Here is a 114,707-nt window from a genome sequence, read left to right on the forward strand (position 1 = left end):
GGACGCCCTGGCGCTGTTCCAGAATTTCGCCGACGCCGCCTGCAGCCGCCACGGTGCCGCCCCGCGCAGCCTCGATAGCAGCCAGCGCGCCTTGTTGCTGACCCACGGCTGGCCGGGCAATGTCCGGGAGTTGCAGAACGCCGCGGAACGCTTCGCCCTGGGCCTGGACCTGAACCTGGACAACGCGCCGGCCAACCTGCCGACGGTGGAAGGCGGCCTGAGTGATCAAGTCGAGGCCTTCGAGCGCGCGCTGATCGCGGCCGAACTGACCCGTCCCCATGGCTCGCTGCGCAGTGTGGCCGAAGCGCTCGGCCTGCCGCGCAAGACGCTCTCGGACAAGTTGCGCAAGCACAACCTCAGCTTCAGCGGCGGGAATCCCGCAGAAGAACAGGACTGATCGGCAATATTCCGCTCATTTGCGACGTCACCTCACCACGAAGGAGCCCGGAATAGAGCGGCTGCAACCTGGTGGCACAAGGCTTGCCATCTAAACGGCAATCCCTGCAATGCGCAGGGTCAGGAGGTAGGCCCAGCCAGGGTCTGACCTCTCCCCCAGCCGGCCACAAGCCAGCAATGGGGTTCTCCTCTCGACGCCGATGGGCCAGGCCCAGAAGCACCCACCCAGCTACCCGCCGGGTGATCGAAGCCCGGCCAAGTGCCGGGCTTCTTCATTAATAAGGCTCATGGTCGCTCGAGCAGGAAGCGATCCAGGTCCACCGGCTGGCCGGGCGCAACGCCCAGCCTTTCCCGCAGGTCGGCATAGGCCTTTTCGAAGTCGGCGCGCAATTCGGGCATCGCGGCAAGCCCGGGACGGAAGCCGTATTTGCGCAATCGCAACCCCGCGCTGTGAAGGAAGTTGTAGGCGACGTCGCCGTGCAAGGAAAAGCGCTCGTGCACCGGTTTTCCAGCGATCTGCCCATGCAGCTCGAAGTTGACGAACGGGTCTCTTCCACGTTTTTCGATGTCGTATTCCAACGCCAAATCAAAGGCCGGAATTCGTCCGACGGAAGCTCGACTGATGGCAATTTGTCCTACTTTGAACATGTTTCCTCCTCTCGAAATTCCCACCCTTTCCTAGTCCAAAAATCCCCCCTTATAGCGAAATATCCCTACAAAAATATGTAATTTCCTACAAGGAATATGGGGCATTTCTGATGCAATCCAATTCGTGCAAGTTGCAACTTGAAGGCTCGGGAAAACCGGCTAGTTTGTATTAGGCGTTGCCCGGGATGGCATGCCGAACCCTCTAAATTGCTCGTTCTGGGCAGCGATCTGCAGTAACTCCCTCCCATCTACGACAGTAAGGAAATTGTCCGCATGACTCATTAGCCAGCTATTGATCTGGATCAGAACGCGGTGAACAGGCCAAGCGCTCAATAAGCACAGTTCCTACTCCGGATGGAGGTGCAAGATGTCTGAATCGTCCGACAAACTTAAACTAGGCGCCCTAGTCGCGCTGGTTGTCGGTTCAATGGTGGGCGGGGGGATTTTCTCGTTACCGCAGAACATGGCGGCCAGTGCCGATGTCGGCGCCATACTTATCGGCTGGGGCATTACCGCGGTGGGCATGCTCACCTTGGCATTCGTCTTCCAGACCCTGGCCAATCGCAAGCCGAACCTCGACGGCGGGGTGTATGCCTACGCCAAAGCCGGGTTCGGCGACTACATGGGCTTTTCCTCGGCCTGGGGCTACTGGATCAGTGCCTGGCTGGGTAACGTCGGCTACTTCGTGCTGCTGTTCAGCACCCTCGGCTACTTCTTCCCGATCTTCGGCGAAGGCAACACGCTCGCGGCCATCATCGGTGCCTCCATCGTCCTCTGGGCCGTGCACTTCCTGGTGCTACGCGGAATCAAGGAAGCAGCCTTCATCAACATGGTGACCACCGTAGCCAAGGTGGTGCCGCTGTTCCTGTTCATCCTCATCTGCCTGTTCGCCTTCAAGCTGGACATCTTCACCGCTGACATCTGGGGTTCGAAGAACATCGAACTGGGCAGCGTGATGAACCAGGTGCGCAACATGATGCTGGTCACCGTCTGGGTGTTCATCGGCATCGAAGGTGCGAGCATCTTCTCCGCACGGGCCGAGAAGCGCAGCGACGTCGGCAAGGCCACGGTGCTGGGCTTCATCATCGTGCTGCTGCTCCTGGTACTGGTTAACGTGCTGTCCCTTGGCATCATGACTCAGCCGGAACTGGCCAAACTGCAGAACCCGTCCATGGCGGCGGTGCTCGAGCACGTGGTCGGTCACTGGGGCGCCGTGCTGATCAGCGTCGGCCTGGTCATTTCCCTGGTCGGTGCCCTGCTTTCCTGGGTGCTGCTCTGCGCCGAGATCCTCTTCGCCGCAGCCAAGGACCACACCATGCCGGCCTTCATCCGCAAGGAGAACGCCAACCAGGTCCCGGCCAACGCCCTGTGGCTGACCAACGCCATGGTGCAGGTGTTCCTGATCATCACGCTGTTCAGTGCCAGCACCTACCTGTCGCTGATCTACCTGGCGACTTCCATGATCCTGGTGCCCTACCTGTGGTCGGCTGCCTACGCGGTGCTGCTGCCCCTGCGTGGCGAGACCTACGAGCAGGACGCCAAGGACCGCGGCAAGGACCTGGTCATCGGCGTCATCGCCCTGATCTACGCCGTCTGGCTGCTGTATGCCGGTGGCGTGAAGTACCTGCTGCTCTCCGCCCTGCTCTATGCACCGGGCGTGATCCTCTTTGCAAAGGCCAAACGGGAAGTTGGCCAACCGGTATTCACCAATGTCGAGAAGCTGATCTTCGCCGCCGTGGTTATCGGCGCGGTCGTGGCCGCCTACGGGCTCTACGACGGCTTCCTGACCCTGTAACTCGTAAGGAGACCTGCCATGTCCAAAGTAAAACTCGGCGTTCATTCGGAAGCCGGCAAGCTTCATAAGGTAATGGTCTGCTCGCCGGGGCTCGCGCATATGCGTCTGACCCCCAACAACTGCGACGAGCTGCTTTTCGATGACGTGATCTGGGTAAACCAGGCCAAGCGCGACCACTTCGACTTCGTCACCAAGATGCGTGAGCGCGGTATCGATGTACTGGAAATGCACAACCTGCTCACCGACATCGTGCAGAACAAGGAAGCCCTGAAATGGATCCTTGATCGCAAACTCACCAACGACCAGGTCGGCGTCGGCCTGGTCAATGAAGTGCGCTCCTGGATCGAAGGCCTGGAACCACGCAAGATCGCCGAATTCCTCATCGGCGGCGTCGCCGGCTCCGACCTGCCGGAAAGCGAAGGCGTCAGCGCGATCAAGATGTATCGCGACTACCTGGGCCACTCCAGCTTCATCCTCCCGCCGCTGCCCAACACCCAGTTCACCCGTGACACCACCTGCTGGATCTACGGCGGCGTGACCCTCAACCCGATGTACTGGCCGGCCCGTCGCCAGGAAACCCTGCTGACCTCCGCCATCTACAAGTTCCACCCGACCTTCACCGAGGCCGAGTTCGAGGTCTGGTACGGCGACCCTGACAAGGATCATGCGGCGTCCACCCTCGAGGGCGGCGACGTCATGCCGATCGGCAACGGCGTGGTACTGATCGGCATGGGCGAGCGGACTTCCCGCCAGGCCATCGGCCAGTTGGCCCAGGCGCTGTTCAGCAAGGGCGCGGCGCAGAAAATCGTCGTCGCTGGGCTACCCAAGTCCCGTGCTGCCATGCACTTGGACACCGTGTTCACCTTCTGCGACCGCGACCTGGTCACCGTCTTCCCGGAAGTGGTCAAGGAAATCGTGCCCTTCGTCCTGCGTCCGGATGAGAGCCGCCCATACGGCATCGATATCCGCCGCGAAGACAAGGACTTCATCTCGGTGGTGGCCGAGTCCCTCAACCTGAAGAAACTGCGCGTGGTGCAAACCGGCGGCGACGCCTTCGAGGCCGAACGCGAGCAGTGGGACGACGGCAACAACGTGGTCTGCCTGGAGCCCGGCGTGGTCGTCGGCTACGACCGCAACACCTACACCAACACCCTGCTGCGCAAGGCCGGTGTTGAAGTCGTCACCATCAGCGCCAGCGAACTGGGCCGCGGCCGTGGCGGCGGCCACTGCATGACCTGCCCGATCCTGCGCGACCCGATCGATTACTGAGTTGATATCCCCTGGCGGCTCCCAACCCCCGGAGCCGCCCGCCCCGCCAGCCAAAAGCTGTTCTGACGGAGCCTGGTTTCAAGTTACTCACAAGGAGAAAGAATCATGGCTTTCAACATGCACAACCGTAACCTGCTCAGCCTCATGCACCACAGCACCCGCGAGCTGCGTTACCTGCTCGACCTCTCCCGCGACCTGAAACGCGCCAAGTACACCGGTACCGAGCAACAGCACCTCAAGGGCAACAACATCGCGCTGATTTTCGAGAAGACCTCGACCCGCACCCGTTGCGCCTTCGAAGTGGCCGCCTATGACCAGGGCGCCAACGTCACCTACATCGATCCGAATTCCTCGCAGATCGGCCACAAGGAGAGCATGAAGGACACCGCTCGCGTGCTTGGCCGCATGTACGACGCCATCGAGTACCGTGGCTTCAAGCAGGAAATCGTCGAAGAACTCGCCAAGTACGCCGGCGTGCCGGTGTTCAACGGCCTGACCGACGAATACCACCCGACCCAGATGCTGGCGGACGTGCTGACCATGCGTGAGCACAGCGACAAGCCTCTGCATGAAATCAGCTATGCCTACCTGGGCGACGCCCGCAACAACATGGGCAACTCCCTGCTGCTGATTGGCGCCAAGCTCGGCATGGATGTGCGCATTGCCGCACCCAAGGAACTGTGGCCGACCGACGAGCACGTCGCCGCCTGCAAGAAGTTCGCGGAAGAAAGCGGCGCACGCATCCTCATCACTGACGATCCGAAGGAAGCGGTCAAGGGCGTTGACTTCATCCATACCGACGTCTGGGTTTCCATGGGCGAGCCGGTGGAAGCCTGGGGCGAACGCATCCAGGAACTGCTGCCCTACCAGGTCAACATGGACATGATGAAAGCGGCCGGCAATCCGCGCGTGAAGTTCATGCACTGCCTGCCTGCGTTCCACAACAGCGAAACCAAGGTCGGCAAGGAAATCGCCGCGAAGTACCCGAACCTGAAAAACGGTATTGAAGTCACCGAAGACGTCTTCGAGTCGCCGTACAACATCGCCTTCGAGCAAGCGGAGAACCGCATGCACACCATCAAGGCGATCCTCGTTTCGACCCTCGCCGACATGTAAGTCCCGATACGCCCCGGACCGCGACGCGCTCGCCGGTCCGGGACGCATTCCATCCCCAGGAGGAAATCAATATGCGTATCGTCGTCGCATTGGGCGGTAACGCCCTGCTACGTCGTGGCGAACCCATGACTGCCGACAACCAGCGCGCCAACGTGAAGATCGCCGCCGAGCAGATTGCCAAGGTCGCACCGGGCAACGAACTGGTGATCGCCCACGGCAACGGCCCGCAAGTGGGCCTGCTGGCCCTGCAGGGCGCTTCGTACGACAAGGTCGCGCCCTACCCGCTGGACGTTCTCGGCGCCGAGACCGAGGGCATGATCGGCTACATGATCGAACAGGAAATGGGCAACCTGCTGCCGTTCGAAGTGCCGTTCGCCACCATCCTCACCCAGGTCGAAGTCGACGCCAAGGACCCGGCCTTCCAGAATCCGACCAAGCCCATCGGCCCGGTCTACGCCAAGGAAGAGGCCGAAGCCCTGGCCAAGGAGAAGGGCTGGAGCATCGCCCCCGATGGCGACAAATTCCGCCGTGTGGTCGCCAGCCCGCGTCCGAAGCGCATCTTCGAGATTCGCCCGGTCAAATGGCTGCTGGAGAAAGGCACCATCGTCATCTGCGCAGGCGGTGGCGGCATCCCGACCATGTATGACGAGTCGGGCAAGAAGCTCTCCGGCGTCGAAGCGGTAATCGACAAGGACCTCTGCTCCTCGCTGCTGGCCCAGGAGCTCAATGCCGACGTGCTGATCATCGCCACCGACGTGGACGCGGCCTATATCGACTGGGGCAAGCCCACTCAGAAAGCCATCGCCCAGGCCCACCCGGACGAACTGGAACGCCTCGGCTTCGCCGCTGGTTCCATGGGTCCGAAAGTCCAGGCCGCCATGGAGTTCGCCCGTCTCACTGGCAAGGACGCGGTGATCGGCTCCCTGGAAAACATCGTGGCGATCACCGAAGGCAAGTCCGGTACCCGCGTCAGCACCAAGAAAGCCGGCATCGAGTACCGCTGATCGCGAGGCACCCTCCCCTGTGGGGGCGAATTCATTCGCAAAGGGCAGCGCAGCTGCCCTCGGATATCCCGGAAAGCAGGCCTGCGGTCTGCTCAGCGATTGAAATCGCCCCCACAAGGTTGCTTCCCTCCCCCTCCGCATTGCGCCCCTCAATCATTCCGCCGAATGACCAAAGGAGTGACTTGATAGTCACACCCCGCGTCAGGTAGACATCCCGTTCATTCGAGCTGCCACCTGGCTCATGCCACCTGGCCCGTGACGCTTGACCCCGCAAATTGCCGCCCCGACACGCGGCGCCCCGTGGGCAAGCCCTCCCGCAGGCATGAGATGGTCTTTTTGAGGAGTTTCCGAGAGATGTCCCGACTTCCAGTGATTGTGGGTTTTGGCGGCTACAACGCGGCTGGGCGAAGCTCGTTCCACCACGGCTTCCGCCGCATCGTGATCGAGACCCTGGACGCCCAGGCCCGCCAGGAAACCCTGGCCGGCCTCGCCGTGATGACGAAGCTGGTATCGGTGACCGATGGCCAGTACCACGATGCCGACGGCAAGGTCCTGACCCTGGCGGAGATCGAAGCCCGCTACGCCGCCGAGATCCTCGACGCGACCCTGGTTCGCCGCATCGGCAAGCAACACCTGGATGTAGACGCCGCTCACTGGCACAAGAACCTCAGCGTTTCGGCCACCGATGGCGAGGCCCTCAGCTTCATCACCTCGCGCAAACAACTCCCCGAGCCGCTGCCGGCCAATTGGGACGTGGAAACCCTGGACAACGGTGAAGTGCGCGTGACCCTGAAGGGCACCTCCGACTTCAAGGTGGACAGCTACCGTGAGCTGCCGGTGAAGTCCGCCGGCCAACTGCCCACCGGTTTCGAGCCGGGGGAACTGTACAACTCCCGCTTCCACCCGCGCGGCCTGCAGATGTCGGTGGTCGCGGCGACCGACGCCATCCGTTCCATCGGCCTGCCGTGGAAGGACATCGTCGACCGCGTGCAGCCCGACGAAATCGCCGTGTTCTCCGGCAGCATCATGAGCCAGCTGGACGAGTTCGGATTCGGCGGCATGATGCAGTCGCGCCTCAAGGGCAGCCGCGTCACCGCCAAGCAGTGCCCGCTTGGCCTGAACACCATGCCCGCCGACTTCATCAACGCCTACGTGCTGGGCAGCGTCGGCACCACCGGCAGCGTCACTGGTGCGTGCGCCACCTTCCTCTACAACTTGCAGAAGGGCATCGAGCTCATCACCTCCGGCCACGCCCGTGTGGTCCTGGTGGGCAATGCCGAGGCGCCAATCAATCAGGAATGCATCGACGGCTACGGCGCCATGGGCGCCCTGGCGACCGAGGAAGGCCTGCGCCAGGTCGGCGGCCGCGAGGACGTCGACTTCCAACGTGCCAGCCGCCCCTTCGGCGAAAACTGCGGCTTTACGCTGGCCGAGTCCAGCCAGTACGTGGTGCTGATGGACGACGCGTTGGCCCTGGAACTGGGCGCGGATATCCATGGTGCAGTGACCGATGTGTTCATCAACGCCGACGGCTTCAAGAAATCCATCTCCGCTCCCGGCCCGGGCAACTACCTGACCCTGGCCAAGGCCGTGGCTGCCGCCACCCAGCTGATCGGCCCGGATGGCGTGCGCGAGCGCAGCTTCGTCCATGCCCACGGCTCCAGCACCCCGGCCAACCGCGTCACCGAGTCCGAGCTGCTGGACCGCGTTGCCGGTGCGTTCGGCATCGAAGGATGGCCTGTTGCGGCGGTCAAGGCCTACGTCGGTCACTCCCTGGCCACCGCCAGCGGCGACCAAGTGATCGCTGCCCTGGGCACCTTCAAGTACGGCATCCTGCCGGGCATCAAGACCATTGACCGCGTGGCCGACGACGTCCATCGCCAGCACCTGTCCATCGAAACCCGTGATCGGGTCCTGGGCGATCGCCAAATGGACGTCTGCTTCATCAACTCCAAGGGCTTTGGCGGCAACAACGCCACTGGCGTCGTCATTTCCCCGCGCCTGGCCGAGAAGATGCTGAAGAAGCGCCATGGCGAAGCGGCCTTCTCCGCCTACAACGCCAAGCGCGAGCAGACCCGCGCCAACGCCGAGGAATACGATCGCCGCGCGCGCCTGGGCGAGTTGGACATCATCTACAACTTCGGCAACGACCTGATCGACGAGCAACAGATCGAACTGAGCCCCGAAGGTATCCAGGTTCCCGGCTTCGCCCAGACCCTGCGCTACAAGAAGGACGAGCGCTTCGCCGATATGCTCGACTGAGGCGATTTCTGTGGATAACCGTAGGATGGGTAGAGCCTGCGAAACCCATCGATCGTGGTGATGGGTTTCGCTTCGCTCTACGCCATCCTACGAGTGAAGCGACCGCCACGAAAAAGGGCCCCTCGGGGCCCTTTTTCGTTTCTGGCGTGCTCAGTCCAGCGCGCGCGCCAGCTGAATCAGCTCAGCCCGCCATTCGGCGGCAACCGGCAGCGCCAGGAAGGACGGGTTGAGGAAGTTCTCGCGAGCCTCATAAGTAAGGGGTTCCCCGGAGAGATTCAGCACCTCGCCACCCGCACCTTCGAGCACGCCCTGGGCGGCGGCGGTGTCCCACTGCGAAGTGGGCGCGAGACGCGGATAGCAGTCCGCTGACCCTTCGGCGAGCAGGCAGAACTTCAGCGAACTGCCGATACTGGCCAGCTGCAGATCACCGAAGCGTTCGCACAGCCCCGCCAGCAGGCGCTCCTGCGCCGGGCTCGAATGGCGCTTGCTGGCCACCACGGTGAACGCTTCGTCTGGCGCGATGCGTACCGCGATTTCGTCGGCCTCGTACTCTTCATCCTCACTCCAGGCGCCAAGGCCAGCGCCGCCGTAGTAGCAGCGTCCGGTCACCGGCATGCCGACCACACCGAAGACCACCCGGCCACCTTCTATCAGCGCCACGTTGACGGTGAACTCATCACTGCCGGAGATGAACTCCTTGGTGCCATCCAGCGGGTCCACCAGCCACCAGCGCTGCCAGCTGGCACGCTCGGCCAGGGGGATGTTGGCCGCCTCTTCGGAAAGGACCGGAATGCTCGCATCCAGTGCCGTCAGCCCGGCATCGAGGACTTTGTGAGCGGCGAGATCGGCGGCCGTCACGGGCGAAGCGTCGTCCTTCTCGGTAACGTCCAGGTCACCCCCCCAGAAAGGCAGGATGGCATCGCCAGCCTGGCGCACCAGTTCGATCACGGCGGGAAGCAAGGGATGGTTCAAGGTTGATACTCCCCACGTTGGGTCAGGATGTCTCGTGTCAGGTATAGCGCAGCCAGGGCGCGACCCTCGCTGAATTGCTGGTGCTGGGCGAGGCTGGAAAGCTCGCGCAGGCTGATGCGGTCGACCCGCAGCGGTTCCGGCTCATCACCGGGCAGGCTTTCCTCGTAGAGATCGCGGGCCAGGACCACCTGGATCTTCTGGCTCATGTAACCGGGGGAGAGGGACAACTCGGTGAGGTGCTCCAGCTTGCGCGCACCGAACCCGGCTTCTTCCTTGAGCTCGCGGTTGGCGGCGGCGAGTACTTCCTCGCCCGGTTCAATCAACCCCTTGGGCAGGGACAGTTGGTAGTCGTCGGTGCCGGCGCAGTATTCCTCCACCAGCAGCACGTGTTCGGCATCGGCCATGGCCACCACCATCACGGCACCGTAACCGGAGCCCTTGCCCACCAGGCGTTCGTAGGTGCGCTCGACGCCATTGGCGAAACGCAACTGCAATTCCTCGACACGGAACAGGCGGCTGCTGGCGACTATCTCGCGAGCGAGCACCGTGGGCTTCTGACGCATAACGGACTCCTTGGCATGACCGGCGGGTTATCATACTCCGCCTTTGTCGAATGTCCCCGCCGGAGATTGCGTGCCCGCGACGGCCAGCGACGCAAGGACGACAGCCACCCGCAACCACCGATACCGCCCATGCCGCAATTGCCCTGGAATGCAATCGACACCGTCCTCCTCGACATGGACGGCACCCTGCTCGACCTGCACTTCGACAACCACTTCTGGATGGAGTACCTGCCGCAACGCTATGCCGAGCATCACGGCATCAGCCGCGCGCTGGCCGACGCCGAGTTGCTGCCGCTGTTCCGCGACAACGCCGGACAGCTGAACTGGTACTGCACGGACTTCTGGAGTCGCGAGCTGCGCCTGTCGATCCGCGATCTCAAGCGCGAGGTCGCGCACCTGATCGCCCTGCGGCCGGATGCCGACTTCTTCCTCGCCGCGTTGCGCCGCGCAGGCAAGCGTGTGGCGCTGATCACCAACGCCCACCGCGATTCGCTGTCACTGAAAATGGAACGCGTCGAGCTGGCGCCCTGGTTCGACCGCCTGATCAGCTCCCACGATTACGGCTTCCCCAAGGAAGACCAGCAGTTCTGGCACGCCCTGCAACAGGATTTCGGCTTCGACGCGGCCCGCAGCCTGTTCGTCGACGACAGCCTGCCGATCCTGCGCAGCGCGCGGCAGTATGGCATCGCCCAGTTGCTGGCGGTGCGCGAGCCGGACAGCCGCAAGGGCCCGAAGGACACCGAGGAGTTCGCCGCAGTGGAGAACTACCGGACGCTCGTGGAAGGCCTCTGACAAGCCTTCAGCAGCCCGAAGTCATTCCCGACGCGCAGCAGATCGTCATTCAGGGATGCGCAGCACCTGCCCCGGATAAATCTTGTCCGGGTGCGAGAGCATCGGCTTGTTGGCCTCGAAAATCTTGTTGTAGGCATTGGCGTTGCCGTACTCGGCCTTGGCAATGGCGCTCAGGGTGTCGCCCTTCTTCACCGTGACGAAACGTGCCGGAGTCACGGCAGGCGCGCTGACGCTGATCTGGTCTTCGACCTTGGCCACGCCCGCGACATTGCCCAGGGCCAGAAGGATCTTCTCTTTCTCTTCCTGGGTCGCGACTTCGCCACGGGCGATCACCTTGTCACCTTCCACCGTCAGCTCGATCGCAGGATTGCCCAAGCCCACCTTGGCCACATGTTCCTTCAGCGCATCGGCAGCCTGGGCCTCCTGGCCCACCAGGGTTTCCCACAGCTTCACACCCGCTCCTTTGACAAAGTCGAAGATGCCCATGACAGATCCTCTCGTTCCACAGGGATGGCGCACCTGGCGCCTGGGAGGTGCAAGTCTAGACGGCCGTTCCAGCTCGACCGCCCGATGGCGACGACAGGCTAGAATTCCGCTGCACATCAAGGAGCCGGCATGGACATCAAGCAACTGAAGTTCCTCATCGCGCTGGAGGAAACCCGCCATTTCGGCCAGGCCGCCGCGCGCTGCCACGTCACTCAGCCGACGCTGTCCATGCGCCTGCGCAGCCTGGAAGAGGAGCTCGGCCTGGAACTGGTGATCCGTGGCCAGCGCTTCGAAGGTTTCACCGATGCCGGCCAGCGTGTTCTGGCCTGGGCACGCACCCTGCTCGCCGCCCATGACGGTCTCTACGCCGAAGCGGCGGCCTGTCGCGGCCAACTGGTCGGGACCTTGCGCCTCGGGGTAGTGCCGCTGGCCGGATTCGACCCGATGCGCCTGGTGGAAGCTTTCTCGGCACCGCACCCGAACTTGCGCTTCCAGCTGTTTTCCATGAGCTCCGAGCAGATTCTCGAAGGCCTGGCGCGCAATCAGCTGGACCTTGGCCTGTCCTATCTCGACCGCCTGGATCGCGAGCACTTCGAGAGCCTGGAACTGGCACAGGCCCGCATGGGCCTTCTGCACGATCGCCGGCACTTCAGCTTCGAAACCTCGGCCCTGCCATGGGAAAGCCTGGTGGACCTGCCCCTGGGCCTGCTCTCGGGCGGCATGCACTTCCGCCAATCCATCGACCATGGTTTCCGCAGCCGGGGCCTATCGCCCCAGCCGAGGCTGGAAACCGATGCCGTCCATCAGTTGCTGCAGGCCGTCAGCGCCGGACTGTGCTGCGCCATCATGCCGCTGGACAGCGGTCTCGACGATTTCACCGAGCACCTGACACTGATCCCCATAGAGGACGCCCGCACCCTGGCCCCACTGGGCCTGATCCTGCGACGTGGCGCCCCGCGCTCGGCTCTGGCGGATGCCTGTTTCTCCGAAGCGCGGGCCTTGCTGGCGCTCGATACGTCTAGCCGATAGACGCGCTCGATCAATGAATCGGGAATAGCGATTAGACGCCCGTACCAGGCGGGCCTAGGATGGCTGAGTCAATCCGTCGCAGGGGGCAGAACCATGCCAAACCCAGACGCCAAGTGCCATCTCACCGCTGTGGATAACCCGCCCGAACCAACCGGCTACCAATATGCCGAGCTGGATGGCGAAGCGCGCGTGGAAGATGCCGCCCTGGCCGAAGAGTGCGCCCTGGCGATTTCCTACAACGGCATCAGTTATGCCGTGATGATGGTTTCCCCTAGTGCCCTGGAAGATTTCGTCGCGGGTTTCAGCCTGAGCAGCGCCGTGGTCCAGTCAATCGACGATATCTATGACATTCAGCTCGAAGGCGAAGGCATCGCCTTGCACGCGGAGGTGGATATCGGTAATCGCGCCTTCTGGTCGCTCAAGGAGCAACGCCGCAATCTGGCCGGCACCACCGGCTGCGGACTCTGCGGCGTCGAAGCGCTGGAACAGGCGCTGCCGGAACTGCGCTCGCTGAACCCAGCGCCCTTGCCGCCGGCCGAGCACTTCATCGACCTGCGCCAACGCATCAACGCCGCGCAGGAACTGGCCCGGCGCAGCGGCGCACTGCACGCCGCCCTGTTCGTCGATGGCAACGGCGAGTTGCGCCTCTGCCGCGAAGACATCGGCCGCCACAACGCCCTCGACAAGCTCATCGGCGCCCTGCTGCGACAAGGTCTGGACCCACGCGCCGGTTTCGCCGTGGTCACCAGCCGCTGCAGCCTGGAACTTATCCACAAGGCGGTGCGCGCGGGCTTGTCCACCCTGGTCAGCCTGTCCGCCCCCACCACCCTGACCGTGGAATGGGCACGCCGCCACAACCTCAATCTCATCCATTTGCCCCATCACAGCGCCCCGCGGGTCTACAGCCCGGCGCCGCAATCGAAAGCCGACATCGAATGAGCCTGCAACCCGTAAACCCCCGCTACAAACCCTACAAAGGTGCTGCGGCCGGCTGGGGTGCGCTGAAAAGCGTCACCCGCTTCTGGCTGGACAGCAAACAGCCGTTCAAGAACCTCCGCGCCCTGCTCAAGACCAACCAGAACGGCGGCTTCGACTGCCCCGGATGCGCCTGGGGAGACTCCCCCGAGGACGGCCGCGTCAAGTTCTGCGAGAACGGCGCCAAGGCGGTCAACTGGGAAGCCACCAAGCGCCGGGTGGATGCCGCCTTCTTCGCCCGCTACAGCGTCAGCCAACTGCGCGACCAGAGCGACTATTGGCTCGAATACCAGGGTCGCCTGACCCAGCCGATGCGCTACGACCGCCAGACCGACCACTACGTGCCGGTCAGCTGGGAGCATGCCTTCGCCCTGGTGGCACGCCATCTGCGCAACCTGGAAAGCCCGCACCTGGCGGAGTTCTACACCTCCGGCCGCGCCAGCAACGAAGCGGCCTATCTGTATCAGCTCTTCGTCCGTGCCTTCGGCACCAACAACTTCCCCGACTGCTCGAACATGTGTCACGAGGCCAGCGGCGTTGCGCTAATCCAGAGCGTCGGGGTCGGCAAGGGCAGCGTGACCTTCCACGACTTCGAACATGCCGACGCCATCTTCGTGTTCGGCCAGAACCCGGGCACCAATCATCCACGCATGCTTGAGCCGCTTCGCGAAGCCGTACAAAGAGGCGCGCAGGTGGTCTGCTTCAATCCGCTCAAGGAGCGCGGCCTGGAACGATTCCAGCACCCGCAACATGCCCTGGAGATGCTCAGCAACGGCTCGCGACCGCTCAATACCGCATTCTTCCGCCCTGCGCTGGGCGGCGATATGGCGGCCATTCGCGGCATCGCCAAGTTCCTGCTGCAGTGGGAGCGCGAGGCCCAGGCGAGCGGCGAGACGCCGGTGTTCGACCACGACTTCATCGCCGAACACACCCTCGGCGTCGACGCTTACCTGGCTGAAGTGGATGCCACGCCCTGGGCGCAGATCGAGGCGCAATCAGGCCTGACGCTGGAAGAAATCGAGATATCCGCGCGCATCTACCGCGATGCCCGCAACGTGATCGTCTGCTGGGCGATGGGTATCACCCAGCACCGCCATTCGGTGCCGACCATCCAGGAACTCGTCAACCTGCAACTTCTGCGCGGTAACGTCGGCCGCCCCGGCGCCGGCCTGTGCCCGGTGCGCGGTCACAGCAACGTGCAGGGCGATCGCACCATGGGCATCAATGACCGGCCGCCCGCGGCGCTGCTCGATGCCCTGGAGAAACGCTTCGGCTTCCAGGTCCCCCGGGACAACGGCCACAACACCGTGGAAGCGATCAACGCCATGCTCGAGGGTCATGCGAAGGTCTTCATCGGCCTCGGCGGCAACTTCGCCCAGGCGACGCCGGACAGCTCCCGCACCCATGCCGCGTTGCAGAACTGCGAACTGACCGTACAGATCAGCACCAAGCTCAACCGCAGCCACCTGACCGTTGGCCAGGAAGCGCTGATCCTGCCCTGCCTCGGCCGTACCGATATCGACCGCCAGCTGGATGGCCCGCAGGCCGTGACGGTGGAAGATTCCTTCAGCATGATTCATGCGTCTTACGGCCAGTTGGAGCCGTCTTCCCGCGAGATGCGTTCCGAGCCGGCCATCATTGCCGGCATCGCCAAGGCCACCCTGGGCGACCATCCGGTGGATTGGGACGCCCTGATCGCCAACTACGACCGCATCAGGGATCTGATCGCCGAGACCATTCCCGGCTTCGTAGACTTCAACCGCCGCGTGCAGAATCCCGGTGGTTTCTACCTGGGCAACAGCGCCAACGCCCGGCGCTGGACGACCCAGACCGGCCGCGCCAACTTCAAATCGAACCCGCTACCGGCCGACCTGCTCCACGAGAAGGTACGCAGCACCGGCGAAACGCCGCACCTGATCCTGCAGACCCTGCGCTCCCACGACCAGTACAACACCACCATCTACGGCCTCGACGACCGCTATCGCGGCGTGCGCGGCCAGCGCGATGTGGTCTTCGCCAACGAGGCCGACATTCGCCGACTGGGCTTTGAACCCGGGCAGAAGGTGGACATGGTCACGCTTTGGGACGACGGTGTGGAACGCCGCGTATCCGACTTCAGCCTGCTGGCCTTCGACATCCCGGCCGGACAGGCTGCCGCCTACTACCCGGAAACCAACCCGTTGGTACCGCTGGAAAGTTACGGCGACGGCAGTTACACCCCGACCTCCAAGTTCGTGGCCATCCGCCTCGAAGCCTCTCGCGACAGCAGCCGCATCCTCTGAGGATGCGGCTTCGCCTGCCCAATAGCGCCCGTGCGCGCACACGAATTCGCCGCAGTCCGAGTGTCGGACTGCGGCGAATATCAATTTGAAACTTAAGTAGTGGAAGTTTGATTCTCGAACTTAACTATTAAGAAACAATTTGAAATACGGAATCAATGCCTATATAAAGTCTCGACGGAACTTTATGTTCATGGGCACTTCGCCAGTACCTGAAAAGACCCGAAAGACGCGAAAAATGCGGGCGGGAATAGGTCTCAGACAGCCCGAATCGAAAAAAGTTCTGCCGAGAAATCAGATAATTAAAAAAATTAGAAAAGTTGATACTTTTCGTCGCTCGCTACTTGCGTAAGTAAATTCCCACAGTAAATATCGCCTCACCAAAACCACTGAGGCGATCCTCACCATGAAGTACACCTCGATCCTTCTTCTGTCTCTTGGCCTCGCCAGCGGCAGCGTCTTCGCAGGCGGCAATACCGACGCCGGTATTGGCGGCGCGCTGGGCGGGGTTGTGGGGTCCGTTGTCGGCAACGCAGTCGGCGGCAGCACTGGCGCAGCGATTGGCGCCGGCGTGGGTGGTGCAGCAGGCGGCGCAGTAGCGGCCCCGAAACGTAACCGTACCGAAGCTGCCATTGGCGGTGGTCTGGGCGCTGCAGGCGGCCAGGTTGTTGGCCGGCAAATGGGCGGCACCACTGGCGGCCTGATCGGCGCGGCCCTTGGTGGCGGCGCCGGCGGTGCCCTCGGCAACGAGTTCGGTGACCGTAACCGCTACGACGATGACGACTACGATGATGACCATCGCCACTATCGTCGTGCCTACCGCGACCACCCCGGTCGTGGACACGCCTGGGGCCATCGCAAGCACAAGCACAAGCACCACGGTGATTGGGACGACTGATCAACCCCGCAAACAAAAAAGCCCGCTTGATGCGGGCTTTTTCAAGGCCTGAGGTCTGGTCGAGCGACAGCCACCCCTCCCGATTCCAAAATTCGACTTCTGTCATGAGTGCCGGCCAAGCGGCGGGACCATGGCTCACCTTTTTGAAATGGAGACTCAGCAACATGCGTAAAGCAGTAACCGCCCTTGCCCTCAGCCTTTTGGCCACTCAGGCCGTAGTGGCCGGCGAAACCACCAACAATGCCATCGGTGGCGGCCTCGGCGGCGTCCTTGGCAACGTTGTTGGCAACGCTGTTGGCGGCAGCACTGGTGCGGCCATCGGCGCCGGCCTGGGTGGCGCAGCGGGTGGCGCCATGACCGCCAAGAGCGGCCGCAAGACCGAAGCCGCCATCGGCGGTGGCCTGGGCGCAGCGGGTGGCTCGGTAGCCGGTCGCGCACTGGGCGGTTCCACCGGTTCCGCCATCGGCGCGGGCCTGGGTGGCGCAGCAGGCGGCGCCATCGCCACCGAGCTGACCAAAGACGATCACGACGGTCACAATCACAAGCACCGCAAGCATCGCCACTGATTGATGCACCCATGAAAAAGCCCGGCATTTGCCGGGCTTTTTTGTTGCTGGGCGAAGTCAGCTGATCTGCTGTTCGGCGCGCGCCTCATCCACGTCGCCGCTGGCCATGCAGGCAGCCGCAGTGAAGAGAACGTCAGTCGATGAATTCAGCGCCGTCTCGGCAGCGTCCTGGAGGATGCCGATGATGAAGCCCACGGCCACGACCTGCATCGCCACTTCGCTGGGGATGCCGAACAGGCTGCAGGCCAGCGGAATCAGCAGCAGCGAACCACCCGCCACGCCGGAAGCGCCACAGGCGCAGATGGAGGCCACGATGCTGAGCAGGATCGCGGTGGGAATGTCGACGACAATGCCCAGGGTCTTCACCGCCGCCAGGGTCAGCACAGTGATGGTGATGGCGGCACCGGCCATGTTGATGGTGGCGCCCAGCGGGATGGAGACCGAGTAGGTGTCTTCGTGCAGGCCCAGCTTCTCCGCCAGTTGCAGGTTGACCGGGATGTTGGCCGCCGAGCTGCGGGTGAAGAAGGCCGTGATGCCGCTTTCACGCAGGCAGGTCAGCACCAGCGGATAGGGGTTGCGGCGAATCTTCGAGAACACGATCAGCGGATTCACGACGAAGGCCACGAACAGCATGCAGCCCAGCAACACCGCCAGCAGGTGGGCGTAGTCGGCCAGCACGCCAATGCCGTTCTCGGCGAGGGTCGAAGCCACCAGGCCGAAGATGCCCAGCGGGGCGAAGCTGATCACCACGCGGACGATCAGCGACACACCATGGGACAGGTCGCTGAACACGTTGCGGGTGGTTTCACTGCCCTGGCGGATGGCAATGCCCAGGCCCACGGCCCAGACCAGGATGCCAATGAAGTTGGCCTCCATCAGCGCCGTCACCGGGTTGGCCACGGCACTGCCCAGCAGGCTCAGCAACACTTCGGAGATATTGCCGGGCGGCGCCAGGTCAGCGGCACCGGTGCTCAGGGTGATGGTCGAAGGGAAGACGCTGGATGCCATCACCGCCACCACGGCGGCGGAGAACGTGCCGATCAGGTAGAGCGCGAGGATCGGACGGATGTGCGTCCGCTCGCCCGGCTTGTGGTTGGCAATGGCGGCGATCACCAGGATGAACACCAGCACAGGTGCCACGGCCTTCAGGGCCATGACGAAGAGCTTGCCGAGCAGGCCAACGGCGCTGGCGTACTGGGGAGCGGTCAGGGCGAGGGCGATGCCGGCGATCAGGCCGATGATGATCCGGGTCACCAGGCTGGTGCGTTTCAAGCGTTGCAGGATGGAGCCGTTTACATGAGTCATGGCAGGTACCGCAGAACGTTCGGGCCGCACGACGAGCCGGCCCGGGGTGGACATTGAACCCCGATGACACCCCGTCCTGGCTGTTCCAGATCAAGCGGAAAAGAAAAAGCCGGACCGCGCGGTTCAGTACCTCGCAGCCGGGTGGGTCAATCGGGTTTGGCGCGCATTGTGCGGATTCACGCCAGCGATGGATAGAGCGGGTGGACGCTCGGGGCTCTGCATGTCGCGATTTCGGCCATTTCAGGTCGAATGGCTGAAAGTTGTCCATGGACTGAAAGACAGCGGGGATCTGAGTTTGTGGGGGCGAATTCATTCGCTAAGAGCGGCGTAGCTCCCCCCTGGATGTCTGCATAGCGAATGAATTCGCCCCCCCACAGGAAAAGCAGTCGGTCAGGTTGCAATCACCAGTTCCGCCAACGCCGCCCGCAGCGTCTCGGGAATCGGCACCGGCCGGTTGCTTTCGCGGTCGACGAACACATGCACGAAGCGTCCGGCCGCGCAGGCCTCGCTCTCGCCCTGCTTGAAAATCGCCAGTTCGTATTGCACCGAACTGTTGCCCAGCTTGCCCACTCGCAGCCCGACCTCGATGCGGTCGGGGAAGGCGATGGAGGCGAAGTAATCGCAGGACGAGCTCACCACGAAGCCCACCACGCCGCCTTCATGGATATCCAGCCCACCCTGTTCGATCAGGTAGGTGTTCACGGCACTGTCGAAGAAGCCGTAATAGACCACGTTGTTCACATGGCCGTAGATGTCGTTGTCGTGCCAGCGCGTGGTGATGGGCTGGAAGTGGCGGTAGTCGCCGCGCAGGTGCTCGGGTTGGCTCATGGGGTTCCTGGGTTCGGTTGGATCGGTTCATGTAGGAGCGAGCTTGCTCGCGAACGGCTGCATTCGCCAGCAAGCTGGCTCCTACCGGAGGTTCAGTAGGCGGCTTGGTAGATAGCCAGGGCCTGCGCTTCGCTGACCTCGCGCGGATTATTTACCAGCAGGCGCTGTTGCAACATGGCATCACTGGCCAGACGCGGCAGCATCGCCTCAGGCACACCTGCATCACGCAAGCGCGTGGGCAATCCACTGCGCTCGCTGAAGGCGGCGAGCTCGTGGATCAACTGCTCGGTGAGTTCCGCCTCGCTGCCCGGCTTGAGTTTGCTACCGAGCACCAGCGGCGCCAGCTCCGCGTAGAGCGGTGCAGCCACTTCGGCGTTGAAGCGGAGCACGTGGGGCAGCACCAGGGCGTTGGACAGGCCATGGGGAATGTGGAAATGCCCGCCCAGCGGATAGGCCAGCGCATGCACGGCCGCCACCGGAGCATTGGCAAACGCCTGGCCGGCGAGGCAGGCACCCAGCAGCATCGCCTGGCGCGCTTCGCGGTTACGGCCGTCCTGGACCACGGCATCGAGGTTGCCGGCCAGGAGGCGCAAGGCCTCGCGCCCCAGCAGGTCAGACAACGGATTCTTCTTCAGCTTGCTGGTGTAGGACTCGATGGCATGGACCATCGCGTCGATGCCAGTGGCTGCCGTGACCGCCGCCGGCAGGCCGAGGGTCAGGTCGGCGTCCAGCAGGGCGAGGTCGGGCAGCAGCAGCGGCGACACGACGCCCATCTTGGTGGTCTCGCCAGTGGTGACGATGGCAATGGGCGTCACCTCGGAACCGGTGCCGGCGGTTGTCGGCACCTGCAGCAGCGGCAGGCGCCGGCCTCGCGCGTTGCCCACGCCGTAGATGTCCGCCAGCCCCTGCTGGCAGTCGGGATGAGCCAGCAGCGCCACCAGCTTGGCCACGTCCATCGAACTGCCACCGCCGAAACCCACCACCAGTTGGGCGCCGAGGACTTTCGCCAGCTCCACGGCCTCCAGCACCACCGCCTCGGGCGGATCGGCCTGGACCTGGTCGTAGACCGCAACGCTGAGGCCCGCGAGGGCGAAGCCGAGAAGGATATCGTCCAGCATGCCGAGCCGGGTGATACCGGGATCGGTCACCAGCAGGACGCGTTGGGCGTCGCGCTCGCGGCAAAGGTCGGCAAGGCGTGTGGCCGAGCCGGATTCGCAAAGAATCTGCGCGGTGGTAGCGAAGCTGAAGGGCTGCATCCGGGCGTCCTCCCTTGTTGTTGTCGAGGCGCACCGCGAGCACGCGGCACGCCGGTTCACGCCGTCAGAACGCGAAATGTGCCTCGGGCAGTGCCATCAGACAGTCCGCGCCGCCCAACAGGGCTTCACGATGGCTGCTGGCACGCGGCAGCACGCGACGCATGTAGAAGCGCGCGCTGTGCAACTTGGCCTGGTAGAAATCCGCCTCCGAGGTGCCAGACTCCAGGGCGTCCTGGGCGCGCGCCGCGGCTTGCAACCAGAAGCCCGCCAATAGCACATAGGCCGAGTACTGGAGGAAGTCCACCGAGGCGGCACCGATTTCTTCCGGGTTCTCCCGCACCCGATCCAGCAGGGTCGCGCTCAAGCCGCGCCATTCCTGCAGGCGTGCCAATACGGCGCCCGCCAGTTCGGCCACTTCGGTACGTTCCAGTTGGGCATCGGCCAGGGCGGCGAATTCGTCCTGCAAGGCGGCCAGCTCGGCACCACCGTCGCCCATCAGCTTGCGGCGGATCAGGTCCAGCGCCTGGATGCCGTTGGTGCCTTCGTAGAGTTGGGTGATGCGGCTGTCGCGCATCAGTTGCTCCATGCCCCACTCGCGGATGAAGCCGTGACCGCCGTAAACCTGCACGCCGAGGCTGGCCACTTCCTGGCCCATATCGGTGAAGAAGGCCTTGACGATGGGAATCAGCAGCGCCGCACGCCGGCCAGCCGCCTTGCGTTGCATTGCGTCCGGGTGGCCGTGTTCCAGGTCCAGCTGGCGGGCGCAGTAGACGGCCAGCATGCGGCTGCCTTCCACCAGGGTCTTCTGGGTCAGCAGCATGCGCCGCACATCGGGGTGGTGGATGATCGGGTCAGCCGGTTTGTCCGGCGCCGCCGGCCCGCTGAGGGCACGGGATTGCAGGCGCTCGCGGGCATAGGCCAAGGCACCCTGGAAAGCCTGCTCACCGATGCCGAGCCCTTGCAGGCCGACCTGGAAGCGCGCGTCATTCATCATGGTGAACATGCAGGCCAGGCCCTGGTTGGCTTCGCCGATCAGCCAGCCGGTGGCACCGTCGAAGTTCATCACGCAGGTGGCGGCGCCCTTGATGCCCATCTTGTGCTCGATGGCGCCGCAGCCCAGGGCGTTCTTCGCCCCCGGCGTACCATCCGCATTGGCGATGAACTTGGGCACCAGCAGCAGGCTGATGCCCTTCACTCCAGCCGGGGCATCCGGCAGGCGCGCCAGCACCAGGTGGACGATGTTTTCGGAGAGGTCCTGCTCGCCGCCGCTGATGAAGATCTTGCTGCCACTGACCTTGTAGCTGCCGTCGGCCTGGGGCTCGGCGCGCGTGCGCAGCAGCGCCAGATCGGTGCCGGCCTGGGGTTCGGTGAGGCACATGGTGCCGGCCCATTGGCCGCTCACCAGTTTTTCCAGGTAAGCCTGCTTGAGCGCATCGCTGCCGTGCTTGTACAGCGCCAGCACGGCACCTTCGGTGAGTCCGGAGTAGACGCGGAACGACAGGCTGGCGCCCATCAGCATCTCGTGGAAGTTGCAGGCGACCATCTGCGGGAAGCCTTGGCCGCCGTACTCCTGCGGCCCAGTCATGCTGGCCCAGCCGTTGTCGCAGTACTGCCGATAAGCCTCGCGGAAGCCCTTGGGCGTCGTCACTGCACCCTGTTCCAGGGTCACGCCTTCTTCGTCGCTGTTGCGGTTCAGTGGCGACACCACTTCGCCCGCATAGCGCGCGCCCTCTTCCAGCACACCGTCGATCAGTTCGCGGTCCAGGCCGTTGGCCAGCAGTTCGCAGTGGGCGGCGACATCGAAGAGCTCATGGAGTACGAAGCGCATATCGCGCAGGGGTGCCTTGTAAGCCATGTCAGGCCTCCTGTTGGAAATCGGCGAAGTGGTGGTCGGACTCGGCCAGGCGACGGATCAGCGCGGCCGGCTGCCAGTGGCTGCCGAAGCGCTCGGCCAGCGCGCCCAGGCGCTCGCGGATGGCCGGCAGCCCTTGGCTGTCGGCCCAGGCCATCGGCCCGCCCTTGTCTGCCGGGAAGCCGTAGCCGTTGAGGTAAACGGTGTCGATATCGGCGCTGGAGGCCGCGATGCCTTCTTCGAGGATCTTCGCCCCTTCGTTGACCAGGGCCAGCAGGCAACGCTCGAGGATTTCTTCCTGGCCGATGTCGCGGCGCTCGAAGCCAAGCTGCTCGGACACCTGCAGCACCAGGGCATCCACTTCCGGGTCGGGCTCGGCCTGGCGGCTGCCTTCGGCGTAGCGGTAGTAGCCCATGCGCGCCTTCTGGCCGAAACGGCCCAACGCGCAGAGACGGTTGTCCACCTGCACCGCGGGATCGTCCTGGCCTTTCCCGGCCAGATCGCGGGCGCGCCATTCCAGGTCGATGCCGACCACGTCGTACATGCGGAAGGGACCCATGGCGAAGCCGAAGCCTTGCAGCGCGCTGTCCACCTGATGCGGATAGGCGCCTTCCAGCAGCATCATCCGCGCCTCGCGCACGTAGGTATGGAGCATGCGGTTGCCAATGAAGCCCTTGCAGTTGCCGGCCACCACGCTGACCTTGCCCATGCGTTGGCCCAATGCAACAGCGGCGTCCAGCACGGCGGGGGCGGTGCGGGCGCCGCGAACGATTTCCAGCAGTTTCATGATGTGCGCCGGGCTGAAGAAGTGCAGGCCCAGGACCTGCTGCGGGCGCCCGGTGACCGCGGCAATGGCATCGATATCCAGGGCCGAGGTGTTGCTGGCCAGGATCGCCGCAGGCTTCAGGCGGGCGTCCAGCTCACGGAAAATGGATTGCTTGAGCTCGAGGTTCTCGAAGACCGCTTCGATCACCAGATCGACCTCGGCCAGGTCGGCGTAGCTTCCCACCGGCTGGATGCGCGCGACGCGCTCGGCGGCCTGGGCCTCGCTGATGCGGCCCTGGCGCACGTTGTGCGCGTAGGTATCGGCTACCACGCCCTGAGCCTGCTCGAGCATCTGCGGATTGTTGTCCAGCCAGAGGACGTCGAGGCCAGCACTGGCCAGGCTCATGACGATGCCACGGCCCATGGTGCCGGCGCCGATCACGGCGGCCCGCTGGATGTTGGATGCGCTAGGGGTCACTGAGATGTCCTCTTGTTCTAGTAAGCGATAACGGACGCGGCCCCTCGTAGGAGCCAGCTTGCTGGCGAATGTGCTGCATGGTTCGCGAGCAAGCTCGCTCCTACAAACCTCGGTCGCCGCGTGATCACGAAAACGCCAAACACCTTAAGGAAGCCGGTACTATTTTTGAAATTTAGTCTTGTGATAGATGGCATTCCCCTGGTGAATATCTCCAACTTCGACCTCAACCTTCTGCGTGTGCTGGACGCCCTGCTGCGCGAACGCAACGTCTCGCGCGCGGCGGAACGTCTTTCCCTCAGCCAGCCGGCAGTAAGCAATGCACTCAACCGGCTGCGCGAGTTGCTTGGCGACCCCTTGCTTGTGCGCGTGGGCCGGGCGATGCAGCCGACGCCAAGGGCGCTGGCGCTGGAAACGCCGATCCGTGCGGCGCTCAAGCAGATCGAGCAGAGCCTGGTCGTCGGAGAAGGCTTCGATCCGGCGCGTAGCCGCCAGCGCTTTACCATCGCCGTGACCGACTACGTGGAACTGATCTGCATGCCGCGCCTGTTGCAGCAGCTGGCAGAGGAGGCACCGGGGTTGAAGATCGCCATCCGCCACCTCTCGCCGAGCCTGCCCGCCGCCGCTCTGGACCAGGGTGAGTTGGACTTGGTGCTAGGCCGCTTCGAGAGCATTCCCGCGCGCTTCGTCAGCCGCCGCTGGATGAGTGAAACGCTGCGCCTGGTGGCCCGACGCGACCATCCGCAAATGCAGGAAGCACCTGACCTGTCCGGTTTTCTCAGGCTACGCCACCTCTGGGTACACGGTGGCCAGACCAAAGGCATGGTAGATCAATGGCTGGGGGAGCAAGGGCTGGCACGGGACATCGTCTACACCACCCCCAACTATCTGCAGGCGGCGCATATCGTCGCCAGTACCGACCTCACCGTGGTGCTGCCGGCGCGGCTGGCCCAGCACTTCGCCAGCCTGCTGCCCTTGCAGGTACATCCCCTGCCCTTCGCCGTCGGGCCTTTCCATCTCGACCTGGTGAGCGTGGCCCAACGCGAGGAGGACGAAGCGTTGCAATGGCTGATCGAGCGCCTGATGGGTATCGGCCGGATATGAGGGGGATGAATAGGGTGGGCTTCAGCCCACCGGGATGATGGGTATCGCTCCGCTCCACCCATCCTACGGAGGCGCCTGTGGGGGCGAATTCATTCGCGATTGAAATCGCTCCCACAGGCAGCGGGGATCGTCAGAACTGGTTGCGGATGACCGCTTCGTCGAAGGCCAGTTTGCCAATACGCGGTCTCGCGGCGACGGCTTGCTTGCCGACGGCGACCATCAGGCCAATGGCATGGTTCTCCGGCAGGCGGATCAGGTCGGCCACGGCGTCGAAATCGAAGCCGTCCATGGGGCAGGTATCCAGACCCTTGCCGCGGGCAGCGAGCATCAGGGTCTGGGCGACCAGGCCGCAGCTGCGCATCACTTCATCGCGCTGCACCCGGGGCTTGTCACGGTAGTAGGTGTCGATGGCGCCGGCCATGAAGTCCTGCACCGGCTGCGGAGCTTCCTCCCAGACGCGGGCGGCGTCCTTCTCCCAGGCATCGAGGCGGGCGCAGACGATCACCAGCATCGAGGCTTCGGTGACCTGGGACTGGTCCCAGGCCACATCGCGAATACGCTGGCGCAGGGCCGGATCGCTGACTTCCACCAGGCGCACGTGCTGCAGGTTGAAGGCGGTGGGGGCGAGCAAGGCCAGTTGCAGCAGCTCGTCTTTTTCTTCGCGGCTGATGCTGTGGCCGGTGTCGTAGGCCTTGATGGCGCGGCGGCTGCGGATGGCGTCGTCAATGTGCATGTAGGAATCCTTGGGAGAGGCGTGATTGAAAGTGGCGCCATCCTAAGCAGCCGGAAGGCTTGCTTCCAACACTGATTAACGATGGTGTCGATCAAAAAATCCGTATGGCCCCACCTGTGGGGGGCTGGCCTTTCCTGTAGGGGCGAATGAATTCGCTGTGTCTGCATGTGGGAGCTGGCTTGCCAGCGAATGTCCCCCTTTTCGCTAGCAAGCTAGCTCCTACAAGGCTCCTGCCTGGCAACAGCTAACGCAGACATAGCCAATGAACTCGCCCCTACAAGTCCCGCTGTTGGCTTACCCATGCGCGCACCTCGGCGTAGGGATAGGCTTCCAGCGCGGCGAAGCCCGGCAGGTTGCGCGCCTTGAGCCGCGTGAAGAGCGGCGCGGTGATGCCGCAGAGCATGCGCGTGAGGCATTCGACGCCGGGTCGCTCGCCCTTCAGTTCTTCGAAGCGCTGGATGAAGCCGCCACACAGGGCGCTGAAGTTGCGCTCCGCCAATGACGGCAGCGCAGCCGGCGCCGGCAGCTGCGCCACACGTCCCTGGCAGACCGAACAATGGCCGCAACGCTCCGGGACGTCGTGGTCACCGAAGTAGTGGGCCAGCCTCGCGCTGAGACAGGTCTCGCTGGCGAACAGGGCCAGCATCGCCTGGATGCGGCCGATTTCGCTACGCTCCTGCTGGCGAAAGTAGTCATGCAGCTCGACAGCCAACGCTTCCGGCTCGAAGTCGCGATTGTCCACGGCGTAGACCTCAGTCATTTGCTTGCTTTCCAGCTCGATCCAGCCGCGCTCCTGGAAGTAGTCCAGGGCCTTCACCGCGCGGCTGCGTTCAGCGCTGTATTCGCGGTACAGGCGGTCGAAATCAACGGTGCACCAGGTACGCGCGCGGGTGGATGTGCGCAGCAAGGCGTCGACGAACTGACGGCGCTCGCCTTCGAACTGCGCCACCAGCGCTTCGGGCTCCAGCAGGTGCTTGAAACGGTACTCGGCGAAGTAGGCGTAAAGCGGCGCGATGATGCCGCGCAGCTCCAGCTGCACCAGCAGGGTCTTGAGCGGAAGCTGGCGAATGTTGCTCTGGTCGGAGAGCGCGCCGAGCATCAGCTCCCAGCGTTCACCGCCCTGCCCCGCCGCCTTGAGCTCCGCCAGTACCTGGCGGATGCCGGCGAGTTCCGGCGTATCGCCATAGACGAAGTTCTCCAGCACGTTGAGGCTGTCGCGGTTGGCCAGTACCAGGCAGTCCGATGGCTTGCCGTCGCGCCCTGCTCGGCCGATTTCCTGGCTGTAGTTCTCCACTGACTTGGGCAGGTCGTAGTGCACCACCTGGCGAATGTCGCTCTTGTCGATGCCCATGCCGAAGGCGATGGTCGCGACCATCACGTTGACCTGCCCGGCCATGAACCGGCGCTGCAGCGCCTCGCGCTCGTCATGGGGCATGCCGGCGTGGTAGGCGTTGGCCGCAACGCCCCGTTGACTCAGGCGCGCTGCGACTTCTTCAGCGGTCTTTTGTAAGGTCACGTAGACGATGGCGGGCTGCCCGCTGCGCTGTCCCAACCAATCCACCAGTCGTTCCAGCTTGCGTTCGCCGGCCACCGGCTCCACCAACAGGTTGAGGTTGGAGCGGTAGAAGCCGGTGGTGATGACATCGGCATCGGCGATGGCGAACTTGCGCTGCATATCGGCGATCACCGTGGGCGTCGCCGTGGCGGTCAACAGCAACACCTGGGGGATGCCGAACTGGCGCTGGTACTCGGGAAGCTTGAGGTAGTCGGGGCGGAAGTTGTGCCCCCACTCGGAAATACAGTGGGCCTCATCCACCACCAGCAGGGAAATTGGCACCTGCTGGATAAAGCCACGGAATCGCTCGTTCTTCAGCCGCTCCACGGAAATCATCAGGATCTTCAGTTCGCCGGAGCGGGCCCGCGCCATGACCTCGGCGGCCTCCTCGCGGCTCTGTGCCGAGTCGATGCTGGCAGCGGCGATACCGTGGCGGTGCAGGAAGGCCAGTTGGTCCTGCATCAGCGCCAGCAGCGGCGATACCACCAGGGTCAGGTGTGGCAGATGCAACGCCGGCAGCTGGTAGCACAGCGACTTGCCGGAACCAGTGGGGAAGATGGCGGCGGCCGAACGGCCCGCCAGCACGGCGGAGATGGCGGCTTCCTGGCCGGGACGGAAATGGTCGTAACCGAAGACCTTGGCGAGGCTGGTTGCGGGCATGGGGATCACTCCTTTGATGGGGCATTGATCATGACCCCAAGCACACCGCCTCGGCGCGCCAACTGGGTGGGACGATTCCGGAACTTCGGTGCGAATGTTACGGCTCGGTGCGGTCGTAGGGTGGGTCACGCTTCATCGACCCACCGTCGCGCTCGGAAGGGGTACAGATGGCGCAGGCGCCTGATGGGTTTCGCTTCGCTCAACGCCATCCTACTCGACCGACAACAATGAAAAAGCCGCCCGGAGGCGGCTTCTTCGACAAGGACGCGGTGCGGCTTAGAGCTGCGGGCCGGCGTTCTTGATGGCGTCGGAGACTTCGAACTTCTTGAAGTTCTCGACGAACTGCTTGGCCAGGGCCTTGGCGGCTTCGTCGTAGGCAGCCTTGTCAGCCCAGGTGTTGCGCGGGTTGAGCAGGTTGGTTTCGACGCCCGGTACGGCTTTCGGCACGTCCAGGTTGATGGTGTCCAGGTGCTCGGTCTCGGCACCGATCAGGGCACCGCTCTGGATGGCAGCGATCACGCCACGGGTGGTCGGGATGTTGAAGCGCTTGCCAACGCCGTAGCCACCACCGGTCCAACCGGTGTTGACCAGGTACACCTTGGAGCCGAAGCCCTGGATGCGCTTGATCAGCAGTTCAGCGTACTCGCCAGCCGGACGCGGGAAGAACGGTGCGCCGAAGCAGGTGGAGAAGGTGGACTTGATGCCGCCGCCGGAACCCATTTCAGTGGAACCGACCAGCGCGGTGTAGCCGGACAGGAAGTGGTAGGCAGCCTGCTCGTTGTTCAGGATGGAAACGGGCGGCAGCACGCCGGTCAGGTCGCAGGTCAGGAAGATCACTGCGTTCGGCTCGCCGGCACGGTTGGCCTCGACGCGCTTCTCGACCAGGTGCAGCGGGTAGGCCGCCCGGGTGTTCTGGGTCAGGCTGTCATCGCTGTAGTCAGGCAGGCGGGTTTCCGGGTTCAGGACCACGTTTTCCAGCACGGCGCCGAACTGGATGGCTTTCCAGATTACCGGCTCGTTCTTCTCGGACAGGTCGATGCACTTGGCGTAGCAGCCGCCTTCGATGTTGAACACGGTGCCCACGCCCCAGCCGTGCTCGTCGTCACCGATCAGGTAACGGCTTTCATCAGCGGACAGGGTGGTCTTGCCGGTGCCGGACAGGCCGAAGAACAGGGTGGTGTCGCCTTCTTCGCCAACGTTGGCGGCGCAGTGCATCGGCAGCACGTCTTTTTCCGGCAGCAGGAAGTTCTGCACGGAGAACATGGCCTTCTTCATTTCACCGGCGTAGCGCATGCCGGCGATCAGCACTTTCTTGGCGGCGAAGTTGAGGATCACGCAACCATCGGAGTTGGTGCCGTCACGCTCCGGCTCGCAGACGAAGTTCGGGGCGTTGAGGATCTGCCACTCCTGGCGGGACTGCGGGTTGTACTGTTCCGGGTTGATGAACAGGCAACGGCCGAACAGGTTGTGCCAGGCGGTCTCGGTGGTCATCTTGACGGCCAGGTAGTGCTCGGGATCCGCGCCAACGTGCACGTGGGAGACGAAACGCTCACGTTCGGTCACATAAGCGTCAACGCGGCTCCACAGCGCATCGAATTTGTCCGCCGAGAAGGCACGGTTGATGTTGCCCCAGGCGATTTTGGCTTCGGTGCTCGGCTCTTGAACGATGAAACGATCTGCCGGAGAACGACCGGTGCGATGACCGGTTTTCACTACCAACGAACCGTTGGCGGCCAGTTCACCCTCGCCACGGCGGATGGCCTCTTCGACCAGTTGCGCGGCGCTGATATCGGTGTACACGGCGTTATTGGCTTGCGTCATGTGGTTCCCCGTCGGCTAAAAGCCGAGTCCTCCAAACGTTTTGTAGTGGGTACTGCGACCCCCTACAGCGAAAAAAGTGCGCGCGATTATGCCAGAAAAGCCCGCTTTGGGTAGAAACCTCCTGTCAGGGAGGCATATTCATGACCGATAATCGCACCCCGGTCACTCAGCGACCTTGCGGGCACACTACATCTTTTCAGTGGCGCGTTTCCGACGGCGCGGCGCTGCCGCCACCGGCGAACAGCTGGGCGATATCCGCCGCATCGAAGCTGTAGCGCTGGTTGCAGAACTGGCAGTCGATCACCACGGTGCCGCCGCTTTCCTGCAGCAGGGCTTCGGCGTCGTCCTTGCCCAGGCTCACCAGCGCGTTGGCCGAACGCTGACGCGAGCAGCTGCAGCGGAAGTGGATGGCCTGGGGATCGAACAGGCGCACCGTTTCTTCATGATAGAGGCGGTGCAGCACGGTCTCGTTGTCCAGACCGAGCAGTTCTTCGGCGGTCAGGGTGTCGGCCAGGGTGGTCAGGTGCTGCCAGTTGGCCTCGCGGGCCTCGGGGTCCTTCAGGCGATCGGCCGGCAGGGCCTGGAGCAACATGCCACGGGCATTGCGACCGTCGGCGTTGAGCCAGAAGCGGGTGGGCAACTGCTGGGAGTTGTCGAAATAGCTGGAAAGGCATTCGGCCAGGGTGGCGCCTTCCAGGGCGACGATGCCTTGGTAGCGCTGGCCCTGCTTCGGGTCCACGGTCAGGGTCAACGACCCTTCGGGCATCAGCTCGGCCAGGCCGGCGGACGGGCTGACCTGGCTGGCGTGGTAACGGGCGATGCCACGCAGTTCACGGTCGCTGGAGCATTCCACCATCAGCAGCGGAACCGCGCCGGAGGAACGTGCCTGCAGTACCAGCAGGCCATCGAACTTCAGGGTGCCGACCAACAGGGAAGCGGCGGCGAGCATCTCACCGAGCAGCTGGGCAACCGGCTCCGGGTAAGGATGCTTGGCCAGGACGTGGGCGTAGCTCTCGCCGAGAGAGACCAGTTCGCCGCGCACATCGGTGTCGTCGAATAGAAAACGTTGGGTGAAATCGGACATGCCGGACTCGCTGCATTTGGGCCAATTTGGCCGAAAGGCTGGCGATTTTATGCGCAAATCCGTCAACGGACCAAGGGCCGGTTATCTATCGCCGGCTCGGGTGTTTTCTATCGATGCTCAGCGCGCGCTTGGAAGCCCGTATTCGCCGGCCTTTATTCGCTGCCACCCCGCAGGAAATGAATCTGCCTGCGCTGCTTCTTGGTCGGCCGGCCATCGGTCTGGATACCCAGGGCACCGGCCTTGCGCATGGCGGCAGCCTCTTCCCGTTTGGCCAGGCTCTCGGCCGTTTCCTCATAGAGGGTCTGAGCTTCCGGTGCGCCGCGACGCACCGCGGAAAGCGCACGGACAATGACGGTGCGTTCATCGAAACCGGTGCGGATCACATACTCGTCGCCGACACGCGGCTCCTTCGAAGGCTTGCAGCGCTCGCCGTGATGGTGGACCTTGCCACCCTCGATGGCTTCCTTGGCCAGGGCGCGGGTCTTGTAGAAGCGCGCCGCCCAGAGCCATTTGTCGAGGCGCACCTTGTCGTCTTTTTCGTCTTTATCACGCATGACTGGATTCCATCCTGCGCGGGCTGTCCCATTTGTCAGCCCGGTCTAAGCTCAGCCAGGGCCAGATGCAGTTGTCACATCGGCCCACTAGAATGCGCCAACTTTACCGGAAAGCCTGTATTGAAGACTTTCGACCATCTCTCCGTGATCGGACTCCGCGAGTGGATCGCCCTGCCGGAACTTGGCATGGTTGGCCTGCGCGCGAAGATCGATACCGGAGCCAGCACCTCTACCCTGCACGCCAGTGACATCGTCCCCTTCCAAAAGAAAGGCGAGAAGTGGGTCAGGTTCACCGCGCACCTTGGCACCCTGGTGCAGCGGCGACATCGTTGCGAGGCGCAGGTGGTTTCGGTAAAGACCATAAAAAGCTCCAACGGCCAGGCGCAGACCCGTTATGTCATTCGCACCCTGCTCGCGCTGGGTGACCGGATCTGGCCCATCGAGTTCACCCTGGCCTGCCGCAAGACCATGCGCTACCGCGTACTGCTGGGCTCCAAGGCCCTGGTGCAGGCGCAACTGGTGGTCAACCCGGCGCTCACCTACGTTCAGGAAAAACCGACTCTTTCCCTTCCGGGTGCCCAATGAAAATCGCCGTGTTATCGCGCAATCCGCGCCTGTATTCGACTCGCCGCCTCGTCGAGGCCGGCCAGCAGCGCGGCCATGAAATGGTGGTGATAGACACCCTGCGCGCCTATATGAACATCGCCAGCCACAAGCCGCAGATCCACTATCGCGGCCAGCCGCTGGAAGGCTTCGATGCGGTGATCCCGCGCATCGGCGCCTCGGTCACCTTCTATGGCTGCGCCGTGCTGCGCCAGTTCGAGATGATGGGGGTGTTCCCCCTCAATGAGTCGGTGGCCATCACCCGCTCGCGGGACAAGCTGCGTTCGCTGCAACTGCTGTCACGCAAGGGCATCGGCCTGCCGGTGACCGGTTTCGCCCACTCCCCCGACGACATCCCCGACCTGATCCGCATGGTCAACGGCGCCCCGCTGGTGATCAAGGTGCTGGAAGGCACCCAGGGCATAGGCGTGGTGCTGTGCGAAACGGAGAAGGCCGCCGAATCGGTGATCGAAGCCTTCATGGGCCTGAAGCAGAACATCATGGTGCAGGAGTACATCCGCGAAGCCGGCGGCGCTGACATCCGCTGCTTCGTGGTAGGCGATAAGGTGATCGCCTCGATGAAGCGCCAGGCCAAGCCCGGTGAATTCCGCTCCAACCTGCATCGCGGCGGCAGCGCCAGCCTGATCAAGATCACTCCGGAAGAGCGCATGACTGCGATCCGCGCCGCCAAGGTCATGGGCCTGTCGGTCGCGGGGGTCGATATCCTGCGTTCCAATCACGGGCCACTGGTGATGGAAGTGAATTCCTCGCCCGGCCTGGAAGGTATCGAGACCACCACCGAGCAGGACGTGGCCGGGATCATCATCCAGTACCTCGAGAAGAACGCCTGCCCCAACTCGACACGGACCAAGGGCAAGGGGTGAGTCTGCAGGGGCGAATTCATTGGCTATGTCTGCGTTAGCTGTTGTAGGAGCTAGCTTGCTAGCGAATAGAGGCCATTCGCTGGCAAGCCAGCTCCTACGAGCCCAAAGGGCCAGCTTCGCCGGCTATAGCGATTGAAATCGCCCCCACGGAAAAGCAACGGCGCCCTATAAACTGCGCACCACCACCTGCCGCTCTTCGCGGGCGCGCATCCAGCTGCGGAATCCTTCCTCGTCCAGCGGCCGACTGAAGTGATAGCCCTGGCCGAGCTCGCAGCCGCGCTGGCGCAGCATGGCCAGCTGCTCTTCTCCTTCGATGCCTTCGGCGATGCATTCCAGCCCGAGGTTGCGACCGATGGCCAGGATGGTTTCCACCAGGGCCAGGTCGCTCGCATCAGTTGCCAGTCCATCGACGAAGCTGCGATCGATCTTCAGCCGGTCGAGGGGCAGCCGCTTGAGGTACGCCAGGGATGAATAGCCCGTACCGAAATCGTCGATGGCGAAGCGCACGCCCAGGGCCTTGAGTGCCTGCATCGCGGAAATGCATTGCTCGACTTCTTCCAGCAGGCTGCCTTCGGTGATTTCCAGCTCCAGCCGCGTGCCCGACACACCATGGCGCTTGAGCGCACTATGGATGCGTTCGACGAAGCCGGGTTTGCGCAACTCGCGGGGACTGACGTTGATCGCCAGCACCAGCCATGGCATCTCCGTCTGCCAGTTGGCCAGGCACGAACAGGCGCGTTCCAACATCCAGTCCGACAGCTCGATGATCAGGCCGGTCTCTTCCGCCAACGGGATGAACTGCGCCGGCGGCACCTCGCCACGCGTGGGATGGTGCCAGCGCATCAAGGCCTCGGCGCCCAGCACGCGGCCATCGGACAGGGCCAGTTGCGGCTGGAATTCCAGGCTCAGTTGACCGCGGTCGATGGCCTGGCGCAGTTCGCTTTGCAGTTGCAGGCGCTGGTCGATGGCCGCCTGCATTTCCGGAGCGAAGAAATGCAGCGCGTTGCGCCCGGACTGCTTGGCCCGGTACATGGCGGTGTCCGCCTGCTTGAGGACATCCGCGGCGATCTGTTCGAGGAAGGGGTGAAGGGCGATGCCGATGCTGGCGCTGACCACCAGTTCGTGCTCGCCGATGATGTAGCTGCCGTGCAGGCTCTGCAGCAACTTGTCGCCCACTTCCGCAGCCAGTTTACCGGCCTGCTCCGGGCTATCGGCCAGGGCTTCCAGCAGCACCACGAACTCGTCGCCCCCGAGGCGCGCGAGGGTGTCTTCATTGCGCAGGCAACCCGCCAGGCGTGCGGTGACTTCTCTTAGCAAGGCGTCGCCCACCGGGTGACCGAGGCTGTCGTTGACCGTCTTGAAGTGATCCAGGTCGATGAACAACAGCGCGCCGTAGCGGGCTTCGCGTTGTTCGCGGGCCATGGCGTGTTGCAGGCGGTCGAGCAGCAATCGGCGGTTGGGCAGACCGGTGAGTTCGTCGCTGTAGGCCAGGCGTTCGATTTCGCGCTGATAGCGCTGACGTTCGGAAATGTCGGTGATGCTCAGGCGAATCAGCGGCCGGCCTTCACCAGGCAGGCGCACCAGGCGCACCTCACAGGGACGCACGCGACCGTTCACATCGCGCATCAACCAGTCGAAGGTCGGCGTGTCGCCCTTGAGCGCGGCGCGGGTGTAGGCATTTCCAAGCTCCCGCGAGGAGCGTCCATCAGCCTGCAACGGTGGACTGAAGCTGGTGGGCATGTGGCCCTTCAACTGCTCGCGGGACAGCCCGAACAGGCGCGCGGCATTCTCGTTGGCTTCCACGATGCCGAGCTGCGGATCGAACACCAGGATGGCTTCCGGGGCGTGCTCCACCAGGGTCCGGTAGCGCGCCTCGGCCTCGTGGCGGGCGCTGATGTCTTCCACCAGCGCCAGCAGGGCATAGAGCTGGCCATCCAGATCGCGCACCCCGCGGACGTTGACCCGCGTGTGCACAGTACCGCCAGAGCCTCTCATGAAGCGCTTGTCCAGCTCGTAGCCGTCGCGCTCCCCCTTGCGTACTTCGTCCAGCAGGGCCTCTTCCGCGGCCCGGTCCTCGGCCACCGTCATGCTCATCCAGTCGACGCCACGCAGCTGTTCGCGGGAGCGGCCGAGGATGCTGCAGAGCTTGTAGTTGACCTCTTCCCAGCGCTGGTCCGGGGTGCACAGGGCCATGCCGATCAGCGGCGCCTCGAAGAACAGGTGCAGGTGCTTGTCGCGCTCGTGTTGCAGGCGTTCCGAACGTTTCTGGGTGGTCAGGTCGAGCATGGCGCCATAGATACGGATCACCTGCTCGCCATCGTGTTCGGCCAGCCCCTTGATCCGCAGCCAGCGCGGTGTGCCGCGCGCGCCCTGGATGCGCAACTCCACATCGAAGGGCTCGGCGCTGCGCAGGCACTGCTCCAGGGTGTCTTCCAGCAGGGCGCGACTGGCCGGATCGAAGAAACTGAGCATCTGGCCGAGGCTGGGGGCACCTGCAGCCGGGTCCATCTCGTAGATGCGGAAGCTGCCCTCGCTCCAGGCCATCTTCAGGGCGGTGATTTCCAGCACCCAGCTGCCGATATCGGCGATGGCCTCGGTCTGGTTCAGCAGGTGGGTCTGGCGCAATAGCTCGTCGCGGCGGGTGTCGAGTTCCTCGGAAAGCATCTCGCGGCTGCTGACGTCGTGCTGCAGGGCGACGAAATGACTGATGCCCTGGGTATCCCGCATGGGCGCCACGGTGATCTCGTTCCAGAACAGGCTGCCGTCCTTGCGATAGTTGCGCAGCACCAGCTGACACTGCTCGCCGCGTTGCAGCGCGTCCTGCAGGCGCGGTAATTCGGACTGGTTGCGATCATGGTGGAGCAGGAAGCGCCAATGGTTGCCCAGCGCCTCTTCCCGCGAATAGCCGCTCATCTGCTCGAAGGCGGGGTTGCAGTAGATCAGCGGCTGGTCGGACTGACGCGCATCGACGATGGTGACGCCCAGCGGGCTGGCCTGCAGCGCCAGGTTGGTCAGGGCCAATTCCTTCTGCATCTCGTCGCGGCGACCGAGGGCCAGGCGCAGGTCGCTGAGGCTGCGACCCACCAGCAGCGCCGACATCATCAGCAGCAGCACGCTGAAGTACAGTTCGACGCCCCACTGCGGGTCGGCCAGGGCCGATCCACCATCCAGCTTGCGCAGCGCCGGCAGGGCAAGCACGGTCAGGGCGGTGAGTCCGGCCCCACAGAGCGCGCCAGGGAAGCCCCAGACCAGCGCCAGGCCGAGCATCATCATGCCGATGGGCGGCAAGGTGAGGATCAGCGGCACCACGGTGACCAGCCAGGGGATGAGCAGCGCCAGCGCCAGCAACAGCGGCCAGGGCGGCAGACGGTGCAGGGTTTCGGGCAGCGCTTCCACCGGCTCGGGCACCCAGCCATGGCGGCTGAACAGCGGCGTCAGGTAGGTCAGCAGCGGCAGGCTCACGGCAAGGGTCGTCAGGCAGGCGCCGGGCCAGACCAGCAAGGCGGAGTTGCCCCAACTGTCGCGGACAGGATTGCCGCTCAGCATCAGGGCCACCTGCTCGCCGTAGACCAGCAGGCTGACCGGCAGCAGCACACCGTAGAGCATGAAGCGCAGCAGTTCGGGGAAATCACGCAGGTCGGCGTGACAGCCGGAACGTCTGAGCGCCCACCAGCCGGCAGCCACGCTGAGGGTTTCCGGGATGGCGTAGAGCGGCGCCCAGTAAAGATTCAGGTCCCACAGCGGCACGCTGAGCAGCGCATTGAAGTAAATGGCGGGCAATACTCGCGCGCCCCACCAGAGGCAGAACACCAGGCCGAGCGCGAAAGGCAGGTACCACACGGCGAGCCCGCTGGACGCCTGGGTCAGCAAGGACACCCAGGTAGCCAGATGCAGCAGCGGCAGCGGCAACCACCAGGTCCATTGGGGAAGTCGGAAAGGAGCGGCTTGCATACTGACCTCATGTCGGTGCGCAAGCTGAAGATAGCCCAGCGCCGCAGAAGCGTACGCCTAAAATATGGCCGCGTGGCATCACCGCCGATGGCAGGCCGGAATCCGGGACCGAAGGGATTTCAAGAAAAGTAGCGCCCAGCCGGGCGCTTGCGGAATGCCGTTCCGCACGAAAACGCGCCGAGCGATGGTCAGGCTAGGCGGAAATCGGCGAGGCCGCGGAGTTGACGACTGTCAATGAGCAGGCCGAGCCGATTTCCAACGACGCATGGCCGAAGCGCAGGCCGTTTTCGTAGGAACCTAAACCGCGTCGCGGGGGAGCATTAGCCCGAGGGGCAGGCAGACGCGTGCTTCCAGACCACCACCGGAGCGATTACGCAGCTCGACGCTGCCGCCATGCTGCGCGGCGATGCGCTTGACGATGGCCAGCCCCAGGCCGGTGCCCTTGCCGCCACGGGCGCGGTCGCCGCGAATGAACGGGTTGAAGATGTCCTGCAGTTCCGCCGGATCGATCCCCTGGCCGCGATCCAGCACGCTGAGCACGACGTAGGGTGCGGCGTTGTCGCCCGCCACGAAAGCTGCAACTTCGACACCGTTGCCACCATATCGCAGCGCGTTCTCGATCAGATTCACCAACAGCCGTTTCATCGACACCCGCCGCAGCGGGAATGGCGGCAACGGTTCCAGGCACAGGCGCACCTGTTCTTCCTGCTGGTTATAGGGTGCCACCACCTCGCAGACCAGTTCGCCCAGGTCCAGCTCTTCCACGCGCTCGTCACGGCCGTCGCGGATGAAGGCGAGGAACTGGTCGAGGATGGCGTCCATGTCCTCGATATCGCGGACCATGTCGTCGGTCAGCTCGGAGTCGTTGCTCATCAGCTCCAGCGACAAGCGCAGCCGCGTCAGCGGTGTGCGCAGGTCGTGCGAGACACCGGCCAGCATCAGTTCGCGCTCGCGGGCGCCGCGTTCGACGTCCTCGGCCATCTGGTTGAAGGCGCGGTACACCTCGGCCATCTCGCTCGGCGTGTCGCTCACCGGCAGGCGCACGCTGCGGCCCTGGCCGACCTGACGGGCGGCAAAGACGAGACGCTTGAGCGGGGCGTTGAGCTGGCGCACGAAGATCCATGCAGCGGCGGTGGACAGCAGGCCAATACCGAGGAACCAGCCGAGCACGCTCCAGATTCGCTGGCCGCGCAGGGGGTGTGGATAAAGCGGGATACGCACCCAGTCCGGTCCCAGCTCCGGTGCGTGGACCCAGAGAGCCGGCGGGCTTTGCGCGCGCAGGCGCACTTCAGTACCGGGACCGAGCTCGGCCTGCATCTGGCGCTGGAAGATTTCGCTGTAGGGCCAGTGCTGCTCGCTGGCCGGCACGGCGTCGCGGGTCACCCGCTTGAGGCCGGCGGCCTTGGCCAGGTCGTGACGCTCTTCTTCACTCGCTGCCCAATAGGCACGCAGGGTCAGCGCCGCACCGTGGCTGTACTGGCGGTCCACCAGCACGTCCTCGTTCATCATCAGGTAGACCAGGGTCAGCGCCTTGGAAAACAGGACGACGATGAGCACCAGCCACAGGGTGCGGGAGAAGAAGCTCTGCGGGAACCAGTAGGGGGTACGCATCACCACCCTGGGTTGCCCGGCGGCGGGGACCCCCGCCGCGCGTTCACTTGTTGCCATCGGGCACGAACACGTAGCCGACGCCCCAGACGGTCTGGATATAGCGAGGCTTGGAAGGGTCCGGTTCGATCAGCCGGCGCAGACGGGAGATCTGCACGTCGATGGAGCGCTCCAGGGCGTCCCACTCGCGGCCACGGGCCAGGTTCATCAGTTTGTCGCGGGTCAGCGGCTCGCGGGCGTGCTGAACCAGCGCCTTGAGTACGGCGAACTCACCGGTGGTGAGCATCTGCACGTCGTCACCTTTCTTCAGCTCGCGGGTAGCCAGGGACAGCTCGTAGTCGCCGAAGCTGACGCTCTCGTCCTCGCTCGCCGGCGCGCCTGGCACCTGCGGCGCCTGGCGGCGCAGCACGGCCTTGATCCGCGCCAGCAGCTCGCGGGGGTTGAACGGCTTGGCCAGGTAGTCGTCGGCGCCCAGTTCCAGGCCCTGGATGCGGCTGGTCTCGTCGCCCTTGGCGGTGAGCATGATGATCGGCACCTGGTTGTTCGATGCGCGCAGTCGCCGGCAGGCCGACAGGCCATCCTCGCCGGGCAGCATCAGGTCCAGGACTACCAGGCTGAAGAGTTCGCGAGCCAGCAGGCGATCCATCTGCTCGACGTTCTCCACGGCGCGTACGCGAAAGCCCTGTTCGTCGAGGAAGCGCTCAAGAAGGCGCCGCAGACGGGCGTCGTCATCGACAATAAGGATCTTTTCGCCTTCAGCGGTCGGGTTGCTGCTCATGTTTTCTCCTGTTCGGCAAGCCGCACATTATCGCTTGCCAGCGGCTCGCGGCGGCTTGCCCATTGTTAGCAGATTTTTCCCCGAACGGTTTCCTACCCTTCGAAACTCGGTGTTTATAATGCGGCGCCTTTCATCACCGGCGAGCCCTGGCTCGCCGGTCTGTCATTCTGCGGCAGCCTCAGCGGCCCGGCCCGGGTTGCCGCCCATGCAGGTGTTTTCAATGGACAGCATCAACAACCGCATCGCCGAAGAACTGGGCGTGCGCCCGCAACAGGTCGCCGCCGCAGTGGAACTGCTGGACGAAGGTTCGACCGTGCCTTTCATCGCCCGTTACCGGAAAGAAGTCACCGGCAGCCTCGACGACACCCAGCTGCGTAACCTCGAAGAACGCCTGCGCTACCTGCGCGAGATGGAAGAGCGCCGCACCTCGATCCTCGCCAGCATCACCGAACAGGGCAAGCTGACCCCCGAACTGGAGCGCGAGATCAAGCTCGCCGACACCAAGACCCGCCTCGAAGACCTGTACCTGCCCTACAAGCAGAAGCGCCGCACCAAGGGCCAGATCGCCCTGGAAGCCGGCCTCGGCGAGCTGGCCGATGCACTGTTCAATGACCCATCCCTGGCTCCGGAAGCCGAAGCCGAACGTTTCATCGACGCTGAAAAGGGCTTTGCCGACATCAAGGCCGTGCTCGAAGGCGCCAAGTACATCCTCATGGAGCGCTTCGCCGAAGACGCCACGCTGCTGGCCAACCTGCGCGGTTTTCTCAAGGACGGCGCCACCCTCAGCGCCCGCCTGGTCGCCGGCAAGGAGCAGGAAGGCGCCAAGTTCAGCGACTACTTCGAGCACGACGAAAACCTCAAGGGCGTGCCCTCGCACCGTGCACTGGCGATCTTCCGTGGCCGCAATGAAGGCGTCCTGAGCATCGCCCTGAAGGTCGGCGAAGAGCTGCCCGGCACCCTGCATCCCTGCGAGCTGATGATTGGTGAGCGCTTCGGCATCTCCAACCAGGGCCGCGCCGGCGACAAGTGGCTGTCCGAAGTGGTGCGCTGGACCTGGAAGGTCAAGCTCTATACCCACCTGGAAACCGACCTGCTCGGCGAGCTGCGCGAAGCCGCCGAAAGCGAAGCCATCAACGTTTTCGCCCGCAACCTGCATGACCTGTTGCTGGCCGCCCCGGCCGGCCCGCGCGCCACCCTGGGCCTCGACCCGGGCCTGCGCACCGGCTGCAAAGTGGCCGTGGTCGATGCCACCGGCAAGCTGCTGGACACCGCCACCGTCTACCCCCACGTGCCGCACAACAAGTGGGACGAGACCCTGGCCATCCTCGGCAAGCTCTGCGCCAAGCACAGCGTCGACCTGATCGCCATCGGCAACGGCACCGCCAGCCGCGAGACCGACAAGCTGGCCATCGAGCTGATCAAGAAATACCCGGCCCTGAAGATGACCAAGATCATGGTCAGCGAGGCCGGCGCTTCGGTGTACTCCGCCTCCGAGTTGGCAGCGAAGGAGTTCCCGGACCTGGACGTCTCCCTGCGTGGCGCCGTTTCCATCGCCCGCCGCCTGCAGGACCCGCTGGCCGAGCTGGTGAAGATCGACCCGAAATCCATCGGCGTCGGCCAGTACCAGCACGACGTGTCCCAGCTTCAGCTGGCGCGTAGCCTGGACGCCGTGGTGGAAGACTGCGTGAACGCCGTGGGCGTGGACGTGAACACCGCCTCCGCCGCCCTGCTGGCGCGCATCTCCGGCCTCAATTCCACCCTGGCGCAGAACATCGTCACCTACCGCGATGCCAACGGCGCGTTCAAGACCCGCGACGAGCTGAAGAAGGTCAGCCGCCTGGGCGAGAAGACCTTCGAGCAGGCCGCCGGCTTCCTCCGCGTAATGAATGGCGACAACCCGCTGGACGCCTCCGCCGTGCACCCGGAGACCTACCCGCTGGTGCAGCGCATCGCCGAAGGCACCGGCCGCGACATCCGCTCGCTGCTTGGCGACTCGGGCTTCCTCAAGCGTCTGGACCCGGCGAAGTTCACCGACAAGACCTTCGGCCTGCCCACCGTCACCGACATCATCAAGGAACTGGACAAGCCGGGCCGCGACCCGCGCCCCGAGTTCAAGACCGCCGAGTTCCAGGAAGGCGTGGAAAGCCTCAAGGACCTCAAGCCCGGCATGACGCTGGAAGGCGTGGTGACCAACGTCACCAACTTCGGCGCCTTCGTCGACATCGGCGTCCACCAGGACGGCCTGGTGCACATCTCCGCGCTGTCGGAGAAGTTCGTCAAAGACCCGTACGAAGTGGTCAAGGCCGGTGACATCGTCCGCGTGAAAGTCATGGAAGTGGACATCCCGCGTAACCGCGTGGGCCTGTCCATGCGCATGAGCGACACGCCCGGCGAGAAGGTCGAAGGCCCACGCGGCGGCGGTCGCCAGGGCGGCCAGCCGCGCCAGCAGCAGAGCGCGCCGCGCAACAGCGCTCCGCCGGCGACCGGCGCCATGGCATCGCTATTCGCCAACGCCAAGCAGATGAAGAAGAAGTGACGATGGACTTCACCGACCAGCAAACCACCAGCGCCTACAGCAAGCTGCTGGGTATCGAGCCGCTGAGCCTCGGCGATGGCATCGCCGAGGCGCGGCTGCCCATGGACGAGCACCTGCGCAATCGTGGCCAGGTCATGCATGGCGGGGCGATTTTCTCGCTGCTGGACATCACCATGGGGCTGGCCTGCACCAGCACCCATGGTTTCGACCGGCGCAGCGCCACGCTGGAGTGCAAGATCAACTACCTGCGGCCGGTGGCGGAAGGTGAGGTGATCTGTAAGGCACGGGTTCTGCACGCCGGCAAACGCACGCTGGTGGTGGAGGCCGATGTACTGCAAGGCGACAAACTGGTCGCCAAGGGACAAGGCACCTTCGCTCAGCTGTAACAGCGGGGCAGTTGCAAAGCTCTATTCTGGACGAAGCGACAACGCGACCCGCCGGCTGGAAAAGTATTTCGGCCGGCGGCCAAGTCCGCCTCTTGTAGACAGCTTGGTCCACCCCCATATTGGGGCGACCGACGCGTGAAGGATTCCAAATTGAGCGATCTTCTTTCCCGCCGCCTGGCCTTGCTCGGCGAGCGCGCCAACCTGCCCCTGCTCACCCGTTGCCTGCACGGCATCGAGCGCGAGTGCCTGCGGGTCGATGGCAATGGCCAACTGGCGCTGACGCCGCACTCCCCCGCGCTGGGCTCGGCCCTGACCCATGCGCAGATCACCACGGACTATTCCGAGTCGCTGCTGGAGTTCATCACTCCGGCCGAGGCCGATCCGGCGCAGACCCTGGCGGACCTGGAGAAGGTCCATCGCTTCACCGTGGACAAGCTTGGCGATGAGCTGCTCTGGAGCCCGTCCATGCCTTGCCGGCTGCCGTCGGAAGAAGACATCCCGATCGCCCGCTACGGCACCTCGCCCATTGGCCGCCTGAAGTACGTCTATCGCAAGGGCCTGGCCGTGCGTTACGGCAAGACCATGCAGTGCATTGCCGGCATCCACTACAACTATTCCCTGCCCGAGGCGATCTGGCCGCTGCTCAAGCAGGCCGAAGGCGATCCGCAGAGCGACCGCGAATACCAGTCGGCGCGCTACATCGCCATGATCCGCAACTTCCGCCGCTACAGCTGGCTGCTGATGTACCTGTTCGGCGCCGCCCCTGCGCTGGACAAGAGCTTCCTGCGCGGCCGCCCGCACGATCTCGACAGCCTCGACGCGGACACGCTCTTCCTGCCGTATGCCACCAGCCTGCGGATGAGTGACCTGGGCTACCAGAACAATGCCCAGGCCGGTCTCACGCCCTGCTACAACAGCCTCGACAGCTACCTGTCGAGCCTGCGCCAGGCGGTCTCCACGCCCTACCCGCCCTATGCCGAGATCGGCACCAAGCAGGACGGCGAATGGGTGCAGCTGAACACCAACGTGATCCAGATCGAAAACGAGTACTACTCGTCGATTCGTCCCAAGCGCGTCACCTACACCGGCGAGCGCCCGATCCAGGCGCTGATGGCCCGTGGCGTGCAGTACGTGGAAGTGCGCTGCCTCGACATCAACCCGTTCCTGCCGCTGGGCATCGACCTCAGCGAGGCCCGCTTCCTCGATGCCTTCCTGCTGTTCTGCGCCCTGCAGGACAGCCCGCCGATGGCCGGCGAGGAATGCCGCAGCGCCACCGACAACTTCCAGCGTGTGGTCAAGGAAGGACGCCGTCCGGGTCTGACCCTGCAACGCCACGGCCATGCCGTCGGCCTCACCGAGTGGGCCGGCGATCTGCTCGACCGCATCGCGCGGACCGCCGAAGTGCTGGACCGCGCGCTAGGCATCGAGGAACACGCCGAGGCCCTGGCCGCACAGCGCGCCAAGGTCGCCAATTCCGAGCTGACCCCTTCGGCCCAGGTCCTGGCGGAACTTCGCGGCAATGGCGAAAGCTTCAGCCAGTTCGCCCTGCGCCACAGCCGCCAGCACGCCGATTACTTCCGCAGCCAACCCCTGAGCGTCGAGGACCAGGCACGCTTCGAGGCCCTGGCTCGCGAATCGCTGGACGAGCAGGCGCGCCTGGAAGCCGAACCGGAAGTGGATTTCGACACCTTCGTCGCCGCCTACCAGGCGAGCATCCTGGGCCTGATCAGCAACTGATCGGACGGGGGAAACCCTTGTGGGGGCGAATTCATTCGCCAAGGGCAGCTCTGCTGCCCCCTGCAACTTCGAGGGCAGGTCTACGACCTGCTCAGCGAATGAATTCGCCCCCACAGAAAAGCAGCCCCACCCCGTAAGGGCGAGGCGCTCGGACGAGCCTCAGAGGGTCTTCTCGAATATCTGCGAATTGCGCTGGTAGTTGTACAGCGAGGCACGCGCTGCCGGCAGGTGCTCGACGCCGCTGGGCTGGAAGCCGCGCTCGCGGAACCAGTGGGCGGTTCGGGTGGTGAGGACGAAGAGGGTCTTCAGGCCGAGGGCGCGGGCACGTTCCTCGATGCGCTCCAGCAACTCGTCACCACGTCCGCCGTGACGATACTCCGGATTCACCGCCAGGCAGGCCAGCTCACCGGTATCGGAATCGGCGATGGGATAGAGCGCTGCGCAGGCGATGATCAGGCCGTCGCGCTCGACGATGGTGAATTGCTCGATTTCCCGCTCCAGCACCTCACGCGAACGGCGCACCAGGATGCCCTGGTCTTCCAGCGGGGTGATCAGGTCGATCAGGCCCCCGACGTCGTCGATGGTGGCTTCACGCAGGGATTCGAACTGCTCCTGGTCCACCAGGGTGCCGCCGCCGTCACGGGTGAACAGTTCGGTCAGCAGAGAACCGTCCTCGGCATAGCTGACCATGTGGCTGCGCTTGACCCCGGCGCGGCAGGCCTGGGCGGCAGCGTCCAGCAGTTCGGCCTGGTAGTTGTTGCCCAGCCGGATCAGGTGCGGCGGCACCTGTTGCGGGCGCAGCTCGCGCACCAGCTTGCCGGACTCGTCGATCAGACCGCGCTCGGCGCCGAACAGGATCAGCTTGTCCGCGCCCAGGTCGATGGCCACGCGAGTGGCCACGTCCTCGCAGGCGAGGTTGAAGATCTCCCCGGTGGGCGAATAGCCGAGCGGCGACAGCAGCACGATGGTGCGCTCGTCCAGCAGGCGGCCGATGCCCTTGCGGTCGACCCGACGCACTTCACCGGTATGGTGGTAGTCAACGCCGTCGACGACGCCGATGGGACGCGCCGTGACGAAATTGCCGGTGCTTACCCGCAGCCGCGAACCCTGCATGGGGGACGCGGCGATATCCATGGACAGGCGCGCCTCGATGGCGATCCGCAGTTGGCCCACGGCATCGATCACGCACTCCAGCGTCGGGCCGTCCGTGATCCGCAGGTCGCGGTGGAAGTGCGGGGTCAGGCCACGCGTGGCCAGTCGCGTTTCGATTTGCGGCCGCGAGCCGTGCACCAGCACCAGGCGCACGCCCATGCTGTGCAGCAGCACCAGGTCGTGGACGATATTGCCGAAATTCGGATGGGCGACGCCCTCGCCGGGCAGCATCACCACGAAGGTGCAGTCCCGGTGGGCGTTGATGTAGGGAGTAGCGTGACGCAGCCAGTTGACGTAATCGGGCATGGTTCCGTGAGCCTGAACAGGTGGCGAATAGACGAAGGCGTGCTCGGCCGGCGAGCAGTGAGTCGGCGCGTTATCGTCGTCGCATGAGCATCAACGGAAACCCTCTCGGTCAGGATGTGGCGGCGGATTGAAGGCAGTAATGCTGGATGAGCTGACGCAATAGCGCAACGGTAGGCTCGATCCGCGACAGTTCGAGATGCTCGTCCGGCTGGTGGGCGCAGGCGATGTCGCCGGGGCCGAGCACCAGGGTCTCGCAACCGAGCTGCTGAAGATACGGCGCTTCGGTGCCGAAGGCCACCGCTTGCGCCGTATGGCCGGTGAGACGTTCGGCCAGGCGCACCAGATCACTTTCCGGCGATTGCTCGAACGGCGGCACCGCCGGGAACAGCGGCTTGAAGTCGATTTTCACCTGGTAATGCTCGGCCACCGGGCGCAGCCGCTGGCGGATCACGGCGCGCAGGGTGTCCGGGTTCATTCCCGGAAGCGGACGCAGGTCGAACTCCAGGCTGCACTGGCCGCAGATACGGTTGGGGTTGTCGCCACCATGGATGCAGCCGAGGTTGAGGGTGGGCTGGGGCACAGTGAATTGCGGGTTACGGAACTCCTGCTGCCATTCGCCACGCAGCTCGATCAGGTCGCTCATCACCGCATGCATGGCTTCCAGGGCGCTATGGCCGAGGCTCGGGTCGGAGGAATGGCCGCTCTGTCCAAGGATGTCGATGCGCTCCATCATCACGCCCTTGTGCAGGCGAATGGGTTTGAGCCCCGTCGGCTCGCCGATCACGGCTGCGCGGCCCAGGGGCCTGCCGGCCTGGGCCAGGGCGCGGGCACCGGCCATTGAGCTTTCCTCGTCGCAGGTGGCGAGGATGATCAGCGGCTGCTGGAACCGCTGGTCCAGCAGGCCGCGCACGGCCTCGATAGCCAGGGGAAAGAAGCCCTTCATGTCGCAGCTGCCCAGGCCATACCAGCGATTGCTGACTTCACTGAGCTTCAGCGGGTCGGTTTTCCACAGGGCGGCGTCGAACGGCACGGTGTCGCTGTGGCCCGCCAGCACCAGGCCGCCGGGGCCCGTACCGTAGGTCGCCAGCAGGTTGGCCTTGCCCGGCGCCACCTGCTGGATCTCACAACGGAAGCCAAGGTCGCCGAGCCAGCTGGCGAGCAAGTCGATCACCGCCTGGTTCGACTGGTCCCAACTGGGCTGGGTGCAGCTCACCGAGGGCGTGGCGATCAGCGCGGCGAACTGCGATTTCAGGTCTGGAACGGACATCGGGGAGCCTCCACGGACGAGCGATCATCATAGGCCCAAGGCCGCGCGCGGCGAAACCGCTGCGGCGCAGTGCCGACCGGTCCTGTAAACTTCACCGCCTTGGTAGCCACCCCCTGGCTGCGTCTGAAAGATCCCGGCGATGAACAAAGAGACCGAAATCAAGCTTCGCGCCAGCCGCGAGACCCTGGAAGCCCTGCGCGACCATCCGCTGCTGAAGAAGCGCAACAAGTCCGGCTGGGAACGCCGCGAGCTATTCAACCAGTACTTCGACACCCCCGAACGGGACCTGGCCCAGGCCCGCGTGGCCCTGCGCCTGCGCCGTGACGGCGAGCAGTTCATCCAGACCCTCAAGACCCGCGGCCAGAGCGTAGCCGGGCTGTCCGAGCGCAATGAGTGGGACTGGTACCTGGACAAGGCCAAGCTGGACCCGAAGAAACTCACCGACGAGTGCTGGCCCGCCAGCCTGGCCGAGCTGGACAAGAAGCAGCTCAAGCCGATCTTCACCACCGACTTCCAGCGCGACCGGGCCGAGATCGCCTGGGGCCGTGGCAAGGCCAAGGTCGTGATCGAAGCCGCCCTGGACCTGGGCAAGGTGATCGCCGGCAAGCAGGAAGAAGAAATCTGCGAACTGGAGCTGGAACTGCGCCAGGGCGAGCCCGAGGCCCTGCTGGAGCTGGCCGCTGAATTGGCCACCGACCTGCCGCTGATGCCCTGCGACATCAGCAAGGCCGAGCGCGGTTATCGCCTGCACGACGCCAACAGCTACCACCTCAGCCTGCCGGCTCCGGAACTCAGCGCCGAGCTGCCGCTGGACGACGCCTTCGCCGCGCTGGCCTGGCACCTGCTGGGGAGCAGCCAGCGTCTGGCCGAGCAATACCGTTTCAATGGCCACTGGAAGCTGCTGGTGGACTGGCTGCAGCAACTGGTCGACCTGCGCGCCCTGATCGGCAGCCTTGGCCAGGCCGCCCCGCGCGCCAGCAGCCACGACCTGCGCGAAGCCCTGGATGGCCTGCTCCAGGACTGGCGCCCGCGCATCCAGGCCGGTGAGTTGGACGAAGCCGTACGCCACGCCGCGCCGCAGCAGTTCGCCGACGAGCTCGCCGGCATCCGTTGGGGCCTGTTCTCCCTCAATGCCTCGCGCTGGCTGCTGGCCCGCGCCTGGACTGTCGAACGCAACGAACGTGGCAATCGCCAGGGCAAGGCCGTGCTGGGCAACTGGCTGCCGCGTCTGATCGCCGAGGAAGGCGAAGCCCTCAAGCTGGATCGCTACAAGCGCCAGCCCGAGGACCTGTCCGAGCAGCTTCCGCGCATCGAGCGCCTGCTGGTCTGGCTGCGCCTGGCGCGCCAGGTGCTGGAAGTGCCGGAAGTCGACCGCGCCTATGGCGAGCTGTCCAAGTTCGCCGAACTGGCCGCCCAGCCGCTGGACGCAGAAGTACTGGCAGCCCGCAGCGAGCAGGCTCAGGCCCTGATCAGCCTGCGCAGCTGGAAGGCGCTGACCCGCTAAGGCGGTCGAGGCCCCCACCATGCTCAAGCAAAGCTTCCGCTCCGTGGTCACCACCTGGCTCACCGGCCTGCTGGCCCTGCTGCCGCTGGTGCTGACCCTGGCGTTGCTGGCCTGGCTGCTCAGCCTGCTGAACCGGCTGGTGGGGCCCTCCACGGTGATCGGCCACCTCCTAGGCGCCCTCGGTCAACCCTTCGCCAGCAACCCGGTGCTGGCGTACCTGGTCGGCACGCTGGTGCTGCTGGGCAGCCTCTACCCGCTGGGCCTGGCGGTGCAGCTCGGCCTGCGCCGCCCGCTGGCCTGGCTGCTGGACATGACCCTGCGCCGCGCACCGCTGATCGGCAGCCTGTACGGCCTGGCAGACCGTTTCGTCGGCCTGCTCGACCGCAGCAAGAACGCCGACATCGCCGCCATGAGTCCGGTCTGGTGCATTTTTGGCGGCGAAGGCGCCGCCGTCCTGGCCCTGCGCCCGAGCCCGGAAACCTTCGAACTGGACGGCCGAAGCTACTGCGCCATCCTGGTGCCGACTGCGCCCATTCCTGTGGGTGGCGGGCTGATCTACGTCCCGGTGGAATGGCTGCGTCCGGCGGAGATGGGCGTGGAAGGCCTGACCAGCATCTACCTGTCCATGGGACTTACGCCGCCGCATCAGGCCGGGAAGCTGGCGAAGGAGCCAAGGCCTCCTGAAGCTCTCGTGTAGGGGCGAATTTGCAGGAAGCTGCATTGCCCGTAGGAGCTGGCTTGCCAGCGAATCGCTCCTTTTCGCTAGCAAGCAAGCTCCTACAAGTTCGGCGATTGAAATCGCCCCTACAGACGCGCTACTCGATATGTAGGCTGGTAGTGGACTTGATCTCCGACAGCGCGACGATGGAGTTCACCTCCTGTATTCCCGGCACCAGCGACAGCTTCTCGAAGAAGAAGCGCTCGTAGGCCTCGATGTCACGGGTGACGATGCGCAGCATGAAATCCACCGCGCCCATCAGCACATGGCACTCCAGCACCTCGGGAAACTCCCGCATGGCTTCGGCGAACTCGGTGAGGTTGGAGCGGCCGTGGGCGTTGAGTTTCACCTGGGCGAAGATCTGCGCGTTCAGGCCGACCTTGCGCCGATCCAGCAGGGTGACCTGGCGGCGGATCACCCCCTCGTCCTTCAGGCGCTGGATACGCCGCCAGCAGGGCGACTGGGACAGCCCCACCCGTTCGGCGATCTCGGCGGTGGACAGGCTCGCATCCTCCTGCAGCAGGTCGAGAATGCGTTTGTCGTAGGCATCCAGGGTGATGGACATAAAAAATCCCGGTTGTGGCGATAACCAGGAAAGTCTATCCAAAAATATTCCAAATCCACGTGATTCAGGCAGAAAAATCCCACCCCAGGCTGGAAAACTATCGTCCTCCCCATCGAGGAATCCAGCATGCTCAGCCTCCAGTCCGCCCCCGTCGCCCGCGAAGACCACTGGCACCCGCACACTGCCCAGTTCGAGGCACGTGAAATGCAGTTCGCCATCCTCGCCGAGGCCGAAGCGGACATCCTCGGCCGCCTGCTCGCCTTCTTCGCCCAGCTGCAACTGGTGCCGCGCTGGCTGGAGGTCAACCGGCTCGGCGACAACCTGCTGGTCCAGCTGCGCCAGCCCGGGCTGACCCCACACCGGGCCGAAGTCATCGCGCAGAAGATGCGCTCGCTGGTCAGCGTGTTCACGGTGGAGCTGGAGTTCTCTCCCGTTCCTTGATGCAGCGCTTAGCCCAATGATGGCAATTCGGGCATGCTTGCCGTCCCACGAGAAGAGCGTTTGACTACTCTTCCAGACTGAGCAGCGTGACCGAGGAGCCTGCATGTCCGCCTTTGCCTCACCCGCCCAGGATCGTTGGCTGGATCTCAACGACCTGATGCGCGAACTGGTGTCCCAGGGTCGCCTGAGCCAGGACCAGGCAGAACATTGCCTGGCCATTCGCCGTAGCGCGGTGAACAACCAGCAGCACCCGCTGGAGTTCCTGGCCAGCCAGCAGGTGGACGACCTCAAGCGTCCGGGCAAGAAGCTCGACCTGGAAACCCTCAGCCACTGGCTGGCCGAGCACGCCGGCCAGCCCTACCTGCGCATCGACCCGCTGAAGATAGACGTCGCCGCCATCACGCCGCTGATGTCCTACGCCTTTGCCCAGCGCCACAAGATCCTCGCCGTGGCCGCCAACAGCGAAGCGGTGACCATCGCCAGTGCCCAGCCCTTCGTGCAGAGCTGGGAAAGCAATCTGATCCATGTGCTCAAGCGCCCGATCAAGCGGGTGGTCGCCAACCCGGTGGATATCCAGAAGTTCACCCTGGAGTTCTACCGACTGGCCAAATCGGTCAGCGGCGCCAGCGCGGTGGACCAGAAGATCAGCGGCGTCGGCAACTTCGAGCAGTTGCTCAAGCTGGGCTCCAACGAGCAGGAACCGGACGCCAACGACGCGCACATCGTCAACATCGTCGACTGGCTGTTCCAGTACGCCTACCAGCAGCGCGCCAGCGATATCCACATCGAACCGCGCCGCGAACAAGGCACGGTGCGCTTCCGCATCGACGGCGTGCTGCACACCGTCTATCAATTCCCGCCGCAGGTGACCATGGCGGTGGTCAGCCGCCTGAAGAGCCTGGGGCGCATGAACGTGGCGGAAAAGCGCAAGCCCCAGGACGGCCGGGTCAAGACCAAGACCCCGGATGGCGGCGAAGTGGAGCTGCGTCTCTCCACACTGCCCACCGCCTTCGGCGAGAAGATGGTGATGCGGATCTTCGACCCCGAAGTGCTGCTGAAGAGCTTCGACCAGCTCGGTTTCTCCCAGGACGACCTGCGCCGCTGGCAGAGCATGACCAACCAGCCCAACGGCATCATCCTGGTCACCGGCCCCACCGGCTCGGGCAAGACCACCACGCTCTACACCACCCTCAAGCAGCTGGCCACCAGCGAGGTGAACGTCTGCACCATCGAGGACCCCATCGAGATGATCGAGGGCGCCTTCAACCAGATGCAGGTGCAGCACAACATCGACCTGACCTTCGCCAGCGGCGTGCGCGCGCTGATGCGGCAGGACCCCGACATCATCATGATCGGCGAGATCCGCGACCTGGAAACCGCCGAGATGGCCATCCAGGCTGCGCTGACCGGCCACCTGGTGCTCTCCACCCTGCACACCAACGACGCACCCAGCGCCATCACCCGCCTGCTGGAACTGGGCGTGCCCTACTACCTGCTGCGCGCCACCTTGCTCGGGGTCATGGCCCAGCGCCTGGTACGGACGCTCTGCCCGCACTGCAAGGCGCCGATGGAGTTGCGCGAAGAAGACTGGACCAGCCTGACCAAACCCTGGAGCGCACCGATGCCCACTGGGGCCCACCGCGCGGTCGGCTGCCTGGAATGCCGCGACACCGGCTACCGCGGCCGCGCCGGGGTCTACGAGATCATGCTGCTATCCGACGCGGTCAAGCCGCTGATTACCGCCGATACCGACCTGATCGCCTTGCGCCGGGCCGCCTTCAAGGAAGGCATGCGCAGCTTGCGCCTGTCCGGTGCGCAAAAAGTCGCCTCGGGCCTGACGACCATCGAAGAAGTGCTGCGGGTCACGCCACAAAGCGAGCAGAAATGAAATGCTTGGCGGCTGGGGCGGAGGGGCCCCAGTCACCGAGATACAGCCAGCAAAAGGAGCAGATCCCATGGAAATCGGCAGTGTCGTCATCCTCTTCGTCGCCCTTGCAATCGCAATCGTCTTCATGGGCTTCAAAGTCGTGCCGCAAGGCTTCGAATGGACCGTGGAGCGCTTCGGCCGCTACACCAATACGCTCAAGCCGGGCCTGAACATCATCGTGCCGGTGATGGACCGCATCGGCCGCAAGATCAACGTCATGGAAAGCGTGCTGGACATTCCCCCGCAGGAAGCCATCAGCGCCGACAACGCCATCGTCACCATCGACGCCGTGTGCTTTTTCCAGGTGATCAACACCGCCCAGGCGGCCTACGAGGTCAACGACCTGGAGCACGCCATCCGCAACCTGGTGATGACCAACATCCGCACCGTGCTTGGTTCCATGGAGCTGGACGCCATGCTCAGCCAGCGTGACGCGATCAACGAACGTCTGCTGCGCACCGTGGACGAAGCCACCGCACCCTGGGGCATCAAGGTCACCCGTATCGAGATCAAGGACATCACGCCGCCGGCCGACCTGGTGGAAGCCATGGCGAGCCAGATGAAAGCCGAGCGTCTGAAGCGCGCCCAGGTCCTCGAAGCCGAAGGCCGACGCCAGGCGGAAATTCTCACCGCCGAGGGCGAAAAGCAGGCACAGATTCTCAAGGCCGAAGGCGAGCGTACCGCCGCCTTCCTCGAAGCCGAGGCCCGCGAGCGTGCCGCCCAGGCCGAAGCCGAGGCGACCCGCGTGGTATCCGAGGCCATCGCCAACGGCAACGTGCAGGCAGTGAACTACTTCGTCGCGCAGAAATACGTGGAGGCACTGGGCAAGTTGGCCAGCGCCAACAACAGCAAGGTGGTGCTGATGCCGCTGGAAGCCAGCCAGGTGATCGGCGCCGTGGGCGGCATCGGCGAAATCGTCCGCGCCACCTTCGATGGCAAGAAGGGCTGAACCGATGTGGAACTACCTCCAGCATCTGACCTACTGGGACTGGCTGGCCCTCGGCACCCTGCTGCTGATCCTCGAAGTCTTCGGCGCCGGCGGCTACCTGCTATGGATCGGCGTGGCCGCGGCCTTCGTCGGGGTCATCACCTTCATCGCCCCGGAACTGCACTGGGCCATCCAGTTCCTGCTGTTCGGCGTCCTCTCCATCCTCACCGCGGTGTTCTGGTGGCGCCGCCAGCGCAGCGCCGCCAAGGTCTCCGACCAGCCCGGCCTGAACCGTCGCGGCTATGAGTTCGTCGGTCGCGAGTTCGCCTTGCATGAAGCCATCAGCGGCGGCCGCGGCAAGATCCGCGCTGGCGACTCCGTCTGGCTGGTGTCCGGCCCCGACCTCCCCGCCGGCAGCCAGGTCCGCGTCGTTGGTCAGGACGGCGTGCTGCTGAAGGTGGAGCCGGTCTAGCGCCCCGCCTGCCATTCAGGCAGGTCGCTGATCGCCAGCTAGGCTTGCAAGGCCGAACCTGGCGATTGCGAAGGGAGTTCCAACATGTCCGCTGCCCAGCACCTGCGTCCGCTTCTCGTGGCGGGCGTCCTGCTGTTGCTTGCCGCCTGCGCCAACATCGATGCGCAGACCACCGAATACGTCGGCGTGCCCCATGCCGCACCCACCGACCCCGCCAGCGTGGAAGTGCTGCGCCGCGAACCCGTCCGCCCCCATGACCGCCTCGGCGAAGTGGTGGTGGACGCCAGCACCGAGCCGCCGCCTCCGGTCACCGATATCGAGCAGAAGCTGCGCGAAGAAGCGGCGAAAATCGGCGGCCATGCCGTGGTGGTGGTCTATGATCGCATCCAGCCGGTAGCGGCCTATGTCAGCGGACCGCTCTGGGCGCGGGATGTGGAGACCATCCAGGGGCGCAAGCTGAAGGGCATCGTCATTCGCTATCGCTGAACGGGATCGACATGCAGCCTTGACGGGCTCCGGCACATTCACGGAACCTGCACGCCACCGTGAAAAACGCTCGCCAGCACAGCGGATGTCTGCATGACGAAGCACCACAAGAAGGCCCCGCCCAAACCGGTCCGGCGCCCTGTCTATCCCGTCCTGGCGGGTCTGCTGCTATTGATCAGCCTGGGCGCCTGGCTGTACATGGAGGGCGGCGCCAGCAGGCTGCCGGGCGGGAAACCGCTTCCCGCCACCACTGCCTCCGCCACTGCCCAGCCCGCCAGCCTGGTGGATGAAGGCCAGTGCGCCGGCTGCCACGTCCAGCAAACCAGGGACTGGCAAGGCAGTCATCACCAGTTGGCGATGCAGGACGCCACCGACAGCAGCGTGCTCGGCAATTTCAATGACGCCAGCTTCAAGGACGACAAGGAAACCACCCGTTTCTTCCGCAAGGACGGCGGCTTCTGGGTCAATGCGCCCGGCGTCGACGGCAAGCCGGCCGACTTCCGCGTTGCCTACGCTTTCGGCGTCGCGCCGCTGCAGCAGTACCTGATCGAAGTTCCCGGCGGCCGTCTGCAGGCCCTCGGCGTAGCCTGGGATGTGGAGAAACGCGCATGGTTCCACCTCTATCCGGGCCAGGGCGTGGACTTCAAGGATCCGTTGCACTGGAGCCGTCCGCAGCAGAACGCCAACTTCATGTGCGTGGAGTGCCACACCACCGGATTCAAGCGCGCCTACGACCCCGCCACTGACCGCTTCGCCAGCCACTGGAACAGCCTCGGCGTCGGTTGCCAGGCCTGCCATGGCCCGGCCTCGAAGCATCTGGAGTGGGCGGCGAAGAAGAACAGCGCGGCCAATGCCGGCTTCGCCTACGACCTCGCGACAAGCGACAGGATCAAGGAAGTGGAGACCTGCGCCCGCTGCCATTCCCGCCGCGCGCCGCTGGACGATGGCTACCACACCGAACGTCGGTTGATGGACGATTACCTGCCCAGCGCGCTGACCCGCGAGCTCTACGAGATCGACGGCAAGATCAAGGAAGAAGTGTTCGAGTACGGCGCCTTCACCCAGAGCAAGATGTTTTCCAAGGGCGTGCGCTGCAGCAACTGCCACAACCCCCACAGCACGGCGCTCAAGGCCTCGGGCAATGGCGTCTGCCTGCAATGCCACAACCCCGCTGGCAAGGCCGGCATCGAAGGCATCGACGGTCAGGGCCTGAAAGCGAAGAACTACGAATCGCCCGAGCACCACCATCACAACCCCGAACAGCCGGGCGCTCAATGCGTGGATTGCCACATGCCGGGCAAATTCTTCATGGTCAACGACTACCGCCATGACCACGGTTTCACCCTGCCCAATCCCGCCCGCGCCCTGCGTCTGGGTACCTCCGATGCCTGCCTGGCTTGCCACCGTGATCAGCCGGGCGACCGCGTCGCCGAGCAGTTCCGTCTCTGGTATGGCGAGAGCAAGGCCGCAGCCCCGCGCTACGACGAGAGCCTGTGGCTGATCCGCAATGGCAGGCCAGGGGCCTCGCGCGCGCTGTTCCAGCAGTTGGACGCGCAGGGCTTGCCCGCCATTCGCCGCGCCACCCTGCTGGCCGAGCTACCGACCTACCCCAGCGAGCGCGCGCTCAAGGCTGCGGCCCGCGACCTGACCCACCTGGCGCCGCAGGTGCGCGAGGCGGCGGTCAAGGCTGTTGCGGCGCTGGTGCCACCGGAGCAGCGCCGCAATGTACTGGCGCCGCTGCTGAGCGACCCAGTACGCGCGGTGCGCATCGCCGCCGCCTACGCACTGCTCGGCATGCACAGCACCGGGCTGGGCAACTACGAGTCGAGCTGGAGCAAGGCCATCGACGAGTACGAAGCCGTGCAGCTGAGCCTGCAGGAACGCGCCGAGGCCAATCTCAATCTGGCCATGCTGTACCAGGCCAATGGCCGCTCCGGCGCCGTGGAACCGCACCTGCGCACCGCCCTGCAGCGCGATCCCACGTTCCTGCCGGCACTGGTCGCCCTGGTGCAGTGGCTGGATGGCAACTTCCGCTGGGAAGAAGGCCGCGCCCTGCTCGAACAGGGCCTGAAGGAACACCCCGAGGCGGCGCTGCTGCAATACGCCAACGGCCTGATGCTGGTGCGCAAGGGTGATCTGCCGACGGCCCTCAAGGCCTTTGCCGAAGCGCTGCGGCTGGAGCCGAAGAACAGCCAGTACGACTATGTCTACGCCGTTGCACTGCATGACAGTGGCCAGCTCGAACTGGCCTGCCATCGCCTGGAAGAACTGCTGGAGCGCGATCCGGCCAACCGCGAAGCGCGTCTGGCGCTGATCAACTACTGGCGCGAAGCCGGACAGATCCAGAAGGTGCAGGCGCTATTGGCGGAGCTGGAGCAGCAGAATCCGGACGACCCCGCCCTACGACGAGAGTGAATGGGCCGGCGAGAAGCCAGGACCGACTGGCGCAGAGGTTGAACTCAGGGAAGAAGGGCCGAATCTGAATATTCAGGTCCACCCGAGAACGGAGTAACACGCTATGCGCACCCGACTGTATGCAGCCGCCTTCGCCCTGGTCGCCCTACCCGTTGGTTCGGCAATGGCCGACGGTGACTTCTGGCGCGATATCATCTCCTCCGGCGCTACCACTGCCTCCACTTACCTGACCTTCAAGGACGACAAGCTGATAGTCGCGGCGCGCGACGATGCCAGCAGTTTTGTCGCCAGTGGCGGCGAAATCCGTGGCCCTTACCTTGAAGCTGCATTGCAGCGCATCCGCAGCGAACACCCGGATCTCAAAGCCAGCGACAGCGAGCTGGCCAACGCGATCCTCACCACCGAGCAGTAAATCTTCGCGAATGAATTCGCCCCCACAGGATTTGAATCTTGTGGGGGCGAATTCGTTTGCGATGGCGGGGCTTGCGCGGGGCCTTTCGCGAGCAAAGTCACTCCTACAGGGATAGGCGAAGGCTCCTACAGAGATAGGTGAAGGCCCGGATGTAGGAGCCAGCTTGCTGGCGAATGGCGAGCAAGCGCTCCTATCCCCTACTCCCGATAATCCTCGACCGGCACGCAGGCGCAGAACAGGTTGCGGTCGCCAAAGACGTTGTCCACCCGATTCACCGTTGGCCAGTACTTGTGGTCCCGCGTATGGGCGCTGGGGGTGACGGCCTCTTCGATGCTGTAGGGCCGCTCCCAGTGACCGGTCACGTCGGCCAGGGTATGCGGCGCGCGTTTTAGCGGATTGTCTTCAGCCGGCCAGTCACCCGATTGCACCTTGGTGATCTCGGCACGAATGCCCAGCATCGCCTCGATGAAGCGATCCAGCTCGTGCTTGTTCTCGCTTTCGGTGGGTTCGACCATCAGGGTGCCGGGCACCGGGAAACTCATGGTCGGGGCGTGGAAGCCGTAATCCATCAGGCGTTTGGCGACGTCTTCCTCGGTGATGCCGGTTTCCGCCTTGATCGGCCGCAAATCGAGGATGCACTCGTGGGCCACCCGGCCATTACGGCCGCTGTAGAGCACCGGGTAGGCGTCACCGAGCTGCCGAGCCAGGTAGTTGGCACTGAGGATGGCCACTTCGGTGGCATCGGCCAGGTCCGGCCCCATCATGGCGATGTACATCCAACTGATCGGCAGGATGCTCGCACTGCCCCAGGGCGCCGCGCTGACCGCGCCGTTCTCGGGATTCGGCCCTTTCAGCTCGATCACCGGATGGTTGGCAACGAAGGGCGCCAGGTGTGCGCGAATGCCGATCGGGCCCATGCCCGGCCCGCCACCGCCGTGGGGGATGCAGAAGGTCTTGTGCAGGTTCATGTGCGAGACGTCGGCACCGATGTCCGCCGGCCGCGCCAGGCCCACCTGCGCGTTGAGGTTGGCACCGTCCATGTAGACCTGTCCGCCGTGGCTGTGGATAACCTCGCAGATCTCGCGAATGCCTTCCTCGTACACACCGTGCGTCGAGGGGTAGGTGGCCATCAGGCAGGACAGCTGGGCGCCCGCCTCGCCGGCCTTGCGTTTGAGGTCCTCCAGGTCGACGTTGCCCTCCGGGTCGCACTCGACGATCACCACCCGCATGCTCGCCATCTGGGCCGACGCGGGGTTGGTGCCGTGGGCGGACGCCGGGATCAGGCAGATGTTGCGATGCCCCTCGCCGCGGCTCTCGTGGTAACGGCGAATGGCGAGCAGCCCGGCGTACTCGCCCTGGGCGCCTGAGTTGGGCTGCATGCAGATGGCATCGAAGCCGGTGATTGCGCAGAGCCAGGCCTCCAACTCGTCGATCATCAGCTTGTAGCCAAGCGCCTGCTCGCGAGGCGCAAACGGATGCAGGTTGGCGAATTCCGGCCAGGTGATGGGGATCATCTCGCTGGTGGCGTTGAGCTTCATGGTGCAGGAGCCCAGCGGAATCATCGCCTGGTTCAGCGCCAGGTCCTTGTTCTCCAGTTGCTTCAGGTAACGCAGCATCTCGGTTTCGCTGTGGTGCGCGTTGAACACCGGGTGGGCGAGGTAACCGCTGCTGCGGGAAAGCTCCGCCGGGATGCCGGGAACCAGCACGGCTTCGTCCAGTTCGGCGACGGACAGGCCGTGGTCCGCGCCGAGGAAGATGCAGAACAACTGCTCCACGGTTTCCACCGTGCAGCTTTCATCAAGGCTGACCCCCAGCTTGCCGCGGCCAAGAATGCGCAGGTTGATGCGCGCCGCCTTGGCGGATTCGATGACGGCGGTCTGGCTGCCACCGACATCCAGCGTCAGGGTGTCGAAGTAGTACTGGTTGTCGCGCTGGATACCCCGGCGTGCGAGGCCTTCGGCGAGGATCGCGGTGAGGCGATGGACGCGCTGGGCGATGCGCTTCAGCCCCTCCGGACCGTGGTAGACCGCGTAGCAACTGGCGATGTTGGCCAGCAGCACCTGGGCCGTGCAGATGTTGGAGTTGGCCTTCTCGCGACGGATGTGTTGTTCGCGGGTCTGCAGGGCCATGCGCAGGGCGACATTGCCCCGTGCATCCTTGGATACGCCGATGATCCGGCCCGGCATGGCGCGCTTGAAGTCGTCACGGGTCGCGAAGAATGCGGCATGCGGACCGCCGTAGCCCATGGGTACGCCGAAACGCTGCGCCGAGCCGAACACCACATCGGCGCCCAGTTCGCCGGGCGGCGTGAGCAGCAGCAGGCTGAGCAGGTCGCTACCGACGCAGGCCAGTGCCTGCTGGCCGTGCAGGTGTTCGATCAGCGGGCGCAGGTCACGGATTTCGCCGTGGGTGTCGGGATACTGCAGCAGCGCGCCGAATACCTGGTGCTGGGCGAGGTTATCCACATGGTCCACCACCACCTCGAAGCCGAAGGCGTCAGCGCGGGTCTGCACCACCGAGATCGTCTGCGGGTGGCAGTCCTCGTCGACGAAGAACAGGTTGCTCTTCGACTTCGCCACCCGCTTGGCCAGTGCCATGGCTTCGGCGGCAGCGGTGGCTTCATCCAGCAGGGAGGCGCTGGCGAGGTCGAGCCCGGTGAGGTCGATGGTCAGTTGCTGGAAGTTCAGCAGCGCTTCCAGCCGACCCTGGGCGATTTCCGGTTGATAAGGGGTGTAGGCGGTGTACCAGCCGGGGTTCTCCAGCACGTTGCGCAGGATCACCGTGGGGGTGACGGTGCCGTAGTAGCCCATGCCGATGAGGTTGGTCCACAGCTGGTTCTGCTCGGCGTAGCCACGCAACTTCGCCAGTGCCTGCTGCTCGTCCAGCGCCGCCGGCAGCTCCAGGGGCCGATTGAGGCGGATCGCCGGCGGCACCGTCTGCACGATCAGCTCATCGCGGCTGGCGAGGCCGAGGGTTTCCAGCATCGCCTGCTGCTCCGCATCGTCCGGACCCAGGTGGCGACGAAGAAAGGCATCGGGCTGTTGGAGCTGCGACAGCGAGGGCATCTGGGACATGGGCAGAACCTCGTTTGGCCTCATCGAAAAACAAAAAGCCTCGACTAGCGAGGCTTTTTGAAGGATAGCGGGTGAATCAGCTATCGGCGTCGGCGGCTGCCTTGTAGGCGGCGGCGTCGAGCAGTTTGTCCAGGTCTGCCGCGTTGTTGGGCTTGAGCTTGAAGAACCAGGCGCCATACGGATCGCTGTTGACGCTCTCGGGAGCGTCGCTCACGGCTTCGTTCACGGCGATCACTTCACCGGCGATCGGAGCGTAGATGTCGGAAGCGGCCTTCACCGACTCCACCACGCCTGCTTCCTGACCGGCGGACAGGGTCTTGCCGACTTCCGGCAGTTCGACGAAGACCACGTCACCCAGGGCTTCCTGGGCATGGTCGCTGATGCCCACGGTCACAGTGCCATCGGCTTCCAGACGGGCCCACTCGTGGCTCGGGGCGTAACGCAGTTCAGCGGGGATGTTGCTCATGTCGAATTCCTCAGAGTCTGTGGCGGATGGCCCGCCTGAAAATTTAGATCAAGGCTTTGCCATTGCGCACGAAGTTCGGCCGAACGACACGAACCGGGAACCACTTGCCGCGGATTTCCACTTCGGCACGATCGCCGGTGGCCATCGGCACACGCGCCATGGCAATGGATTTGTTCAGGGTCGGGGAGAAGCTGCCGCTGGTGATTTCACCCTCGCCGACGCCTTCCACGCGCACCACCTGATGGGCACGCAGTACGCCGCGCTCTTCCAGCACCAGGCCGACCAGCTTGCTCGCCACGCCGGCGGCGCGTTCGGCTTCCAGGGCCTGACGACCGATGAAGTCGCGGGATTCGGGCTCCCAGGCAACGGTCCAGGCCATGTTGGAAACCAGCGGGGAGGCCTCCTCGGTCATGTCCTGGCCGTAGAGGTTCATACCGGCCTCCAGGCGCAGGGTGTCGCGGGCGCCGAGACCGATGGGGGCGATGCCGGCGCCCACCAGTTCGTTGAAGAAGCCGGCGGCCTGGTCGGCGGGCAGCAGGATTTCCAGGCCGTCTTCGCCGGTGTAACCGGTACGGGCGATGAACCAGTCGCCGTCAGGCAGGCCCTGGAAGGGTTTGAGTTCGTGGATCAGTGCGGCGCGTTCGGTGCTCAGCAGTTCGGCCACCTTGGCGCGGGCACTGGGGCCCTGGATGGCGAGCACGGCCAGGTCGGCGCGTTCGGTCAGGCTGACTTCGAAGCCCTGGCTGTGGGCCTGCATCCAGGCGAGGTCCTTGTCGCGCGTGGCGGCGTTGACTACCAGGCGGTAGCCGAAGTCGGTGACGTAGACGATCAGGTCATCGATCACGCCGCCCTTTTCATCGAGCATGGCGCTGTAGAGTGCCTTGCCAGGGGCCTGCAGTCGCTCCACATCGTTGGCCAGCAGGTACTGGAGCCAAGCCTTGGCCTGGCTGCCGGCAACATCCACCACGGTCATGTGCGAGACGTCGAAGACGCCGCAATCGCGGCGCACCTGATGGTGCTCCTCGACCTGGGAGCCGTAGTGCAGCGGCATGTCCCAGCCGCCGAAATCGACCATCTTGGCTCCCAGCGCCACGTGTTGGTCATGCAATGGAGTGCGCTGTCCCATGGGTTTCTCCTTCCGGGCTTGGCGAGGATGCGGCGGGCCTTCGGAGCGGGTTCATCCGCTGCCGCGGCGGGGTGGGCCGCAACGAATGGCGCGCATTGTAGCCGCAAGGTGGGACAGTGGACACTCCAGCCGCCCGTTAGCAGCTGCCGCTCCCGCGAGCAGGCCAAAGGCCATTGCGGCCCGTCTCGCTCGGGCCTCGGCGCGCCTTCGAATTCGGCTTTAGTGGCCGAACCGTCGTGCCGAACGGCGTATCAGGCCGATCACTGGCAGCAGGCCGACCAGCACCAGCGTCAGGGCGGGCAACGCGGCGCGCGCCCATTCGCCTTCGCTGGTCATCTCGAAGATGCGCACAGCCAGGGTGTCCCAGCCGAAGGGGCGCATCAGCAGGGTGGCGGGCATTTCCTTGAGCACATCGACGAACACCAGCAATGCCGCACTGAGCGTGCCCGGCACCAGCAAGGGCAGGTAAACCCGGAAGAACAGCGCTGGGCCACCGACGCCGAGGCTGCGGGACGCTTCCGGCAAGGACGGACGGATACGTGCCAGGCCGTTTTCCAGCGGTCCATAGGCGACTGCCATGAAGCGCACCAGGTATGCCAGCAGCAAGGCGCCGAGGCTGCCCAGCAGCAATGGCTTGCCGGCACCCCCCAGCCAGCCGGAAAGGGGGACCACCAGCTGGCTGTCGAGGTAACTGAAGGCGAGCATGATGGACACCGCCAGCACCGAGCCCGGCAGTGCGTAACCCAGATTGGCCAGCCCTACCGCAGCGCGAACCGGCCGAGTCGGGGCCAGGCGTCGGGCAAAGGCCAGCAGCAGCGCGACGCAAACCGTCAGCAGCGCCGCCATGCCACCGAGGTAGAGGGTGTGCACGATCAGTCCGGCGTAACGCTCGTCGAGATCGAAACGGCCGCGCTGCCAGAACCACACCAGCAGTTGCAGCATGGGAATGACGAAAGCGCAGGCGAACACCAGCGAGCACCAGCAGGTCGCCGCCAGGGCCTTTACCCCGTGCAGGTGATACAGCGCCTTGCCTCGTGGCCGTTCGCTGGCCGGGCGGCTGGCACCCCGGGCACGGCGCTCGCCGTAGAGCACCAGGCAGACGCCGAGCAGCAGCAGGCTGGCCAGTTGGGCGGCGCTGGAGAGGCTGAAGAAGCCGTACCAGGTCTTGTAGATGGCGGTGGTGAAGGTATCGAAGTTGAAGACCGCCACGGCGCCGAAGTCGGCCAGGGTCTCCATGATGGCCAGGGCCAGGCCAGCGCCGATGGCCGGTCGGGCCATGGGCAGGGCGACGCGCCAGAAGGCTTGCCAGGGCGACTGCCCAAGCACCCGTGCGGCTTCCATCAGGCCCTTGCCCTGGGCCAGGAAAGCAGCGCGGGCCAGGAGGTAGACGTAGGGGTAGAAGACCAGCACCAGCACCAGGATCACGCCGCCGGTGGAGCGCACCCGAGGCAACCGCAGGCCAGTGCCGAACCACTCGCGGAGCAGAGTCTGCACCGGTCCGGAGAAATCGAACAGGCCGATGAAAACGAAAGCCAGGACATACGCCGGAACGGCGAAGGGCAGCATCAGCGCCCAGTCCAGCCAGCGCCGGCCGGGGAATTCGCAGAGACTGGTGAGCCAGGCCAGGCTGACGCCGATCACGGTCACGCCCACCGACACGCCGGTGACCAGCACCAGGGTATTGCCCAGCAGGCGTGGCATCTGGGTTTCCCACAGGTGGGACCAGATTTCCCCGTCCACCTCTCCCCAGGACAGCAGCAGGACGCTCAGGGGCAATAGAACCAGGACGGCGACGGCAAAGCTGATGGGATACCAGCGACGCTGGGCGGGATAGGCCACGCAAACCTCTCGGGGATCGAAACAGGACGCCCCGGACTGGCCGGGGCGTCGAGTATAGCGGCAGAGCGGTGAATCAGTTCCAGCCGACCCGGTCCATCATCTTGATGGCTTCAGCCTGGCGCTTGCCGGCGACTTCCACCGGGATCGTGTCCGCCTTGAAGCTGCCCCAGGCGGCCACTTCATCGGACGGCTTGACCTTCGGATTGGCCGGGAATTCCTGGTTGATACCGGCGAACAGGGCTTGCGCCTCGTCGGTGGTCATCCACTCCACCAGGGCCTTGGCGGCCTCGGGATGCGGCGCATGCTTGGTCAGGCCGACGCCCGACAGGTTGACGTGCACACCGCGGTCAGCCTGGTTCGGCCAGAAGATCTTCACCCGTAGCTCCGGGTTTTCCTTGTGCAGACGGCCGTAGTAGTAGGTGTTGACGATGCCGACGTCGCACTGACCGGCATCCACCGCCTGGATCACCGCGTTGTCATCGGCGAATACATCGGTGGCCAGGTTGTTCACCCAGCCCTGGAGGATTTCCTCGGTCTTGGCCGCGCCATGGGTTTCGATCAGGGTGGCAGTCAGGGACTGGTTGTAGACCTTCTTCGCGGTACGCAGGCAGAGGCGGCCTTCCCAGTTCTTGTCGGCCAGCGCCTCGTAGGTGGAGAGCTCTTCCGGCTTCACCCGCTCGGTGGAGTAGACGATGGTCCGCGCGCGCAGCGACAGACCGGTCCAGGCGTGGCTGCCGGAGCGGTACTGGGGCGGAATGTTGGCGTCGATGGTTGGCGACGTGAACGGCTGAAGGATGCCCATCTGCTCGGCCTGCCAGAGGTTGCCGGCGTCCACGGTGAGCAGCAGGTCGGCTACGCCGTTATCGCCCTCGGCCTTGATCCGCTGCATCAGCGGAGCTTCCTTGTCGGTGATGAACTTGATCTGCACGCCAGTCTTGGCGGTGTAGGCATCGAAAACCGGCTTGATCAGCTCATCGATCCGCGAGGAGTAGACCACCACTTCATCGGCGGCCTGGGCCGAAACAGCGGCGGCGGACAGCGCCAGGAGCGCGAAAAGGGACTTACGTACCCGCATTGCAGGAGCCTCTTGTGTGGCGACAAAGGCTGAATGATAGTCAACCTCAGTTGTGGGCGGGAAATCTTTTCGATGTCGGGTTGTTTCTCAGGCTGAAAACCAAACACGCCACTACGCAACGGCCGGGATTCACAGGTACGTCGCGATGAAGGTCAGCGCCCCGTTTGCCGCTCCGGGTGTTATATGCCGATCCGTTTGGAGATAGCTGGCCGAGAAGTCGAGAGACTGCCTACCTTCAATTGCCTCCCGCAAGAACATGGGTTTTCCAAATGTGACCGGCAGGCCGGATTCCTGGTTGGTGATACGAATACCGACACCTTCTGCGGTTGAATCGTTAGAAAGGCTGATGGTGCCAGGGAACTGCTGAACCTGAAGGGTACTGTCGAACTCCAGGTTGATCCTGGCCCCAGATATACAATCAAAATCAATTGAGAACGGGATCTCTTCTGACGTGCTGCCTGCACCTGAAAAGTCACTGCTCGCGACTTCCTTCATGTCTACCTTGATTACATCCTTGACCAACGAGCAAGAGGCGCTGGTAACAACCATGGAACTGGGGAAGGCGATGGTATAAACCGGTTCATCAGGACGAAAATTATTGCCACCTTCCTGTTTCAATGAAATCGGTGGAATGGTGAATAGATTCCCCCCCATTGCCAATTTACCGGTTTTCACCAATTCGAATTCCTCTTCAAAGGTATGAACATCGATGCTGGCGTCGTCTTCGGATGGATGCCGGATACCCCTGCGTGTGGACGTATCGTTAAGTCTGGTGTTTGTCATGGCTTTGGGACCTGCTTGAGATGTCGTATTGATCCAACGCAGCCCAATTCCCGGTGTTCCAGTTGGCACCACCGCATACAGACCCTCTACGGGGCCGCCCGACACAGTATTGTCCTCAGACAGGTAGATCGACATCGTATATTGGCCAAGCTCCAAGACTGGTGGGCGGCAGGTTACAGTGTGCGCAACTCTTGATTTTGCAATTACAGTTCCCACGGGAGCATCACCCTGAATATCCATTACCGTGGGGAACTCAATATTGATTACAGGCTGACTACTGGAACAAAGTGCCAACACATCCCAAGATGACATCAATACTATTGAGCAGAGAATCCCTCGCAGCGCCGACTGAATTTTCAAACTGACTCCACTCCCCATTACATTACGGACAAATAAACCAGCCCTGCCTCAGGACCGGCAGAGCGCGCGGGAGTATAAAACCCATACTTGTCAGCCATATCTTAAAGACCGGTAGGCACAGCGCTCAGGAAGACAATGGGTTCACCAGGGCATATCCAGCCTGGCCGCCTGGTGCATTTCGAATGCTCGGGCAGAAGTTGACGGAACCCTCCACTTCAAGGGTTGCTTTGCTCAGTCCGGACGGACTTGATGTCCTGGGAGCGCGCCATCAGTGTCCGCCAACAGGTTCGACAGCGAGGGCTATGTCACCCGTTGGGCCCAGCGCATTGCCAAACCGCGAAATACAGGTCGCGCAACCCTGCAGGCGGTTGAGAAGAAACGACGTTGGATGCGCGGAAAACCCATCGCCCGCGCCGGCTCGGTCAGGCTTTCGCCAGGTCCGGCAGATCCCCGGACAGCCCCAGCGCCTGGCGCACGAAAAGCGCCTTGGCCTCGGGCATGCCGTCGACCCATTTGAGGCCGCTGTTGCGCAGCCAGCGAAGGGGCAGCGGATTGGCCTGGAACAGCCGCTCGAAGCCTTCCATCGCCGCCATCATCGCCAGGTTGTGGGGCATGCGCCGACGTTCGAAACGTCCCAGCACACGCTCATCAGCCAGGCGCTCACCACGGCTGTTCGCGTGCAGCAGGACTTCGGCCAGTACCGCCGCATCCAGGAAGCCGAGGTTGACCCCCTGCCCCGCCAACGGGTGGATGGTGTGGGCGGCATCGCCGATCAGGGCCAGGCCCTCTTCGACGTAGCGCTTGGCGTGACGCTGGCGCAGCGGGATACACAGGCGCGGATCAGCACCAAGCACCTCGCCCAGGCGCCATTCGAACGCGCGGCCGAGCTCGCTGCAGAAGCCGGCGTCGTCGAGGGCCATCAGACGCTCGGCCTCGGCCGGGGTTACCGACCAGACGATTGAGCACCAGTGCTCGCCATCACGCTCGAGAGGGAGGAAGGCCAGCGGGCCGTCGTCGGTGAAACGCTGCCAGGCCGTACGCTGATGCGGTTCGGTGCAGCGCACGCTGGTGACGATGGCGTGGTGCAGGTAATCCCATTCGCGGGTGGCGCAGCCGGCGAGTCGACGCACCGCGGAGTTGGCACCGTCCGCAGCCACCACCAGCGGGGCGCGCAGTTCGCGACCATCCACCAGGGTCAGCAGCCAGTCGTCGCCGGAACGACGCATGCGTTCCAGGCGCGCACCGGGCATCAGGCCGATACCGCTGTCGTGCAGGGGCTCCATCAGGGCGTCCTGGATCACACGGTTTTCGACGATGTGGCCCAGCACCTCGGCATGCACGCTGGAGGCGGAGAAATGGATCTGTCCGGTGCCGGAGCCATCCCAGACATGCATGTCGGAATAGGGGCTGCTGCGCCGTGCGAGGACACCCGGCCAGGCACCCAGGCGCAGGAGGATGCGCTGACTGGCGGCGGACAGCGCGCTCACGCGCGGCTCGAAGGCGGCGGCCGTGTCGAAGGGTTTGACACTGAGCGGGCTGCCATCGATCAGCAGGATGTCCAGGCCGCTGTCCTTCAGCGCCAGGGCCAGCGCACTGCCGACCATGCCGGCACCCACGATGATCAGATCCGCGCGCAATTCCATATCAGGCCTTGAGGCTCCCTGTGTGTCCGTGTGAGGCACGCCCGATCAGTCCGGGCGAGTGCCCAGGCCCATGGCCTGGCGGGCGAACCAGCGCTTGGCCGGCGGCAGCAGGTCGAGGCCGAGCAGGCCCAGGTTGCGTCCGGCGGTCAGCAGCGGTTCGGCGTTGGAGAAGAGGCGGGTCACCTGGTCGGAGAAACCCACCGTGAGGTTCTGGTCCAGGCGTTGGCGCTGCAGATAGTTCTGCAGGGTGACCAGATCGCCGAGGGGCTTGTCGCTGGCCAGCAATGCCTCGGCCAGCGCCTGGGCGTCGCGCAGGGACAGGTTGTAACCCTGGCCGGCGATGGGGTGGAGGCTGTGGGCAGCGTTGCCCAGCACCACCAGGCTGGAGCGCACCTGTTCCTCGGCTTCGACCAGTTCCAGCGGATAGAGGTGCCGCGCACCGACCTGCTGGAAGGCCCCGAGGCGGTAGCCGAAGGCGTCCTGCAGCTCGTCGAGGAAGCGCCGCTCATCCAGCCTGGCGAGGCGCTCGGCATCATCCCCTGGGCGGCTCCAGATCAGCGCACAGCGATTTTCCGGCAACGGCAGCAAGGCCATCGGACCATCGTCGGTGAAGCGTTCGAAGGCCTGGCCGCGATGGGCCTCCAGCGGGCTGACGTTGGCAATCAGTGCCGTCTGCCGATACGGGGTGCGACGCACGCCGATGCCCAACTGCTCGCGCAGACCGGAGCGCCCGCCATCGGCGAGCACCGCGAGGTCGCAATCGATTTGCGTCTCGTCGTTCAGGGTCAGGCGGTATCCACCTTCCAGCGCCTGCATGCCGACCACTTCGGCCGGGCAATGCCAGGTCACCACCTCCTCGTCCAGCGCCTGCCAGAGGCATTGGCCGAGCCACGCGTTCTCGACCACATAGCCCAGGGCCGGCACGCCCTCTTCGAGGGCGGCGAGGCGCGCGGCGCCGAAACGTCCGCGATCGGAAACGTGGATCTGCAGGATGGGCTCGGCACGCTGCGCGATGGTCTGCCAGAGACCATGGCGCTCGTAGATCTGCCGGCTGCCGAAGGACAGCGCGGAAGAACGTGCGTCGTAGCTGGGCTGGAAGCCGCTGCCGGGGGCGAAGGGTTCGATCAGGACGATCTTCCATCCCCGCGCCCTGGCACCGTCCTGCAGCGCCAGGGCGAGACTGGCGCCGACCAGGCCGCCGCCAATGATCGCAACTTGGCAGTGATGCATGTCAGGCGGCCTGGCTGCGCGCAGCGGCCATCAGCGCCTCGATTTCGTCCACGGACTTGGGCACGCCACCGGTGAGGATTTCGCAGCCGGTCTTCGTCACCACCACATCATCCTCGATCCGCACGCCAATGCCGCGCCACTTCTTCGGCACGTCCTGGTTGTCGGCGCCGATGTAGATGCCGGGTTCGACGGTCATCGCCATGCCTGGTTCCAGCACGCGCCACTCGCCACCGACCTTGTATTCGCCGACGTCATGCACGTCCATGCCCAGCCAGTGGCCGGCACGGTGCATGTAGAAGGCCTTGTAGGCTTCGGCGGCAATCAGCTCGTCGACATCGCCCTTGAGCAGGCCCAGCTCCACCAGTCCGGCGGTGATGACGTGCACGGTGGCTTCATGGGCCGCGTTCCAGTGCTTGCCCGGGGCAATTTCAAGGAAGGCGGCTTCCTGGGATTTCAGCACCAGCTCGTAGATGGCCTTCTGCTCCGGGCTGAAGCGGCCACTCACCGGGAAGGTGCGGGTGATGTCGCTGGCATAGCAATCGAGCTCGCAAGCGGCGTCGATCAGCACCAGGTCGCCGTCCTTCAATGGGGCGTCGTTCTCGCGGTAGTGCAGGATGCAGGCGTTCTTGCCGGCGGCGACGATGGAACCGTAGGCCGGCATTTTCGCGCCGCCCTTGCGGAACTCGTATTCCAGCTCGGCTTCCAGGTGGTACTCGTACAGACCTGCACGGGAGGCCTGCATGGCGCGCACGTGGGCACGGGCGGAGACCTCGGCGGCCTCACGCATGACCTTCACTTCTGCCGCCGACTTGTACAGGCGCATGTCGTGCAGCAGGTGATCGAGCGCGACGAATTCCTTGGGCGGTTGAGCGCCTTGGCGGGCCTTGGAGCGGATGGTGTTGACCCACTCCATCAGGTGCTGGTCGAACTCGGTGTTGGTGCCGATGGAGTAGTAGACGCGACTGCGCCCTTCGATCAGGCCAGGCAGGATGTCGTCGATGTCGCCAATGGGGAACGCGTCGTCGGCGCCGAAATCCCGGATGGCCCCGTCCTGGCCGGCGCGCAGGCCGTCCCAGAGTTCACGCTCCGGATCACGCTCGCGGCAGAACAGCACGTACTCGCCGTGCTCGCGACCGGGGATCAGCACCAGCACCGCTTCCGGCTCGGGGAAACCGCTGAGGTACTGGAAGTCGCTGTCCTGGCGATAGACGTGTTCGACGTCGCGGTTGCGGATATGCACGGGCGCTGCGGGGAGGATAGCGATGCTGTTGGCTTCCATCTGCGCCATCAGCGCCTTGCGGCGGCGGGCGTATTCAGCCTTGGGGATACGGGTCATGCGCGCTCCTTCAGGGCGGGCGGCGCCCGCCACTCGGGTCAATGCAACGAGGGTTTGGCAGCCGGCGCGGCGGGCTTGGCGCACTCGGCGAAGAGCAGCAGGGGCGCGACGCGCAGATACTCCATCACTTCCATATAGTCGCTTTCGCCGTCGTCGGAATCTTCCAGTGCGCTCTGCACCTGGGCGATCGACGCGAGGTCCTGGAGCACTTCGACGGCTTCGCCGGACAGCGCACCTTCGCGAGCGGTCAAGCCGAAACCACCGAGGAAGCCCTGGCACCACTGGCCAAGGGCGGTGGCACGCTCGGCCAGCGGCGCGTCGTCGCTGGGCAGCAGGAGGACCACAGCCATTTCCGTGCCGGTCAGTTCACTCTTGACCATTTCCTGCAGGCCGATCAGGGCCTGGCGCAGGTTGTCCTGCGGCGCGCTGCCGAGCAGTTCGGCGGCATCTTCCAGCCAGGGCTCCGGCTCGAAACCGGCACCGGCGCAGCTACGACCCAGCAGCATGCCGTGCAATTCAGCGGGGGAAACCGGCTGGCCAGTAGAGGCGAGAAGCGCGGCGAAAGCGTTGTAAGGAGAATTCGAACTGGACATATAGGTGGCTAGGCGCCAGAGGGCGCAATCACTAGAATGACGGCCTCGTATCCTAGCAGCCTGGCGCGGCGAAGGCAGCATTGGCCACCCGTCGACCGGGCCCTATCTACGGGCATGCGACAATTCGCACCGTCGCCTGCGGCGTTTGACCCTTCCCCGTGTCAGTCCTATATAGTCCCGGTCACTCCTCACCAAGTAGACAGCCCATGGAAGACGCCGAACTGCATGCACTGACAGCCAAGCTGGAACTGCTGATCCAGCGTGTCGAGCAGCTCAAGGCCCAGAACCGGCTCCTGCTTGCCAGCGAGAAGGCCTGGCGTGAAGAACGCGCTCATCTGATCGAAAAGAACGAAATGGCCCGGCTCAAGGTCGAAGCGATGATTTCGCGCCTGAAAGCCCTGGAGCAGGATTCATGACCCAGTCCAACACCGTCACCGTCCAAATCCTCGATAAGGAATACTGCATCGCCTGTCCCGCGGACGAGCGCGCCAACCTGGAAAGCGCTGCCCGCTATCTCGACGGGAAGATGCGCGAGATACGTTCCAGCGGCAAAGTCATCGGTGCCGACCGCATCGCCGTAATGGCGGCGCTGAACATCACCCATGACCTGCTGCACAAGCAGCAGCGCCTGGACCAGGAAGCCACGTCCACGCGCGAGCGGGTCCGTGACCTGCTCGAGCGCGTCGACCACGCCCTGGCCGCCGACCCCGACGCCCAGCAGGCCTGAGCATCGTCCGGCTGCGACCAAGTGACGCTTTCTGGCGTTTTTTGACGCGGCCAGACCGACGCATTGCAGTTTCCTGAACGGTTCTTGGGGTATACTCGCCGCCAGCTCCCTGGTGTGTTGGCCAGTCGGTGATGTCCCTGAGCCGATAAATGCAACCACGGGGGTTGCAAGTTGAGGCCGGTGTGCATGTCCGCCTGACGGAAAGCCTTAACGCCTCCTGCAGCCTCCACCTTGAACTTTCGGGTTCAAGGGCTAACCCGACAGCGGCACGACCGGGGAGTCTATTTTCTTCATGATCTGCGCCGGTTCCCATTCCCGCCAGAGCTTGCGCCGCCTGCTCCGCCAGGCCCGCCGCGCACTTACCCCCCTTCAGCAGAAGCACGCCGCCAGGGCCCTGTACCGCCAGCTCGCGCAGGACCCTCTGTTCCGCCGCGCCCGGCACGTTGCCCTCTATTTGCCCACCAATGGCGAAATCGATCCGCGCCCGCTGCTGCGTGAAGCCCAGCGCCGGGGCAAGCGTGCCTACCTGCCGGTTCTCAATGCCTGGCCCCGGGAGAAAATGGTGTTCCAGCGCCTGCTGCCGGGCGAACGGCTGCAGAAGAATCGCTTCCGCATCCTCGAACCGCGCGCCAATCAGGCGCAGCAACGCAAGATCTGGGCACTGGATCTGGTCATGATGCCGCTGGTGGGCTTCGATGAATCAGGTGGACGCCTGGGAATGGGCGGCGGCTTCTATGACCGCAGCCTGGCGTACCTGGCACGCCGACGCCAATGGCGCAAACCGACCCTACTGGGCCTTGCGCATGAGTGCCAGAAGGTGGACAGGCTGGAGCTCGCCAGTTGGGACGTGGCCCTGCAGGCGACCGTGACGGACAAGGGCTGGTACTGAGGAGACTGACGGCGGCATCGCGATCCTTGCGATGCCGGTCAAATAGGATCAGGGCTGTTGGGTCAGATTGACGGGTGCGTTGCTTTGGCGTTCCCACAGGCTTTGCGTGTAACCGGTGGTAACGACACCCAGGCCAAAAATAATGACCAATACCCAGAGGATGTCTGGCTTTTTGCGTTTCATCGATTGCCTCCCCCTTGCAGGCAAACTTCGCGCGATGACCGATGGCGAGTTGTTGTTTTGATTGGACCGAACGGCAGCAGCAGCTTAAGGCGCGGCATTCTCCGGCAACGTGAGCGAACACGCAATTTATGACGCCAACCGGCCGTCGGCCGGTCGTGAAGCCCGGATGCCCAATTCAGGACGAACGTACAGGAGCAAAGTTCATGCCTTTCTGGCTGATGAAATCCGAACCCGACGAACTTTCCATCCATGACCTGCAGCGCCTGGGCAAGGCGCGCTGGGATGGCGTGCGCAACTACCAGGCGCGCAACTTCATACGCGCCATGCGTCCCGGCGAGCTGTTCTTCTTCTACCACTCCAGCTGCCCCGAGCCGGGCATTGCCGGTATCGCGCGAATCGCTGGCGAGACCTACCCGGACCCCACCGCCCTGGACCCGCAGAGCCATTACCACGACCCCAAGGCGAACGCCGAGAAGAATCCGTGGAGCGCGCTGGACGTGGAGTTCGTCGAAGCCTTCACTCGAGTCATCCCGCTCGGCCTGCTGCGCGAGCAGGCGGTGTTGTCCGGCATGCCTCTGGTGCAGAAAGGCAGCCGCCTGTCGGTGATGCCGGTGACCGAAGAAGAATGGGCCGGAGTGCTCGCCCTGCGTTGAGTCGGGCATGGCCCTGTGCTATGAGGGAGGGAATCTCCCGGGGCGCCCCCATGCCGCACTCTCATCCCGCCTGGCTGGTCCGAACGACACTCGCGCTGCTGTTCCTGGCGCTGTGCGGCACCAGCCTGCTGCTCTGGAAGCAGCTGGAGGATGCACATCAAGAGCGCATTCGTGAGCGCGTCGGCTATCAGGCGCGCGCCCTGGCCGCCGAACTGGAAAACAACCTGATCGACGAGGTCGAAGGTCTACGGCGGATTGCCATGCTGTGGAATCACCAGGGCCGGCTTCCGCGAGATGAGTGGAACCTGGAAGTCACTTTCGCCCTGGACCACTTCCCTGGCTACCAGTCGATCCAGTGGATGGGCGAAGACCTGCGCATGCGCTGGGTCATGCCGGAACAAGGCAACGAGGCAGCCGTTGGCTTCCGCCTGACGCGCATTCATCCCAACTTCAACCTCGCCATGCAGGCAAAGGCCAGTGGCGAGGCGCAGCTGTCCAACAGCTTCGCCCTGGTCCAGGGCGGACGTGGCGTCATCCTCTACACCCCGCTGTTCCTCAACAATGAGCAGGGTGACCGCTCCTTCGATGGCTTCCTCCAGGGCGTATTCCGCGTCGAATCCCTGATGGATGCTTTGCTCGGCAACCTCGACAATCGCGACTTCAGCGTCCAGTTGCTGGAGTCCGGGCAATCCATCTACCTCCATGAACAACCGCAAAGCCTGGCGGCCCTCAGCCAGCGCGTACCGCTGCACCTGCTCAACAACAGCAACTTCGCCCTGCAGCTTTCCCCAACCGAAAAACTGGTGGAGCAGCTCAGCTCGCCGCTGCCCCAGGTGGTCCTTGGTGCTGGCCTGCTCACCAGCCTGTTGCTGGTCGCCGCCCTCGCCCTGGCCTTGGAGAACGCGCGCCGCGCCAGTGCCCTGCAGACCGGCTATCGGCGCCTTAACGAAGAAGTCAGCCAGCGCGAGCACGCCGAGCAGGACCTGCGCGAGAGCCGCGAGCGCCTGCAACTGGCACTCGACCTGACCGACTCCAGCCAGGACGGTCTGTTCATCTTCGACCTCGCCACTCGCGAGATCCTGCACATGAACCGAGCCACCCATGCGAGCCTCGGCTACAGCGCCGAGGCCTTTCGCCAACTGCTGAAGGAAGACCCGGAACAACTCCTGCCTGGCTTCCACACCTGGCTGGAACTGGTGCGCCAGGCTCGCCGGGATGGCAACTCGGGGATTTTCCAGCGCGAGATGCGCCGCGCCGACGACAGCCTCCAGGCGGCGGAAATCAGTGCACAACTGGTGAGCCAGAATGGCCGCGACTACCTGATCGGCGTCTCACGCGACAATCGCGAGCGGCTGGAACTGGAGGCACGCCTGCAGCGGCTATCCCAACTGGATGGCCTGACCGGCCTGTACAACCGGCGCTATTTCGACCGGCAGCTGAACGGCGAGTGGCGCCGCCTGCGTCGCCTCGGTGCGCCGCTGGCGTTGCTGATGCTGGACGTGGATCACTTCAAGGCGTTCAACGACCAGTTCGGTCACCAAGCCGGCGACGACGCCCTGCGCCGGGTGGCCCAGGCGCTGCAGCAGAGCCTGCAGCGTGAAGGTGACGTGGCCTGCCGCTATGGCGGGGAGGAATTCGCCATCATCCTCGCCAATACGGCCGAAGACGGTGCACAACATGTGGCCGAACGGGTGATGGCGCTTGTGGCGGAACTGCAGATCGAGCACCCGGCCAGTCCCGAAGGGCGGCTGACGCTGAGCATCGGCATCGCCGTTTCCGACCCGGCCCGCGAAGAGCAGCCCGACAGCCTGGTATCACGCAGCGACGCCGCACTCTACCGGGCCAAGCACGAAGGGCGCAACCGCACCTGCCTGTGGGAGAAAGGTCAGGGCTGAATGATCAGATTGTTGAACAGCAGGTCGTCCACCAGTGGCTCGCCTTCCTCGCTGTTCAACACCTGCTGCACCTGCTTGAGGGCTTCCTGACGGAGCTTTTCCTTCGAGTCGGACGAAGCCAGGCTCTCGTCGGTCTGCTGGGAGAACAACATCACCAGCTGGTTGCGGATCAGTGGCTCGTGGCGGGTGACCTTGTCCTGCGCCTCGGGTCCGCTGACCCGCAGGGAAACATCGGCCTTGTAGTACTTCAGCCGAGGACCCGGGCCATAGTTGCCGACCAGAGAAGGCACCAGATCGATATAGGCAACCTTGGGCGCTTCACCTTCCTTGGGCTCTTCTTCCTCGTTGGCCATCGCCAGCAGCGGAAGGGTCAGGGCCAGCAGCAATGCAGTCAGTCTTTTCACCAGGGTCATCCTCAGCACGAATGGCGCCTAGCATAGCCACAGCCGCGGCAAGCCCCAAGACCTCCGTTTATGCAGGCCTATCAGGCGCGGCCATGCTGATTGACCGCCCTGCCCCCCAACCTACACTGCAAGGCCACATGCCCGGGGCCCGAGCCCCAAGCCAAGGAGCTCCGCGATGAAAGCCGTCCTGTGCAAAGCCTTCGGTCCCGCCGATACCCTGGTGCTGGAGGAAGTCGCCAGCCCCGAGCCCAAGAAAAATGAAATCCTGATCGACGTCCACGCGGCGGCGGTCAACTTCCCCGACACCCTGATCATCGAAGGCAAGTACCAGTTCAAGCCGCCCTTCCCCTTCTCCCCGGGTGGAGAAGCCGCTGGCGTAGTGGCGGCGGTGGGCGAGAAGGTCAGCCATCTCAAGCCGGGTGATCGCGTGATGGCGCTGACCGGCTGGGGCAGCTTCGCCGAGCAGGTCGCCGTGCCGTCCTACAATGTGATGCCGATTCCCAAGGGCATCGACTTCAACTCCGCGGCCGCCTTCGGCATGACCTACGGCACATCGATGCATGCCCTCAAGCAGCGCGCCAACCTGCAAGCCGGCGAAACCCTGCTGGTGCTGGGTGCCTCCGGCGGTGTCGGCCTGGCGGCGGTGGAAATCGGCAAGGCGATGGGTGCACGGGTGATCGCTGCGGCCAGCAGTGCGGAAAAACTCGAAGTGGCTAAGGCCGCCGGCGCCGATGCATTGATCAATTACAGCGAGGAAAGCCTCAAGGATCGCGTCAAGGAGCTGACCGGTGGCCAGGGCGCCGACGTGATCTACGATCCGGTGGGCGGCGACCTGTTCGATGCTGCCGTACGCTCGATCAACTGGAACGGCCGTCTGCTGGTGGTGGGTTTCGCCAGCGGGCGCATCCCCGAGCTGCCGGTGAACCTGGCACTGCTCAAGGGTGCCTCGGTGGTGGGCGTGTTCTGGGGCTCCTTCGCCCAGCGCCAACCCCAGGACAACCTGGCCAACTTCCAGCAGCTGTTCGCCTGGTATGCCGAGGGCAAACTCAAGCCGCTGGTGTCCCAGACGTTCCCCCTTGAGCGCGCAAGCGATGCGATCAATGCACTGGCGACGCGCCAGGCCGTCGGCAAGGTAGTGGTCGAAGTACGCTGATTGCCGCCAGCGAAACAAAAAAGGCCGCCCTCAGGGCGGCCTTTTTTTCATGGCCAATGCTCAGGAGCGTGGTGCGTAGGCAAACACGTCCGCGCGCATCTGGTGGGCATCCATTCCGGCCGCCACCAGCGCATCCAGGGTGGCGTAGACCATCGCCGGAGAGCCGCTGGCGTAGACCCGCAGTTGCTTGAGGTCCGGGAAGTCCTCGCACACCACCTGGTGCAGCAGGCCACGACGTCCCGACCAGTCACGGGGGTCGCTGACCACCTTGTGCAGGATCAGGTTGTCCAGGCCCTTCCAGTCGTCCCAATGGACCAACTCGTAGAAGTCTTCCGGCTGGCGAACGCCCCAGTACAGGTGCACCGGATGCTTGAAGCCGGTCGCGCGGCAGTGCTCGATCAGGCTGTGGATCTGCCCCATCCCGGTGCCTGCGGCGATCAGCACCAGCGGACCGTCCGGCAACTCCGCCAGATGGGTGTCGCCGAAGGGCATGCGAACCTTGGCCATGCGGGTGCGCTGCAACTGGGCGAGCAATGCCTTGGCGCTGTTCTCACGGCCGAGGATATGCAGTTCGATGTCCCGCCCGGCGCTGGGCGCGGAAGCCATGGAGAAGGCCGAGGACTCGCCGTCTTCCCGCTCGATCAACAGGTACTGGCCAGCGTGATAGCGCGGCGGTTTGCCCGCCGGGGCGCGCAGGCGTACGCGCCAGACGTCGCCTCCTACCGGCGCGCACTCCGTGAGCTGGCAGCTCAGGCTGCGCACCGGCAATTCGCCCGGTGCCAGCACGCCATCCCAGTGCAGGACGCAGTCTTCCAGGGGTTCGGCCAGGCAGGTGAACAGCTCGCCCTGACTCAGCTCGACGCCATTCTGGAGTACCCGTCCCTCCACCAGCAGGGCCGCGCAAATATGGCAGTTCCCGTTGCGGCAGCTTTGCGGGCACTCGTAGCCGAGCCGACGCGCCGCATCCAGGATGCGCTCGCTGGGAACCGTCTGGATGACCGCGCCGGAGGGTTGCAGGGTGACACGCATCAATCGATTCCCAGTGAGGACCACAGCTCATCGACGCGGCGCTTGACCGCTTCGTCCTGGACGATCACCCGACCCCATTCGCGGTTGGTCTCGCCCGGCCACTTGTGGGTGGCGTCCAGCCCCATCTTCGAGCCGAGACCGGAGATGGGCGAGGCGAAGTCCAGGTAGTCGATCGGGGTGTTGTCGATCATCACCGTGTCGCGCTTGGGGTCCATGCGCGTGGTGATGGCCCAGATCACGTCGTTCCAGTCCCGCGCATTGATGTCGTCGTCGGTGACTATGACGAACTTGGTGTACATGAACTGTCGCAGGAACGACCAGACACCCAGCATTACGCGCTTGGCGTGGCCAGGGTACTGCTTCTTCATGGTCACCACCGCCATGCGGTAGGAACAGCCTTCCGGCGGCAGGTAGAAGTCGACGATCTCGGGGAACTGCTTCTGCAGGATCGGCACGAAGACTTCATTCAGCGCCACACCGAGGATGGCAGGCTCATCCGGCGGCCGACCGGTGTAGGTGCTGTGGTAGATCGGTTTCTGCCGACGGGTGATGCGCTCCACGGTGAACACCGGGAAGCTATCCACTTCGTTGTAGTAGCCGGTGTGGTCACCGTAGGGGCCTTCGTCAGCCATTTCGCCGGGGTGAATAACCCCTTCGAGGACGATCTCGGCACTGGCCGGCACCTGCAGGTCGCTGCCGATGCACTTCACCAGCTCGGTGCGGTTGTCGCGCAGCAGCCCGGCGAAGGCGTACTCGGAAAGCGTATCCGGCACCGGGGTCACGGCGCCAAGGATGGTTGCTGGATCGGCACCCAGGGCGACCGCCACCGGGAAAGGTTCGCCCGGATGCTTGGCGCACCATTCGCGGTAATCCAGCGCGCCGCCACGGTGGCTCAGCCAACGCATGATGACCTTGTTGCGGCCGATCACCTGCTGGCGATAGATGCCGAGGTTCTGCCGCTCCTTGTTCGGACCGCGGGTGACGGTCAGGCCCCAGGTGATCAACGGGGCGACGTCGCCTGGCCAGCAGGTCTGCACCGGCAGCTTGCCGAGGTCGACGTCGTCGCCCTCTTCCACCACTTCCTGGCAGGGGCCGTCCTTCCGCACCTTGGGTGCCATGGCGATGACCTTCTTGAAGATCGGCAGCTTGGACCAGGCGTCCTTCAGCCCCTTGGGCGGCTCAGGCTCCTTGAGGAAGGCCAGCAGCTTGCCGATCTCGCGCAGCTCGCCGACGTCCTCGGCGCCCATGCCCAAGGCCACACGGCCGGGGGTGCCGAACAGGTTGCCGAGCACCGGAATGTCGAAGCCGGTGGGCTTTTCGAACAGCAGCGCCGGGCCTTGCTTGCGCAGGGTGCGGTCGCAGATTTCGGTCATTTCCAGCACCGGCGACACCGGAGTGGCGATGCGTTTGAGCTCGCCGCGCTGTTCCAGGCCGCTGATAAAGTCGCGCAGATCGCGATACTGCATGCTTGAGCCTCTTGGGGCGTGCAGGTCGGGGCGCAAAGTTTAGCGCCGAACTGGGTTATTCAGAAGATCAAAGGGCCGGTGCAGAAACGCAAAAGCCGGGTTTCCCCGGCTTTTGTAGAACATCCAAGACTTACTTGCGCTTCATCGACAGGAAGAATTCGTCGTTGGTCTTGGTGTCTTTCAGCTTGTCGAGCAGGAACTCGATGGCGGCGATCTCGTCCATCGGGTGCAGCAGCTTGCGCAGAATCCACATGCGCTGCAGCTCGTCATCGGCAGTCAGCAGCTCTTCGCGGCGGGTACCGGACTTGTTGATGTTGATGGCCGGGAACACGCGCTTCTCGGCGATGCGGCGGTCCAGCGGCAGTTCCATGTTGCCGGTGCCCTTGAACTCTTCGTAGATGACTTCATCCATCTTCGAGCCGGTTTCAACCAGCGCGGTGGCGAGGATGGTCAGCGAACCGCCTTCCTCGATGTTGCGCGCGGCGCCGAAGAAACGCTTGGGCTTCTCCAGGGCATGGGCGTCGACACCACCCGTGAGCACTTTGCCGGAGCTCGGGATCACGGTGTTGTAGGCACGCGCCAGACGGGTGATGGAGTCCAGCAGGATGACCACGTCCTTCTTGTGCTCAACCAGGCGCTTGGCCTTCTCGATCACCATCTCGGCAACCTGCACGTGGCGGGTCGGCGGCTCGTCGAAGGTGGAGGCGACCACTTCGCCGCGCACGGTGCGCTGCATCTCGGTCACTTCTTCCGGGCGCTCGTCGATCAGCAGGACGATCAGGTGGCACTCGGGGTTGTTGCGGGTGATGTTGGCCGCGATGTTCTGCAGCATGATGGTCTTGCCCGCTTTCGGCGGCGCCACGATCAGGCCGCGCTGGCCTTTGCCGATCGGTGCGCAGAGATCAATCACGCGGCCGGTGAGGTCTTCGGTGGAGCCGTTGCCGGCTTCCATCTTCAGGCGCTCATTGGGGAACAGGGGCGTGAGGTTCTCGAACAGAATCTTGTTCTTGGCGTTCTCGGGACGGTCGTAGTTGATGGAGTCGACCTTGAGCAACGCGAAGTAACGCTCGCCTTCCTTCGGAGGACGAATCTTGCCGACGATGGTGTCGCCCGTACGCAGGTTGAAGCGACGGATCTGGCTGGGCGAAACGTAGATGTCGTCCGGGCCGGCCAGGTAGGAAGAGTCGGCGGAGCGCAGGAAGCCGAAGCCGTCCTGGAGAATCTCCAGCACGCCGTCACCGGAGATCTCCTCGCCGCTCTTCGCGTGCTTTTTCAGCAGGGCAAAGATGATGTCCTGCTTGCGCGAACGGGCCATGTTCTCCAGGCCCATGGCGTCGGACATTTCCAGAAGTTCGCCAATCGGCTTTTGCTTGAGTTCGGTCAGATTCATAGGAATGACGTAGATAGAAATGGAGAAGGGAAAGCTCTGAGCTTTTTAGGCCGCGCCGCAGAGATAGCGACAGGATCGCTGTGCTTATTCGAATAGGAGTGCGTCGGCGACGGCGTGGAGGGCTGCAAGAAAAAGCAGCGGTCCGAATGTAACACCGGCACAACGGCGAGTCTAGTGCACTCCAATGAAAAAGCCCCGCATTTCGCGGGGCTTCTTCGGGACGCTTATGCAGCTGTTCCGGCGGCGCTGGAGGCCGCGCAAAATCAGATGTTGGCGTCGAGGAAGGCAGCCAGCTGGGACTTGGACAGGGCGCCTACCTTGGTGGCTTCGACGTTGCCGTTCTTGAACAGCATCAGGGTCGGGATGCCACGCACGCCGTACTTCGGCGGGGTGTCCTGGTTTTCGTCGATGTTCAGCTTGCAGACTTTCAGTTTGCCCTGGTAGTCCTTGGCGATTTCGTCGAGGACCGGAGCAATCATCTTGCAGGGACCGCACCACTCGGCCCAGTAGTCGACCAGCACCGCGCCGTCGGCTTTGAGCACGTCCTGCTCGAAACTGGCATCAGAGACGTTGGTGATGAATTCGCTCATGGAAGGATCTCTCCGTGTTCGGAAGCAAAAAAGTGGAGCCATCATATCCCGGCTTTCCCGGGACCGAAAGCCAAGGGCGATTGAGCTTTGCTATGGCGATACTGGGCAAAACTGATGGATAGGCGTGAGCACGTCAATTCGACTGTTGGTCCATGTGCCGCTCGGGCGGACCGTCGGCCGAGCTGACGCGCGACTGTCATATCCCACCTATAGTGTGCTCACCCAGCTATTCGCCAGAGAAAGCCGCACCCCGCCATCGCCCTCCCGGCCTGCGCCAGACTGGTACGAACGTACCGCTATTCGCATTGGCTCGACCGGGCAACCGTGGCAGGATTGCGCGGTTCAGCCTCGAGACCCGAAACCATGCCGCAGAAGCCCGCCGAAATCCCGTCCCTGATCGCCGCCATCGACCTTGGCTCGAACAGCTTCCACATGGTGGTGGCGAAGGTCGACCACGGCGAGATCCGAATCCTGGAACGGCTCGGCGACAAGGTTCAGCTGGCAGCGGGTCTCGACGACGACCGCAACCTCAACGAAGAGTCCATGCAGCGCGGGCTCGATTGCCTGCGCCGCTTCGCCCAGATGATCGCCGGGCTGCCGGAAGGCGCAGTGCGCATCGTCGGCACCAACGCCCTGCGCGAAGCGCACAACCGCGCCGAGTTCATCCGCCGCGCCGAGGAGGTCCTCGGACACCCGGTGGAGGTCATCTCCGGCCGCGAGGAAGCGCGACTCATCTACCTCGGCGTCTCCCACACCCTGCCGGACACCCCCGGTCGCCGGCTGGTGGCGGACATCGGCGGCGGCAGCACCGAATTCATCATTGGCCAGCGCTTCGAATCGCAACTGCGGGAAAGCCTGCAGATGGGTTGCGTGAGCTACACCCAGCGCTATTTCCGCGACGGCAAGATCACCCCGGCACGCTATGCGCAGGCCTACACCGCCGCTCGCCTGGAACTGATGGGCATCGAATACAGCCTGCGCCGCCTCGGCTGGCAGGAAGCCGTGGGCGCCTCCGGCACCCTTCGCGCGGTGGGCCTGGCGATCCAGGCGGCAGGCCTTGGCAATGGCGAGATCAACCCGGAAGGGCTGGCCTGGCTCAAGCGCAAGCTGTTCAAGCTGGGCGATGTGGAGAAACTCGACATCGATGGCATCAAGCCGGACCGCCGGCCGATTTTCCCAGCCGGCCTGGCGATTGCCGAAGCCATCTTCGAGGCCCTCGACCTCAAGCACATGACCCACTCGGAAGGTGCGCTGCGCGAAGGCGTGCTCTACGACCTGCTCGGCCGACATCACCACGAGGACGTCCGCGAACGCACCCTGGGTGCACTGATGGAACGCTGCCATGTGGACCTGGAACAGGCCGCCCGCGTCGAGGCCAAGGCCCTTGCGTCCCTGGAGCAGGTCGCCGACAGCTGGGGACTGGATGATGACTGGCACCGTGATCTGCTGCTGTGGGGCGCGCGAGTCCACGAGATCGGCATGGATATCGCCCACTACCAGTACCACAAGCACGGCGCCTACCTGATCGAGCACTCCGACCTGCCCGGCTTCTCCCGCCAGGACCAACTGATGCTCGCCCTGCTGGTGCGCGGCCATCGTCGCAATATCCCGAAGGACAGGTTCGCCGAATTCGGCGACGAAGGCGTGAAGCTGCTGCGCCTCTGCGTGCTGCTGCGCTTCGCCATTCTCTTCCACCACATCCGTGGCACCTCGGCCATGCCGAGCGTCCAGTTGCGGGCCTCCGGGAACAACTTCGAAGTGCAATTCCCGAAGGACTGGCTGGAAGCGAACCCACTGACCCAGGCGGACTTCGAGCAGGAAGCCGAGTGGCTCAAGCGCATCGACTTCGTGCTCAAGGTGAGCTGAAGCCGAGACGCGCGGAAACGAGAACGGGGCCCGCAGGCCCCGTTTTCATTTGCGCGATCAGCGTGCGCTGATCGGCGGGTTGGTCAGCTTGTCCAGCAGGGTGGCCTGGGCGTTGCGCGAGTTCTGGTTGCCGCTCGGGCTGTTGCGCAGATAACGACCATCCGGCTGCAGCACCCAGCTCTGGGTGTTGTCGCTGATATAGGCCTCGAGCTCCTTCTTCACGCGCGTGAGCAGCTTCTTGCCTTCCACGGGGAAGCAGGTCTCGACGCGCATGTCGAGATTGCGCTCCATCCAGTCGGCACTGGAGAGATACATCTTCTCGTCGCCGCCGTTGAGGAAGTAGTAGATCCGGCTGTGCTCGAGGAAGCGGCCGATGATCGAACGGACCTGGATGTTGTGCGACACACCCGGGATACCCGGGCGCAGGCAGCACATGCCGCGAACGACGAGATCGATCCGCACACCGCTCTGGCTGGCCTTGTACAGCGCGCGAATGACCTTGGGATCGGTCAGCGCGTTGACCTTGACCATGATGTGCGCGGGCTTGCCTTCGCTGGCGTGCAGCGCCTCGCGGGCGATCATGTCGAGCAGGGTCTTCTTCAGGGTGAAGGGCGCGTGCAGCAGCTTCTTCATGCGCAGCGTCTTGCCCATGCCGATCAGCTGGTTGAACAGCTTGTGCAGGTCCTCGCAGAGCGCATCGTCGGCGGTCAGCATGCTGTAGTCGGTGTACAGGCGCGCGTTGCCGGCGTGGTAGTTACCGGTACCCAGGTGCGCGTAGCGGCGCAGCTCGCCGTTCTCGCGCCGCAGGATCAGCATCATCTTGGCGTGAGTCTTGAAGCCCACCACGCCGTAGATCACCACGGCACCGGCCTGCTGCAGTCGGCTGGCCAGCTGCAGGTTGGATTCCTCGTCGAAGCGCGCACGCAGTTCGATCACCACGGTGACTTCCTTGCCGTTGCGCGCCGCTTCCACCAGGGAGTCGACGATCTCGGAGTTGGCGCCGGCGCGGTACAGGGTCTGCTTGATCGCCAGGACGTTGGGGTCCTTGGCGGCCTGGCGCAGGAAGTCCACGACCGGGGTGAAGGACTCGAAGGGGTGCAGCAGCAGGATGTCCTGCTTGCCCACGACGCTGAAGAGGTTCTCGGCCTTCTGCAGCAGCTTGGGGATGACCGGCGTGAACGTCGGGTGCTGCAGTTCCGGGTGGCTTTCCAGGCCGGTGATGCTGAACAGGCGAGTCAGGTTCACCGGACCGTTGACCTGGTACAGCTCGCTCTCACCCAGGTTGAACTGCTTGAGCAGGTAGTCCGAGAGATTCTTCGGGCAGGTGTCCGCCACTTCCAGGCGCACCGCGTCGCCGTAGCGGCGCGAGAAGAGTTCGCCACGCAGCGCGCGGGCCAGGTCGTCGACGTCTTCGGTGTCCACCGAGAGGTCGGCGTTACGGGTCAGGCGGAACTGGTAGCAGCCTTTCACCTTCATGCCGGGGAACAGGTCATCGGCATGGGCGTGGATCATCGAGGACAGGAAGACGAAGTTGTCGCCCGGTCCGCCGATGTCTTCCGGCACCCGGATGACGCGCGGCAGCAGGCGCGGCGCGGGGATGATCGCCAGGCCGGAGTCACGGCCGAAGGCGTCCACGCCTTCCAGCTCGACGATGAAGTTCAGGCTCTTGTTCACCAGCAGCGGGAACGGGTGCGTCGGGTCCAGGCCGATGGGGGTGATGATCGGCGCGATCTCGTCGCGGAAATAGCGACGCACCCAGGCCTTCAGCTTGGCGGTCCAGTAGCGACGGCGAATGAAGTTGACCTGATGCTTGGCCAGCTCCGGCAACAGGATGTCGTTGAGGATGCTGTACTGGCGGGTCACCTGTTCGTGCACCAGTTCGCTGATGCGCGCCATGGCCTGATGCGGCAGCAGGCCGTCGGCGCCGGCCTGTTCGCGGGCGAAGGTGATCTGCTTCTTCAGGCCGGCGACGCGGATCTCGAAGAACTCGTCGAGGTTGCTGGAGAAGATCAGCAGGAACTTCAGGCGTTCGAGCAGCGGATAGGACTCGTCCAGCGCCTGTTCCAGCACGCGGATGTTGAACTGCAACTGGGACAGCTCACGGTGGATGTACAGGCTGCTGTCATCCAGGCTCGGCAACACCAGCGGAGCTGGTACGGGTGCCGGTACGGGTGCCGGGGCCGGGGCCGCTTCGGCAGCGGGAGCGGAGGCGGGAGCCTCCGGAGCCTCGGGAGCCGGAGGGGCCACCGGATTTTCGGTGGCTTCCTTCAGGGGTTCGAGCAATGCGCTGGGATTGAGTCCTTCGGTGTTCATCTGCAGTTCCTGGGGGGAGATCAGGCTCCCGTCTTGAGCATTTCTGCGGCGCGTACGGCGAAATAGGTGAGGATGCCATCAGCGCCGGCGCGTTTGAAGGCGACCAGGGACTCGAGGATCACCGCCTCGCTCAGCCAGCCGTTCTGGATCGCCGCCATGTGCATGGCGTACTCGCCGCTGACCTGATAGACAAAAGTCGGCACGCGGAATTCATCTTTCACCCGACGAACGATGTCGAGGTAAGGCATGCCCGGCTTGACCATCACCATGTCGGCGCCTTCGGCCAGGTCGGCGGCCACTTCATGCAGGGCCTCGTCGGTGTTGGCCGGGTCCATTTGGTAGCTGGCCTTGTTGGCCTTGCCGAGGTTGGCGGCGGAACCGACTGCATCACGGAACGGGCCGTAGTAGGCGCTGGCGTACTTGGCCGAGTAGGCCATGATGCGCACGTTGGGGAAGTCGGCGAGTTCCAGGGCTTCGCGGATCGCCTGGATGCGACCGTCCATCATGTCCGAAGGGGCTACCACTTGGGCACCGGCTTCAGCGTGGGACAGCGCCTGCTTGACCAGCGCATCGACGGTGATGTCGTTCTGCACGTAGCCGTTCTCGTCGAGGATGCCGTCCTGGCCGTGGGTGGTGAAGGGGTCCAGGGCCACGTCGCTGATCACGCCCAGTTCCGGGAAGCGGTCGCGCAGGGCGCGAATGGCGCGTTGGGCGATGCCGTCGGGGTTCCACGCTTCTGCACCGTCGAGGGATTTCTTCTCCAGCGGCGTCACCGGGAACAGCGCCAGCGCCGGAATGCCCAGCTCGACCCAGGCCTCGGCTTCCTTGAGCAGCAGGTCGATGGACAGACGCTCGACGCCAGGCATCGAGGACACGGTTTCGCGGCGGTTCTCACCGTCCAGCACGAATACCGGGAGGATCAGGTCATCGACGGTCAGGACGTTCTCGCGCACCAGGCGGCGGGAAAAATCGTCACGACGGTTGCGGCGCAGGCGGGTTGCGGGGAACAGGCGGTTGGCGGGGGTAAAGCTCACAGCAGACTCCAGGGCCCGGAACGGACGCAGTGTGACAAATATAAGGGCCGATTATGACCGAATGGTAACAAGGCGGCACAGCGACCCGTAGTCGCGTCGACCGGCGTACGGGCCTTGTGGCGGTATGCGGGGATTGTCCGTGGTCAATCTGATGGCATTCGCCGGAGGCCGGAGCTTTTCCCGGGGCGCCATCCCGGTTAGGCTGCGCGTTCATTTCGCTGCGCAATCCAACCATGCTGCAACAATTTCTCCAGGATTTCGGTTACTTCGCCCTCTTCCTCGGCACGTTTTTCGAGGGTGAGACGATCCTGGTCCTGGCCGGTTTCCTCGCCTTCCGGGGCTACATGGACATCAACGCCGTGGTAGCCACGGCGTTCTTCGGCAGCTACGCCGGCGACCAGCTCTGGTACTACCTGGGCCGCCACAAGGGCCGGCAGATCCTTGCCCGCAAGCCGCGCTGGCAGGCCATGGGCGACCGCGCCCTGGCGCACATCCGTCGCCATCCGGATATCTGGGTCCTGAGCTTCCGCTTCGTCTACGGACTGCGCACCGTGATGCCGGTGGCCATCGGCCTGTCCGGCTATCCACCGCTGCGTTACCTGATCCTCAACGGCATTGGCGCCCTGATCTGGGCGCTGGCCCTGGGTTTCGCCGCCTTCCACTTCGGCGCCGTGCTGGAAGGCATGCTCGGCAACCTCAAGCGCTACGAGCTGATGGTGCTCGGCGGCCTGGTGGCCATCGGCGGCATCCTCTGGGTGAGGCGCCGCCTGCGCAACAACGGCAAGAACAGCTGATCAGACTGCCAGTGCCGCCGCGCGGCGCTGCAGGCCGAACAGCACGGTCAGGCTGACCAGGCTGTAAAGCGCCAGCAATCCCCATCCCGCCGCCCCCATCGGCAACCATCCCAATGCTGCGCCGGCCCAGAGCACCGGCCAGTTCGCCGCCAGTCGCAGCACTTCCAGCCAGCGCGCCCAGGGCCGGTTCTCCAGCCAGCTTCCGATCACGTAGAGCCCGAAGGCCATCCAGGCCCAGGCCAGCAGTAACGCGGCCAGCGGCGCCTCGCCGCCGGTGCCCAGCAACCAGGTTCCGGCCACTACGTAGAGCGTGAATTGCAGACCGGCATACCACTTCTGTGGCAGGCCCAGCGGCACCTCGAATTTGACGAAGCGCGACAGGTCCGGCTTGGCCTGTGGATAACGCTGGGCCACATCCGCAGGCCGCCAGCCCGTGCGCATGAACCAGATGCGCAGCTTGTCCCACCAGGACTCCGCACGCACGGCATCACGCCAGAGCTGCACATAGAACTGCAGGTTGGCCCAGAGCGGGTTCCAACTGGCCAGCGGCGTGGTCACGCCGAAGATCACCGGGTCGTCATCCAACTCTTCCTGGAAGGTACCGAACAGCCGATCCCAGAGGATGAACACGCCACCATAGTTGCGATCCATGTACACCGGATTCTGCGCGTGGTGGACGCGGTGGTTGGAGGGGGAGATGAAGACCCATTCGAACCAGCCCAGCTTCGGAACGTGGCGGGTGTGCACCCAGAACTGGTAGAGCAGGTTCAGCGCACCGACGCTGAGGAACACCAACGGCGGTACGCCGGCAACAGCCATCGGCAGGTAGAAGATCCAGCCGAAGAGGAAGCCGGTGCTGGTCTGCCGCAGGGCGGTGGAGAGGTTGTATTCCTCACTCTGGTGGTGCACCGAATGGGCGGCCCAGAGGATATTGCGCTCGTGGCCCAGGCGGTGGTTCCAGTAGTAGCAGAAGTCATAGAAAACGAAGGCCAGCAGCCACACCCAGAGGCTTGAAGCCGACTGTTCGAACAGTGCCAGGTGTTGCCAGGCGAAGGTGTAGGTCAGCAGCCCCACCACCTTGGTCAGCAGGCCGCTGGTCGTGGACAGCACGCCGGCGCTCAGGCTGTTGAGCGCATCGGCGGTACGGTAGGTGCGCATTCCACGCCAGCGATCGGCGATCAATTCGATGCCGATCAACAGGAAGAAGAAAGGCACGGCATAAAGCACGTAATTCATGGGACAACCCTTATCGTCGTTCTTGTCCGGTGACCCACAGGCGGTGAAGCGGGTTGGCGCCGCGCTCGCGGCCCGATTCCTCGGCCTGCTAGGATTGCTCGTCAGGTGCTGTACGAAACGCCGCCATGCACGGGCGGCATTCATCCAGCACCCAGAATGCTACTCCCGCAGCCGGTCCGGCTTCCCGGCATGGCGTGCCAACCCAAGCGGCATATGACGACAGCATGCGAAAACTCCTCAAACCCGCCCTGATCGCCCTGCTCCTCCTGGCCTGTGCCGCCCTGCTCGGACTCTATCCCTATCGTGATGCCCTGCTGCCGCAGACCGCCGACCTGCCGGCGGCGGAACAGCGCCTGGCGCCTCACCTGAGCCTGTTCACCCCGGAAGGCAAGGGCCCCTTCCCCACCGTCCTGGTGTTTCACGGCTGCAGCGGCCAGAGCCCGCTGTTCATGCGCAACGTGAAAGCCTGGCTGATTCCCGCCGGCTACGCCGTGATGTTCGTCGACAGCCATGCCGCCCGTGGCATCAAGGACTGGCACCCGGTCTGCGATGGCAAACGGCTGTGGGGCAACGAACGCGCCATCGACGTCTACGCCGCCCTGGCGCTGGCACGGCAGAACCCGGCCGTCGACAGCGACAAGCTGGCCCTGCTCGGGTACTCACACGGCGGCTGGACCATCCTCGACGCGCTCTCCTACGACGGCAGCGCCGGCCACGGCTTCCCCGCCACCGGCAAGGGGGCACTGGCCGGCGTGCGCGGCGTCATCGCCTACTACCCCTACTGCGGGTTCCCCGCTCACCTGCGCGACGGCCTCGGGCACAGTGCCCCGGTGTTGATGTTCCTCGGCGCCAAGGACCACATCACCGATCACCAGCAATGCCTCTCGGCCCTCGACAGCCTCGACGGCGAGCGCCTGGAGCTGGTGCAGTACGGCAACGCTGACCACGTCTTCGACCAGCGCAGCGACCTGAATACCTACCAACCCGGCCTGGCCCAGGATGCCCAGCGACGCGCCCTGGCGTTCCTGCGCGAGAACCTGGGACCAGCCCAATGACCTGGAGATGTCCATGACCAAGAAAGTTGCCGTGATCCTGTCCGGCTGTGGCGTTTACGACGGTGCGGAGATCCACGAGAGTGTGATCACCCTGCTGCGTCTGGACCAGCGCGGTGCCAAGGTCCAGTGCTTCGCGCCGAACATCGCCCAACACCACGTGATCGACCACACCACCGGCGAAGAAATGCCGGAAAGCCGCAATGTGCTGGTGGAATCGGCGCGCATCGCCCGTGGCGAGATCAAGGACGTGCGGGAATTGAAAGCCGACGACTTCGACGCCCTGATCGTTCCCGGCGGCTTCGGCGCGGCGAAGAACCTCTCCGACTTTGCCGTCAGCGGCGCCAACTACACCGTGCAGCCTGACGTACTGGCCGCCGCCCGCGACTTCGCCGAAGCCGGCAAGCCGGTAGGCCTGATCTGCATCGCCCCGGCCCTGGCGGCGAAGATCTACGGCGAAGGCGTGACCTGCACCATCGGCAACGACGCCGGTACCGCCGCCGCCCTGGGCGAGATGGGTGCACAGCACGTGGAATGCGTGGTCGGCGAGATCGTCGAAGACGTGAAGCGCAAGCTGGTGACCACCCCGGCCTACATGCTGGCGCAATCCATCAGCGAAGCGGCCGGCGGCATCTACAAGCTGGTGGATCGCGTACTGGAACTGACCCACTGATGTCCCCGGGCGGGTGGCTCCGGCCGCCCGCTGCGTGTCGATCCGGCCAATCCGCCCGCCTCTCCCGCCTTACCCCTTGGCACCCCGGCCATTCCTGAGGCAGCGTCGAGCCATTCGATGTTCCCAGGAGGCGCCATGAGCCAGACCGATTTCATCCTCACCCCCGAACTGCAGCAGGCAGTCGCCAGCTTCTTCGAGCGTATTCCCTTCAACCGCGTGCTCGGTATCCAGCTGGGCGAGATGAGCACCGAGAAGGTGCTCATGCACCTGCCGATGAAGGACGAGCTGATCGGCAACTTCGTCCAGGGCATCCTGCACGGCGGGGTCATCTCCAGCCTGCTCGACGTAGTCGGTGGCGCCATGGCGCTGATCGGCGCCTTCGAACGGCACCAGCACTTATCCACAACAGAACGCATGACGCGGTTGTCCAAGCTCGGCACCATCGACCTGCGCATCGACTACCTGCGCCCGGGCCGTGGCAAGCACTTCACCGCCACCGCCGTGCTGCTTCGTTCAGGCAACAAGGTCGCCGTGGTGCGTTCGGAACTGCATGCCGACGACGGCACGCTCGTCGCGGTGGGTACCGGCACCTACCTCTGCGGCTGAATCCGCACGCGTCGTTCGGGGGCCGACGGCCGGCCGCGTTGCCCATGGCCTTGGCTGCTGGAACTGCCTAGACTGCGGGCACGATGCCAACGTGCCAGCCTATGGCGGGACCGCACCCGAAGGACCGCGCGCCCAATGCTTTTCCTGACTCACGCCGACGCCATCCCTGACGATCAGATCGCGCTGCTGGACTGCAGCCATTCCACGCCCCTGGTCCTGCTCTCCTATCTGGTGGCCTGCGCCGCCGCGTTCACCGCACTGGCCATGGCGCGCCGCGTCAGCCACAGCAACGCCCTGTTCGGCCGTGAACTCTGGCGCTGGGTCGGCGCCCTGACATTGGGCGGTGGCATCTGGTCGATGCACTTCATCGCCATGCTCGCTTTCCGCGCCCCCGTGCCGATCGCCTACTCGCCCGGCATCACCCTGCTCTCGCTGCTGATCGCCATCGCGGTGTCCTACGTGGTGATGCGCGTCATTGGCCGCGAGCGGCTGGAGCCCTGGCAGTACCTGGCGGCAGCCATCGCCGCGGGCACCGGTATCGCCACCATGCACTACAGCGGCATGGCGGCGATTCGTTCCGCCGCCTCGCTCTACTACGACCCGCTGCTCTTCGCGCTTTCACTGGCCATCGCCATCGGCGCTGCACTGGCCGCACTGCTGCTGGCCTTCTACTTCCGCGAACGCAACGACCGACGGGCTCGCCGCCTGCGCCTGGCTGCCAGCACTGTGATGGGCGCAGCCATCGTGTCCATGCACTTCACCGGCATGGCGGCGCTGACCCTGACCGTCCCGAGCGATATCCAGCTGCAACTGGATGCCGTCAGCCGCACCAGCCAGGCCCTGCTGGGCACGGCCATCGGGGTCATCGCGCTGCTGGTCATCGTCACCGGCCTCGGCGCCGCCTGGGCCGAGCAGCGCCTGCGCGAGCAACGGCGGCGCCTGCGCACGGCCGCCGACCAGCTCAACACCGCCACGCACCATGATCCATTGACCAATCTGTTCAACGGCCGCGCCTTCACCCGGATGACCAGCAACCTGCTGGCGGAGCACGACGGCCAGGGCACGCTCGGCGTGCTGTTCATCGGCCTGGATGGTTTCAAGCGAATCAATGACAGCCTGGGGCACGGCGCCGGTGACCTGGTTCTGCAACAGATCGCCCAGCGCCTGCGCACCACCCTCCACGACCAGGACCTGCTGGCGCGATACTCCGGCGATGAGTTCTGCATCCTCAGCCCACTCGCCGATGGCGTTCGCGCTGGCGACCTGGCCGATCGCCTGCTGGGCCAGATACGCGCGCCCATCAGCCTCCCCAGCGGCCAGCTTAGAGTCACCGCCAGCCTGGGCCTCAGTCTTTATCCACAGGACGGTGAAACCCACGACGAGCTGCTGCGCAACGCTGGCCTCGCCCTGGGCCACTGCAAGGAGAATGGCCGCAATCGCTGGCAACGCTTCAGCGCCGATCTCGAACTGCGCGCCCATGAAAACCTGACCTTGGAACAGGACCTGCGCCGCGCGCTCAACGAAGACGCCCTGGAGGTTCATTACCAGCCCATCGTCGCCAGCGACGCCAGCCGCGTGGTCAGCCTGGAGGCTGTGGCGCGCTGGCGCCATCCATTGCACGGCATGATCAGCCCGGAGCGTTTCGTGACCATCGCCGAGCAGCACGGCTTCATTGCCGAACTGGATACCTGGGTGATGCGCCGCGCGTGCCGCGACCTGAAGGAACTGCACGACGCCGGGCACAGGGACTTGCGTGTGGCAGTGAATTGCTCGGCGCTGAACTTCTCCAACCGCAACCTGCCGCTGGTGCTCGGCATCGAGCTGCAGCGCTCGGGGTTGAACCCACGGGCGCTGGCCCTGGAGGTCACCGAGAACGCGCTGATGGGCAATCTCAACTCCGCGGTGGAGATCCTCGAAGCCATTCGCGCGCTGGGCGTGAGCATCTCCATCGATGACTTCGGCAGCGGCTATTCATCCCTGGCTTACCTGCGCCGGCTGCCCGTGGACACCCTCAAGGTGGATCGCGCCTTCGTGCGCGACATCCCGGCCGAAGAGAACGACATGGCGATCACCGCCGCGATCATCGCCATGGCCCACAAGCTGCAGCTCAAGGTAGTCGCCGAAGGCGTGGAAACCGCCCAGCAATTGGGCTTTCTGCGCGAGAACAAGTGCGACCTGATCCAGGGCTACCTGTTCAGCCGCCCGCTGCCGCTGGCCAACCTGAAGCAGTGGCTGGCCAACCCCAGGAACCTGGCCATGGCCACCCAACCCTACGCGGTGACCTGAGGCGGAGCCGCATCAACCCCGGCTGAGTCGGGTCACCAGCCGGTCCAGGGAGTTGGCGAAGGCCTGCCGCTCCTTCTCGCCGTAGGCCGCCTGGCCGCCGCCCATCTGGCCCTGGTCGCGAAGGTCGGTGAACAGGTTGCGCACCGCCAGGCGTTCGCCCATGTTGCGTTCGTCGAACTCGCGACCGCGCGGGTCTAACGCCGCAACTCCCTTCTTCACCAAGCGATCGGCCAGCGGCACGTCGCTGCAGATCACCAGCTCGCCGGGGACGGCGTTTTCCACCAGGTAGTCATCGGCCGCATCCGGACCGCTGGGCACCACCACCAGCCGCACGCAGGCGAAGGCCGGTTTGACCTGGCTCTGCCCGGCCACCAGCACCACTTCGAACTTGCGCTTCAGGGCGAACTTGATCACCTGGTCCTTGGCTGCCCGGGGGCAGGCATCGGCATCGATCCAGACGCGCATGGGAGAACTTCCGCAAATAAGAAAAGGGCGAGGAGTTTACACCCCTCGCCCTCCAATCAGGCCTGTGCCGCGCTGCGCTCGCGCAGCCAGCTGCGGCCGTAGAGCGCCGCGATGGCCAGCAATGCCAGCCCCTGGGCCGACAGCGTGTAGGCATCGGGATGGATGCCCAGCCAGTCGAACTCGAAGAAGGCCACCGGACGCGTACCCAGCACTCCGGCTTCCTGCAGGGCGGCGATGCCATGACCGGCGAACACCACCGACAGGGCGCAGAGCAGGATGGCGTTGGCGCTGAAGAAGGTCCCCAGCGGCAGCTTCGCCGAGCCGCGCAGGATGACCCAGGCCAGGCCTACCAGCAGGACCAGGGCCGCCACCGCGCCGGCGATGACCATGCCATGGCCGGCCGGACCGGCCTGCAGCCAGAGGGTTTCGTAGAAGAGGATCACTTCGAACAGTTCGCGGTACACCGAGAAGAACGCCAGGGTGGCGAAGCCGAAGCGCCCACTGCTGCTCAGCAGGTGGTCCTTGATGTAGCTCTGCCAGGCGGCAGCGTGGCGGCGGTCATGCATCCACACGCCGAGCCAGAGCACCATCACGCAGGCGAACAATGCCGTGAAGCCCTCCATCAGCTCGCGCTGGGCGCCACCGACATCGATCAGGAAGGCCGCTACCGCCCAGGTGGCGAAGCCGGCGACGATGGCCAGGCCCCAGCCCACGTGAACGCTGCGAATCGCATGTTCCTGATCGGTCTTGCGCAGGAATGCGAGGATCGCCGCCAGCACCAGGATCGCCTCGAGGCCTTCGCGCAGCAGGATCAGCAGGCTGGAAATGAAGCTCAGTGAACCGCTGAGGCCGTCGCCGCCCAGCAGATTCGCGGACTTGTCCAGTTCGGCCTTGGCCTGTTCCAGCAACTGCGCCGCCTGACCGATGGCCTGGCGGTCCTGCAGCGCTTGGCGGTAAGCCATCAGCGCGCGTTCGGTGGTCTTGCGCTGAACCGCGTCAAGGTTGTCGAGGGAGCTTTCCACCAGCTCGAAGCCTTCCAGGTAGGCAGCTACCGAGAGGTCGTAGGCCTGGTCCGCGTCACCCTCCCGATAAGCCTTGAGGCTCTCTTCCAGGGTGGAACGGGTATGGCCGATCAGCTCCTTGGGCCCGCGCTGTTGCACGGGAGGTTGGGCGCGCTGGGCACGGAACAGCGCCTGGGCTTCAGCACCCTGGCTCGCGCCGACTTCTTGCGGCGTGCGGCCAGCCAGTTCGCCAAGGGAGATCGCTTCGCCCTTCACCGCCGGGTCAGCGCTGAAGCCGGCGATGTAACTCGCCAGATCCCAACGCTGACGGTCGTCCAACTGGTCGGCGAAGGCGGGCATGTCGGTCCCTTCGACACCCAGACCGAGCGTGTTGAAGAGGTCATAGAGACTCATCCTATCCATCCGCGCCTGATCGCGCAGGTTGGCCGGCGGCGGCTCGAGGCCCATCCCGGCCGGGCCATCGCCGGCGCCGGTATCGCCGTGACAAACGCTGCAGTGCTGCGCATAAAGCGGCGCACCACGGGCGGGGTCCGGCGTGATGAGCGGGGCCTGGCTGACCTCGTAGGTCGCTGCCAGTCGGGTGGCCAGTTGGCGCGCCTGGCGGGCCACAGCGGCTCCGTCCTGCTTGTCTTGCACGGCCTGGTGCAGGCTGGCGACGCCCTGCTCCAGCTCCTTCTGGCCGTCACGAGCCGGCAGGGCCACGATCAGGCCCTGCAACGCACCGAGGAATTCGATCTGTTCACGGTATTCGGCGGCGTCGATGACCTTGCCGTCGACCACGGTAGCGGGGTAGTCGGCCCCGATGTAACTGAGCAGGTGTAGGGCCTGCGCGGCGCCGTCGGCCTGGTCGGCCATCAGGCTGAAACTGCAGAGCGCCATCAGCGGCACGAAGAGCCAGCTGAGCAATCTCGGAATGGGGAACATGAGTCAATCTCAAATGAGAATGGGGAAACGAATTGTTACCTTCCTAACGATTGAGCTCAACCCCGAATCGCGCATCCGATTGCGCTGGCAGTTGCCGAAAATCGCTGCAAACCCCGTCACGACTGGTTTGCAGCGCAATCTTGATGGGCTCGGGACGGTTCGATGAAAGGAGGGATTCCGACGGGAAGAAATCCGGCGAGCAGCCGCTCGCCGGGGTGCGCTGCCATCAGACCGGCGCGCGGCGCACGGTGGCCAGCAACGCTGCCGCGCCGACGAACAGGGCGGCGAAGCTGCGGTTCATCACCCGCTGCTGGCGCGGCGAACGCAGCAACCGCAGGACGCGGGCGGCAAGGCCGGTGTAGCCGGCCATGACGATCAGGTCGACGGTGATCATGGTCACGCCCATCACCAGGTACTGCTCTACCAGCGGCGCATGGGGGTCGATGAACTGCGGCAGCACGGCGAGCATGAAGACGATCGCCTTGGGATTGCTGAAGTTCACCAGGAAGCCACGCAGGACCAGGGTGAGCGGACGGCCGATGGGGCGCTCGGCCGAATCGTTGGCCATATCGCTGGGCAGGGCCTTCCACTGCTTGACCGCGAGGTAGACCAGGTAGGCCACACCGAACCACTTGATCAGGCTGAAGGCCAAGGCGGAGGTCGCGAGGATGGCGCCGACACCCGCGGCGACAATGGCGATCTGCAGGGCCAGGCCGATCTGCAGGCCAAGCGCATTCCAGTAACCACGAAGGAAGCCGTACTGAAGGCCGGAGGACATGGAAGCGATGGCACCGGCACCCGGTGACAGACTGATCACCCAGCAGGCAACCAGGAAAGCGAGCCAGGTCTGGAGCGCCATGGCAGATACCTCGAAAACGAAAAAGGGGCAGGCCGCAGAGCCTACCCCTTCATCCAGGCGCTGCCCAGTACCGTCAGCGCCAACGGCGTACGGCCTTCTGGAAGAACAGGCTGTTGGGCACTTGCACCAGCGCGCCGTGATTCTCTTCGCTGAGGTCTTCGAGGGTGGTGTAGAAGAGGTTGATGGCGATCACCCTGCCCTTCACGCCTTGCTTGTCCGCGCTTTCCACCACTTCGACCTTGTCGCCCATGCGGAATGGTCCGAGGGAGAAGATCAGCACCGCGCAGAACATGTTGGAAAGCACGCTCCAGATCGCGAAGAACGCGACCGCTGCCACGGCGGCGAAGCCCGTCAGGGCGGTCCACAACACCTCGGCGGAGACACCGAAGCGCTCCAGCACCAGCATGAACGCGCTGCCGAGGATCATCCAGCGCAGCAGGCCGCGCAGCGGCACCATCAGCTCCGAAGGCAGCTGTGGATAACGTTGCCCGAGGCGGGTGATGCCACGGGTGACGATGCGCTGCACCAGCCAGGCCAACAGCACGATCAGCAGCACCTGGGCGACGCGAATCAGCGGCTCGCTCCAGGCGGTCAGGAGTTGCAGGTCATCCATCAATCCGCGGCCTCCAGTTGCCGCTGCAGCTCCTCCAGGGTTTCCAGGGCCAGGAGCCAGGCCTCTTCCAATTCGGCCTCGCGCGACTTCAGGCGGGCCTGTTCGGCCAGCAGGTCGCGCAGTTCATCCTTGCGCGCCGCCTCGTAGAGGGCGGAATCGCCAAGACGTGTTTCGACGCTGGCCAGTTGTTCGTGCAGCTTGCCCAGGTCCTTCTCGAGCTTGTCGGCTTCCTTCTTGTGCGGAGCCAATTGCTGACGCAGGGCGGCTGCTGCCTGGCGCTGGGCGCGCTTGTCGGTCTTGTCCGGGTTCACCGGTGCGCTGGCGGCGGGAGCCTGGCGCGCACGGAAATCCACCAGCCAGCGGGCGTAGTCGTCGAGGTCACCGTCGAAGCTCTGCACTCGGCCATCGGCCACCAGCAGGAATTCGTCAGTGGTGCTCTTGAGCAGGTGACGATCGTGGGACACCACCAGCACGGCGCCTGCGAAATCCTGCAGGGCCATGGTCAGCGCCAGGCGCATTTCCAGATCGAGGTGGTTGGTCGGTTCGTCCAGCAGCAACAGGTTGGGCTTCTGCCAGGCGATCAACGCCAGGGCCAGTCGCGCCTTCTCGCCACCGGAGAAGTTGGTCACCGCCTCGTCGCAACGATCGCCACGGAAATCGAAACCGCCGAGGAAATCGCGCAGGGTCTGCTCACGCTCGCTCGGCGCAAGGCGTTGCAGATGCAGGAGCGGGCTGGCCTTGGGGTCGAGCGCGTCCAGTTGATGCTGGGCGAAGTAGCCAATCGCGAGATTCTCACCTCGGGCGAGGCGGCCACCAATAGGCTCGATGTCACCCGAAAGGGTCTTGATCAGGGTCGACTTGCCCGCGCCGTTAGGGCCCAGCAAGCCGATGCGAGCACCCGGCGCCAGCTGTAGCTTGACCTGCTGCAGCACGGTTTTGTCGCCATAGCCGAGGCGACCTTCGGAAAGGTCCAGCAGCGGGCTGGAAATCTTGTCGGCCTCGCGGAAGCTGAAATCGAACGGCGAATCGACATGGGCCGGTGCCAGTTCTTCCAGGCGCTCCAGGGCCTTGATCCGGCTCTGGGCCTGGCGGGCCTTGGTCGCCTGCGCCTTGAAGCGGGCGATGTACTTCTCCATGTGCGCACGCTGGGCCTGCTGCTTCTCGTAGGCCTGCTGCTGCTGCGCCAGGCGCTCGGCACGGGTGCGCTCGAAGGCCGAGTAGCCACCGCGATAGAGGGTCAGCTTCTGCTGTTCGAGGTGCGCGACGTTGTCCACGACTGCGTCGAGGAAGTCACGGTCGTGGGAGATCAGTAGCAGCGTGCCCGGGTAGCCCTTGAGCCACTCTTCGAGCCAGAGAATCGCGTCGAGGTCGAGGTGGTTGGTGGGCTCGTCGAGTAGCAACAACTCAGACGGGCACATCAGCGCCTGGGCGAGGTTCAGGCGCATCCGCCAGCCGCCGGAAAAGTCGCCAACGCGACGGTCCATCTGCTCCGCGGTGAAGCCGAGACCGGCCAGCAGCTTGCGAGCACGGGCGTCGGCCGTGTAGCCATCGGCGCTATCCAGCTCGATGTGCAGGCGAGCGATGGCGGTGCCGTCGTGGCCCGCCTCGGCAGCCGTGAGTTCACGCTGAACCCGGCGCAGGTGCTGATCGCCATCGAGCACGTAGTCCACGGCCAGGCGCTCGAGGTTGTCCACTTCCTGGCGCATATGGGCGATGCGCCAATCGGCGGGCAGCAGGCAATCGCCCGCATCCGGCCCCAACTCGCCACGCAGCAGGGCGAACAAGCTGGATTTGCCGGCACCGTTGGCGCCGATGAGACCGACCTTCTGGCCGGCGTGCAGGGTCATTTCGGCGCCTTCTAGCAGGCGCTGAGGACCACGCTGTAGAGTGAGATTTTGCAGTCGGATCATGATGGCGGCGGAGTTTATCAGCTTCGCTGCCCTGTCGCCCGGGGAGCGCTATGCCTTCAGACCTGTGGACTTTCGCCTTGCGCCTCTACGCCGAGCCCGGCGTCGAGCAAGCCTGCCTGCGCCTTCAGGATGGAGGCGCGGATGTCTGTCTGCTACTCACTGCCTGTTGGCTGGGGCAACGCGGCACTCCTTTCGACACCACTTGCCTGGATGCTCTGTACGACGTCTGCGACCCGTGGCAGGAACAGGTGATCAAGCCGTTGCGTTCGCTGCGACAGAACTGGCGTGCGCAGGCACAGGACGACCTGGCCCTGGCCGGGATGCGTGAGCAGATCAAGGCACTGGAACTGGAAGCCGAACGCAAACTGCTGGCGCGCCTGGAAAGCACCGCTATGGATTGGCCGACGGGAGGGATGGAGCAGATTGAAGCCTGGCTCTCGGGCTGCTGCCCGGGGCGGGAGAGCGTGGACCGCGACGCACTGGAACAGCTGCGCGTCGCGGCCCTGGCGCTTTAGTTCGACGGCGAAGTCGGAGCGGCGCCGTTGCTGCTGGTCGGCGCCACGCTGGCAACCGGTGCGGGTGCAGGCGCGGGTGCAGCCGGAGCGGCCGGAGTAGCTGCCGGTTTCGGCGCCGCGGCCGGAGCGGCAGGCTTGGCGGCAACAGGCTTGGCTGCGGCGGGCTTGGCCGGAGTAGCCTTCTTCACGGCGGGCTTGGCAGCGGGTTTCTTCGCAGCAGGTTTGGCAGCCGGCTTCGCAGCGGCAGCAGGTTTGGCTGCAGTCGAGGCAGGCTTCGCAGCAGGTTTAGCTGCGGCTGGTTTGGCCGCCGGCTTGGCTGCTGGTTTGGCTGCAGCGGGCTTCGCTGCGGCTGGCTTGGCCGCCGGTTTGGCAGCGGGTTTAGCAGCCGGCTTGGCCGCAGGTTTCGCAGCGGCGACTTTAGCGGCGGGCTTCGCTGCAGGTTTGGCGGCGGGCTTGGCTGCGGCGGTTTTCGCTGCAGGCTTGGCAGCCGGTTTCGCGGCGGACTTGGCGGCGGGCTTCGCAGCAGCGGCCTTCGCTGCAGGTTTTGCAGCAGGTTTCGCAGCAGCCTTGGCGGCGGGTTTCGCAGCGGGTTTCGCAGCAGCCTTGGCGGCTGGCCTGGCTGCAGGTTTCGCAGCGGCAACTTTCGCGGCGGGTTTGGCAGCCGGTTTGGCAACTGCAGGCCTGGCGACCGGCTTCGCAGCCGGCTTGGCGGCGGCTTTGGCAGCAGCGGGTTTCGCGTCGCGGGATGCCAGGGCCTTGCCGACGGCCTCGCGGACCTTGCCGACGCCCTGGGCGAGCTTCAGGCTTTCCTGAGAGTCACGCTTGAGCTGGGAGATGTAGGCGCGGGTTTCGGCCTGGCGACTCTTCAGGGTGTCCAGGAGAGTTTCGAGCTCACCGATGCTGGCCTTGGCCTTGGCTTGCGCCTTGGCTTTGCCGGCCTTGGCGGAATCCTGCAGCTTGGTGCGCGCGGTGTGGAGTTTTTCCTGAGCCTTGCCGCGTTGTTTCTCCAGTTTGGTCAGGAGCTTTTCAGCGTCGACCGAAGCTTGGGCGCAGGCTTTCTCAAGGTGTTCGAGCAGACTGAAGGACAGTTGGTGCAGCAGGTGCAGCGGGGTGCTTACGGGCTTCTTCTTGGCCGACATGGTATGCCTCCTGGCGGGCGTTATTTGGCCCATACTAGTCGCCTGTTTCGCGAGTCGCCAGAGGCCACGCCATATCGCCCGCCTGGGCCTTGCGACGGATTGCCAGCGCAGGGTTTCGCAAGTGCGATCCGGACCACGAATCACTCGCCCGAAAAGCCCCGCCCACAGCAATAGCTAACCAACGCCAGGAAGGCTCTGGAATGGGGCATTCAGCGATGTTCCGCCACCCCGATTCCAGTACCGACAGGACAACGATCAGGCCGGTTGAGAGGCCTCACCCTGATGGGCGTTATGCAGCACTTCGATCAGGCAGTCTTCCAACTCGAAGCGTTCGTGAAGCAGTTGCCCGAGATTCTTCAAATCGGAAGTCAGGCAGATGTCACGGCTATCGCCGTTGTCGCAGCGGTCGTTGAAGGCCAGTGCGACTTCGGTGATGGCTTCGATACGGGGATAGATTTGCTTGGCGAGGTCGAGGCCGCGTTGGTCACCGAACGCTTTCGCCTCGTTGAGCAATTGCTCGTAGACCTCGAAGTGCCCTGCAGACACGTAGTCCAGCAAGACCTCACAAAACCTTTGCAGTGCTTCCGCGTTGGCGCTGGGAGCCTGTGGCTTCTCGCTCAGCGAGCTGTATACGCGGACCAGCTCATGGCGCTCCTGCAACCAGCGGTCGATCAGCTGGTGCACGCCACCCCAACGTTCCTGAGCGTTCTGGCAACTTTCGAGCATGGTGACGACCTCACTTCCCTAATTCGGTAATGCCGTTATACGTCCGCTCCGAGACGGTTTTTTGTCGACCGGTGCAAGATCCTGGGAAGGCGCCGCTAAAACGGCAATATTCCGGCGGCGCGTGCGGGCCAGAGTATGCCCGCCGAGCAGTGCCATCAAGGCGCGCGCGGGAATAAATTCATACGAGCGTTTAATCGTCAGGCCGCGGCCCGTCTGGCCGGAGCTTTGCGGCTGGCGCGGCGGATTGGCGCAGCGTTGGGGAGTGCAGAAAGCGAGGAAAAAGCGCGCCGAAAGGCGCATGGCAAAGCCATGCGCCTTTAGCGATCAGGAGCGACGCAGCAGCTGGTACAGCGAGAACAGAATGCAGCCGGTGAAGGCCAGCAGGCTCCACTCGGGAATGCTCATGCCGAACAGGGTCCAGGTCACGGCGGCGCAATCGGCGGTGCCATGCAGCATGGTCTTGATGATCTGCAGGAACGGCCAGGCTTCCATCATGTAGTCGAAGCTCGGCAGGCACGCAGGCAACTGGTCTGCCGGCACGCTCTGCAACCAGATCTGGCGACCGGCGAAGGCCGCACCCCCTGCAGAGAAGAGCAGCGCCAGCACGGCGTAGACGCGCCGTCCGGTGCGCTCCGGACCATGCAGCGCGGCGATCAGGCAGACGATACCGAAAGCGATGATGAAGACACGCTGGACGATGCACAGCGGGCACGGTTCGAGGCCGAGGGCATGTTCGAGATACAGCGCGCCCCCCATTACAGCGACGCAACCGAGGAAGGCGAACAGGAAAAGCGAACGCGGGCTTGCCAGGGACATGGCGGCTCCGTTGGGTTATCGGAAAGGGCGTTACGGTAGTGGAAAGCGCCTTGGCCTTTCAAGGCGAGCGACTAGGCTGGATGAGGTTGCCTATCCGGAGAAAACCGCCATGTGTCGGCTGCTTCTGCCGTTGCTGCTGCTGTTGCCCGGGCTCGCCAATGCCGCCCTGCCCCTGGAGCGCATTCGCCTGCCGGAGGGCTTTCGCATCGCGCTGGTGAGCGACCAGGTGCCCAATGCCCGGGAGATGGCCTGGGGTGATCGCGGCACCCTGTTCGTTGGCAGCAATTCAGCCGGCAAGGTCTATGCGCTGCAGCCCGCCAGCGGCGAAGTCCGCGCCATCGCCAGCGGCCTACAGTTGCCTGTTGGCGTGGCCTACAAAGAAGGTGACCTTTACATCTCTGCGGTCAGCAAAATCCTGCGCCTGCGCGACATAGAGTCGCGCCTCGATTCACCACCCGACGCCGAGGTGGTTTATTCGAAGCTACCTCATGATACCCATCACGGCTGGAAGTTCATCGCCTTCGGTCCCGACGGCAAGTTGTATGTGCCGGTGGGAGCGCCGTGCAATGTGTGCGACGAAGACCCTGACACCTACGCCGCGATCCATCGCATGAACGCCGATGGCAGCGGATTGGAGCTGGTGGCGCGTGGCGTGCGCAATACGGTGGGCTTCGACTGGCACCCGCAGACCGGCGAACTCTGGTTCAGTGAAAACGGCCGTGACCTGATGGGCGATGACGTGCCTGATTGCGAGCTGAATCGCCTGGAAAAGCTGGGTCAGCATTTCGGCTTTCCCTATTGCCATGCCGGCGACGTGGCCGACCCGAAGTTTTCCCAGCGGCCCTGTAGCGAATTCGTCGCGCCTGTCGCCAAGCTGGGGCCCCACGTCGCACCGCTCGGTATGCGCTTCTACACCGGCAGCCAGTTCCCCGCGGAGTATCGCAACAACCTGTTCATCGCCGAGCACGGTTCATGGAATCGCAGCGAGAAGATCGGCTACCGGATCAAGCGGGTCGAGCTCAATCCGGATGGCAGCCTGAAACGCCAGAGCGTGTTCGCCGAAGGCTGGCTGAAGGACGGCGATGTATGGGGCCGGCCGGCCGATGTACTGGTGGCGCCGGATGGTGCGCTACTGGTGAGCGACGACGAGGCAGGTGCCATCTACCGCATCGAGTACGTGGGAAAATGACGCGAAAGCCACCGCAATGAAAAAGGCCCGGGATAATCCCGGGCCTTTCTGTATCAGGCGATTTTTTCCGTCGGCAAGGGCAAGGCCGGCAAGCGCTGATCGAGCAGGCCAAGGCCCTCCTGGAACAGCTGGTTGCTGCGCTCCACCTCGCCCATCTGCGCAAGCAGGCGGGCTAGCTCCGCGCAGGTCTCGGGGTCGCGGCGGAAGCTCAGGCTGCTTTCGAAATACTCCCGCGCCTTGCCCCAGAGTCGATTGCGCAGGGATAGGCGACCCAAGGTGAGCAGCAAGGTGCCGTCGCTGGAGTGCTCCTTCAGCCAGCCCTCTGCAGCCTGCAGCTGGCGGACCGGGTCACTGCCACGCAAGAGGCCATAGAGCCGCACCAGATCGTCGTCGTAGCTGCGCTTGATGGCGCCACGCACGGCTTCCTCGGCTTCTTCGTCGGCACCCAGGCGGCGTAGCTGCTCGGCAAAGGCCAGCACCAGACGCGGCTCGTTGCGCTGGGCGGAGGATAGTTGCTGCCAGGCACGGGTCAGCGGCTGCAGAGCGGTTTCGCCCTCGTTCAACCCTTCTTCGCCGGCCTGGTGTAGACGGGCACTCCACACACGCAGTTCGAGTTCGGCCAGCTGGCTTTCCGACAGCGCCTTTTCCTTGCGCAGGGTGGGTAGCAGGCCGACCAGGGCGGCCCAGTCTCCCCGCACCTCGTGCAGATGCAGCAACTGACGCAGAACCTGATGATGGCGCGGGTGGCGCTCTTGCACGGCCTTCAGGGTTTCCAGCGCAGCCGCGGAATCGCCACGATCCAGTTGCAGTTCGGCGTGGGCCAGGGCGATTGCCAGTTCAGCCTGGGGCTGACGTTCAAGGGCCCGCTCCAGCAGTTGCTCGGCTTCTTCGGTCTGGCCGATCTTCTGCGCTGCGCGGGCGGCGCCCAGGTAGTAGATCAATGGCTGCGGGTCATTTTCAGCGGCACGCTTGAGATGACGCAAAGCGCGCGCCCAGCGACCTTCGGCGAGGTCCAGCAGGCCTTGTTCGGACGCCAGCCGCGCGCGGCGCCGGGCATTGCGCCGCGACCAGGGATTGACCACCCCGCCGGACATCACCACCAGTCGCAACAGGTAGCGCAGGCCGGCGAACAGCAACCAGAGCACCGCCAGCAACGCCAGGGTGGCCCAGAGGGTGGATTCGTAGCGGAAACCCTTGTAGGCCACCAGCACATAGCCCTTGTGCTGGGCCACGGCCATGCCGATGAGGGTGGCGGCTGCGCCGATCACTGCGAGGACCAGCAGGACCTTGAGCAGGCGCTTCATTGGCCTGCCTCCTTGGCCGGCGCGGCGGCATCTGGCTGCCCGGATTCACCAGCGGTGCCGCCCGGCGTGCGCTGCAGGTAGGCCTGGAGGGCGCTCAACGCAGGGGCGAGATCAGGCGCCTTGACTTCCACCGGCTGGCTGGAAAGCTCGTCGAGGCGCGCCAGCAGGGCACGGCTGTCCGGGTTCTCCTCATTGAAGTGACCGCTCAAGACTTCGCGGGCCTGGCGCAGCGACTGCTGGTAGACCTGGGTCTGGCCATGCAACGCACCCCATTGCGCCTGCTCGAGCGCGAGCGAAAGGGCGAGGCGGACCTGGGACAGGTTCTGTCCGGCGAGCAACGGCTTGATGTCCTGGCTCGCATCCAACTGGATACGGAAGTAGTGCGAGAGCTTCTCCAGCCACTCGGCCCAGGCACTGCCACCGTCGCCTTCGGCGGCGATGTCCAGGAGCACGCCACCCTTGTCTTCAAAGGCCGGTACCAATGGGTTGAGCTGGACCGCCTGTTCACGCAGGGCGCCCAACTGGAGGAACAGGCCGGTACGATCAGGCTGCTCGGTGCTGCGCAGCGCTACCAGGCTCTTCGCCAGCTCTTCGCGTGCGGCGTAGGCGCCGGGATCGTCCTGTTCACGGAGGATGTCATCGGCGGCCTGGACCAGTGCCGCGGCGCTGTGGATATCCTGCAATGCCGAGAGACGCAGGCTGGCCAGCCGCAGCAGATGCTCGGCTTCGGCCAGACGCCAGTCCTTGCGGCTGGCGCCGAGGATGGTCTCCAGGCGCTGGCGCAGTTGCTGCTGATCACCCTGCAGGTCCACCAGCAAGCGACGACGCTCGTCCAGTTCAGCGGCACTGGGCAACTCTTCCAGGCGCTGGGTCAGCTGCTGCTCACGCTGGGCCAGGGCGCGGGTCTGGCCACGTGCATCCTCGACCATGCTGAGTTGCTGCTGGTCGCGGGTCTCCAGGCTGCGTACCTGCCAGAGGCCCCAGCCGCCCGCGGCGACGCCGGCGGCGCCCAACAACAGGGCGAACAGGGCCAGGCCATTGCCCCTGAGGGCAGGCGCGGTGCTGGCGGGAGTGACGGGGTCGGCGGCTGTGGTGGGCTGCTCTTGTTTCGGGGCTTCTGCTTCGCTCACGTATTCCATCCTTCGCTTCAGTGGGCGGGCGCCGGATGCTGCCTGAGCGCCGCCAACAAGGCCGCGGCACTGGCACCACGGCAATCCACAACATTCTTCGCGCCCGCCTCGACTGCCTGCTCGGCCACTCGCGGGCTGGGTACGAACAGGGTCAAGCGGGTCAGTTCGGACCAGGTGTCGCCAGCCAGGCGCTGGAGGTTTTCCAACCCTTGGCCACTGCTGACCACCAGGCCGTTCAGGCGTTCCGACTCGACACGGTGCGCCAGGGTGCCCGCCGGGTAGTCCGGCAGGCAGCGTCGATAGAGTTCCAGATACTCGACCGCGACGCCTTGGCCGCGCAAGCGGTCGGCCAGGAAATCTCGGCCACCCTCGCCGCGCATGATCAGTACCCTGGGATCCTGTACCGACAGGGCGTCAGTCAGTTGCGGAAGCGCCAACAACGCCTCGCTGTCGTCACCCACTGCCGGCCAACTCACCGGTAAACCATAGTCTTCGAGCAAGGCACCGGTGGCCGCGCCCACGCTGAACCAATGCTGATTGGCAGGCGGTTTCGGCCAGTATCGGTCGATCAGGTCGAGGCCCAGCCGGGCTGCCGGCTTGCTGACCACTACCACGGCGCAGTAGCGGTCGAGCTGGAGGATGAGTCTGCGCTGCTCGGGCGACGTTTCAAGGGGCTCAATGGCCAACAGCGGCAAGCTGCTGCTGAAGACCTGCTGCTCGGCCAGGGCCGCAGCCAGTGCTTCGCACTCCTCGACAGGACGCGTCAGCAGCAACCGCCAGCCTGTCACGGGTGGCCGGCCTCGCCGTAGACGGCTTTGAGGATGTCCCCGGCGCCCAGTTGCAGTAGCTCCTCAGCAACCTTCACGCCCAGGGCTTCGGCATCGGCGATCGCGGCACGGCCTTCGGCACGAAGCAGCTGGCCACCATCGGGCTGGCCGACCAGGCCACGGAGCCAGAGCTGGTCGCCCTCAAGCACGGCATAGCAGGCAATGGGCACCTGGCAGCCGCCATTCAGATGCTTGTTCAAGGCGCGCTCGGCGGTGACGCGCAACGCCGTGTCCTGATGGTGCAGTGGCGCCAGCAAGGCGTGAATCTCACTGTCGGCGGTGCGGCATTCGATACCCACGGCACCCTGGCCACCGGCCGGCAGGCTGTCCTCGACGCTGATGGAAGAGCGAATGCGATCTTCGAAACCGAGGCGGATCAGGCCGGCCGCGGCGAGGATGATGGCGTCGTACTCACCGGCATCGAGCTTGGCCAGGCGGGTGTTCACGTTGCCGCGCAGGAACTGGATCTTCAGGTCCGGACGGCGCGACAGCAACTGAGCCTGGCGACGCAGGCTGGAGGTGCCGACCACGCTGCCGGCAGGCAGGGCGTCGAGGCTGTCGAAACGATTGGAGACGAAGGCGTCGCGCGGGTCTTCGCGCTCGCAGATGCAATACAGGCCAAGGCCTTCAGGGAAGTCCATCGGCACGTCCTTCATGGAGTGCACGGCGATGTCGGCCTCGTTCTCCAGCATGGCCGTTTCCAGCTCTTTCACGAACAGGCCCTTGCCACCGATCTTCGCCAGTGGCGCGTCGAGCAGCTTGTCACCCTTGCTGACCATCGGCACCAGGCTGACCTTGAGACCGGGGTGGGCCTCCTCGAGACGGGCTTTGACGAATTCGGCCTGCCACAGGGCCAGGGCACTCTTGCGGGTGGCAATACGGATCTCGCGGGACATGATCATTTCCGGAAACGTTAATGCCCGGAATCATAACAGGCCCGCGTGCGGCAAGGGCGCGGGCGGTTGTCGCGGAACGACACGGACTGTCGAATCAGCGCAGCGAACGAACGCTCGTTGGACGACCGGCCGCTAAAGATTGTTCATCAGCTTGCGCACGCCCGCGACGTGGCGGCGGCTGACCGTCAGGGCCTCCCCGTTCATGCCCTTGAGGTAGAGCTGGAAGTGCCCCAGCGGGGTGCGCTGCAGGCGCTCGATCCGCTCTCGGGCCACCAGGGCATTGCGGTGGATACGCACGAAGCGGTCACCGAACTCGTCTTCGAGCGCTTTCAACGGCTCGTCCAGCAGCACTTCACCGTGTTCGTGACGCAGGGTCACGTACTTGTGATCGGCGATGAAGAAGATCACCTGGTCCAGGGGAATCAACTCGATGCCTTTCCGGGTCCGCGCACTGATGTGACTTCGGGGACCGCTCCCGCTAACCGCGGCAGGTCGGGTCAGCGCAGCGAGTTGTACACGGTTCGGTCGCTCGGCCTTCTTCAGTGCCTCGGCCAGCGACTCCGAGCGCACGGGCTTGACCAGGTAGCCAACAGCGCTGACCTGGAAGGCCTCGAGGGCGAACTCGTCGTGGGCCGTACAGAAGATCACCGCCGGTGGCGCTTCACGCTCGCAGAGCTTGGCGGCCACTTGCAGCCCATCCAGGCCCGGCATGCGAATGTCGAGTAGAACGACATCCGGCTTGAGGCTGTCTATCAGCGTGAGCGCCTCCTCGCCATTGCTGGCGGCAGGCTCCAGGACACGGTATCCCTCGAGGTCGCCTACCAGGCGGCTGAGGCGCTCGCGGGCAAGGGGTTCATCGTCGACGATCAGGACATTCATATCGCACGGGCTTCCTGCGTGAGTCTCGCACAAGGATAGCGTAGACAGGTGAAGTGGCGGCCGTCACGGCGCTCCACGCTGAGACTTGCCCGCGGCCCGAAAAGTGCCGTCAGGCGCGCGTCGATATTGCGTAGAGCTTGTTGGGTGCCTCGCGATGGCGACTGCCCCTGGACCTCTTCGTAAGGGTTGCTTACGCAGAGGCGGAACATGCCGTCACGATAATCCGCTTCGATTCGTACCACCCCCCCTTCGATGCGCGGCTGGATGCCGTGGATCAGGGCGTTCTCCAGCAAAGGCTGCAGCGTCAACTGGGGGATGGGCAGATCGTCCGGTACTTCATCTACCTGCCAATCCAACTGTAGCCGTTCTCCGAGACGATATTGCTCGATCGACAGATATCGTTTCGCAAGCTCCACTTCCTCGCCCCAGTCGACCAGGGTGCCGGGCTTGGCCAGGCTGGCACGGAATATGTCGGAAAGGTCGAGCACGGCTTGCTCGGCCTTGTCCGGATCGATCACCACCAGGCTGGCGATGCTGTTCAGGCTGTTGAACAGGAAGTGCGGGCGGATACGGGCCTGCAGGGACTCGATGCGCGCCCTGAGTTCGGCCTGTTGCTGCTTGCGCCACTGGCTCTGCAGGTAGAAGTAGCGCAGCAACAGCGCCGACATGATCAGGCTGATCAACCCGTGGCGCAGGTAAAGGTTGACCTCGCCACTGCGCGGCAGCGGCCCGCCGAGGTCGAAGTAGTCGGCCACCGCCGTCCCGGCGAGTGTCAGCCCCACTACCAGGGCGCAGCAGATACCGCCGGCCAGCGCCGCCCGCAGGCGCGCCAGCAGCGGCCGCAGCTGACACAGCAGGGCTGCGGAAAGCAGGACGATCCATTGCACGAAAAGGGAAGTCAGGGCGAGGCGCACCCAGTTGAAGCTGGGCAGCATGGGCTCGGCCAGCACCAGCACCAGCACCAGCAGTTCGGCCAGCAGCACCAGGCCGAGCAAAGCCTCGGGCAAGCAGAGCTCCGGCAGGAAGAAGTCGTCGTTGGCGCTTCTGGAACGCGCTTTCTTTTTCAGGCGCTTCGACATCCCGGACATATCCCCCATGGCCCGGCAGGCGACTGTTCGGGGTCGCCGGGCAAAAACCTGTACTGAACCATCAAACCCACGGCACGTCCGTGAAGGCCACAGCAAACTGCCCGGCCCCCGACCGGACAGGCCGCGCCGGTTTTTCCGGCAACACTGTTATTATCGACGGTATTTTCCGGCCCATCGGCTTTCTTTCACCTTCCTCACCGAGTGAACCCATGAGCACCGACAAGACCAACCAGTCCTGGGGTGGCCGCTTCAGCGAGCCCGTCGACGCCTTCGTCGCCCGTTTCACCGCGTCCGTAGACTTCGACAAGCGCCTGTACCGCCACGACATCATGGGCTCGATCGCTCATGCCACCATGCTGGCACAGGTCGGCGTGCTGAGCGAAGCAGAGCGTGACGCCATCATCGACGGCCTGAAGCAGATCCAGGGCGAGATCGAAGCCGGCAGCTTCGACTGGCGCGTGGACCTGGAAGACGTGCACATGAACATCGAAGCGCGTCTGACCGACCGCATCGGCGTCACCGGCAAGAAGCTGCACACCGGCCGCTCGCGCAACGACCAGGTCGCCACCGACATCCGCCTGTGGCTGCGCGACGAGATCGACACCATCCTCGGCGAGGTCACCCGCCTGCAGCAGGGCCTGCTCGGCCTGGCCGAAGCGGAAGCCGACACCATCATGCCCGGCTTCACTCACCTGCAGACCGCGCAGCCCGTGACCTTCGGCCACCACCTGCTGGCCTGGTTCGAGATGCTCAGCCGCGACCATGAGCGCCTGGTGGACTGCCGCAAGCGGGTCAATCGCATGCCCCTGGGCTCGGCCGCCCTGGCCGGCACCACCTACCCGATCCAGCGCGAAATCACCTGCCAGCTGCTCGGCTTCGACGCTGTTGGCGGCAACTCCCTGGACGGCGTGTCCGACCGTGACTTCGCCATCGAATTCTGCGCCGCCGCCTCCCTGGCGATGATGCACCTGTCGCGCTTCTCCGAAGAGCTGGTGCTCTGGACCAGCGCCCAGTTCCAGTTCATCGACCTGCCCGACCGCTTCTGCACCGGCTCCTCGATCATGCCGCAGAAGAAGAACCCCGACGTGCCCGAGCTCGTGCGCGGCAAGTCCGGCCGCGTGTTCGGCGCCCTCACCGGCCTGCTGACCCTGATGAAAGGCCAACCGCTGGCCTACAACAAGGACAACCAGGAGGACAAGGAGCCGCTGTTCGACGCCGCCGACACCCTGCGTGACAGCCTGCGCGCCTTCGCCGACATGGTTCCGGCGATCAAGCCCAAGCGCGAAATCATGCGCGAAGCGGCCCGCCGCGGCTTCTCTACTGCCACTGACCTCGCCGACTACCTGGTGCGCAAGGGCCTGCCCTTCCGTGACTGCCACGAGATCGTCGGCCACGCGGTGAAGTACGGCGTGGACAGCGGCAAGGACCTGGCCGAGATGAGCCTCGACGAACTGCGCAAGTTCAGCGACCAGATCGGCGACGATGTCTTCGCCGTGCTGACCCTGGAAGGCTCGGTCAACGCCCGTGACCACATCGGTGGCACCGCGCCGAACCAGGTGCGCGCCGCCGTGCAGCGCGGCAAGGACCTGCTGGCCAGCCGTTGACCCATCCTGCCGGACGGTGCTTCCCGCTCCGTCCGGCTGTCGCTGACAGGACATCGCCATGACCGACGACATTGATGAAGGCGAAGAGGCCTTCGCCGAGGCCACCCTGACCCAGGCCATCGAGAACCAGATCGAGGCCGGGGAGCCGCCCGCCGCCCGCGCCACCCTGAACAAGCTGACCCTGGTGGGTTACGAGCGCGAGGAAATCCTCCAGATGATGGCGCTGGTCCTGGCCCACGAGATCGACGCCATGCTCGCAGCCGACCGTCCTTTCGACACCGACTGGTACGAAAGGGCCTTGCGGGCGCTACCTGACCTGCCCGAAGATCAGGCCTGACCTCGCCTACAATCCAGAGACTCCAGATTCCGGCCGGCCACCGCCGGCCTTTGCGGTACAACAAGAACTAGGAGCGACCATGGTCTTCACCCCCGAGCTCATCGCGGAATTCGAACTGCTGGCCCTGTTCAACCTGGACAACAGTCAGGAAGGACTGAAAGTCCACAACAACGCCAATCCCAAAGCCCAGGCCGCCGTCATGCGACTGCACGAGAAAGGCCTGATCACCCAGCCCGACGGCGGTTATCTGACCAGCCTCGGCCTGGATGCCGCCGAACACGTCCAGGCCCTGCGCACCATTCTCCTGCCCCAGCACGCCTGACACCGTTGCCGCTCAAGTCGGCAACATTGCGGGCGATACAATGCGGACGCCTGCCGGCAGCGAAGGTTGCCGGCCAGGCCGCCAGCATCGGGACATGAGCAGAGCATGACGCGTACCCAGGAAATCCGCCCGGACATCGACGACGGTATCGACCGCAAGGTCCTCGCGCAGCTGCGCGCCCGCTTCCTCAAGGTCAACGACGGCCGCCTGGATCGAGCCATGCAGGCGCTCTCCACGCGCCAGCAGTTGGTCCTGAAACTCTTGCCGCTGCTGTTCCACGTCAATCACCCGCTCCTCCCCGGCTACGTGTCCGGCACCGCGCCGGCCGGCGTCGCCGCTTACGAACCCGACGATGACCTGCTGGCCGAAGTCCAGCGCTTGACGCGCTCCTTCGCCTACAAGGCGCGCCGCGGCCCGCAGCCCACGCCCATCCATGGCCTGTTCCTGATGGGCAGCCTGGGCACCATCGCCCAGGCCGAGCAGAGCGACATGGATATCTGGGTCTGCCACGCGCCCGAGCTGGACGCCGGCGCCACCGCGGAACTGCAACGCAAGTGCAGCGCGCTGGAAGAGTGGGCGGCCAGCCAGGGGGCCGAAGCGCACTTCTTCCTGATCGACCCGGCGCGCTTCACCCAGGGGGACCGCGAGGCCCGGCTGACCTCCGACGACTGCGGCACCACCCAGCATTACCTATTGCTGGACGAGTTCTACCGCACTGCCATCTGGCTTGCCGGGCGCACCCCGCTCTGGTGGTTGGTGCCGGTGTATGAAGAAGCGCGCTACACCGAGTACACCCGCACGCTGCTATCGAAACGCTTCATCCGTGCCGAGGAAGTGCTCGACCTCGGCCATCTGGCGCACATCCCGCCGGGCGAGTTCATCGGCGCGAGCATGTGGCAGTTGTTCAAGGGCATCGAGTCCCCCTACAAGTCGGTGCTCAAACTGCTGCTCACCGAGGTCTACGCCAGCGAACATCCACGGGTGGCCTGCCTGTCCCTGCGTTTCAAGGAGGCGGTCTATGCCAATCGCCTGGACCTGGACGAACTCGACCCCTACATGGTGGTTTATCGCCGGTTGGAGGAATACCTGCGCGGGCGCAACGAAACCGAGCGACTGGAACTGATTCGCCGTTGCCTTTATTTGAAGGTGAACAAGAAGCTCAGCCGACCGCCACGTAATCGCAGCAAAAGCTGGCAACGCATGCTGCTGGAACGCCTCACCGCTGAATGGCGCTGGCAGCATCGGCAACTGGCGATGCTGGACAGCCGCAGCCAGTGGAAGGTGCGCCAGGTCCTGGCCGAGCGCCGTGCGCTGGTCAACGAACTGACCTACAGCTACCGCTTCCTGTCTCAGTTCGCCCGCAGCGAACAAGCCAGCGGGACGCTCAGCAGCCGCGACCTGGGCGTACTGGGCCGGCGTCTTTATGCCGCCTTCGAGCGCAAGGCCGGCAAGATCGAGTTCATCAATCCGGGAATCGCCCCGGACATCGCCGAAGACACACTGACACTGGTCCAGGGTCCCAGCCCCGACGCCGAAGGTGACACCCAGTGGGCGCTTTACTCCGGCAGTCTGAAGGCTCTGGAATGGCAGGACTTCGCGCCACTGAAGCGCAGCCGCGAGTTGATCCCCCTGCTCGCCTGGTGCCACCGCAATGGCGTGATCGATACCGGCACTCGCCTCTCCCTGCATCCGGGCAACAGCGACCTGACCGAACACGAGTTGTCCAACCTGCTGGCCAGCCTGCAGCAAACCTTCCCCCAGCCACTGGGTCAGGTGGATGAGAACGCCCTGCTGCGCGCGGGGGTGCCATCGGAAGTGCTGCTGCTGGTGAACGTCGGGATCGACCCGCTGAAGCAACACAGCCAGAAGAATTTCCACATGACCACCGAGCGCACCGACGCCCTCGGCTACTCAGGCGTGCGCGAGAACCTGGTGGTGACCATCGACCAGGTGACCCTGAACAGTTGGAACGAATTGCTCGTCAGCCGCTACGAGGGGCCCGACGCCCTGCTCGCCTGCCTGCGCGATTACCTCAACAGCCTGCCGGCCAGCGGCGCCCGCCCAGGACTGAAGGTGCGCAGCTTCTGCCGTAATCGCGCCCAGGCCATCAGCCAACGGGTGCAGGAACTGTTCGACGACGCCCAGGAACTGCTCGGAACCACCGGCGTGCCGCGATTCCTGCTGCAGGTACAGCAGCGTTTCCATGTGCTGCAACTGGAGCCGGGACAAGTCAGCCATGCCAGCCTGGCCGACCTGCCCGCCCTGGTGGAGCACCTGGGGCGCGACCTGCCGCGATACAGTCCGCTGCAACTCGACCGCCATGCCCTGGAGGATCAGGACCTGGCGGTGATCCTGCCCCTGGGTCGACCGAACTGCATTCAGGTGTTCTACCGCCAGGACGGCGACAGTGCCGAGATCAGCCTGCTGGACGAGCACAACGCGCTCTGGCGCCAGCGCCTGCCATTCCGCGACGAGCAGAGCCTGCTGACACCGTTGCACCGCTTCCTGCAATCACTGCTCTACCGGCGCAATGCACTGCTGCCGCTGGACAGCGCGCTCCCTGCACTGGCACCGGAAATCCTCTACTACGAAGTGGTGCGCCAGGGCCGTCACCTGGAACGCCGCGCGGCGCCTTCAGCCGCGGTCAGCCATCCCTTCTACGACGTACAGGCAATCGTCGAACCCGCCGAGCAGGGCCAGGTGCACGTGACGCTCTACTGCAACCACCGCGAATTCTCCGAGCTGGAATACGGCTCAGGCCTGTTCGCGGCCGTGGCCCGGCATATCCTCGCCCAACGCCGCGAGCCGGAGCGCTATCCCTGCTACATCACCGATCTCGACCTGTCGCGAATCCCCGGCAAGGGCCAGGCGCAGACGGTGCACTACCTGCGCTACAAGGTGGAGCTGGAAGAAAGGCTGAACCGGGCGTTGCGAGAAAGCTAAATGCAGGGCGACGTCCTGTCGTAGGTTGTGGCTGAGCCCACGAAGCCCAACGGGCGGACTCAGTTGCAAAAGTTGGGCTTCGCAGAGCTCAGCCCAACCTACCCGAACCGGCCCCGGGGAAATGGGACTTGTGGGAGCGAATTCATTCGCGATGCAGGGCGACGTCCTGCCGTAGGTTGTGGCTGAGGCCACGAAGCCCAACGGGCGGACTCAGCTGCAAGAGTTGGGCTTCGCAGAGCTCAGCCCAACCTACCGATCGCTGGAATCCGGCCACCTGTGGGAGCGATTTCAATCGCGAATGAATTCGCTCCCACAGGACAGGGTGTACGAATCAGCGCGCGTATTCGCCCGCCGCTTCCGGCTGGTACTCGACGTCCAGCAGGGTCAGCTTGAGAGTCTTGCCGCCGGGAACCGGCCAATCGATGTGCTGGCCGACGGACAGGCCGAGCAGCGCGCTGCCCACCGGGGCGAGAATGGAAACCTTGCCTTCGCCACCCGCGTCTTCCGGGTAGACCAGGGTCAGGTGGTAGTCCTTGCCACTGCTTTCCTCGCGGCAATGCACGCGCGAGTTCATGGTGACGACGCCCGGCGGAACCTCCTCATGGCCAACCACCTGGGCGCGAGCCAGCTCGCTTTCCAGCGCCTCGGCGGCGGGGCCGAATTCCTCCAGGCTGTCGAGCAGGCGCTCCAGGCGTTGCAGGTCGAGACGGGTAATGGTGATGGGCGGGTGGGTGTTCATGGCGAACGCGCGACTCCTTGTTCAGTGTGCAAGAAAAGCGAAACCCCGCCCGAGGGCGGGGTTTCAGATTCTGTCTGCCCGGACAAAATTGCCGGAAGCCCGACAGTACGTCAGCGCGACTGCGATTGGCAAGACCACCCGGTCACCCGGGCAGCGGCCGCTTTCGCTGCTCGGCGGCGGTGCAGATTTCGCGTCGGCGCTGGTCGTTCGCCGCGCCCCACTCGCAGATTTCCGCCAGGGTTCGGCCACAGCCTACGCACACGTCCGTGTCGTCCAGGCAGCAATGTCGGATGCAGGGCGACGGGTGACGTGCCGGGAGTGCGCTATCAGAGTTCGTCGAACTCAAGGTCTTCACCCGCCTGCTCGCGGGTCACTCGGTTGAGGAGCTCACCCAGCGGCTCATCGCTGCTGTCGCAGATCCAGCGACCGCTGGCCTGGTCATAATCGAAGTGGAAGCCCCCCGAGCGTGCTGCCACCCAGAGCTGACGCAGCGGCTCCTGGCGGCTGAGGATCACCTGGCTGCCGTTCTCGAAACGCACGGTGAGCACGCCGGCGCTGTTCTCCAGGTCCAGGTCCAG

Annotated in this window: 101 protein-coding genes and 1 other RNA gene (2 of these 102 running past the window's edge); 46 read left to right on the forward strand and 56 right to left on the reverse strand. The window is 64.5% G+C overall.

Annotated elements, in window-relative coordinates:
• A protein-coding gene (locus E8E95_RS27120) for a sigma-54 dependent transcriptional regulator (RefSeq protein WP_280355267.1) crosses the window boundary here: on the forward strand, positions 1-397 show its end. 977 nt of this gene lie to the left of the window's left edge; the window shows 397 of its 1,374 coding nt (coding positions 978-1,374); its start codon lies beyond the left edge, outside the window; its stop codon occupies positions 395-397.
• Positions 398-681: 284 nt separating this feature from the next.
• Here the strand turns inward: E8E95_RS27120 and E8E95_RS27125 are convergent, their stop codons facing one another.
• The gene (locus E8E95_RS27125) at positions 682-1,044 is read right to left on the reverse strand and encodes a DUF5064 family protein (RefSeq protein WP_280355269.1); all 363 of its coding nucleotides are present in this window, start codon (positions 1,042-1,044) and stop codon (positions 682-684) included.
• Between the two features lie 367 nt (positions 1,045-1,411).
• Here E8E95_RS27125 and arcD point away from each other — a divergent pair, with 367 nt between their 5' ends.
• The 5 genes from arcD (at position 1,412) to E8E95_RS27150 (ending at position 8,490) form a co-directional block, all read left to right on the forward strand.
• Entirely contained in the window at positions 1,412-2,839 is a 1,428-nt protein-coding gene (gene arcD, locus E8E95_RS27130) for an arginine-ornithine antiporter (protein ID WP_179061233.1), read from the forward strand.
• An 18-nt stretch (positions 2,840-2,857) separates the two neighbouring features.
• On the forward strand, positions 2,858-4,108 hold the full coding sequence (arcA, locus tag E8E95_RS27135; protein WP_077525667.1) for an arginine deiminase: 1,251 nt from the start codon (positions 2,858-2,860) through the stop codon (positions 4,106-4,108).
• A 105-nt stretch (positions 4,109-4,213) separates the two neighbouring features.
• Complete coding sequence (locus tag E8E95_RS27140; protein ID WP_280355272.1) at positions 4,214-5,224, forward strand: ornithine carbamoyltransferase; 1,011 nt, start codon at positions 4,214-4,216, stop codon at positions 5,222-5,224.
• Between the two features lie 71 nt (positions 5,225-5,295).
• On the forward strand, positions 5,296-6,228 hold the full coding sequence (arcC, locus tag E8E95_RS27145) for a carbamate kinase (RefSeq protein WP_179061235.1): 933 nt from the start codon (positions 5,296-5,298) through the stop codon (positions 6,226-6,228).
• 354 nt (positions 6,229-6,582) lie between these two features.
• Positions 6,583-8,490: a beta-ketoacyl synthase gene (locus E8E95_RS27150; RefSeq protein WP_280355275.1), complete on the forward strand. Its 1,908-nt coding sequence runs from the start codon at positions 6,583-6,585 to the stop codon at positions 8,488-8,490.
• Positions 8,491-8,640: 150 nt separating this feature from the next.
• Here the strand turns inward: E8E95_RS27150 and cysQ are convergent, their stop codons facing one another.
• Together cysQ and nudE are read right to left on the reverse strand one after the other, a co-directional pair.
• On the reverse strand, positions 8,641-9,462 hold the full coding sequence (gene cysQ, locus E8E95_RS27155) for a 3'(2'),5'-bisphosphate nucleotidase CysQ (protein ID WP_280355277.1): 822 nt from the start codon (positions 9,460-9,462) through the stop codon (positions 8,641-8,643).
• Positions 9,459-10,025, reverse strand: a complete 567-nt coding sequence (gene nudE, locus E8E95_RS27160) for an ADP compounds hydrolase NudE (protein WP_120654057.1) — start codon at positions 10,023-10,025, stop codon at positions 9,459-9,461. Before nudE ends, cysQ begins: the two co-directional genes overlap by 4 nt.
• A gap of 129 nt (positions 10,026-10,154) precedes the next feature.
• On the opposite strand from nudE, the gene yrfG reads away from it, so the two are divergent.
• Positions 10,155-10,817 (forward strand): GMP/IMP nucleotidase, encoded by a 663-nt coding sequence (gene yrfG, locus E8E95_RS27165; protein ID WP_280355442.1) that lies wholly within the window; start codon positions 10,155-10,157, stop codon positions 10,815-10,817.
• A gap of 45 nt (positions 10,818-10,862) precedes the next feature.
• Here the strand turns inward: yrfG and lysM are convergent, their stop codons facing one another.
• On the reverse strand, positions 10,863-11,303 hold the full coding sequence (lysM, locus tag E8E95_RS27170) for a peptidoglycan-binding protein LysM (RefSeq protein ID WP_280355280.1): 441 nt from the start codon (positions 11,301-11,303) through the stop codon (positions 10,863-10,865).
• Positions 11,304-11,432: 129 nt separating this feature from the next.
• Between lysM and E8E95_RS27175 the strand changes: the two genes are divergently transcribed.
• The 5 genes from E8E95_RS27175 to E8E95_RS27195 all read left to right on the forward strand — a co-directional run bounded on the left by E8E95_RS27175 (position 11,433) and on the right by E8E95_RS27195 (position 17,050).
• On the forward strand, positions 11,433-12,332 hold the full coding sequence (locus E8E95_RS27175) for a LysR family transcriptional regulator (RefSeq protein ID WP_280355281.1): 900 nt from the start codon (positions 11,433-11,435) through the stop codon (positions 12,330-12,332).
• A gap of 93 nt (positions 12,333-12,425) precedes the next feature.
• Positions 12,426-13,271: a formate dehydrogenase accessory sulfurtransferase FdhD gene (gene fdhD / locus E8E95_RS27180; protein ID WP_280355282.1), complete on the forward strand. Its 846-nt coding sequence runs from the start codon at positions 12,426-12,428 to the stop codon at positions 13,269-13,271.
• Positions 13,268-15,589 (forward strand): FdhF/YdeP family oxidoreductase, encoded by a 2,322-nt coding sequence (locus tag E8E95_RS27185; RefSeq protein ID WP_280355284.1) that lies wholly within the window; start codon positions 13,268-13,270, stop codon positions 15,587-15,589. Before fdhD ends, E8E95_RS27185 begins: the two co-directional genes overlap by 4 nt.
• 403 nt (positions 15,590-15,992) lie before the next feature.
• The gene (locus E8E95_RS27190) at positions 15,993-16,484 is read left to right on the forward strand and encodes a hypothetical protein (protein WP_280355286.1); all 492 of its coding nucleotides are present in this window, start codon (positions 15,993-15,995) and stop codon (positions 16,482-16,484) included.
• A gap of 164 nt (positions 16,485-16,648) precedes the next feature.
• Positions 16,649-17,050 carry a glycine zipper domain-containing protein gene (locus tag E8E95_RS27195; protein ID WP_179061243.1) on the forward strand — a complete coding sequence of 134 codons (402 nt, stop codon included), beginning with the start codon at positions 16,649-16,651 and terminating at the stop codon, positions 17,048-17,050.
• Positions 17,051-17,107: 57 nt separating this feature from the next.
• Here E8E95_RS27195 and sstT read toward each other — a convergent pair whose 3' ends face one another.
• The 5 genes from sstT to E8E95_RS27220 form a co-directional block, all read right to left on the reverse strand.
• On the reverse strand, positions 17,108-18,355 hold the full coding sequence (sstT, locus tag E8E95_RS27200) for a serine/threonine transporter SstT (RefSeq protein WP_280355287.1): 1,248 nt from the start codon (positions 18,353-18,355) through the stop codon (positions 17,108-17,110).
• 390 nt (positions 18,356-18,745) lie between these two features.
• Positions 18,746-19,183, reverse strand: coding sequence for a thioesterase family protein (locus tag E8E95_RS27205; protein ID WP_280355289.1), 438 nt, complete (start codon positions 19,181-19,183; stop codon positions 18,746-18,748).
• A 92-nt stretch (positions 19,184-19,275) separates the two neighbouring features.
• The gene (locus E8E95_RS27210) at positions 19,276-20,439 is read right to left on the reverse strand and encodes an iron-containing alcohol dehydrogenase (protein ID WP_280355290.1); all 1,164 of its coding nucleotides are present in this window, start codon (positions 20,437-20,439) and stop codon (positions 19,276-19,278) included.
• 64 nt (positions 20,440-20,503) lie between these two features.
• The gene (locus E8E95_RS27215; protein ID WP_280355292.1) at positions 20,504-22,294 is read right to left on the reverse strand and encodes an acyl-CoA dehydrogenase C-terminal domain-containing protein; all 1,791 of its coding nucleotides are present in this window, start codon (positions 22,292-22,294) and stop codon (positions 20,504-20,506) included.
• A 1-nt stretch (position 22,295) separates the two neighbouring features.
• Entirely contained in the window at positions 22,296-23,534 is a 1,239-nt protein-coding gene (locus tag E8E95_RS27220; RefSeq protein WP_280355293.1) for a 3-hydroxyacyl-CoA dehydrogenase, read from the reverse strand.
• Positions 23,535-23,735: 201 nt separating this feature from the next.
• On the opposite strand from E8E95_RS27220, the gene E8E95_RS27225 reads away from it, so the two are divergent.
• Positions 23,736-24,635 carry a LysR family transcriptional regulator gene (locus E8E95_RS27225; protein WP_280355443.1) on the forward strand — a complete coding sequence of 300 codons (900 nt, stop codon included), beginning with the start codon at positions 23,736-23,738 and terminating at the stop codon, positions 24,633-24,635.
• A gap of 130 nt (positions 24,636-24,765) precedes the next feature.
• Here the strand turns inward: E8E95_RS27225 and E8E95_RS27230 are convergent, their stop codons facing one another.
• The 5 genes from E8E95_RS27230 to E8E95_RS27250 all read right to left on the reverse strand — a co-directional run bounded on the left by E8E95_RS27230 (position 24,766) and on the right by E8E95_RS27250 (position 31,042).
• Positions 24,766-25,368, reverse strand: a complete 603-nt coding sequence (locus tag E8E95_RS27230; protein ID WP_280355294.1) for a nitroreductase family protein — start codon at positions 25,366-25,368, stop codon at positions 24,766-24,768.
• A gap of 274 nt (positions 25,369-25,642) precedes the next feature.
• The gene (locus tag E8E95_RS27235; protein WP_280355296.1) at positions 25,643-27,583 is read right to left on the reverse strand and encodes an ATP-dependent DNA helicase RecQ; all 1,941 of its coding nucleotides are present in this window, start codon (positions 27,581-27,583) and stop codon (positions 25,643-25,645) included.
• 276 nt (positions 27,584-27,859) lie between these two features.
• Positions 27,860-29,404, reverse strand: a complete 1,545-nt coding sequence (locus E8E95_RS27240; RefSeq protein ID WP_280355298.1) for a phosphoenolpyruvate carboxykinase — start codon at positions 29,402-29,404, stop codon at positions 27,860-27,862.
• A gap of 196 nt (positions 29,405-29,600) precedes the next feature.
• On the reverse strand, positions 29,601-30,488 hold the full coding sequence (gene hslO, locus E8E95_RS27245; RefSeq protein WP_280355300.1) for an Hsp33 family molecular chaperone HslO: 888 nt from the start codon (positions 30,486-30,488) through the stop codon (positions 29,601-29,603).
• A gap of 152 nt (positions 30,489-30,640) precedes the next feature.
• Positions 30,641-31,042 carry a S4 domain-containing protein gene (locus E8E95_RS27250; RefSeq protein WP_280355302.1) on the reverse strand — a complete coding sequence of 134 codons (402 nt, stop codon included), beginning with the start codon at positions 31,040-31,042 and terminating at the stop codon, positions 30,641-30,643.
• Positions 31,043-31,189: 147 nt separating this feature from the next.
• Between E8E95_RS27250 and E8E95_RS27255 the strand changes: the two genes are divergently transcribed.
• Both E8E95_RS27255 and rimK read left to right on the forward strand, forming a co-directional pair.
• On the forward strand, positions 31,190-31,627 hold the full coding sequence (locus tag E8E95_RS27255; protein ID WP_280355445.1) for an ATP-dependent zinc protease: 438 nt from the start codon (positions 31,190-31,192) through the stop codon (positions 31,625-31,627).
• Entirely contained in the window at positions 31,624-32,529 is a 906-nt protein-coding gene (gene rimK, locus E8E95_RS27260; protein ID WP_120654039.1) for a 30S ribosomal protein S6--L-glutamate ligase, read from the forward strand. Before E8E95_RS27255 ends, rimK begins: the two co-directional genes overlap by 4 nt.
• 165 nt (positions 32,530-32,694) lie before the next feature.
• Here rimK and E8E95_RS27265 read toward each other — a convergent pair whose 3' ends face one another.
• From E8E95_RS27265 to ompR, 3 genes are all read right to left on the reverse strand, one after another.
• Positions 32,695-36,480 carry an EAL domain-containing protein gene (locus E8E95_RS27265; protein ID WP_280355304.1) on the reverse strand — a complete coding sequence of 1,262 codons (3,786 nt, stop codon included), beginning with the start codon at positions 36,478-36,480 and terminating at the stop codon, positions 32,695-32,697.
• 297 nt (positions 36,481-36,777) lie between these two features.
• A complete protein-coding gene (locus tag E8E95_RS27270) occupies positions 36,778-38,091 on the reverse strand; it encodes an ATP-binding protein (protein ID WP_077525641.1) in 1,314 nt (437 codons plus the stop codon).
• A 43-nt stretch (positions 38,092-38,134) separates the two neighbouring features.
• The gene (gene ompR / locus E8E95_RS27275) at positions 38,135-38,866 is read right to left on the reverse strand and encodes a two-component system response regulator OmpR (protein WP_280355306.1); all 732 of its coding nucleotides are present in this window, start codon (positions 38,864-38,866) and stop codon (positions 38,135-38,137) included.
• A gap of 220 nt (positions 38,867-39,086) precedes the next feature.
• On the opposite strand from ompR, the gene E8E95_RS27280 reads away from it, so the two are divergent.
• The 3 genes from E8E95_RS27280 (at position 39,087) to gshA (ending at position 43,525) form a co-directional block, all read left to right on the forward strand.
• Positions 39,087-41,402: a Tex family protein gene (locus tag E8E95_RS27280; RefSeq protein ID WP_280355307.1), complete on the forward strand. Its 2,316-nt coding sequence runs from the start codon at positions 39,087-39,089 to the stop codon at positions 41,400-41,402.
• Positions 41,403-41,404: 2 nt separating this feature from the next.
• Positions 41,405-41,788: a PaaI family thioesterase gene (locus E8E95_RS27285; protein WP_280355308.1), complete on the forward strand. Its 384-nt coding sequence runs from the start codon at positions 41,405-41,407 to the stop codon at positions 41,786-41,788.
• 150 nt (positions 41,789-41,938) lie between these two features.
• Positions 41,939-43,525, forward strand: a complete 1,587-nt coding sequence (gshA, locus tag E8E95_RS27290; protein ID WP_280355310.1) for a glutamate--cysteine ligase — start codon at positions 41,939-41,941, stop codon at positions 43,523-43,525.
• A gap of 159 nt (positions 43,526-43,684) precedes the next feature.
• On the opposite strand, the gene argA is transcribed toward gshA, so the two are convergent.
• Together argA and argE are read right to left on the reverse strand one after the other, a co-directional pair.
• Positions 43,685-44,983 (reverse strand): amino-acid N-acetyltransferase, encoded by a 1,299-nt coding sequence (gene argA, locus E8E95_RS27295; RefSeq protein ID WP_280355312.1) that lies wholly within the window; start codon positions 44,981-44,983, stop codon positions 43,685-43,687.
• Positions 44,984-45,092: 109 nt separating this feature from the next.
• Positions 45,093-46,250: an acetylornithine deacetylase gene (argE, locus tag E8E95_RS27300; protein WP_280355313.1), complete on the reverse strand. Its 1,158-nt coding sequence runs from the start codon at positions 46,248-46,250 to the stop codon at positions 45,093-45,095.
• Between the two features lie 139 nt (positions 46,251-46,389).
• Here argE and E8E95_RS27305 point away from each other — a divergent pair, with 139 nt between their 5' ends.
• Entirely contained in the window at positions 46,390-47,754 is a 1,365-nt protein-coding gene (locus E8E95_RS27305; RefSeq protein WP_280355314.1) for a CYTH domain-containing protein, read from the forward strand.
• A 19-nt stretch (positions 47,755-47,773) separates the two neighbouring features.
• Entirely contained in the window at positions 47,774-48,451 is a 678-nt protein-coding gene (locus E8E95_RS27310; protein ID WP_280355315.1) for a DUF502 domain-containing protein, read from the forward strand.
• A gap of 118 nt (positions 48,452-48,569) precedes the next feature.
• On the opposite strand, the gene E8E95_RS27315 is transcribed toward E8E95_RS27310, so the two are convergent.
• Positions 48,570-49,037, reverse strand: a complete 468-nt coding sequence (locus E8E95_RS27315) for an Lrp/AsnC family transcriptional regulator (RefSeq protein ID WP_280355317.1) — start codon at positions 49,035-49,037, stop codon at positions 48,570-48,572.
• Positions 49,038-49,163: 126 nt separating this feature from the next.
• Here E8E95_RS27315 and E8E95_RS27320 point away from each other — a divergent pair, with 126 nt between their 5' ends.
• The 7 genes from E8E95_RS27320 to E8E95_RS27350 all read left to right on the forward strand — a co-directional run bounded on the left by E8E95_RS27320 (position 49,164) and on the right by E8E95_RS27350 (position 56,118).
• Entirely contained in the window at positions 49,164-49,478 is a 315-nt protein-coding gene (locus E8E95_RS27320; protein ID WP_280355319.1) for a hypothetical protein, read from the forward strand.
• A 103-nt stretch (positions 49,479-49,581) separates the two neighbouring features.
• Positions 49,582-51,366 (forward strand): GspE/PulE family protein, encoded by a 1,785-nt coding sequence (locus E8E95_RS27325; protein WP_280355320.1) that lies wholly within the window; start codon positions 49,582-49,584, stop codon positions 51,364-51,366.
• A 67-nt stretch (positions 51,367-51,433) separates the two neighbouring features.
• Positions 51,434-52,354, forward strand: a complete 921-nt coding sequence (locus E8E95_RS27330) for an SPFH domain-containing protein (protein WP_280355321.1) — start codon at positions 51,434-51,436, stop codon at positions 52,352-52,354.
• A gap of 4 nt (positions 52,355-52,358) precedes the next feature.
• The gene (locus E8E95_RS27335) at positions 52,359-52,805 is read left to right on the forward strand and encodes an NfeD family protein (RefSeq protein WP_280355323.1); all 447 of its coding nucleotides are present in this window, start codon (positions 52,359-52,361) and stop codon (positions 52,803-52,805) included.
• An 84-nt stretch (positions 52,806-52,889) separates the two neighbouring features.
• Positions 52,890-53,291 (forward strand): hypothetical protein, encoded by a 402-nt coding sequence (locus E8E95_RS27340; protein ID WP_280355325.1) that lies wholly within the window; start codon positions 52,890-52,892, stop codon positions 53,289-53,291.
• Positions 53,292-53,384: 93 nt separating this feature from the next.
• On the forward strand, positions 53,385-55,706 hold the full coding sequence (locus E8E95_RS27345; RefSeq protein WP_280355327.1) for a tetratricopeptide repeat protein: 2,322 nt from the start codon (positions 53,385-53,387) through the stop codon (positions 55,704-55,706).
• A gap of 103 nt (positions 55,707-55,809) precedes the next feature.
• Positions 55,810-56,118 carry a DUF2388 domain-containing protein gene (locus E8E95_RS27350; protein ID WP_280355329.1) on the forward strand — a complete coding sequence of 103 codons (309 nt, stop codon included), beginning with the start codon at positions 55,810-55,812 and terminating at the stop codon, positions 56,116-56,118.
• 197 nt (positions 56,119-56,315) lie between these two features.
• Here E8E95_RS27350 and gcvP read toward each other — a convergent pair whose 3' ends face one another.
• The 10 genes from gcvP to E8E95_RS27400 form a co-directional block, all read right to left on the reverse strand.
• Positions 56,316-59,192: an aminomethyl-transferring glycine dehydrogenase gene (gene gcvP, locus E8E95_RS27355; protein WP_280355331.1), complete on the reverse strand. Its 2,877-nt coding sequence runs from the start codon at positions 59,190-59,192 to the stop codon at positions 56,316-56,318.
• Between the two features lie 76 nt (positions 59,193-59,268).
• Entirely contained in the window at positions 59,269-59,658 is a 390-nt protein-coding gene (gcvH, locus tag E8E95_RS27360; RefSeq protein ID WP_179061271.1) for a glycine cleavage system protein GcvH, read from the reverse strand.
• A 43-nt stretch (positions 59,659-59,701) separates the two neighbouring features.
• Entirely contained in the window at positions 59,702-60,784 is a 1,083-nt protein-coding gene (gene gcvT / locus E8E95_RS27365) for a glycine cleavage system aminomethyltransferase GcvT (RefSeq protein WP_280355333.1), read from the reverse strand.
• Between the two features lie 219 nt (positions 60,785-61,003).
• Positions 61,004-62,623 (reverse strand): iron ABC transporter permease, encoded by a 1,620-nt coding sequence (locus E8E95_RS27370; protein WP_280355335.1) that lies wholly within the window; start codon positions 62,621-62,623, stop codon positions 61,004-61,006.
• Positions 62,624-62,696: 73 nt separating this feature from the next.
• A complete protein-coding gene (locus tag E8E95_RS27375; RefSeq protein ID WP_280355337.1) occupies positions 62,697-63,698 on the reverse strand; it encodes an extracellular solute-binding protein in 1,002 nt (333 codons plus the stop codon).
• 129 nt (positions 63,699-63,827) lie between these two features.
• The gene (locus E8E95_RS27380) at positions 63,828-64,841 is read right to left on the reverse strand and encodes a fimbrial protein (RefSeq protein ID WP_280355339.1); all 1,014 of its coding nucleotides are present in this window, start codon (positions 64,839-64,841) and stop codon (positions 63,828-63,830) included.
• 422 nt (positions 64,842-65,263) lie between these two features.
• Entirely contained in the window at positions 65,264-66,478 is a 1,215-nt protein-coding gene (locus E8E95_RS27385; RefSeq protein WP_280355447.1) for a 2-octaprenyl-3-methyl-6-methoxy-1,4-benzoquinol hydroxylase, read from the reverse strand.
• 51 nt (positions 66,479-66,529) lie between these two features.
• Positions 66,530-67,714, reverse strand: coding sequence for a 2-octaprenyl-6-methoxyphenyl hydroxylase (gene ubiH / locus E8E95_RS27390; RefSeq protein WP_280355340.1), 1,185 nt, complete (start codon positions 67,712-67,714; stop codon positions 66,530-66,532).
• 1 nt (position 67,715) lies between these two features.
• Entirely contained in the window at positions 67,716-69,050 is a 1,335-nt protein-coding gene (gene pepP / locus E8E95_RS27395) for a Xaa-Pro aminopeptidase (RefSeq protein ID WP_280355341.1), read from the reverse strand.
• 38 nt (positions 69,051-69,088) lie between these two features.
• Entirely contained in the window at positions 69,089-69,643 is a 555-nt protein-coding gene (locus E8E95_RS27400; RefSeq protein ID WP_077525608.1) for a YecA family protein, read from the reverse strand.
• Between the two features lie 206 nt (positions 69,644-69,849).
• Between E8E95_RS27400 and E8E95_RS27405 the strand changes: the two genes are divergently transcribed.
• The 4 genes from E8E95_RS27405 to E8E95_RS27420 all read left to right on the forward strand — a co-directional run bounded on the left by E8E95_RS27405 (position 69,850) and on the right by E8E95_RS27420 (position 71,259).
• On the forward strand, positions 69,850-70,059 hold the full coding sequence (locus tag E8E95_RS27405; RefSeq protein WP_028626819.1) for a TIGR02449 family protein: 210 nt from the start codon (positions 69,850-69,852) through the stop codon (positions 70,057-70,059).
• Positions 70,056-70,370 carry a cell division protein ZapA gene (locus E8E95_RS27410; RefSeq protein ID WP_077525606.1) on the forward strand — a complete coding sequence of 105 codons (315 nt, stop codon included), beginning with the start codon at positions 70,056-70,058 and terminating at the stop codon, positions 70,368-70,370. The genes E8E95_RS27405 and E8E95_RS27410 overlap by 4 nt, the downstream gene beginning before the upstream one ends.
• Positions 70,371-70,473: 103 nt before the next feature.
• Positions 70,474-70,653: non-coding RNA, 6S RNA (gene ssrS, locus E8E95_RS27415), on the forward strand.
• 9 nt (positions 70,654-70,662) lie between these two features.
• Positions 70,663-71,259 (forward strand): 5-formyltetrahydrofolate cyclo-ligase, encoded by a 597-nt coding sequence (locus E8E95_RS27420; RefSeq protein ID WP_280355343.1) that lies wholly within the window; start codon positions 70,663-70,665, stop codon positions 71,257-71,259.
• Positions 71,260-71,307: 48 nt separating this feature from the next.
• Here E8E95_RS27420 and E8E95_RS27425 read toward each other — a convergent pair whose 3' ends face one another.
• Entirely contained in the window at positions 71,308-71,442 is a 135-nt protein-coding gene (locus tag E8E95_RS27425; RefSeq protein WP_256873449.1) for a hypothetical protein, read from the reverse strand.
• Positions 71,443-71,645: 203 nt separating this feature from the next.
• On the opposite strand from E8E95_RS27425, the gene E8E95_RS27430 reads away from it, so the two are divergent.
• Together E8E95_RS27430 and E8E95_RS27435 are read left to right on the forward strand one after the other, a co-directional pair.
• Entirely contained in the window at positions 71,646-72,095 is a 450-nt protein-coding gene (locus E8E95_RS27430; RefSeq protein WP_280355346.1) for an EVE domain-containing protein, read from the forward strand.
• A gap of 50 nt (positions 72,096-72,145) precedes the next feature.
• Positions 72,146-73,990: a diguanylate cyclase gene (locus E8E95_RS27435; RefSeq protein ID WP_280355347.1), complete on the forward strand. Its 1,845-nt coding sequence runs from the start codon at positions 72,146-72,148 to the stop codon at positions 73,988-73,990.
• Here the strand turns inward: E8E95_RS27435 and E8E95_RS27440 are convergent.
• Positions 73,981-74,394: a flagellar basal body-associated FliL family protein gene (locus E8E95_RS27440; RefSeq protein WP_280355348.1), complete on the reverse strand. Its 414-nt coding sequence runs from the start codon at positions 74,392-74,394 to the stop codon at positions 73,981-73,983. The two genes, E8E95_RS27435 and E8E95_RS27440, sit on opposite strands and share 10 nt — an antisense overlap.
• Before the next feature lie 175 nt (positions 74,395-74,569).
• On the opposite strand from E8E95_RS27440, the gene E8E95_RS27445 reads away from it, so the two are divergent.
• Positions 74,570-75,547 carry an NADPH:quinone oxidoreductase family protein gene (locus E8E95_RS27445; RefSeq protein WP_280355350.1) on the forward strand — a complete coding sequence of 326 codons (978 nt, stop codon included), beginning with the start codon at positions 74,570-74,572 and terminating at the stop codon, positions 75,545-75,547.
• A 60-nt stretch (positions 75,548-75,607) separates the two neighbouring features.
• On the opposite strand, the gene E8E95_RS27450 is transcribed toward E8E95_RS27445, so the two are convergent.
• From E8E95_RS27450 to trxA, 4 genes are all read right to left on the reverse strand, one after another.
• Complete coding sequence (locus tag E8E95_RS27450; RefSeq protein ID WP_280355352.1) at positions 75,608-76,576, reverse strand: CDP-6-deoxy-delta-3,4-glucoseen reductase; 969 nt, start codon at positions 76,574-76,576, stop codon at positions 75,608-75,610.
• Positions 76,576-78,042 (reverse strand): 4-hydroxy-3-polyprenylbenzoate decarboxylase, encoded by a 1,467-nt coding sequence (gene ubiD / locus E8E95_RS27455; protein ID WP_280355354.1) that lies wholly within the window; start codon positions 78,040-78,042, stop codon positions 76,576-76,578. Before ubiD ends, E8E95_RS27450 begins: the two co-directional genes overlap by 1 nt.
• Positions 78,043-78,172: 130 nt before the next feature.
• Entirely contained in the window at positions 78,173-79,432 is a 1,260-nt protein-coding gene (gene rho, locus E8E95_RS27460) for a transcription termination factor Rho (RefSeq protein WP_016495310.1), read from the reverse strand.
• A gap of 263 nt (positions 79,433-79,695) precedes the next feature.
• Entirely contained in the window at positions 79,696-80,022 is a 327-nt protein-coding gene (gene trxA / locus E8E95_RS27465; protein WP_044873156.1) for a thioredoxin TrxA, read from the reverse strand.
• Positions 80,023-80,385: 363 nt separating this feature from the next.
• Between trxA and ppx the strand changes: the two genes are divergently transcribed.
• Positions 80,386-81,888: an exopolyphosphatase gene (gene ppx / locus E8E95_RS27470; protein ID WP_280355357.1), complete on the forward strand. Its 1,503-nt coding sequence runs from the start codon at positions 80,386-80,388 to the stop codon at positions 81,886-81,888.
• Positions 81,889-81,945: 57 nt separating this feature from the next.
• On the opposite strand, the gene ppk1 is transcribed toward ppx, so the two are convergent.
• Both ppk1 and hemB read right to left on the reverse strand, forming a co-directional pair.
• Positions 81,946-84,201: a polyphosphate kinase 1 gene (gene ppk1, locus E8E95_RS27475; RefSeq protein ID WP_280355359.1), complete on the reverse strand. Its 2,256-nt coding sequence runs from the start codon at positions 84,199-84,201 to the stop codon at positions 81,946-81,948.
• A gap of 20 nt (positions 84,202-84,221) precedes the next feature.
• Positions 84,222-85,235 (reverse strand): porphobilinogen synthase, encoded by a 1,014-nt coding sequence (hemB, locus tag E8E95_RS27480; RefSeq protein ID WP_280355360.1) that lies wholly within the window; start codon positions 85,233-85,235, stop codon positions 84,222-84,224.
• A gap of 233 nt (positions 85,236-85,468) precedes the next feature.
• Between hemB and E8E95_RS27485 the strand changes: the two genes are divergently transcribed.
• Entirely contained in the window at positions 85,469-86,029 is a 561-nt protein-coding gene (locus E8E95_RS27485; protein WP_077525596.1) for a DedA family protein, read from the forward strand.
• Here E8E95_RS27485 and E8E95_RS27490 read toward each other — a convergent pair whose 3' ends face one another.
• Positions 86,030-87,265 carry a sterol desaturase family protein gene (locus tag E8E95_RS27490; RefSeq protein ID WP_280355362.1) on the reverse strand — a complete coding sequence of 412 codons (1,236 nt, stop codon included), beginning with the start codon at positions 87,263-87,265 and terminating at the stop codon, positions 86,030-86,032. It lies immediately after the preceding gene.
• Between the two features lie 224 nt (positions 87,266-87,489).
• Between E8E95_RS27490 and E8E95_RS27495 the strand changes: the two genes are divergently transcribed.
• The 4 genes from E8E95_RS27495 to E8E95_RS27510 all read left to right on the forward strand — a co-directional run bounded on the left by E8E95_RS27495 (position 87,490) and on the right by E8E95_RS27510 (position 91,882).
• The gene (locus tag E8E95_RS27495) at positions 87,490-88,320 is read left to right on the forward strand and encodes a dienelactone hydrolase family protein (protein WP_280355363.1); all 831 of its coding nucleotides are present in this window, start codon (positions 87,490-87,492) and stop codon (positions 88,318-88,320) included.
• 13 nt (positions 88,321-88,333) lie between these two features.
• On the forward strand, positions 88,334-88,990 hold the full coding sequence (gene elbB / locus E8E95_RS27500; RefSeq protein WP_280355364.1) for an isoprenoid biosynthesis glyoxalase ElbB: 657 nt from the start codon (positions 88,334-88,336) through the stop codon (positions 88,988-88,990).
• A 135-nt stretch (positions 88,991-89,125) separates the two neighbouring features.
• A complete protein-coding gene (locus E8E95_RS27505) occupies positions 89,126-89,596 on the forward strand; it encodes a thioesterase family protein (RefSeq protein ID WP_077525592.1) in 471 nt (156 codons plus the stop codon).
• Between the two features lie 135 nt (positions 89,597-89,731).
• Positions 89,732-91,882: an EAL domain-containing protein gene (locus E8E95_RS27510; protein ID WP_280355367.1), complete on the forward strand. Its 2,151-nt coding sequence runs from the start codon at positions 89,732-89,734 to the stop codon at positions 91,880-91,882.
• Positions 91,883-91,894: 12 nt separating this feature from the next.
• Here the strand turns inward: E8E95_RS27510 and E8E95_RS27515 are convergent, their stop codons facing one another.
• The 5 genes from E8E95_RS27515 to E8E95_RS27535 all read right to left on the reverse strand — a co-directional run bounded on the left by E8E95_RS27515 (position 91,895) and on the right by E8E95_RS27535 (position 97,675).
• Positions 91,895-92,347: a YaiI/YqxD family protein gene (locus E8E95_RS27515; RefSeq protein WP_280355369.1), complete on the reverse strand. Its 453-nt coding sequence runs from the start codon at positions 92,345-92,347 to the stop codon at positions 91,895-91,897.
• 56 nt (positions 92,348-92,403) lie between these two features.
• On the reverse strand, positions 92,404-94,293 hold the full coding sequence (locus E8E95_RS27520; RefSeq protein ID WP_280355371.1) for a cytochrome c/FTR1 family iron permease: 1,890 nt from the start codon (positions 94,291-94,293) through the stop codon (positions 92,404-92,406).
• 226 nt (positions 94,294-94,519) lie between these two features.
• Positions 94,520-95,152: a homoserine/homoserine lactone efflux protein gene (rhtB, locus tag E8E95_RS27525; RefSeq protein WP_077525588.1), complete on the reverse strand. Its 633-nt coding sequence runs from the start codon at positions 95,150-95,152 to the stop codon at positions 94,520-94,522.
• A gap of 73 nt (positions 95,153-95,225) precedes the next feature.
• Positions 95,226-95,765: a mechanosensitive ion channel family protein gene (locus E8E95_RS27530; RefSeq protein ID WP_179061293.1), complete on the reverse strand. Its 540-nt coding sequence runs from the start codon at positions 95,763-95,765 to the stop codon at positions 95,226-95,228.
• The gene (locus tag E8E95_RS27535) at positions 95,765-97,675 is read right to left on the reverse strand and encodes an ATP-binding cassette domain-containing protein (protein WP_280355374.1); all 1,911 of its coding nucleotides are present in this window, start codon (positions 97,673-97,675) and stop codon (positions 95,765-95,767) included. The genes E8E95_RS27530 and E8E95_RS27535 overlap by 1 nt, the downstream gene beginning before the upstream one ends.
• Positions 97,676-97,725: 50 nt before the next feature.
• On the opposite strand from E8E95_RS27535, the gene E8E95_RS27540 reads away from it, so the two are divergent.
• Positions 97,726-98,190 (forward strand): TIGR02444 family protein, encoded by a 465-nt coding sequence (locus E8E95_RS27540; protein WP_280355376.1) that lies wholly within the window; start codon positions 97,726-97,728, stop codon positions 98,188-98,190.
• Here the strand turns inward: E8E95_RS27540 and E8E95_RS27545 are convergent.
• The 3 genes from E8E95_RS27545 to E8E95_RS27555 form a co-directional block, all read right to left on the reverse strand.
• A complete protein-coding gene (locus E8E95_RS27545) occupies positions 98,187-99,329 on the reverse strand; it encodes an AlgP family protein (RefSeq protein WP_280355378.1) in 1,143 nt (380 codons plus the stop codon). The genes E8E95_RS27540 and E8E95_RS27545 overlap by 4 nt on opposite strands.
• 255 nt (positions 99,330-99,584) lie before the next feature.
• The gene (gene rsd / locus E8E95_RS27550) at positions 99,585-100,055 is read right to left on the reverse strand and encodes a sigma D regulator (protein ID WP_179061297.1); all 471 of its coding nucleotides are present in this window, start codon (positions 100,053-100,055) and stop codon (positions 99,585-99,587) included.
• A gap of 324 nt (positions 100,056-100,379) precedes the next feature.
• Positions 100,380-100,871, reverse strand: a complete 492-nt coding sequence (locus E8E95_RS27555) for a disulfide bond formation protein B (protein ID WP_280355381.1) — start codon at positions 100,869-100,871, stop codon at positions 100,380-100,382.
• A 109-nt stretch (positions 100,872-100,980) separates the two neighbouring features.
• Here E8E95_RS27555 and E8E95_RS27560 point away from each other — a divergent pair, with 109 nt between their 5' ends.
• Positions 100,981-102,060, forward strand: coding sequence for a sorbosone dehydrogenase family protein (locus tag E8E95_RS27560; protein ID WP_280355383.1), 1,080 nt, complete (start codon positions 100,981-100,983; stop codon positions 102,058-102,060).
• 53 nt (positions 102,061-102,113) lie between these two features.
• On the opposite strand, the gene E8E95_RS27565 is transcribed toward E8E95_RS27560, so the two are convergent.
• The 6 genes from E8E95_RS27565 to E8E95_RS27590 form a co-directional block, all read right to left on the reverse strand.
• Positions 102,114-103,364: a heme biosynthesis HemY N-terminal domain-containing protein gene (locus E8E95_RS27565; RefSeq protein WP_280355385.1), complete on the reverse strand. Its 1,251-nt coding sequence runs from the start codon at positions 103,362-103,364 to the stop codon at positions 102,114-102,116.
• Positions 103,361-104,494 (reverse strand): uroporphyrinogen-III C-methyltransferase, encoded by a 1,134-nt coding sequence (locus E8E95_RS27570; protein ID WP_280355387.1) that lies wholly within the window; start codon positions 104,492-104,494, stop codon positions 103,361-103,363. Before E8E95_RS27570 ends, E8E95_RS27565 begins: the two co-directional genes overlap by 4 nt.
• A 17-nt stretch (positions 104,495-104,511) precedes the next feature.
• Entirely contained in the window at positions 104,512-105,282 is a 771-nt protein-coding gene (locus E8E95_RS27575) for a uroporphyrinogen-III synthase (RefSeq protein WP_280355389.1), read from the reverse strand.
• The gene (gene hemC / locus E8E95_RS27580) at positions 105,279-106,220 is read right to left on the reverse strand and encodes a hydroxymethylbilane synthase (RefSeq protein WP_280355449.1); all 942 of its coding nucleotides are present in this window, start codon (positions 106,218-106,220) and stop codon (positions 105,279-105,281) included. The genes E8E95_RS27575 and hemC overlap by 4 nt, the downstream gene beginning before the upstream one ends.
• Positions 106,221-106,349: 129 nt before the next feature.
• Complete coding sequence (locus E8E95_RS27585) at positions 106,350-107,096, reverse strand: LytTR family DNA-binding domain-containing protein (RefSeq protein WP_077525576.1); 747 nt, start codon at positions 107,094-107,096, stop codon at positions 106,350-106,352.
• On the reverse strand, positions 107,093-108,175 hold the full coding sequence (locus E8E95_RS27590; protein ID WP_280355392.1) for a sensor histidine kinase: 1,083 nt from the start codon (positions 108,173-108,175) through the stop codon (positions 107,093-107,095). Before E8E95_RS27590 ends, E8E95_RS27585 begins: the two co-directional genes overlap by 4 nt.
• Positions 108,176-108,393: 218 nt before the next feature.
• Between E8E95_RS27590 and argH the strand changes: the two genes are divergently transcribed.
• The 4 genes from argH to E8E95_RS27610 all read left to right on the forward strand — a co-directional run bounded on the left by argH (position 108,394) and on the right by E8E95_RS27610 (position 113,390).
• A complete protein-coding gene (gene argH, locus E8E95_RS27595) occupies positions 108,394-109,788 on the forward strand; it encodes an argininosuccinate lyase (RefSeq protein ID WP_280355394.1) in 1,395 nt (464 codons plus the stop codon).
• 58 nt (positions 109,789-109,846) lie between these two features.
• Complete coding sequence (locus tag E8E95_RS27600; protein ID WP_179061305.1) at positions 109,847-110,125, forward strand: hypothetical protein; 279 nt, start codon at positions 109,847-109,849, stop codon at positions 110,123-110,125.
• 79 nt (positions 110,126-110,204) lie between these two features.
• Positions 110,205-110,447 (forward strand): TIGR02647 family protein, encoded by a 243-nt coding sequence (locus E8E95_RS27605; protein WP_179061306.1) that lies wholly within the window; start codon positions 110,205-110,207, stop codon positions 110,445-110,447.
• A gap of 105 nt (positions 110,448-110,552) precedes the next feature.
• Positions 110,553-113,390: a class I adenylate cyclase gene (locus E8E95_RS27610; RefSeq protein WP_280355397.1), complete on the forward strand. Its 2,838-nt coding sequence runs from the start codon at positions 110,553-110,555 to the stop codon at positions 113,388-113,390.
• 331 nt (positions 113,391-113,721) lie between these two features.
• On the opposite strand, the gene rnk is transcribed toward E8E95_RS27610, so the two are convergent.
• From rnk to cyaY, 3 genes are all read right to left on the reverse strand, one after another.
• On the reverse strand, positions 113,722-114,129 hold the full coding sequence (gene rnk, locus E8E95_RS27615) for a nucleoside diphosphate kinase regulator (protein WP_120653974.1): 408 nt from the start codon (positions 114,127-114,129) through the stop codon (positions 113,722-113,724).
• Between the two features lie 142 nt (positions 114,130-114,271).
• Positions 114,272-114,475: a DUF1289 domain-containing protein gene (locus tag E8E95_RS27620; RefSeq protein ID WP_280355398.1), complete on the reverse strand. Its 204-nt coding sequence runs from the start codon at positions 114,473-114,475 to the stop codon at positions 114,272-114,274.
• Positions 114,456-114,707: the 3' portion of an iron donor protein CyaY gene (cyaY, locus tag E8E95_RS27625; RefSeq protein ID WP_179061310.1), read on the reverse strand. The gene runs 81 nt beyond the window's last position; the window shows 252 of its 333 coding nt (coding positions 82-333); the start codon falls outside the window, past its right edge; its stop codon occupies positions 114,456-114,458. The genes E8E95_RS27620 and cyaY overlap by 20 nt, the downstream gene beginning before the upstream one ends.

Origin of the sequence: Pseudomonas sp. BN414 (genome assembly GCF_029871275.1) — a bacterium.
Classification (GTDB): domain Bacteria; phylum Pseudomonadota; class Gammaproteobacteria; order Pseudomonadales; family Pseudomonadaceae; genus Metapseudomonas; species Metapseudomonas resinovorans_C.

Bases quoted from the DNA above. Each gene is read 5' to 3' on its own strand.
- E8E95_RS27490 (WP_280355362.1), bottom strand. From the start codon at position 87,265: ATGAATTACGTGCTTTATGCCGTGCCTTTCTTCTTCCTGTTGATCGGC.
- E8E95_RS27535 (WP_280355374.1), bottom strand. From the start codon at position 97,675: ATGATCCGACTGCAAAATCTCACTCTACAGCGTGGTCCTCAGCGCCTG.
- E8E95_RS27405 (WP_028626819.1), top strand. From the start codon at position 69,850: ATGGAAGACGCCGAACTGCATGCACTGACAGCCAAGCTGGAACTGCTG.
- E8E95_RS27345 (WP_280355327.1), top strand. From the start codon at position 53,385: ATGACGAAGCACCACAAGAAGGCCCCGCCCAAACCGGTCCGGCGCCCT.
- E8E95_RS27430 (WP_280355346.1), top strand. From the start codon at position 71,646: ATGCCTTTCTGGCTGATGAAATCCGAACCCGACGAACTTTCCATCCAT.
- E8E95_RS27320 (WP_280355319.1), top strand. From the start codon at position 49,164: ATGCTCAGCCTCCAGTCCGCCCCCGTCGCCCGCGAAGACCACTGGCAC.
- E8E95_RS27340 (WP_280355325.1), top strand. From the start codon at position 52,890: ATGTCCGCTGCCCAGCACCTGCGTCCGCTTCTCGTGGCGGGCGTCCTG.
- E8E95_RS27530 (WP_179061293.1), bottom strand. From the start codon at position 95,765: ATGGATGACCTGCAACTCCTGACCGCCTGGAGCGAGCCGCTGATTCGC.
- pepP (WP_280355341.1), bottom strand. From the start codon at position 69,050: ATGACCCGTATCCCCAAGGCTGAATACGCCCGCCGCCGCAAGGCGCTG.
- E8E95_RS27565 (WP_280355385.1), bottom strand. From the start codon at position 103,364: ATGAAGCGCCTGCTCAAGGTCCTGCTGGTCCTCGCAGTGATCGGCGCA.
- E8E95_RS27185 (WP_280355284.1), top strand. From the start codon at position 13,268: ATGAGCCTGCAACCCGTAAACCCCCGCTACAAACCCTACAAAGGTGCT.
- E8E95_RS27445 (WP_280355350.1), top strand. From the start codon at position 74,570: ATGAAAGCCGTCCTGTGCAAAGCCTTCGGTCCCGCCGATACCCTGGTG.
- arcA (WP_077525667.1), top strand. From the start codon at position 2,858: ATGTCCAAAGTAAAACTCGGCGTTCATTCGGAAGCCGGCAAGCTTCAT.
- E8E95_RS27450 (WP_280355352.1), bottom strand. From the start codon at position 76,576: ATGCGTGTCACCCTGCAACCCTCCGGCGCGGTCATCCAGACGGTTCCC.
- E8E95_RS27600 (WP_179061305.1), top strand. From the start codon at position 109,847: ATGACCGACGACATTGATGAAGGCGAAGAGGCCTTCGCCGAGGCCACC.
- E8E95_RS27315 (WP_280355317.1), bottom strand. From the start codon at position 49,037: ATGTCCATCACCCTGGATGCCTACGACAAACGCATTCTCGACCTGCTG.
- ppk1 (WP_280355359.1), bottom strand. From the start codon at position 84,201: ATGAACACCGAAGGACTCAATCCCAGCGCATTGCTCGAACCCCTGAAG.
- hslO (WP_280355300.1), bottom strand. From the start codon at position 30,488: ATGTCCGATTTCACCCAACGTTTTCTATTCGACGACACCGATGTGCGC.
- gcvT (WP_280355333.1), bottom strand. From the start codon at position 60,784: ATGGGACAGCGCACTCCATTGCATGACCAACACGTGGCGCTGGGAGCC.
- E8E95_RS27520 (WP_280355371.1), bottom strand. From the start codon at position 94,293: ATGTTCCCCATTCCGAGATTGCTCAGCTGGCTCTTCGTGCCGCTGATG.
- ppx (WP_280355357.1), top strand. From the start codon at position 80,386: ATGCCGCAGAAGCCCGCCGAAATCCCGTCCCTGATCGCCGCCATCGAC.
- E8E95_RS27400 (WP_077525608.1), bottom strand. From the start codon at position 69,643: ATGTCCAGTTCGAATTCTCCTTACAACGCTTTCGCCGCGCTTCTCGCC.
- E8E95_RS27420 (WP_280355343.1), top strand. From the start codon at position 70,663: ATGATCTGCGCCGGTTCCCATTCCCGCCAGAGCTTGCGCCGCCTGCTC.
- sstT (WP_280355287.1), bottom strand. From the start codon at position 18,355: ATGACTCATGTAAACGGCTCCATCCTGCAACGCTTGAAACGCACCAGC.
- E8E95_RS27175 (WP_280355281.1), top strand. From the start codon at position 11,433: ATGGACATCAAGCAACTGAAGTTCCTCATCGCGCTGGAGGAAACCCGC.
- E8E95_RS27305 (WP_280355314.1), top strand. From the start codon at position 46,390: ATGAACAAAGAGACCGAAATCAAGCTTCGCGCCAGCCGCGAGACCCTG.
- arcC (WP_179061235.1), top strand. From the start codon at position 5,296: ATGCGTATCGTCGTCGCATTGGGCGGTAACGCCCTGCTACGTCGTGGC.
- E8E95_RS27335 (WP_280355323.1), top strand. From the start codon at position 52,359: ATGTGGAACTACCTCCAGCATCTGACCTACTGGGACTGGCTGGCCCTC.
- E8E95_RS27585 (WP_077525576.1), bottom strand. From the start codon at position 107,096: ATGAATGTCCTGATCGTCGACGATGAACCCCTTGCCCGCGAGCGCCTC.
- E8E95_RS27265 (WP_280355304.1), bottom strand. From the start codon at position 36,480: ATGCAAGCCGCTCCTTTCCGACTTCCCCAATGGACCTGGTGGTTGCCG.
- E8E95_RS27560 (WP_280355383.1), top strand. From the start codon at position 100,981: ATGTGTCGGCTGCTTCTGCCGTTGCTGCTGCTGTTGCCCGGGCTCGCC.
- E8E95_RS27495 (WP_280355363.1), top strand. From the start codon at position 87,490: ATGCGAAAACTCCTCAAACCCGCCCTGATCGCCCTGCTCCTCCTGGCC.
- argE (WP_280355313.1), bottom strand. From the start codon at position 46,250: ATGTCCGTTCCAGACCTGAAATCGCAGTTCGCCGCGCTGATCGCCACG.
- E8E95_RS27410 (WP_077525606.1), top strand. From the start codon at position 70,056: ATGACCCAGTCCAACACCGTCACCGTCCAAATCCTCGATAAGGAATAC.
- E8E95_RS27425 (WP_256873449.1), bottom strand. From the start codon at position 71,442: ATGAAACGCAAAAAGCCAGACATCCTCTGGGTATTGGTCATTATTTTT.
- ubiH (WP_280355340.1), bottom strand. From the start codon at position 67,714: ATGCATCACTGCCAAGTTGCGATCATTGGCGGCGGCCTGGTCGGCGCC.
- E8E95_RS27375 (WP_280355337.1), bottom strand. From the start codon at position 63,698: ATGCGGGTACGTAAGTCCCTTTTCGCGCTCCTGGCGCTGTCCGCCGCC.
- E8E95_RS27190 (WP_280355286.1), top strand. From the start codon at position 15,993: ATGAAGTACACCTCGATCCTTCTTCTGTCTCTTGGCCTCGCCAGCGGC.
- rhtB (WP_077525588.1), bottom strand. From the start codon at position 95,152: ATGGCGCTCCAGACCTGGCTCGCTTTCCTGGTTGCCTGCTGGGTGATC.
- rsd (WP_179061297.1), bottom strand. From the start codon at position 100,055: ATGCTCGAAAGTTGCCAGAACGCTCAGGAACGTTGGGGTGGCGTGCAC.
- E8E95_RS27205 (WP_280355289.1), bottom strand. From the start codon at position 19,183: ATGAGCCAACCCGAGCACCTGCGCGGCGACTACCGCCACTTCCAGCCC.
- elbB (WP_280355364.1), top strand. From the start codon at position 88,334: ATGACCAAGAAAGTTGCCGTGATCCTGTCCGGCTGTGGCGTTTACGAC.
- argH (WP_280355394.1), top strand. From the start codon at position 108,394: ATGAGCACCGACAAGACCAACCAGTCCTGGGGTGGCCGCTTCAGCGAG.
- E8E95_RS27270 (WP_077525641.1), bottom strand. From the start codon at position 38,091: ATGCGTACCCCCTACTGGTTCCCGCAGAGCTTCTTCTCCCGCACCCTG.
- E8E95_RS27610 (WP_280355397.1), top strand. From the start codon at position 110,553: ATGACGCGTACCCAGGAAATCCGCCCGGACATCGACGACGGTATCGAC.
- rnk (WP_120653974.1), bottom strand. From the start codon at position 114,129: ATGAACACCCACCCGCCCATCACCATTACCCGTCTCGACCTGCAACGC.
- E8E95_RS27235 (WP_280355296.1), bottom strand. From the start codon at position 27,583: ATGCCCGCAACCAGCCTCGCCAAGGTCTTCGGTTACGACCATTTCCGT.
- E8E95_RS27240 (WP_280355298.1), bottom strand. From the start codon at position 29,404: ATGACGCAAGCCAATAACGCCGTGTACACCGATATCAGCGCCGCGCAA.
- E8E95_RS27125 (WP_280355269.1), bottom strand. From the start codon at position 1,044: ATGTTCAAAGTAGGACAAATTGCCATCAGTCGAGCTTCCGTCGGACGA.
- trxA (WP_044873156.1), bottom strand. From the start codon at position 80,022: ATGAGCGAATTCATCACCAACGTCTCTGATGCCAGTTTCGAGCAGGAC.
- E8E95_RS27230 (WP_280355294.1), bottom strand. From the start codon at position 25,368: ATGCACATTGACGACGCCATCCGCAGCCGCCGCGCCATCAAGGCCTAC.
- E8E95_RS27280 (WP_280355307.1), top strand. From the start codon at position 39,087: ATGGACAGCATCAACAACCGCATCGCCGAAGAACTGGGCGTGCGCCCG.
- E8E95_RS27215 (WP_280355292.1), bottom strand. From the start codon at position 22,294: ATGGCTTACAAGGCACCCCTGCGCGATATGCGCTTCGTACTCCATGAG.
- nudE (WP_120654057.1), bottom strand. From the start codon at position 10,025: ATGCGTCAGAAGCCCACGGTGCTCGCTCGCGAGATAGTCGCCAGCAGC.
- E8E95_RS27545 (WP_280355378.1), bottom strand. From the start codon at position 99,329: ATGTCGGCCAAGAAGAAGCCCGTAAGCACCCCGCTGCACCTGCTGCAC.
- E8E95_RS27515 (WP_280355369.1), bottom strand. From the start codon at position 92,347: ATGCGCGTCTGGATCGATGCCGATGCCTGCCCCCGGGCAGCCAAGGAC.
- arcD (WP_179061233.1), top strand. From the start codon at position 1,412: ATGTCTGAATCGTCCGACAAACTTAAACTAGGCGCCCTAGTCGCGCTG.
- gcvP (WP_280355331.1), bottom strand. From the start codon at position 59,192: ATGTCCCAGATGCCCTCGCTGTCGCAGCTCCAACAGCCCGATGCCTTT.
- E8E95_RS27285 (WP_280355308.1), top strand. From the start codon at position 41,405: ATGGACTTCACCGACCAGCAAACCACCAGCGCCTACAGCAAGCTGCTG.
- E8E95_RS27510 (WP_280355367.1), top strand. From the start codon at position 89,732: ATGCTTTTCCTGACTCACGCCGACGCCATCCCTGACGATCAGATCGCG.
- E8E95_RS27485 (WP_077525596.1), top strand. From the start codon at position 85,469: ATGCTGCAACAATTTCTCCAGGATTTCGGTTACTTCGCCCTCTTCCTC.
- rho (WP_016495310.1), bottom strand. From the start codon at position 79,432: ATGAATCTGACCGAACTCAAGCAAAAGCCGATTGGCGAACTTCTGGAA.
- E8E95_RS27150 (WP_280355275.1), top strand. From the start codon at position 6,583: ATGTCCCGACTTCCAGTGATTGTGGGTTTTGGCGGCTACAACGCGGCT.
- E8E95_RS27540 (WP_280355376.1), top strand. From the start codon at position 97,726: ATGCCTTCAGACCTGTGGACTTTCGCCTTGCGCCTCTACGCCGAGCCC.
- argA (WP_280355312.1), bottom strand. From the start codon at position 44,983: ATGCCCGATTACGTCAACTGGCTGCGTCACGCTACTCCCTACATCAAC.
- E8E95_RS27330 (WP_280355321.1), top strand. From the start codon at position 51,434: ATGGAAATCGGCAGTGTCGTCATCCTCTTCGTCGCCCTTGCAATCGCA.
- E8E95_RS27140 (WP_280355272.1), top strand. From the start codon at position 4,214: ATGGCTTTCAACATGCACAACCGTAACCTGCTCAGCCTCATGCACCAC.
- lysM (WP_280355280.1), bottom strand. From the start codon at position 11,303: ATGGGCATCTTCGACTTTGTCAAAGGAGCGGGTGTGAAGCTGTGGGAA.
- fdhD (WP_280355282.1), top strand. From the start codon at position 12,426: ATGCCAAACCCAGACGCCAAGTGCCATCTCACCGCTGTGGATAACCCG.
- yrfG (WP_280355442.1), top strand. From the start codon at position 10,155: ATGCCGCAATTGCCCTGGAATGCAATCGACACCGTCCTCCTCGACATG.
- E8E95_RS27605 (WP_179061306.1), top strand. From the start codon at position 110,205: ATGGTCTTCACCCCCGAGCTCATCGCGGAATTCGAACTGCTGGCCCTG.
- E8E95_RS27505 (WP_077525592.1), top strand. From the start codon at position 89,126: ATGAGCCAGACCGATTTCATCCTCACCCCCGAACTGCAGCAGGCAGTC.
- E8E95_RS27250 (WP_280355302.1), bottom strand. From the start codon at position 31,042: ATGCGTGATAAAGACGAAAAAGACGACAAGGTGCGCCTCGACAAATGG.
- E8E95_RS27210 (WP_280355290.1), bottom strand. From the start codon at position 20,439: ATGCAGCCCTTCAGCTTCGCTACCACCGCGCAGATTCTTTGCGAATCC.
- rimK (WP_120654039.1), top strand. From the start codon at position 31,624: ATGAAAATCGCCGTGTTATCGCGCAATCCGCGCCTGTATTCGACTCGC.
- E8E95_RS27555 (WP_280355381.1), bottom strand. From the start codon at position 100,871: ATGTCCCTGGCAAGCCCGCGTTCGCTTTTCCTGTTCGCCTTCCTCGGT.
- gcvH (WP_179061271.1), bottom strand. From the start codon at position 59,658: ATGAGCAACATCCCCGCTGAACTGCGTTACGCCCCGAGCCACGAGTGG.
- E8E95_RS27350 (WP_280355329.1), top strand. From the start codon at position 55,810: ATGCGCACCCGACTGTATGCAGCCGCCTTCGCCCTGGTCGCCCTACCC.
- E8E95_RS27310 (WP_280355315.1), top strand. From the start codon at position 47,774: ATGCTCAAGCAAAGCTTCCGCTCCGTGGTCACCACCTGGCTCACCGGC.
- E8E95_RS27195 (WP_179061243.1), top strand. From the start codon at position 16,649: ATGCGTAAAGCAGTAACCGCCCTTGCCCTCAGCCTTTTGGCCACTCAG.
- E8E95_RS27590 (WP_280355392.1), bottom strand. From the start codon at position 108,175: ATGTCGAAGCGCCTGAAAAAGAAAGCGCGTTCCAGAAGCGCCAACGAC.
- E8E95_RS27325 (WP_280355320.1), top strand. From the start codon at position 49,582: ATGTCCGCCTTTGCCTCACCCGCCCAGGATCGTTGGCTGGATCTCAAC.
- E8E95_RS27435 (WP_280355347.1), top strand. From the start codon at position 72,146: ATGCCGCACTCTCATCCCGCCTGGCTGGTCCGAACGACACTCGCGCTG.
- ompR (WP_280355306.1), bottom strand. From the start codon at position 38,866: ATGAGCAGCAACCCGACCGCTGAAGGCGAAAAGATCCTTATTGTCGAT.
- ubiD (WP_280355354.1), bottom strand. From the start codon at position 78,042: ATGCAGTATCGCGATCTGCGCGACTTTATCAGCGGCCTGGAACAGCGC.